This window comes from Mycobacterium sp. NGS69, assembly GCF_059812165.1.
In genome coordinates this window covers 57672-171754 of sequence record NZ_JCALCD010000008.1, presented here as the reverse complement: position 1 = coordinate 171754, position 114083 = coordinate 57672, and the positions used below count along the sequence as shown (strand labels likewise).

Annotated in this window: 104 protein-coding genes, 1 tRNA gene and 1 pseudogene (2 of these 106 cut by a window edge); 59 read left to right on the top strand and 47 right to left on the bottom strand. The window is 68.3% G+C overall.

Features of this window, described 5'->3' with window-relative positions:
• The 3 genes from AC5Y2S_RS23430 to AC5Y2S_RS23420 form a co-directional block, all read right to left on the bottom strand.
• A protein-coding gene (locus tag AC5Y2S_RS23430; RefSeq protein ID WP_499958731.1) for an Nramp family divalent metal transporter crosses the window boundary here: on the bottom strand, positions 1–1102 show its 5' portion. It extends 155 nt beyond the left edge of the window; 1102 of the gene's 1257 nt are visible here — the first part of the coding sequence; the start codon lies at positions 1100–1102; its stop codon lies off the left edge, out of view.
• A 94-nt stretch (positions 1103–1196) separates the two neighbouring features.
• Positions 1197–2273 carry an NAD(P)H-dependent amine dehydrogenase family protein gene (locus AC5Y2S_RS23425; RefSeq protein ID WP_499958694.1) on the bottom strand — a complete coding sequence of 359 codons (1077 nt, stop codon included), beginning with the start codon at positions 2271–2273 and terminating at the stop codon, positions 1197–1199.
• A gap of 24 nt (positions 2274–2297) precedes the next feature.
• On the bottom strand, positions 2298–3089 hold the full coding sequence (locus AC5Y2S_RS23420; RefSeq protein ID WP_499958693.1) for an SDR family oxidoreductase: 792 nt from the start codon (positions 3087–3089) through the stop codon (positions 2298–2300).
• A 280-nt stretch (positions 3090–3369) separates the two neighbouring features.
• Between AC5Y2S_RS23420 and pstS the strand changes: the two genes are divergently transcribed.
• From pstS to pstA, 3 genes are read left to right on the top strand one after another with little or no spacing between them, the layout of a single operon-like run.
• Positions 3370–4485, top strand: coding sequence for a phosphate ABC transporter substrate-binding protein PstS (pstS, locus tag AC5Y2S_RS23415; protein ID WP_499958692.1), 1116 nt, complete (start codon positions 3370–3372; stop codon positions 4483–4485).
• An 11-nt stretch (positions 4486–4496) separates the two neighbouring features.
• Positions 4497–5489: a phosphate ABC transporter permease subunit PstC gene (gene pstC / locus AC5Y2S_RS23410; protein WP_499958691.1), complete on the top strand. Its 993-nt coding sequence runs from the start codon at positions 4497–4499 to the stop codon at positions 5487–5489.
• Complete coding sequence (gene pstA / locus AC5Y2S_RS23405; RefSeq protein ID WP_499958690.1) at positions 5486–6388, top strand: phosphate ABC transporter permease PstA; 903 nt, start codon at positions 5486–5488, stop codon at positions 6386–6388. Before pstC ends, pstA begins: the two co-directional genes overlap by 4 nt.
• 13 nt (positions 6389–6401) lie before the next feature.
• On the opposite strand, the gene ku is transcribed toward pstA, so the two are convergent.
• From ku to AC5Y2S_RS23390, 3 genes are all read right to left on the bottom strand, one after another.
• Positions 6402–7265 (bottom strand): non-homologous end joining protein Ku, encoded by an 864-nt coding sequence (gene ku / locus AC5Y2S_RS23400; protein ID WP_499958689.1) that lies wholly within the window; start codon positions 7263–7265, stop codon positions 6402–6404.
• Positions 7266–7349: 84 nt separating this feature from the next.
• Positions 7350–8255: a carbohydrate kinase family protein gene (locus AC5Y2S_RS23395; RefSeq protein ID WP_499958688.1), complete on the bottom strand. Its 906-nt coding sequence runs from the start codon at positions 8253–8255 to the stop codon at positions 7350–7352.
• A complete protein-coding gene (locus AC5Y2S_RS23390) occupies positions 8252–9667 on the bottom strand; it encodes a mannitol dehydrogenase family protein (protein WP_499958687.1) in 1416 nt (471 codons plus the stop codon). Before AC5Y2S_RS23390 ends, AC5Y2S_RS23395 begins: the two co-directional genes overlap by 4 nt.
• 47 nt (positions 9668–9714) lie before the next feature.
• Between AC5Y2S_RS23390 and AC5Y2S_RS23385 the strand changes: the two genes are divergently transcribed.
• Both AC5Y2S_RS23385 and AC5Y2S_RS23380 read left to right on the top strand, forming a co-directional pair.
• Entirely contained in the window at positions 9715–11982 is a 2268-nt protein-coding gene (locus tag AC5Y2S_RS23385) for an ATP-dependent DNA ligase (RefSeq protein WP_499958685.1), read from the top strand.
• Entirely contained in the window at positions 11979–13919 is a 1941-nt protein-coding gene (locus AC5Y2S_RS23380; protein ID WP_499958683.1) for a fumarylacetoacetate hydrolase family protein, read from the top strand. The genes AC5Y2S_RS23385 and AC5Y2S_RS23380 overlap by 4 nt, the downstream gene beginning before the upstream one ends.
• Here the strand turns inward: AC5Y2S_RS23380 and AC5Y2S_RS23375 are convergent.
• On the bottom strand, positions 13916–14830 hold the full coding sequence (locus AC5Y2S_RS23375) for an SAM-dependent methyltransferase (RefSeq protein ID WP_499958682.1): 915 nt from the start codon (positions 14828–14830) through the stop codon (positions 13916–13918). The two genes, AC5Y2S_RS23380 and AC5Y2S_RS23375, sit on opposite strands and share 4 nt — an antisense overlap.
• Positions 14831–14895: 65 nt before the next feature.
• On the opposite strand from AC5Y2S_RS23375, the gene AC5Y2S_RS23370 reads away from it, so the two are divergent.
• Complete coding sequence (locus AC5Y2S_RS23370) at positions 14896–15693, top strand: enoyl-CoA hydratase/isomerase family protein (RefSeq protein WP_499958730.1); 798 nt, start codon at positions 14896–14898, stop codon at positions 15691–15693.
• Positions 15694–15828: 135 nt separating this feature from the next.
• Here the strand turns inward: AC5Y2S_RS23370 and AC5Y2S_RS23365 are convergent, their stop codons facing one another.
• The 4 genes from AC5Y2S_RS23365 to AC5Y2S_RS23350 all read right to left on the bottom strand — a co-directional run bounded on the left by AC5Y2S_RS23365 (position 15829) and on the right by AC5Y2S_RS23350 (position 19890).
• Positions 15829–16695 carry an LLM class flavin-dependent oxidoreductase gene (locus AC5Y2S_RS23365; RefSeq protein ID WP_499958729.1) on the bottom strand — a complete coding sequence of 289 codons (867 nt, stop codon included), beginning with the start codon at positions 16693–16695 and terminating at the stop codon, positions 15829–15831.
• 89 nt (positions 16696–16784) lie between these two features.
• Positions 16785–17558, bottom strand: coding sequence for an STAS domain-containing protein (locus tag AC5Y2S_RS23360; protein WP_499958681.1), 774 nt, complete (start codon positions 17556–17558; stop codon positions 16785–16787).
• A gap of 260 nt (positions 17559–17818) precedes the next feature.
• Positions 17819–18757 (bottom strand): DUF4873 domain-containing protein, encoded by a 939-nt coding sequence (locus AC5Y2S_RS23355; RefSeq protein ID WP_499958728.1) that lies wholly within the window; start codon positions 18755–18757, stop codon positions 17819–17821.
• 227 nt (positions 18758–18984) lie between these two features.
• On the bottom strand, positions 18985–19890 hold the full coding sequence (locus tag AC5Y2S_RS23350; RefSeq protein WP_499958680.1) for an AurF N-oxygenase family protein: 906 nt from the start codon (positions 19888–19890) through the stop codon (positions 18985–18987).
• 117 nt (positions 19891–20007) lie between these two features.
• Here AC5Y2S_RS23350 and cobF point away from each other — a divergent pair, with 117 nt between their 5' ends.
• The 4 genes and pseudogenes from cobF (at position 20008) to AC5Y2S_RS23330 (ending at position 22399) form a co-directional block, all read left to right on the top strand.
• On the top strand, positions 20008–20751 hold the full coding sequence (gene cobF / locus AC5Y2S_RS23345; protein ID WP_499958679.1) for a precorrin-6A synthase (deacetylating): 744 nt from the start codon (positions 20008–20010) through the stop codon (positions 20749–20751).
• Between the two features lie 5 nt (positions 20752–20756).
• A pseudogene (locus tag AC5Y2S_RS23340) lies at positions 20757–20999 on the top strand (DNA-formamidopyrimidine glycosylase family protein); the annotation flags it as partial.
• A gap of 150 nt (positions 21000–21149) precedes the next feature.
• A complete protein-coding gene (locus tag AC5Y2S_RS23335) occupies positions 21150–21620 on the top strand; it encodes a zinc finger domain-containing protein (RefSeq protein ID WP_499958727.1) in 471 nt (156 codons plus the stop codon).
• Positions 21621–21649: 29 nt separating this feature from the next.
• A complete protein-coding gene (locus tag AC5Y2S_RS23330) occupies positions 21650–22399 on the top strand; it encodes an SDR family oxidoreductase (protein WP_499958678.1) in 750 nt (249 codons plus the stop codon).
• A gap of 16 nt (positions 22400–22415) precedes the next feature.
• Here the strand turns inward: AC5Y2S_RS23330 and pgi are convergent, their stop codons facing one another.
• Positions 22416–24080, bottom strand: coding sequence for a glucose-6-phosphate isomerase (gene pgi / locus AC5Y2S_RS23325; protein ID WP_499958677.1), 1665 nt, complete (start codon positions 24078–24080; stop codon positions 22416–22418).
• 106 nt (positions 24081–24186) lie between these two features.
• The gene (locus AC5Y2S_RS23320; RefSeq protein ID WP_499882075.1) at positions 24187–24504 is read right to left on the bottom strand and encodes a chorismate mutase; all 318 of its coding nucleotides are present in this window, start codon (positions 24502–24504) and stop codon (positions 24187–24189) included.
• Between the two features lie 236 nt (positions 24505–24740).
• Here AC5Y2S_RS23320 and pcrA point away from each other — a divergent pair, with 236 nt between their 5' ends.
• Positions 24741–27074 (top strand): DNA helicase PcrA, encoded by a 2334-nt coding sequence (gene pcrA, locus AC5Y2S_RS23315; RefSeq protein ID WP_499958675.1) that lies wholly within the window; start codon positions 24741–24743, stop codon positions 27072–27074.
• Positions 27075–27082: 8 nt separating this feature from the next.
• On the opposite strand, the gene AC5Y2S_RS23310 is transcribed toward pcrA, so the two are convergent.
• Positions 27083–27643: a hypothetical protein gene (locus tag AC5Y2S_RS23310; RefSeq protein ID WP_499958674.1), complete on the bottom strand. Its 561-nt coding sequence runs from the start codon at positions 27641–27643 to the stop codon at positions 27083–27085.
• Position 27644: 1 nt separating this feature from the next.
• A complete protein-coding gene (locus AC5Y2S_RS23305) occupies positions 27645–28763 on the bottom strand; it encodes a M23 family metallopeptidase (protein ID WP_499958672.1) in 1119 nt (372 codons plus the stop codon).
• Between the two features lie 278 nt (positions 28764–29041).
• Here AC5Y2S_RS23305 and sucC point away from each other — a divergent pair, with 278 nt between their 5' ends.
• Positions 29042–30205, top strand: coding sequence for an ADP-forming succinate--CoA ligase subunit beta (gene sucC, locus AC5Y2S_RS23300; RefSeq protein ID WP_499903447.1), 1164 nt, complete (start codon positions 29042–29044; stop codon positions 30203–30205).
• A gap of 14 nt (positions 30206–30219) precedes the next feature.
• The gene (gene sucD / locus AC5Y2S_RS23295; RefSeq protein WP_499903446.1) at positions 30220–31122 is read left to right on the top strand and encodes a succinate--CoA ligase subunit alpha; all 903 of its coding nucleotides are present in this window, start codon (positions 30220–30222) and stop codon (positions 31120–31122) included.
• A 117-nt stretch (positions 31123–31239) separates the two neighbouring features.
• On the opposite strand, the gene AC5Y2S_RS23290 is transcribed toward sucD, so the two are convergent.
• Entirely contained in the window at positions 31240–32565 is a 1326-nt protein-coding gene (locus AC5Y2S_RS23290) for a PE family protein (protein ID WP_499958670.1), read from the bottom strand.
• Between the two features lie 78 nt (positions 32566–32643).
• Complete coding sequence (locus tag AC5Y2S_RS23285) at positions 32644–33492, bottom strand: LLM class F420-dependent oxidoreductase (protein WP_499958669.1); 849 nt, start codon at positions 33490–33492, stop codon at positions 32644–32646.
• Positions 33493–33709: 217 nt separating this feature from the next.
• Here AC5Y2S_RS23285 and AC5Y2S_RS23280 point away from each other — a divergent pair, with 217 nt between their 5' ends.
• The 7 genes from AC5Y2S_RS23280 (at position 33710) to AC5Y2S_RS23250 (ending at position 42609) form a co-directional block, all read left to right on the top strand.
• Positions 33710–34630, top strand: coding sequence for a DUF5336 domain-containing protein (locus AC5Y2S_RS23280; RefSeq protein ID WP_499958668.1), 921 nt, complete (start codon positions 33710–33712; stop codon positions 34628–34630).
• A gap of 39 nt (positions 34631–34669) precedes the next feature.
• Positions 34670–36016: a cell division protein PerM gene (locus AC5Y2S_RS23275; RefSeq protein WP_499958667.1), complete on the top strand. Its 1347-nt coding sequence runs from the start codon at positions 34670–34672 to the stop codon at positions 36014–36016.
• A 66-nt stretch (positions 36017–36082) separates the two neighbouring features.
• Positions 36083–36712, top strand: a complete 630-nt coding sequence (gene purN, locus AC5Y2S_RS23270) for a phosphoribosylglycinamide formyltransferase (RefSeq protein WP_499958666.1) — start codon at positions 36083–36085, stop codon at positions 36710–36712.
• A complete protein-coding gene (purH, locus tag AC5Y2S_RS23265; RefSeq protein WP_499958665.1) occupies positions 36709–38277 on the top strand; it encodes a bifunctional phosphoribosylaminoimidazolecarboxamide formyltransferase/IMP cyclohydrolase in 1569 nt (522 codons plus the stop codon). Before purN ends, purH begins: the two co-directional genes overlap by 4 nt.
• Before the next feature lie 63 nt (positions 38278–38340).
• Entirely contained in the window at positions 38341–39705 is a 1365-nt protein-coding gene (locus AC5Y2S_RS23260; protein WP_499958726.1) for a sigma 54-interacting transcriptional regulator, read from the top strand.
• Positions 39698–41689: a vWA domain-containing protein gene (locus tag AC5Y2S_RS23255; RefSeq protein ID WP_499958664.1), complete on the top strand. Its 1992-nt coding sequence runs from the start codon at positions 39698–39700 to the stop codon at positions 41687–41689. Before AC5Y2S_RS23260 ends, AC5Y2S_RS23255 begins: the two co-directional genes overlap by 8 nt.
• A gap of 71 nt (positions 41690–41760) precedes the next feature.
• Positions 41761–42609 (top strand): aldo/keto reductase, encoded by an 849-nt coding sequence (locus AC5Y2S_RS23250; RefSeq protein ID WP_499958663.1) that lies wholly within the window; start codon positions 41761–41763, stop codon positions 42607–42609.
• Between the two features lie 28 nt (positions 42610–42637).
• Here AC5Y2S_RS23250 and AC5Y2S_RS23245 read toward each other — a convergent pair whose 3' ends face one another.
• From AC5Y2S_RS23245 to AC5Y2S_RS23215, 7 genes are all read right to left on the bottom strand, one after another.
• Complete coding sequence (locus tag AC5Y2S_RS23245; protein ID WP_499903437.1) at positions 42638–43246, bottom strand: DUF1707 SHOCT-like domain-containing protein; 609 nt, start codon at positions 43244–43246, stop codon at positions 42638–42640.
• 114 nt (positions 43247–43360) lie between these two features.
• Positions 43361–44131 carry an enoyl-CoA hydratase family protein gene (locus AC5Y2S_RS23240; RefSeq protein ID WP_499958662.1) on the bottom strand — a complete coding sequence of 257 codons (771 nt, stop codon included), beginning with the start codon at positions 44129–44131 and terminating at the stop codon, positions 43361–43363.
• Positions 44131–45297, bottom strand: a complete 1167-nt coding sequence (locus AC5Y2S_RS23235) for an acyl-CoA dehydrogenase family protein (protein ID WP_499958661.1) — start codon at positions 45295–45297, stop codon at positions 44131–44133. The genes AC5Y2S_RS23240 and AC5Y2S_RS23235 overlap by 1 nt, the downstream gene beginning before the upstream one ends.
• Positions 45294–47282 (bottom strand): acetyl/propionyl/methylcrotonyl-CoA carboxylase subunit alpha, encoded by a 1989-nt coding sequence (locus tag AC5Y2S_RS23230; RefSeq protein ID WP_499958660.1) that lies wholly within the window; start codon positions 47280–47282, stop codon positions 45294–45296. The genes AC5Y2S_RS23235 and AC5Y2S_RS23230 overlap by 4 nt, the downstream gene beginning before the upstream one ends.
• 5 nt (positions 47283–47287) lie before the next feature.
• Entirely contained in the window at positions 47288–48883 is a 1596-nt protein-coding gene (locus AC5Y2S_RS23225) for an acyl-CoA carboxylase subunit beta (RefSeq protein ID WP_499958659.1), read from the bottom strand.
• Positions 48884–48932: 49 nt separating this feature from the next.
• Entirely contained in the window at positions 48933–50081 is a 1149-nt protein-coding gene (locus tag AC5Y2S_RS23220) for an acyl-CoA dehydrogenase family protein (protein WP_499958657.1), read from the bottom strand.
• Positions 50078–51760, bottom strand: a complete 1683-nt coding sequence (locus tag AC5Y2S_RS23215) for an acyclic terpene utilization AtuA family protein (protein WP_499958725.1) — start codon at positions 51758–51760, stop codon at positions 50078–50080. Before AC5Y2S_RS23215 ends, AC5Y2S_RS23220 begins: the two co-directional genes overlap by 4 nt.
• A 338-nt stretch (positions 51761–52098) precedes the next feature.
• On the opposite strand from AC5Y2S_RS23215, the gene rpmF reads away from it, so the two are divergent.
• The 5 genes from rpmF to AC5Y2S_RS23190 all read left to right on the top strand — a co-directional run bounded on the left by rpmF (position 52099) and on the right by AC5Y2S_RS23190 (position 56721).
• Entirely contained in the window at positions 52099–52272 is a 174-nt protein-coding gene (gene rpmF / locus AC5Y2S_RS23210; RefSeq protein WP_066942127.1) for a 50S ribosomal protein L32, read from the top strand.
• 63 nt (positions 52273–52335) lie between these two features.
• On the top strand, positions 52336–53022 hold the full coding sequence (gene mprA, locus AC5Y2S_RS23205; RefSeq protein ID WP_499903432.1) for a two-component system response regulator MprA: 687 nt from the start codon (positions 52336–52338) through the stop codon (positions 53020–53022).
• Positions 53023–53038: 16 nt separating this feature from the next.
• Entirely contained in the window at positions 53039–54586 is a 1548-nt protein-coding gene (locus tag AC5Y2S_RS23200) for a HAMP domain-containing sensor histidine kinase (RefSeq protein WP_499958656.1), read from the top strand.
• 90 nt (positions 54587–54676) lie between these two features.
• Positions 54677–56164: a S1C family serine protease gene (locus tag AC5Y2S_RS23195; RefSeq protein WP_499958655.1), complete on the top strand. Its 1488-nt coding sequence runs from the start codon at positions 54677–54679 to the stop codon at positions 56162–56164.
• A complete protein-coding gene (locus tag AC5Y2S_RS23190) occupies positions 56164–56721 on the top strand; it encodes a MogA/MoaB family molybdenum cofactor biosynthesis protein (protein WP_499903429.1) in 558 nt (185 codons plus the stop codon). Before AC5Y2S_RS23195 ends, AC5Y2S_RS23190 begins: the two co-directional genes overlap by 1 nt.
• Positions 56722–56728: 7 nt before the next feature.
• Here the strand turns inward: AC5Y2S_RS23190 and mscL are convergent, their stop codons facing one another.
• From mscL to AC5Y2S_RS23170, 4 genes are all read right to left on the bottom strand, one after another.
• On the bottom strand, positions 56729–57193 hold the full coding sequence (mscL, locus tag AC5Y2S_RS23185; protein WP_499958654.1) for a large-conductance mechanosensitive channel protein MscL: 465 nt from the start codon (positions 57191–57193) through the stop codon (positions 56729–56731).
• Positions 57194–57258: 65 nt separating this feature from the next.
• Positions 57259–57927, bottom strand: coding sequence for an SAF domain-containing protein (locus AC5Y2S_RS23180; RefSeq protein WP_499958653.1), 669 nt, complete (start codon positions 57925–57927; stop codon positions 57259–57261).
• Positions 57928–57993: 66 nt separating this feature from the next.
• Positions 57994–58338, bottom strand: coding sequence for an FmdB family zinc ribbon protein (locus AC5Y2S_RS23175; protein WP_499958652.1), 345 nt, complete (start codon positions 58336–58338; stop codon positions 57994–57996).
• Between the two features lie 75 nt (positions 58339–58413).
• Positions 58414–59007 carry a 5-formyltetrahydrofolate cyclo-ligase gene (locus AC5Y2S_RS23170; RefSeq protein ID WP_499958651.1) on the bottom strand — a complete coding sequence of 198 codons (594 nt, stop codon included), beginning with the start codon at positions 59005–59007 and terminating at the stop codon, positions 58414–58416.
• A 77-nt stretch (positions 59008–59084) separates the two neighbouring features.
• Here AC5Y2S_RS23170 and AC5Y2S_RS23165 point away from each other — a divergent pair, with 77 nt between their 5' ends.
• The 12 genes from AC5Y2S_RS23165 (at position 59085) to AC5Y2S_RS23110 (ending at position 69044) form a co-directional block, all read left to right on the top strand.
• Complete coding sequence (locus AC5Y2S_RS23165) at positions 59085–59996, top strand: UTP--glucose-1-phosphate uridylyltransferase (protein WP_499958649.1); 912 nt, start codon at positions 59085–59087, stop codon at positions 59994–59996.
• A 33-nt stretch (positions 59997–60029) separates the two neighbouring features.
• Positions 60030–61307, top strand: coding sequence for a molybdotransferase-like divisome protein Glp (glp, locus tag AC5Y2S_RS23160; RefSeq protein WP_499903423.1), 1278 nt, complete (start codon positions 60030–60032; stop codon positions 61305–61307).
• 21 nt (positions 61308–61328) lie between these two features.
• The gene (locus AC5Y2S_RS23155) at positions 61329–61982 is read left to right on the top strand and encodes a GNAT family N-acetyltransferase (protein WP_499958724.1); all 654 of its coding nucleotides are present in this window, start codon (positions 61329–61331) and stop codon (positions 61980–61982) included.
• Positions 61983–62125: 143 nt separating this feature from the next.
• The gene (gene sepX / locus AC5Y2S_RS23150; RefSeq protein ID WP_499958647.1) at positions 62126–63133 is read left to right on the top strand and encodes a divisome protein SepX/GlpR; all 1008 of its coding nucleotides are present in this window, start codon (positions 62126–62128) and stop codon (positions 63131–63133) included.
• Between the two features lie 50 nt (positions 63134–63183).
• Positions 63184–63256, top strand: a tRNA-Ala gene (locus tag AC5Y2S_RS23145).
• A gap of 291 nt (positions 63257–63547) precedes the next feature.
• Positions 63548–63823, top strand: a complete 276-nt coding sequence (locus AC5Y2S_RS23140; protein WP_499958645.1) for a hypothetical protein — start codon at positions 63548–63550, stop codon at positions 63821–63823.
• Positions 63823–64491 (top strand): hypothetical protein, encoded by a 669-nt coding sequence (locus tag AC5Y2S_RS23135; protein WP_499958644.1) that lies wholly within the window; start codon positions 63823–63825, stop codon positions 64489–64491. The genes AC5Y2S_RS23140 and AC5Y2S_RS23135 overlap by 1 nt, the downstream gene beginning before the upstream one ends.
• Entirely contained in the window at positions 64478–64756 is a 279-nt protein-coding gene (locus AC5Y2S_RS23130) for a hypothetical protein (RefSeq protein ID WP_499958643.1), read from the top strand. The genes AC5Y2S_RS23135 and AC5Y2S_RS23130 overlap by 14 nt, the downstream gene beginning before the upstream one ends.
• Before the next feature lie 225 nt (positions 64757–64981).
• Positions 64982–65251 carry a hypothetical protein gene (locus AC5Y2S_RS23125; protein WP_499958641.1) on the top strand — a complete coding sequence of 90 codons (270 nt, stop codon included), beginning with the start codon at positions 64982–64984 and terminating at the stop codon, positions 65249–65251.
• A gap of 774 nt (positions 65252–66025) precedes the next feature.
• Positions 66026–66232: a hypothetical protein gene (locus AC5Y2S_RS23120; RefSeq protein ID WP_499958640.1), complete on the top strand. Its 207-nt coding sequence runs from the start codon at positions 66026–66028 to the stop codon at positions 66230–66232.
• A 327-nt stretch (positions 66233–66559) separates the two neighbouring features.
• Positions 66560–68488: a putative alpha/beta hydrolase gene (locus AC5Y2S_RS23115; protein ID WP_499958723.1), complete on the top strand. Its 1929-nt coding sequence runs from the start codon at positions 66560–66562 to the stop codon at positions 68486–68488.
• Positions 68469–69044 carry a lipoprotein LppJ family protein gene (locus tag AC5Y2S_RS23110; RefSeq protein ID WP_499958639.1) on the top strand — a complete coding sequence of 192 codons (576 nt, stop codon included), beginning with the start codon at positions 68469–68471 and terminating at the stop codon, positions 69042–69044. The genes AC5Y2S_RS23115 and AC5Y2S_RS23110 overlap by 20 nt, the downstream gene beginning before the upstream one ends.
• Positions 69045–69088: 44 nt before the next feature.
• Here the strand turns inward: AC5Y2S_RS23110 and AC5Y2S_RS23105 are convergent, their stop codons facing one another.
• Positions 69089–69322 (bottom strand): DUF7218 family protein, encoded by a 234-nt coding sequence (locus AC5Y2S_RS23105; protein ID WP_499958638.1) that lies wholly within the window; start codon positions 69320–69322, stop codon positions 69089–69091.
• A gap of 140 nt (positions 69323–69462) precedes the next feature.
• Here AC5Y2S_RS23105 and AC5Y2S_RS23100 point away from each other — a divergent pair, with 140 nt between their 5' ends.
• Positions 69463–70608, top strand: coding sequence for a M42 family metallopeptidase (locus AC5Y2S_RS23100; protein ID WP_499958636.1), 1146 nt, complete (start codon positions 69463–69465; stop codon positions 70606–70608).
• On the opposite strand, the gene AC5Y2S_RS23095 is transcribed toward AC5Y2S_RS23100, so the two are convergent.
• The gene (locus tag AC5Y2S_RS23095; RefSeq protein WP_499958635.1) at positions 70605–71360 is read right to left on the bottom strand and encodes a class I SAM-dependent methyltransferase; all 756 of its coding nucleotides are present in this window, start codon (positions 71358–71360) and stop codon (positions 70605–70607) included. The two genes, AC5Y2S_RS23100 and AC5Y2S_RS23095, sit on opposite strands and share 4 nt — an antisense overlap.
• 329 nt (positions 71361–71689) lie before the next feature.
• Between AC5Y2S_RS23095 and AC5Y2S_RS23090 the strand changes: the two genes are divergently transcribed.
• The 3 genes from AC5Y2S_RS23090 to AC5Y2S_RS23080 are packed head-to-tail and all read left to right on the top strand — an operon-like array spanning position 71690 to position 73883.
• Entirely contained in the window at positions 71690–72706 is a 1017-nt protein-coding gene (locus tag AC5Y2S_RS23090) for a GHMP family kinase ATP-binding protein (protein ID WP_499958634.1), read from the top strand.
• On the top strand, positions 72694–73311 hold the full coding sequence (locus AC5Y2S_RS23085; RefSeq protein WP_499958633.1) for a D-sedoheptulose-7-phosphate isomerase: 618 nt from the start codon (positions 72694–72696) through the stop codon (positions 73309–73311). Before AC5Y2S_RS23090 ends, AC5Y2S_RS23085 begins: the two co-directional genes overlap by 13 nt.
• 11 nt (positions 73312–73322) lie before the next feature.
• Positions 73323–73883, top strand: a complete 561-nt coding sequence (locus AC5Y2S_RS23080) for a D-glycero-alpha-D-manno-heptose-1,7-bisphosphate 7-phosphatase (RefSeq protein WP_499958631.1) — start codon at positions 73323–73325, stop codon at positions 73881–73883.
• On the opposite strand, the gene AC5Y2S_RS23075 is transcribed toward AC5Y2S_RS23080, so the two are convergent.
• Complete coding sequence (locus AC5Y2S_RS23075; protein WP_499958630.1) at positions 73849–74646, bottom strand: WecB/TagA/CpsF family glycosyltransferase; 798 nt, start codon at positions 74644–74646, stop codon at positions 73849–73851. The genes AC5Y2S_RS23080 and AC5Y2S_RS23075 overlap by 35 nt on opposite strands.
• A gap of 346 nt (positions 74647–74992) precedes the next feature.
• Between AC5Y2S_RS23075 and pat the strand changes: the two genes are divergently transcribed.
• From pat to AC5Y2S_RS23060, 3 genes are read left to right on the top strand one after another with little or no spacing between them, the layout of a single operon-like run.
• Positions 74993–76012, top strand: a complete 1020-nt coding sequence (gene pat / locus AC5Y2S_RS23070) for an acetyltransferase Pat (protein ID WP_499958722.1) — start codon at positions 74993–74995, stop codon at positions 76010–76012.
• 6 nt (positions 76013–76018) lie between these two features.
• Positions 76019–76690 carry a DUF5642 family protein gene (locus tag AC5Y2S_RS23065; protein ID WP_499958628.1) on the top strand — a complete coding sequence of 224 codons (672 nt, stop codon included), beginning with the start codon at positions 76019–76021 and terminating at the stop codon, positions 76688–76690.
• A gap of 27 nt (positions 76691–76717) precedes the next feature.
• A complete protein-coding gene (locus AC5Y2S_RS23060; RefSeq protein WP_499958626.1) occupies positions 76718–77374 on the top strand; it encodes a DUF5642 family protein in 657 nt (218 codons plus the stop codon).
• Between the two features lie 51 nt (positions 77375–77425).
• On the opposite strand, the gene AC5Y2S_RS23055 is transcribed toward AC5Y2S_RS23060, so the two are convergent.
• Positions 77426–78022: an alpha-ketoglutarate-dependent dioxygenase AlkB gene (locus tag AC5Y2S_RS23055; RefSeq protein WP_499958624.1), complete on the bottom strand. Its 597-nt coding sequence runs from the start codon at positions 78020–78022 to the stop codon at positions 77426–77428.
• 70 nt (positions 78023–78092) lie between these two features.
• Between AC5Y2S_RS23055 and arcA the strand changes: the two genes are divergently transcribed.
• The gene (gene arcA / locus AC5Y2S_RS23050; RefSeq protein WP_499958622.1) at positions 78093–79304 is read left to right on the top strand and encodes an arginine deiminase; all 1212 of its coding nucleotides are present in this window, start codon (positions 78093–78095) and stop codon (positions 79302–79304) included.
• 81 nt (positions 79305–79385) lie between these two features.
• Here arcA and AC5Y2S_RS23045 read toward each other — a convergent pair whose 3' ends face one another.
• Positions 79386–80942 (bottom strand): dolichyl-phosphate-mannose--protein mannosyltransferase, encoded by a 1557-nt coding sequence (locus tag AC5Y2S_RS23045; RefSeq protein ID WP_499958621.1) that lies wholly within the window; start codon positions 80940–80942, stop codon positions 79386–79388.
• 24 nt (positions 80943–80966) lie between these two features.
• On the opposite strand from AC5Y2S_RS23045, the gene rsmI reads away from it, so the two are divergent.
• The gene (gene rsmI / locus AC5Y2S_RS23040) at positions 80967–81803 is read left to right on the top strand and encodes a 16S rRNA (cytidine(1402)-2'-O)-methyltransferase (protein ID WP_499958619.1); all 837 of its coding nucleotides are present in this window, start codon (positions 80967–80969) and stop codon (positions 81801–81803) included.
• A gap of 1 nt (position 81804) precedes the next feature.
• On the opposite strand, the gene AC5Y2S_RS23035 is transcribed toward rsmI, so the two are convergent.
• The 4 genes from AC5Y2S_RS23035 to AC5Y2S_RS23020 form a co-directional block, all read right to left on the bottom strand.
• Complete coding sequence (locus AC5Y2S_RS23035; protein ID WP_499958618.1) at positions 81805–82788, bottom strand: hypothetical protein; 984 nt, start codon at positions 82786–82788, stop codon at positions 81805–81807.
• Positions 82789–82951: 163 nt separating this feature from the next.
• On the bottom strand, positions 82952–84196 hold the full coding sequence (locus AC5Y2S_RS23030; protein WP_499958617.1) for an aminodeoxychorismate synthase component I: 1245 nt from the start codon (positions 84194–84196) through the stop codon (positions 82952–82954).
• A 16-nt stretch (positions 84197–84212) separates the two neighbouring features.
• Positions 84213–85115, bottom strand: a complete 903-nt coding sequence (locus AC5Y2S_RS23025) for an RNA polymerase sigma-70 factor (protein ID WP_499958615.1) — start codon at positions 85113–85115, stop codon at positions 84213–84215.
• A complete protein-coding gene (locus AC5Y2S_RS23020) occupies positions 85112–86299 on the bottom strand; it encodes an NAD(P)/FAD-dependent oxidoreductase (RefSeq protein ID WP_499958614.1) in 1188 nt (395 codons plus the stop codon). The genes AC5Y2S_RS23025 and AC5Y2S_RS23020 overlap by 4 nt, the downstream gene beginning before the upstream one ends.
• 390 nt (positions 86300–86689) lie before the next feature.
• Here AC5Y2S_RS23020 and AC5Y2S_RS23015 point away from each other — a divergent pair, with 390 nt between their 5' ends.
• From AC5Y2S_RS23015 to AC5Y2S_RS22980, 8 genes are all read left to right on the top strand, one after another.
• Entirely contained in the window at positions 86690–88555 is a 1866-nt protein-coding gene (locus tag AC5Y2S_RS23015; protein ID WP_499958721.1) for a putative bifunctional diguanylate cyclase/phosphodiesterase, read from the top strand.
• Between the two features lie 50 nt (positions 88556–88605).
• The gene (locus tag AC5Y2S_RS23010) at positions 88606–90240 is read left to right on the top strand and encodes a hypothetical protein (protein ID WP_499958720.1); all 1635 of its coding nucleotides are present in this window, start codon (positions 88606–88608) and stop codon (positions 90238–90240) included.
• A gap of 363 nt (positions 90241–90603) precedes the next feature.
• Positions 90604–92289 (top strand): hypothetical protein, encoded by a 1686-nt coding sequence (locus AC5Y2S_RS23005; RefSeq protein WP_499958613.1) that lies wholly within the window; start codon positions 90604–90606, stop codon positions 92287–92289.
• Between the two features lie 172 nt (positions 92290–92461).
• Entirely contained in the window at positions 92462–93922 is a 1461-nt protein-coding gene (locus AC5Y2S_RS23000) for a Wzz/FepE/Etk N-terminal domain-containing protein (protein ID WP_499958612.1), read from the top strand.
• On the top strand, positions 93919–95409 hold the full coding sequence (locus tag AC5Y2S_RS22995) for an O-antigen ligase family protein (protein ID WP_499958610.1): 1491 nt from the start codon (positions 93919–93921) through the stop codon (positions 95407–95409). The genes AC5Y2S_RS23000 and AC5Y2S_RS22995 overlap by 4 nt, the downstream gene beginning before the upstream one ends.
• A 9-nt stretch (positions 95410–95418) precedes the next feature.
• Positions 95419–96432, top strand: coding sequence for a glycosyltransferase family 4 protein (locus AC5Y2S_RS22990; protein WP_499958609.1), 1014 nt, complete (start codon positions 95419–95421; stop codon positions 96430–96432).
• A 16-nt stretch (positions 96433–96448) separates the two neighbouring features.
• Positions 96449–97375: an aldo/keto reductase gene (locus AC5Y2S_RS22985; protein ID WP_499958719.1), complete on the top strand. Its 927-nt coding sequence runs from the start codon at positions 96449–96451 to the stop codon at positions 97373–97375.
• Positions 97376–97404: 29 nt separating this feature from the next.
• A complete protein-coding gene (locus AC5Y2S_RS22980; protein WP_499958718.1) occupies positions 97405–99075 on the top strand; it encodes a GMC oxidoreductase in 1671 nt (556 codons plus the stop codon).
• 5 nt (positions 99076–99080) lie between these two features.
• Here the strand turns inward: AC5Y2S_RS22980 and AC5Y2S_RS22975 are convergent, their stop codons facing one another.
• Both AC5Y2S_RS22975 and AC5Y2S_RS22970 read right to left on the bottom strand, forming a co-directional pair.
• Positions 99081–100124, bottom strand: a complete 1044-nt coding sequence (locus AC5Y2S_RS22975) for a glycosyltransferase family 4 protein (RefSeq protein WP_499958716.1) — start codon at positions 100122–100124, stop codon at positions 99081–99083.
• An 11-nt stretch (positions 100125–100135) separates the two neighbouring features.
• Positions 100136–100957, bottom strand: a complete 822-nt coding sequence (locus AC5Y2S_RS22970) for a class I SAM-dependent methyltransferase (protein ID WP_499958608.1) — start codon at positions 100955–100957, stop codon at positions 100136–100138.
• Positions 100958–101268: 311 nt separating this feature from the next.
• On the opposite strand from AC5Y2S_RS22970, the gene AC5Y2S_RS22965 reads away from it, so the two are divergent.
• The gene (locus AC5Y2S_RS22965) at positions 101269–102144 is read left to right on the top strand and encodes a hypothetical protein (RefSeq protein WP_499958607.1); all 876 of its coding nucleotides are present in this window, start codon (positions 101269–101271) and stop codon (positions 102142–102144) included.
• Between the two features lie 33 nt (positions 102145–102177).
• On the opposite strand, the gene AC5Y2S_RS22960 is transcribed toward AC5Y2S_RS22965, so the two are convergent.
• From AC5Y2S_RS22960 to AC5Y2S_RS22935, 6 genes are all read right to left on the bottom strand, one after another.
• On the bottom strand, positions 102178–104139 hold the full coding sequence (locus AC5Y2S_RS22960; protein WP_499958605.1) for a glycosyltransferase: 1962 nt from the start codon (positions 104137–104139) through the stop codon (positions 102178–102180).
• Between the two features lie 4 nt (positions 104140–104143).
• Positions 104144–105610: a flippase gene (locus tag AC5Y2S_RS22955; RefSeq protein ID WP_499958603.1), complete on the bottom strand. Its 1467-nt coding sequence runs from the start codon at positions 105608–105610 to the stop codon at positions 104144–104146.
• 12 nt (positions 105611–105622) lie between these two features.
• A complete protein-coding gene (locus AC5Y2S_RS22950; RefSeq protein ID WP_499958602.1) occupies positions 105623–107233 on the bottom strand; it encodes a sugar transferase in 1611 nt (536 codons plus the stop codon).
• 43 nt (positions 107234–107276) lie between these two features.
• Positions 107277–107840 (bottom strand): dTDP-4-dehydrorhamnose 3,5-epimerase family protein, encoded by a 564-nt coding sequence (locus tag AC5Y2S_RS22945; protein WP_499958601.1) that lies wholly within the window; start codon positions 107838–107840, stop codon positions 107277–107279.
• Between the two features lie 74 nt (positions 107841–107914).
• Entirely contained in the window at positions 107915–109060 is a 1146-nt protein-coding gene (locus AC5Y2S_RS22940; RefSeq protein ID WP_499958600.1) for a PPE family protein, read from the bottom strand.
• A 12-nt stretch (positions 109061–109072) separates the two neighbouring features.
• Complete coding sequence (locus AC5Y2S_RS22935; RefSeq protein ID WP_499958598.1) at positions 109073–109261, bottom strand: hypothetical protein; 189 nt, start codon at positions 109259–109261, stop codon at positions 109073–109075.
• 277 nt (positions 109262–109538) lie between these two features.
• On the opposite strand from AC5Y2S_RS22935, the gene AC5Y2S_RS22930 reads away from it, so the two are divergent.
• The 4 genes from AC5Y2S_RS22930 (at position 109539) to AC5Y2S_RS22915 (ending at position 113338) form a co-directional block, all read left to right on the top strand.
• Positions 109539–109679 carry a hypothetical protein gene (locus AC5Y2S_RS22930; RefSeq protein ID WP_499958597.1) on the top strand — a complete coding sequence of 47 codons (141 nt, stop codon included), beginning with the start codon at positions 109539–109541 and terminating at the stop codon, positions 109677–109679.
• Positions 109680–109692: 13 nt separating this feature from the next.
• Entirely contained in the window at positions 109693–110367 is a 675-nt protein-coding gene (locus AC5Y2S_RS22925) for a TetR family transcriptional regulator (protein ID WP_499958596.1), read from the top strand.
• A 129-nt stretch (positions 110368–110496) separates the two neighbouring features.
• Positions 110497–111201 (top strand): TetR family transcriptional regulator, encoded by a 705-nt coding sequence (locus tag AC5Y2S_RS22920; protein ID WP_499958595.1) that lies wholly within the window; start codon positions 110497–110499, stop codon positions 111199–111201.
• Between the two features lie 154 nt (positions 111202–111355).
• Positions 111356–113338 carry a hypothetical protein gene (locus AC5Y2S_RS22915; protein ID WP_499958593.1) on the top strand — a complete coding sequence of 661 codons (1983 nt, stop codon included), beginning with the start codon at positions 111356–111358 and terminating at the stop codon, positions 113336–113338.
• 69 nt (positions 113339–113407) lie between these two features.
• Here the strand turns inward: AC5Y2S_RS22915 and AC5Y2S_RS22910 are convergent, their stop codons facing one another.
• Positions 113408–113770 carry a PAS domain S-box protein gene (locus tag AC5Y2S_RS22910; protein WP_499958714.1) on the bottom strand — a complete coding sequence of 121 codons (363 nt, stop codon included), beginning with the start codon at positions 113768–113770 and terminating at the stop codon, positions 113408–113410.
• 128 nt (positions 113771–113898) lie between these two features.
• A protein-coding gene (metG, locus tag AC5Y2S_RS22905; protein ID WP_499958591.1) for a methionine--tRNA ligase crosses the window boundary here: on the bottom strand, positions 113899–114083 show its final stretch. It continues 1372 nt past the right edge of the window; only the last 185 of its 1557 coding nucleotides appear in the window; the start codon falls outside the window, past its right edge — the gene reads right to left on this strand; its stop codon occupies positions 113899–113901.

Sequence of the window (114083 nt, the reverse complement as noted above, 5' to 3'; positions counted from 1 at the left end):
GGATGCCGAAGGACAGCACGACCTGCGATATGACCAGCGCGCGGGTCGGGTCCCAGCCGAGCGCCAGGATCGCGACGGCCGGGCACAGCGTCGCCAGCCGGCGCACCAGCATGGGGACCGACAGATGGAGCAATCCCTGCATGATCATGGCGCCGGCGTAGGCGCCCACCGATGACGACGCCAGCCCGGACGCGAGCAGACCGATCGCGAACAGCACCGCGATCGTCGGGCCCAACGTGTTGTGAATCGCGGTGTAGGCGCCGTCGATGGTCGCGCTTTCCCGGTGGCCCTGCAGGTTGATCGCGGCGACCAGCAGCATCGCCGCGTTGACCATCCCGGCGATGGCCATCGCCAGCACGACGTCGACCCGGGTGACGCGCAGCAGCCAGCGCCGGTCGTGGCCGGGCGCGGGATGCCCGTGCCGATCCAGGACGAGGCCCGAATGCAGATACACCGCGTGCGGCATCACGGTGGCGCCGAGGATGGCGGCGGCCAGTAACACGCTTTCGGTGCCGTGGAATCGGGGGAGCAATCCCGCCACCACGGCCTCGGGCGGTGGAGTTGCGACGAAGAAGCTCGCCGCGAAGCCGACGGCAATGACGAGCAGTAAGCCCGTGATGACGCGCTCGAACAGGAGTTGCCCGCGGCGGTCCCTGATCGTCAGCAGCAGCATCGAGATCACGCCGGTGATGATCCCGCCGACCGGCAGCGGCAGGCCGAATAGGATGCGCAGCGCGATCGCCCCGCCGATGACTTCGGCGACATCGGTTGCCATGGCGACGATTTCGGCCTGCGCCCAAAACGTCAGCCGCAGCGGGCGGCCCATCCGCGTGCCGATCGCCGCGGGCAGCGACCGCCCGGTCACCAACCCGAGTTTCGCGGACAGGTACTGCACCAGGCCGGCCGCCACGTTGGCCGCGACGATGACCCACAGCAGCAAGTAGCCGTACTGCGAGCCGGCGCTGACGTTGGCCGCGACGTTTCCCGGATCGACATAAGCGATTGCGGCGACGAACGCCGGGCCGAGCAGATACCAGCTCGTCTTGAGCGAGGCCTCGGTGCCCTGCGCCAACGTATCGGCCCTCGATCCACATTCTCGAATAAAAAAGTTAGGTTAACCGAATACACCATCGAGTGGTGCACGCCGGGACAACCCGCTTTGCGAAAACCGAGGTAGTGGGCGGTTTCCCGGGCGATCACCCCGGGCGGTAGAGCCCCCGTCCGGTGACCAGGGGCAGGTCGAGGGTCGTCACGATGCCCGGCGGGGCGGCCACCACCGCTGGGATCGCGTTGACGACCCGCATCGCCGTGGCGACCAGCCCGGCGTGGTTGTGATCGCCGTTGGGGCTGCTCAGGCAGATATCCATCGCGTACGACGGTTCGCCGGTGATCTCGATGCGGTAGGAGCCGCCGGGCTGTGCGGGCTGAGGCCAGTCGGGACGCAGGTCCTCGCGCAACCGGGTGACGTGTTCCAGGACGACGACGGGGTCCCCGTTGACCATCCCGAACACCTCGAACCGCAGCCCGGCGGCGGTCCCCTTGGGGATGTGCCCCGAGGCGATGTCGAAGTCCTCGGGCGCGGGCTCGCGGATGTATTCCTCGGCGATGCTGTCGAGCGTGATGCCCAGGCCCGCAGCCAATTGCCGCACCACCGATCCCCACGCCAGGCTCAGCACGCCGGTCTGCAGCAGCATCGGGATCTCGTCGAGGGGCTTGCCGAATCCCATCACGTCGAACATGACGGCGGCGCTGTCGTAGGTGGCGTAGTCGACGATCTCCATGCAGCGGATCTGCTGGATGCTCTGACAGGTGCCGGCCAGTGCCAGCGGCAGCAGGTCGTTGGCGAAGCCCGGGTCGATGCCGTTGACGTACAGACTCGAATTGCCTTCGCGTGCGGCATCTTCCAACGGCTTGATGAGCTCCTCGGGGATCACTTCCCACGGGTACTGGAGAAAGACCGGGCCGCTGCCGACGATGTTGATTCCGGCGGCGAGGACCCGGCGGTAATCCTCGAGAGCCTCGGGCAGGCGATTGTCGGCCAGGGCGTTGTACACGGCGCACTGCGGGCCCGTGGCGAGCACGGCGTCCAGGTCGGTGCTGGCCAGTACGCCGGTCGAATCCGTAAGTCCGGCAAGCTCCGCCGCGTCCTTGCCGGCCTTGGCATCCGACGACACCCACACGCCTCTGAGCTCGAACTCGGGATTGGTGATCAGCGCCTTGAGCGCGTGGACGCCGACGTTGCCGGTGCCCAACTGAACGACGGGTATGGCCATGGCGGGCTCCTTAGCGGTCGCGGTTTACAGGTCGGGGACGGGGATGTCGAGGTTGGGGAAGGTGAGGCCGCCGTCGACCTCTAGCGTCTTACCGGTGAGGAAGCTGCCGGCCGGGGACGCCAAATAGACTGCGGCGGCCGCGATGTCGACGGGATCACCGAGGCGGCGCATCGGCGTGACCTTCTCCATCGGGGCGCGCAGCTCCTCGTTGGAGGCCACCACGTCCAGCGCCGACGTCAGGATCGACCCCGGCGCGATGGCGTTGACCCGGATGCGCGGGCACAGGTCCAGCGCGGCCAGCCGGGTGTAGTGCGAGAGCGCGGCCTTGGCCGTGCCGTAGGCGGCGAACCCGCGTCCGGCCAGCCTGCCCATGGTCGAGGTGATGTTGATGATGCTGCCGCCGCCGGAGTGCTCCAGCATCAACGGCACCGCCGCGACGGTAAGCGCGTGCGCGGTGGCGACGTTGAAGGTGAAGGCTTCCTTGAGGTCCTTGGTCGAGGTGGTCAGCAAGGTGTTCGGCATGGTCCCGCCGACGTTGTTGACGACGATGTCTAGTTTGCCGAAGGCCTCGACGGCCAGATCGGCCAGTTTCGCGGTCGACTCGGGATGGGCCAGGTCGGCGGCGACGGCGTGGGCGCGGCGGCCGGTGGCGCGGACCTGCTCGGCGACGGCATCTAGTTGAGATTGCGTGCGCGACGCGATGAGCACATCGGCGCCTGCCTCGGCGAAAGCCAGCGCGATGGCCGCACCGAGGCCGCGCCCGCCACCTGTGATGACGGCGACTTTGTCGTCCAGACGGAACCTGTCAAGGATCATTGCGGCCTCTCTATTCGAGTTGTCCGGCGAAACGGTAACAGACCTCACCGACTCCGATAATGGCATTTCTGAAACAGGTTCTAGTTTGTCATACCGGCGCCGTGACGCAATGCCCCGGAGGCCGCAATTGCCTGCTCGTTGGCGCGGTGACGAACGCCGGACAGAATTCTCCGACCGTTAACCTTGTTACTGTTAGCTACATGGCTGCGAGTGATGGCTGGTTTGCCGCGCCGCAGCCTCCGGCGGCGGCGACGTTTCATACCTACTGTTAGGAAGCGAATTGAAACTGAACCGATTTGGCGCCGCGCTGGGTGTTGTGGCTAGCGCCGCGTTGGTGTTATCCGGGTGTGGTAACGACAACAACAATGCAAGCGGCGGAAGTGCGACTTCCGGCGCGTCCGCGGAGAAAGTGAGCTGCGGCGGGAAGAAGACCCTCAAAGCGAGTGGCTCGACGGCCCAGGCCAACGCGATGACCCGCTTCGTCAACGCCTTCGAGCAGGCCTGCCCGGGTCAGACCCTGAACTACACGGCCAACGGTTCGGGAGCCGGAATCAGCGAATTCAACGGCAACCAAACCGATTTCGGCGGGTCCGACTCGCCGCTGGCTCAAAAAGAGTACGACGCGGCCCAGCAGCGCTGCGGCTCGCCGGCGTGGAACCTGCCGGTGGTGTTCGGCCCGATCGCGATCACCTACAACGTCAAGGGCGTCAGTTCGCTGAATCTGGACGGCCCGACCGCGGCGAAGATCTTCAACGGCGCCATCACCACCTGGAACGACCCGGCGATCGCGGGCCTCAACGGCGGCACTGCCCTGCCGGCCGAGCCGATCCACGTCGTCTTCCGTAACGACCAGTCCGGGACCACGGATAACTTCCAGCACTACCTCGATGCGGCCTCTAACGGCGCTTGGGGCAAGGGCGCAGGCAAGACGTTCAACGGCGGTGTCGGTGAGGGCGCCAAGGGCAACGACGGCACCTCGGCGGCGATCAAGGCGACCGAGGGATCGATCACCTACAACGAGTGGTCGTTCGCCAAGGCCCAGAACCTGAACATGGCCAAGATCGTCACCGCGCCCGGGACCGACGCGGTCGCGATCAGCGCCGACTCCGTGGGCAAGACGATCTCCGGTGCCACCGTCAAGGGGCAGGGCAACGACCTGGTGCTCGACACCAACTCGTTCTACAAGCCGACGCAGGCCGGTTCGTACCCGATCGTGCTGGCGACCTACGAGATCGTTTGCTCGAAATATCCCGATTCCCAGGTCGGCGCGGCCGTGAAGGCGTTCCTGCAGAGCACCATCGGCGCGGGCCAAAACGGCTTGGCGGACAACGGATATATCCCCATTCCGGACTCGTTCAAGTCGAAGTTGTCGACTGCGGTCAACGCGATCGCGTGATCCGGGATGCCATGACCCGCGGAGCGATCGCCAGTCCCTCGACCGGGATTCAGCCTGCGCTGAAGGCGACCGATCCGCACAAGGCGCACCGCGGCGACCGACTGTTCAAGTTGGTCGCCGCGGCGGCCGGGTCGACGATTGTCATCGCGATCGCGCTGATCGCGATATTCCTATTGGTTCGCGCGGTCCCGGCATTGCGCGCGGACCACGCGAACTTCTTCACCAGCGCCGAGTTCAACACGACCAAGGCGGACCACCTGGCGTTCGGCATCCGCGACTTGTTCATGGTCACGGTGCTCAGTTCGGTTAGCGCGCTGGTGCTGGCAGTGCCGGTCGCGGTCGGCATCGCGATATTCCTCACCCAATACGCGCCGAAGCGGCTGGCGCGACCCTTCGGCGCGATGGTCGACCTGCTGGCGGCGGTGCCGTCGATCGTCTTCGGGTTGTGGGGCATCTTCGTGCTGGCGCCCAAGATCGAGCCCGTCGCGGAATTTCTCAACCGCAACCTGGGCTGGTTGTTCCTGTTCAAGCAGGGCAATGTGTCGCTGGCCGGCGGCGGCACCATCTTCACGGCAGGCATCGTGCTGTCGGTGATGATCCTGCCGATCATCACCTCGGTGTCGAGGGAGGTGTTCCGCCAGACCCCGCCCATCCAGATGGAAGCGGCGCAAGCGTTGGGCGCCACCAAGTGGGAGGTGGTGCGGATGACCGTGCTGCCGTTCGGACGTAGCGGTGTCATCGCGGCCTCGATGCTGGGGCTGGGCCGAGCCCTTGGCGAGACCGTGGCGGTACTGATCATCCTGCGGTCCGCCGCGCGCGCCGGCAGCTGGTCGCTCTTCGACGGCGGCTACACGTTCGCTTCCAAGATCGCTTCCGCGGCAGCCGAATTCAGCGAACCCCTGCCGACCGGAGCCTACATCTCGGCCGGGTTCGCGCTGTTCGTGCTGACCTTCATCGTGAATGCGACCGCTCGTGCGATCGCCGGCGGGAAGGTCAACGGATGACGATCGATGCGCTCGACCTGCCGGTCAAACCGGACGTCTTCAGCCCGCTGAGCCTGCGGCGGCGGATCACCAACAACGCCGCGACGACGTTCTTCGTCACCTCGTTCATCGTGGCGCTGGTGCCGCTGGTGTGGGTGCTGGGCGTGGTGTTCGCGCGCGGTTGGTACGCCGTCACCCGCTCGGGTTGGTGGACCCACTCGCTGCGTGGCGTGCTGCCGGAGGAGTTTGCCGGCGGGGTGTACCACGCCCTCTACGGGACGGTCGTGCAGGCCGGCGTGGCCGCCGCGCTGTCCGTCCCGCTGGGCCTGATGACCGCGGTGTTCTTGGTGGAATACGGGACCGGACGGCTGGTTCGGCTGACGACCTTCATGGTCGACGTGCTGGCCGGGGTGCCCTCGATCGTCGCCGCGCTATTCATCTTCAGCCTTTGGATCGCCACCTTGGGCTTCCAGCAAAGCTCCTTTGCCGTGTCGTTGGCGCTGGTCTTGCTGATGTTGCCGGTGGTGGTGCGGTCCACCGAGGAGATGCTCAGGCTGGTGCCGGACGACCTGCGGGAGGCCAGCTATGCGCTGGGCGTTCCCAAGTGGAAGACGATCGTGCGGATCGTGATCCCGATCGCGATGCCGGGCATCGTTTCGGGCGTGTTGCTCTCCGTGGCGCGCGTCATCGGGGAAACCGCGCCGGTGCTGGTCCTGGTCGGCTACAGCCGGTCCATCAACCTCGACATGTTCCACGGCAACATGGCCTCGCTGCCGCTGTTGATCTACACCGAACTCACCAATCCCGAGCACGCCGGATTCCTGCGCATCTGGGGTGCGGCGCTGAGCCTGATCATCATCGTCGCGGTGATCAACCTGCTGGCCGCCGGGTTCCGCTTCGTGTCTTCCCGGCGGCGCTGACCGCCCGGCGCGGTCAGGACTTTGCCGCGGCCTTCTTGGCGGGAGCCTTCTTCCCCGCCGCCTTCTTGGCCGGCGCCTTGCCGTCGCCGGAGCGGGCCTTGACGCTGGCCTCCAGCTTGGCCAGCAGGTCGGAGACGTCCTCGGTCTCGTCCAATTGTTTGGGCTGCTCCTCGGCGGTAAACGCTTCGCCGCCTTCGAGTTTCGCTTCGATCAGCTCCTGCAGCTGCTCCTGATAGGTGTCGTGGTAGCGGTCGGGGTTGAAGTCCTCGGCCATCGATTCCACCACCTGCCCGGCCATCTTGAGTTCCGCGGGCTTGATGTCGACCTTCTTGTCCAGCACGGGGAAGTCGGGATCGCGGATCTCGTCGGGCCACAACAACGTGTGCACCACCATCACGTCGCGCTTGCCAAAGTCCTTGACGCGCAACGCCGCCAGTCTGGTCTTGTTGCGCAGCGTGAAGTGAACGATCGCCATCCGGTCGGTCTCGGCGAGTGTCTTGGCAAGCAGCACATAGGATTTCGACGACTTCGAATCCGGCTCGAGGAAGTAACTGCGGTCGAACAGCATCGGGTCGACCTCGCTGGCCGGGACGAACTCGAGCACTTCGATCTCGCGGCTGCGCTCCTCGGGCAAGGTGGCGATGTCGTCGTCGGTGATGATCACCGATTGGCCATCGTCGGACTCAAAGGCCCGGGCGATGTCACGGTATTCGACGACCTCGCCGTCTTTCTCACATATGCGTTGGTAGCGGATGCGGCCGTTGTCTTTGGCGTGCACCTGATGGAACTTGATGTCGTGATCCTCGGTGGCGCTGTACACCTTGACCGGGACGTTCACCAGCCCGAACGCGATCGAACCCTTCCAGATGGAACGCATGTAAGTCAGTATGCCCACACCGCCCCCAGCAAAACAGCGCAGCACGCCCGCACCGCGGAGTTTCGGGTACAGCTAATTCCTCGGCTACGGGTGCGGGGCCCGCAGGCCGGCCCGGTCTGGCAGGTCGGCGCCGGCGCGGCCGACCGTCCACGCCGACGACAGGCACGCGGATTGCAGCGCCGCCGTCAGCGCGTCGAGCCCGATCCGGCCCAGGGCGGCCCGCCGGGCGGCGCCCAACAAACCCATTCCCCAGAGCGCGTCCAGCAGGCCGACCATGAACGCGTCGCCGGCGCCGACGGTATCCACCACCCGAACCGGCTTGGCGGCCACCCGGGCCTCGCCGGCCGCACAAAAACCCAGCGCGCCCCGATCACCCATCGTCACGACGACGACCGCCGGGCCGGACGCCAGCCACGCCCGGGCCGTCGACTCGGGGTCGCGCTCGGGATCGATCCAACACAGGTCCTCGTCGCTGGCCTTGACGATGTCGCTGCGCTCGACGAGGCGGGCGATGCGGTCGCGGGCCTGAAACCGGTCGACGATGAGCGAGGGCCGCACGTTGGGGTCGAAACTGACGGTGGCCGACACCCGGTACGCGTCGAGCAGCGCCGCGACCGCCAGGCGCCCCGGCTCGCGCACGGCGGCGATCGATCCGGTGTGCACCAACACCGGCGGCGCCACTTCGGGTACGCCGGACAGTTGCCACTCCAGGTCGAACGCGTAGGCCACTGACCCGTCATCCTCGATCGTTGCGACCGCGGTCGGTGTCCGGGCCGCCGACGCGCTCCCCGGAACGAGCTGCACACCAGCGGTTTTCACGTAGTCGGCGATTCGGCGGCCGCGTTCGTCGTCGCCGATGTGCGTCACGAAATCGACGTCGCGACCCAGCCGGGCGAGCCCGACTGCGACGTTGAGCGGGCTTCCGCCCACATGCTCCGCGGCGCCGACGATGTCGATCAGCGCTTCGCCGATCACCAGCGCGCGGCTCACGGGCCGACACCTTTCAGCAACGACTCCAGGGTCGCCCGTGCCCCGCGGACGTGCAACGAATCCAGCGCCCAGCGATAGGCCTCGACGAAGCGGGGTTCCTGCGCGAGATCGCCGAACAGCTCGGCGTTTTCGATGAATGCGGTCAGACGATCCCGCTGCGACCGCGCGACAGGCACCAGCGAGTCGGCCACGTTGTCGACGACCTCGATCGGCTCGCCCCCTTCGTCGACCGCCTCGGCGTAACGGGCCCAGCTCGCGACGGTGGCCGCCGCGAGCCGGACGGGCCCGCCGGCGCGCAGGTTGTCGCGGATCACCGGGAGCAGCCATTTCGGGATGCGGTCCGAGGAGTAGGCGCACAACCGCGCCACGGTGTCCCGCACCCCCGGGTTGGCGAAGCGTTCGATGAGCCCGCGGGTGTAGGCGTGCAGGTCGATGCCGGGGACCGGTCGCAGCGTCGGCGCAGCCTCGGAATCGAAATAGGCCAACAGGAATTCGGCCAGCAGCGGGTCGCGCGCCGCGTCGTGGACCATGCGGTACCCGCACAGTGCGGCGAAGTAGCACAGGCACTGGTGACCGGCGTTGAGCAGCCGCAGCTTCATCGCCTCGTACGGGCTCACGTCGTCGACCAACAGAACGCCGGCTTCCTCCAGCGGCGGGCGGCCGTCGGCGAAGTCGTCCTCGAGCACCCAGGCGGCGAACGCCTCGGCCACCACCGGCCACTCGTCGGCGACACCGAAGTCACGCTCCACTCCGGCCGCGATCTCCGGCGTGGTGACCGGGGTGATGCGGTCCACCATCGAACACGGGAACCGGGCGCGCTCGCCGACCCAGTCGGCGAGCCCGGGGCGCACCAGCTCGGCGTGTGCGATGACGGCCCGGCGCGCGACCTCGCCGTTGTGCAGGATGTTGTCGCACGACAGGATCGTCGGCGCGGCGATGCCGCGGTCGCGGCGCCGGCCCATGGCCTCGGCGATCAGGCCGAAAACCGAGCCCGGGTCCCGGATCTGGTAGCCGCCCTCGGTGATGGTCATCGAGATGATGCGGGTCGTCGGGGCGGCGAGTAGCTCGATGGTGCCGGCCGGGTCATCCGGCGCGTAGTGATAGTCGACGATCGAGCCGATCACCCGCGCTTCGCGGCCGCCGTCGGGATGCTCCAAAACCAGCGTGTACAGGCCGTCCTGGGCGCGCAGGACGTCGCGCATCCGGCGGTCGGCCGGCAGCACTCCAATGCCGCAGATGCCCCACTCTCGCGCCCGGCCGCGCTCGAGCAGCCTATCGAGGTAGGCCGCCTGATGTGCGCGGTGAAAGCCGCCGACCCCGAAATGCGCGATGCCGACCGCGACTCCGTCCCGGTCATAGCCCGGTGTCGCGATCGGCAGCCGTCCCAGGGTGGCGCTGCTCAGCCGAACCACGGTCTTGACGGTACCGGCGCCCGCGCGGAAACAACTAGGTTGACGTTATGGCTTCCACAGCACCGGCGCGGGTCAAGCTGACCAACGCCGACAAGGTGCTGTATCCGGCGACCGGAACCACGAAGGCCGACGTTTTCGACTATTACACCCGGATCGCCGAGGTGATGCTGCCGCACATCGCCGGGCGCGCGGCCACCCGCAAGCGCTGGCCCAACGGCGTCGAGCAGGAGTCGTTCTTCGAAAAGCAGCTGGCGTCCTCGGCGCCCGACTGGCTGCCGCGGGCCAGCGTCACCCACCGCTCCGGGACGACGACCTATCCGATCATCGACAGCCCCGACGGGCTGGCCTGGATCGCGCAGCAGGCGGCGCTGGAGGTGCACGTGCCGCAGTGGCGCTTCGTCGCCGAGTGGACCCGAAGCCGGGCCGAAGAACTCAAGCCCGGCCCGGCAACGCGTTTGGTGTTCGACCTCGATCCCGGCGAGGGCGTGACGATGCCGCAACTGTGCGAGGTCGCCCACGCCGTGCGGGAGCTGATGAGCGATATCGGCCTCACCCTTTTCCCGCTCACCAGCGGCAGCAAGGGTTTGCACCTCTATGCGCCGCTCGACAGCCCGGTGAGCAGCAAGGGCGCCACGGTGCTTGCGAAACGTGTTGCGCAGCAACTGGAGCAGTCGATGCCCAAGTTGGTGACCGCCACCATGACCAAAAGCCTGCGGGCGGGCAAGGTGTTCCTCGACTGGAGCCAGAACAACGGCTCGAAGACCACCATCGCACCGTACTCGCTGCGCGGGCGCGCACAGCCGACCGTCGCGGCACCGCGCACGTGGGAAGAGATCGCGGACCCTTCGGTGGGCCAACTCCGTTACGACGAAGTGCTCGACCGGGTCGCCCGCGACGGCGATCTGCTGGCGGAGCTGGACGCCGACGCACCGGTCAGCGACCGGCTGAGCAAATATCGCAGCATGCGCAACGCGTCGAAGACCCCCGAGCCGGTGCCAGCCGGGAAACCCGTTACCGGCCAGGGCAATTCGTTCGTCATCCAAGAACACCACGCCCGGCGCCTGCACTACGACTTCCGGCTGGAGCGCGACGGCGTGCTGGTGTCGTGGGCGGTCCCGAAGAACCTGCCCGAGACCACATCCGTCAACCACCTGGCGGTGCACACCGAGGACCATCCGCTGGAATACGGCGCGTTCGAAGGGAACATCCCCAAGGGCGAGTACGGGGCCGGCAAGGTGGTCATCTGGGATGCCGGCACCTACGAGGCCGAGAAGTTTCTCGACGACGAGGTCATCGTCAACCTGCACGGCAACCGGATCTTCGGGCGCTACGCGCTGATTCAGACCAACGGCGACCAGTGGCTGGCGCACCGGATGAAGGACCAGAAGGTGTTCGACTTCGACGCCATCACCCCGATGCTGGCCTCGGAGGGTTCGGTGGCCGCCCTGAAGGCGGGCCAGTGGGCCTTCGAGGGCAAGTGGGACGGCTACCGGCTCCTGGTGGAGGTCGACCACGGCGCCTTGCGGATCCGGTCGCGGCGCGGCCGCGAGGTCACCAAGGAATATCCCGATTTGCGTTCCCTCGCAGCGGATCTGGCCGACCATCACGTGGTGCTCGACGGCGAGGCCGTCATTCTGGACGAGGCCGGGGTGCCCAGCTTCCACGAGATGCAGAACCGGGGACGCGGCTCCCGCGTCGAGTACTGGGCGTTCGACCTGCTCTACCTGGACGGCCGCTCGCTGCTGCGCGCGCGCTACTCCGACCGGCGCAAGCTGCTGGAAATCCTTGGCGGCGGGGACAATCTGATCGTCCCCGACCTGCTGCCCGGCGACGGCGCCCAGGCGCTGGAGCACTCACGCCGATACGGCTGGGAGGGCGTGGTCGGGAAGAAGCGTGACTCCACCTATCAGCCGGGCCGGCGTTCGGCGTCGTGGATCAAGGACAAGAACTGGAACACCCAGGAAGTCGTCATCGGCGGCTGGAAGGCGGGCGAAGGCGGGCGCACCAGCGGCATCGGCTCGCTGCTGATGGGAATCCCGGGTCCGGACGGTTTGCGCTTCGCCGGACGTGTCGGCACCGGCTTCACCGAACGCGACCTGGCGAACCTGAAGAAGACGCTGGCGCCGTTGCGGACCGACCAATCCCCGTTTGACCTCCCGCTGTCCCGGCAGGACGCCAGGGGAGTGACGTTCGTCGAGCCGGTCCTGGTCGGCGAGGTGCGCTACAGCGAATGGACCCCGGATGACCGGTTGCGCCAATCGAGTTGGCGCGGGCTGCGGCCGGACAAGGAACCAAGTGAGGTGGTACGCGAGTGAAGTGGTTGACCTTTCGAGGTAGCGACGGCGAACGCGCCGGGGTGCTCTCCGGCGACACCATCCACGCGATGCCGCCGGGCGTGACGCTGCTCGACCTGATCGGCCGCGGCGCCGACGGGCTGCGCCAGGCCGGCGAAGACGCGTTGCGTTCCCCGTCGGCGGTGGCACGGCTCGACGAGGTCACGTTGCTCGCGCCGATCCCGCGCCCGCCGTCGATCCGGGACTCCCTGTGCTTCTTGGATCACATGCGCAACTGTCAGGCCGCGATGGGGGGCGGCCGTGAGCTGGCCGACACCTGGTATCGCATCCCCGCGTTCTACTTCGCCTGCCCGGCAACAGTTTTGGGACCCTACGAAGACGTACCGACGGCACCCGGAAGCGCGTGGCAGGACTTCGAATTGGAGATCGCCGCCGTCATCGGCGTCGGCGGCAAGGACCTGACCGTCGACCAAGCCGAACGCGCCATCATCGGCTACACCATCTTCAACGACTGGTCCGCCCGAGACTTGCAGCAGCGGGAAAGCCAGCTCGCGATCGGGCAGGGCAAGGGCAAGGACAGCGGGGTCACGCTGGGCCCCTACCTGGTGACGCCCGACGAGCTCGAGCCGTACCGCCGTGACGGCAGGCTCGACCTGCAGGTGACCGCGTTGGTCAACGACACCGTGATCGGCTCGGGGTCGACCGCCCAGATGGACTGGACCTTCGGCGAGGTCATCTCCTACGTCTCGCGCGGCGTGCCGCTCACGCCCGGCGACGTCATCGGCTCCGGAACCGTGCCCACCTGTACGCTCGTCGAGCACCTCAATCCCGGTGCGCTGGAATCGTTTCCGGGCTGGCTGCACGACGGCGACGTCGTCACCCTCCGGGTCGAGGGGCTGGGGGAGACCCGACAAACCGTGCGCGCCAGCGGGCCGCCGCACCCCCTGGCCGCCCGGCGCAACCCGGACGCGGCGCCCGCCGCGGCCCGGGTCAACCGGGCGCCGGCGAAGGTGCCCTACACCCGCGGCCTGCACGTGGTCGCCGACCGGGTGTGGGCGTGGACGCTCCCGGACGGCGGCTACGGGTGGAGCAACGCCGGGCTGATCGCAGGCGACGGTGCGTCGCTGCTCGTCGACACGCTGTTCGACCTGGCGTTGACCCGCGAAATGCTCGCCGCGATGCGGCCGGCGACGGATCGCGCGCCCATCACCGACGCCCTGATCACCCACTCCAACGGCGACCACACCCACGGCAACCAGCTGCTGGACGCGTCGGTGCGCATCCTCGCCGCGCAGGGCACCGCCGACGAGATCGCGCACGGGATGGCGCCCGAGATGCTGGCCATGGCGCAGACCGCCAACCTCGGCCCGGTCGCGACCCCCTACGTGCGAGACCGCTTCGGGCACTTCGACTTCAGCGGCATCAAACTGCGCAACGCCGATCAGACGTTCGACCGGAACCTGACCATCGAGGTCGGCGGGCGCCGCATCGACCTGCTGAACCTGGGCCCCGCCCACACCGCCGCCGATTCCGTCGTGCACGTGCCCGACGCGGGGGTGTTGTTCGGCGGCGACCTGCTGTTCATCGGCTGCACCCCGATCGTGTGGGCCGGCCCCATCGCCAACTGGATCGCGGCGTGCGATGCGATGATCGCGCTCGACGCCCCGATCGTGGTGCCAGGTCACGGGCCGGTCAGCGATCCGGACGGGATCCGCGCCGTCCGTGGATATCTCGCGCACGTCGCCGACCAGGCCGAGGCCGCCTACCGCAAGGGACTGTCGTGGGCCGAGGCCACCGACACGATCGACCTCGGCGAGTACGCGACGTGGCTGGACGCCGAGCGGGTCGTCGTCAACGTCTATCAGCGCTACCGCGAACTCGACTTGGACACACCACAACTGGAGGTAATGGCCTTGCTGGTGATGCAGGCCGAGTGGCTCGCCAAGCGGACCGGTTAGGACTTGATCGCCCGCACGAAACTGATCGTGGCGGCCGGGCCGTGCTCGGACTCCAGGAGCTCCGGCAGGCCGGCCGCGGCGAACAGGTCGGTGAGCGAAAACGTGGTCGTGTCCCACCCGTCGGCGCCCAGGTGCGCGGCGACGTCGGTGTGCTTGCCGGGGTAGGTCAGGGCGGCGATGTCCATGTCGAGCCCGTGGCGGCGCCAGCCCTCGGTCGTGCGCAACGCCTGCTCCTTTGACTGCTGCGAGGCGTCGTTGAGCGACCCATAGTCGGCGGCGAAGCGGCTGCCCTCGGCCGACAGTGGGGTGATCGAGTCCAGCAGGCGGACCTCGGCGTCCGGCGGCAGCCAACCGATGAGCACGCCCTCGGCCAGCCACGCCGTCGGTTGCGCGGGGTCGAAGCCGGCGTCTTGGAGTGCCGCCGGCCAATCCTCGCGGAGGTCGATGCCGATGGCGCGCAGCTCGGCGGTCGGGGCCGCGCCGATCTCCGACAGCGTCGCGGTCTTGAACGCGATCACCTCGGGCTGATCGATCTCGTAGACGGTGGTCCCGGCCGGCCAGGAAAGCCGGTACGGCCGTGCGTCGAGCCCCGACGCCACGATGACGACCTGGCGCACGCCCACCTTGCCGGCCGCGGCGAAGTAGTCGTCGTAAAACCGGGCGCGGGCGGCGAACGTGTCGACCATGCGGGGGAAAGGGACGTCCCTCTCGAGGTCGTCGGAGTCGAGCTCGCCGCTGGCCAGCTTCGTGAACACGTCCAGGCCGACGGCGCGGACCAGCGGCTCGGCGTACTTGTCGGTGATCACCGGCTGCGGACGTCGGGTGGCGGCCGCACGCGCCGCGGCGACCATGGTGGCGGTGGCGCCCACGCTGTTGGCCAGGTCCCAGGTATCACCCTCGCTTCGTGTCATGGTTCGCATGCTAGGCCGGGCCCCTGAACATCCGCTGTGTCGCTTACGGTTCACGTATGCCCGCAGTGGAATTCGCAACCCTCGAGGACAACATCGCCTGCATCACCCTCAACCGCCCGGAGCGCCTGAACGCGATCGACGGCGCGCTGATCGGCGGCGTGGAGGAGGCCCTCGACGCCCTCGGCGAGGGCGAGCACCGCGTCGCGATCCTGACCGGGGCCGGGCGGGGATTCTGCGCCGGCGCCGATCTCAGCGGCACCGGCGAGGCGTGGACCAAACCCAGACCTGCCAGCCCGCCGTTCAAGGTCAACTACGACTCGCAGGTTCGCCTGGCCGAGCTGTTCACCCGGATCTACGAACTGCCCATCCCGGTCATCGCCGCGGTCAACGGCGTCGCCGTCGGCGGCGGGCTGGCGTTCACCTTGGTCAGCGACATCCGCGTCGCGTCCGAGACCGCCCGGTTCGGATCGGTGTTCATCAAGGCCGGCTTCTCGTCGATGGACATGGGCACCAGCTACCTGCTGCCCAAGATCGTCGGCGCCGGAGTCGCTCGCGAATTGATGCTGACCGGCCGCATCATCGATGCGGCCGAGGCCTATCGCATCAAGCTGGTGCACGAGGTCGTGTCGCCGGATGACCTGATGCCGACGGCGCTCAAGCTGGCCCGATCGATCGCCCAGAACAACGCGTATGGCGTGTGGCAGACCAAGATTGGGCTCAACGCGGCGCTGGACGCGCCGAGTCTGCGTCACGCCATAGAGCTGGAGAACCGCACCCAGATCCTCAGCGGCTTCACCAACAACCCGCGCGAGGCCGCCACGGCGCACATGGAGAAGCGCCCCCCGAAGTGGGATCCGCTGTGACGCCTAGACTTTGACCTCCGGACGTTGAGTGTGAAACCTGGGCTTTCGGTGTGACTCCTGGGCGGCGAACGCGGAGGAATCGCGCCATGGGTTCACACTGAAAGCCGTGAGCTCACACTGAAGGCTCGGTGCCGGTCAGACTTTCGCGATCACGTTCTCGGCGAACATTTCCAGGTTGCGGATCTTGTTGTCCAGCGGCTCGTCGTCCTTGCCCATGATGTAAGGGATGCGGAAGCCGACGATCACGTCGGTGACGCCCTTGTCCTCGAGACGCTTGACGCCGTCCACCGTGAACCCGTCGACCGAGATGACGTGGATCTCGAACGGGCCGGTCTTGCCCTCCTCCTCGCGGTACCGCTTGAGCTTGGCGATCAGCGCGTCGAGTTCCTCCGGATCGCCGCCGCCGTGCATCCAGCCGTCCAGGCGGGCGGCGCGGCGCAACGCGGCGTCGGCGTGCCCGCCGATCAGGATCGGAATCGGCTTGGACGGGGCCGGGGTCATCTTGGTCTTCGGGATGTCGTAGAACTCGCCGTGGAATTCGAAGTAGTCGCCGGTGGTGAGGCCTTGGATGATTTCGATGCATTCGTCCATGCGCTTGCCGCGCTTGGCAAATGGAACGCCCAGCAGTTCGTAGTCCTCGGGCCACGGGCTGGTGCCCACGCCGAACCCGACTCGGTTGTCGGTCATTGCGGCCAGTGAACCGATCTGCTTTGCCACCAGCGCGGGTGGCCGGATCGGCAGCTTGAGGACGAAGAAGTTGAACCGCAGCTTCGACGTCACCGCGCCCAATGCCGATGTCAGGACGAAGGTTTCGATGAACTCCTTGCCGTCCAGGAACTCGCGGTTGCCGTCGGGGGTGTACGGATACTTCGAGTCGGACTCGAAGGGATAGGCGATGCTGTCGGCGATCGTCATGGCGTGGTAGCCGGCCGCCTCGGCCGCCTTGGCCAGCGGGATGTAGTAGCGAAAGTCCGTCATCGCCTCTGCGTAGGTGAACCGCACGTCTCCGCCTTCCTTGGGGGCCGTCATACGACATTAGAACGTGTTCTACTTTTACCCGCGTGCGGGTCCCCGAACAAGGCGCCAGCCGGTCAGAGCTGATTCTCGGGGCCGATCACGGCCCAGACCGTCTTGCCCGACGACGTCGGGGTGCTGCCCCAGGCGCGCGACAACGCGTCGACGATCGCCAGGCCGGACACGTCGATGCCCTTGTCCGGCGACTGCAGCCGCAGCGCCGGTGTGCTGCTGGCGTCGGACACCGCGATGGTCGCCGTCGCGCCATCGGTTTCGACCCGCATCATCGGCACGCTTCCGGTGTGCTCGAGCACGTTCTCCACGAACACGTTGACGACCACCAACGCGACCGGGATGAGCGGGGACTGCGACCACGCGGTCAGCCACTCCCGGACCAGCCGGCGTGACTCGCGAAGACTGGTCAGGTTGGCGGGCAGTTCGGCATCGGCGTGCCGAACGGTGCGGCTGGTGAGCCGGTCGAGCGCCTTCAGCGCGGACTTTTCGGTGGCGTACACCGACATGAAGCGGGCCACCTCGCTTCGGGTGATCGCCTCGCGGGCGGCGCGATCGGCGCACACCAGCACTATCGGAACTCCGGGTCGGGTGTGCGCCTGCCAGCGCACGCCGATGAAGCCCGACCAGGCCGATTCCGCGGGCACCTGCAGCTTGGAGACGTTGACGACGACGGCGGACGGCTCGTCCAGGGTGGCCTTCGTGATGATGTCGCGCAGCGCCGCGGAGCTGCTGCTGTCGAGCACGCCCTCGACCGTGAGCACGACGACCGACTGCTCCGTGCGCGTCGAAACGGCCAGCGAGCTTGGTGACTCAGCTACCGCGCTCACCGCAGCCACCCCTTTCCCGTCAGGGCTTTATCCTCGCCGACCGCGACGCGGCAAGCCGTGTCATCCGGTTCCGCGTGTCTCAATAGCAATTTAGGCCCCCGCATTCCCAGCGTGAAAGAAGGCGGATGCGATTCCCTTATCCGGCCGTCCGCTGCCATATCCCCCGCTCCTGGAATTCGGCCGCCTATCCCGCCCCCACGAGATGAAAATGAGACTAACGCGATTACCCGAACGCCACGATCGGCAAACCTGCGGATTACCGCGCCGCTTCAGCTCAGCGCGTACGGCGGAGCGCCGACCCCCGCGACCGTGTGCGTGCCCCACGGCGTCAGCTCGACGATGCGGGCCGGCGCGCTGCGCTCGCCGACGGTCAGCGTGGCGGTGCGCGCCTGTTTGAGCGACTCGCCGGGCAGCGCCGCGGATCCGAAGACCGTGCCCTGCCAGTGGTAATGGCCGTCGATCGGGTCCAGGTGGCCGGCCAGACGCACGCGCACCGGATGGTCGGATCCGGCGACCGTCAGCGTCGCCGCGCCCTCGTAGGTCGCGTCGGGCCGGCTCGCGCCGGACGCGAGATCGAAGGCCGAAGCCACCGGCTGGGGCTGGGCGGGTCGCACGTAGAGGCGTTCGTTGAACACCCGCTGGCTGCTGCGGCGAACTTCGATGCGGGTGCTGCCGGTGCGCTCCATCAGCGCGACGCACTCGGCGACGTACCGCGCCTGCGCTCCGGTGTCGGGCCCGCTGATGAAGAAGTAGTTCGGGAAGCCGCGAAGGGCGACCCCGTAATAGGGCTCCATGCCGTCGCGCCAGCCCGCCTCGCCCGACATCGCGAACCCGGTGCCGTAGACGATGGCGTCGGCGTCGTGCTCGACTCCGTCGGCGGTGCGGAGGCGCGACGCGGTGATGGCGACGACGGCCGATCGCACGAGCGTGGGGCGCGCCTGGGCGTCGGCGGCCGGTCGGATGCGCCGGCGCAGCCAGCGCTTGGCGCGGGTGGCGGGCAGCGGCAGCTCGTCGACGACCCGGCGCGGCGGATGCGCGAAGACGGTGACGGAGGCCGCCGAGCTGATCAGCCACGGGATGTAATGGCCGGCGGTGGAATCGGCGCCTACGACGGCGACGCGCTTACCGGCCGGGTCGAAACCCGCCTGCCACCGCGCCGTGTGAAACGACTCGCCCCGGAATTCGTCGCGTCCGGCGAAGTCCGGAATCCACGGGACCCGCGCGGGCGGGTCGGCGGCCACCACGACCCGGGCCCGCACCGTCTCGCCGCCGTCCGTCGTCAACAGCCAGGTGTGGGTGGCGTCGTCGAACCGTGAGCCGGCCACTTCGCCCTCGAGCGTCACGACGTCGGCGACGCCCGCCCCTTGGAGGGCCGCCCGTGCGCTGTCTCCCGCTCCAAGGACGAGCACCCGATGGCAGCGCACGGGCGGCTCGGTCACAGGAATCTGCTGCGCTTCCAGGCGCGGCGGGCGATCGGGCCCAGCAGGCCCACCTCGGTCAGAAACGCCGCCAGCGGAGCGAAGCCGGCGACCTGGATCTCGCGGCGGTGTGCGCTGGTGCGCGCTGTCTTTCGTGCCCGCTTGGCGTCCAGGCCCACCCGCGCGTAGGGGATGGGGTTGCTGAACAAGTAGTTGAAGAAGTATCCGCCTAGCCCGTTGATGTTGGCCATGAACAACCGGTTGAGCCGCGGCATCTCGGCGGCACGCTTGCGCGCGCCGTCGCGGGCGAACTGAATGTGGCGGGCCTCTTCGGTGACGTGAATCCGCATGAGCCGCTGGATGATCGGCTGCAGTTCGGGATCGTCCATCATCTGCCGTTGCAGCGAGTCGAAGATTTCTTCGCCGATGAGGGCGGCCATCCAAAGCATCGAACCCCGCTGGAACGCCAGCGGCAGCGCGTTGATGATCCACCGGTGAAACAGCCTGGGGCGCACCGGCTTTGCGCCGATGCGTTCGATGGCCTTGCCGAACATGACCATGTGGCGGGTCTCGTCACCCAGCTCGGTCAGCTTGTAATGCGTCGAGGAGCTGGTGGGGTCCTCGTGCAAGATGGTCCGCAGCAACGACTGGTTGAGCATGTTCTCGAACCAGATTCCCGCCGAGAGCGTGTTGACCAGTTCTTGGCGGGACAGGTCGATCTGCTGCTCGCGCGTCATCTCGTCCCACATCGGCGTGTTGTAGAGCGACACCAGCCGCGGCGGCAGGTAGAACTTGTCGGGGTCCAGCGGCGCGTCCCAGTCGATGTCGACCACCGGCTCGTAGGACTTCTTGATCGAGCCCTTCAGCAATCGGTCCGAGAACTCTTCACGACTCGGCCCGCCCGGCTTCACCGCAGTCGTCATGGCGCGTCCCTTCGTTGGGTGCTGCAGACGGTACCCATGGTATCGGGTACCTGGGGTCCCGGCTAGGCCTTCGAGGTCTCGATTCGGCAATCTGATTTAAGCAGTGAGGAGGGCCTCTTGGGTCGGCATATTCACGTGATCGGCATCGGAGCCGGCGACCCGGGCTATGTGACCGTCCAGGCGATCGAGGCGCTCAACGACACGCAGGTGTTCTTCGCGATGGACAAGGGCGAGGCGAAAAGTGACCTGGTCGCGCTGCGACGGGAGATCTGCGCGCGGTTCATCCGCGAGCCCGGATACCGCTTCGTCGAGCTGCCCGACCCAAAGCGGTCCGCGGAGGCCGACTATCGCGAGGCGGTCGCGGAGTGGCACGCCGCGCGGGCGCGCGTCTGGGCGGACGCCATTTCCGCGGAACTCGGTCCCGACGGCGTCGGCGCCTTCCTGGCCTGGGGCGACCCGTCGCTCTACGACAGCACGCTGCGCATCCTGGGCGCCGTCGGTGTCGAGCTCGATTTCAGTTACGACGTCATTCCGGGGATCACCGCGGTCCAGGCGCTGACGGCGCGGCACCGCATCCCGCTCAACGAGGTCGGCGAACCGGTGCTGATCACGACGGGCAGGCAGCTGCGCCGGCAGGGCATGGCCGGCTCGGCGGTGGTGATGCTCGACGCCGACTGCTCGTTTCAGACCTGCCCGCCCGGCACGAAGATCTGGTGGGGCGCCTACCTGGGCACCGGCGACGAGCTGCTGGTGGCCGGCACCGTCGGCGAGGTCGCCGCGCGGATCGTGGAGCTGCGCGCCGACGCCCGCGCGCGGCACGGCTGGATCATGGACACCTATTTGCTCCGACCGGCAGACTGAAAGGCGTGCCCGAACTCCCCGAGATCGAAGCGCTGGTCGACCATTTGCGCCGCCACGCCGTCGGCGCGACGGTCGGGCGCGTCGACGTCGTCGCGTTTTCGGTGCTGAAAACCTTTGACCCGCCGATCAGCGCGCTGCACGGCCAGGCCGTGACGGGGGCCCAGCGCTGGGGCAAGTACCTGGGGTTGCAGGCCGGGCCGCTGTTCCTGATCGCCCACCTGTCGCGGGCCGGCTGGTTGCGGTGGTCCGACAAGCTGGCCGCGGCGCCGCTGCGGCCCGGCAAGGGCCCGATTGCGATGCGGGTGCACCTGGGCACGCCGGGTGCGGCGCCCGGCTTCGACCTCACCGAGGCCGGCACCCAAAAGCGGCTGGCGGTGTGGCTGGTCGACGACCCGCAGCTGGTGCCGGGCATCGCCGCCCTCGGGCCCGACGCGCTGGAGCTCAGCCCCGAGGACCTGGCCGGGGTGCTGTCGGGCAACACCGGCAGGATCAAGACCGTCATCACCGACCAGAAGGTGATTGCCGGCGTCGGCAACGCCTACAGCGACGAAATCCTGCACGTCGCGAAGATCTCGCCGTTCGCCACCGCGGGCAAGCTCTCCGACGAACAGCTGACCGCCCTGCACGACGCGATGATCTCGGTGCTGACCGACGCGGTCAGCCGCTCCGTCGGCCAGGGCGCCGCCATGCTCAAGGGGGAGAAGCGCTCCGGCCTGCGCGTGCACGCCCGCACCGGGCTGCCGTGCCCGGTGTGCGGCGACACCGTGCGCGAAGTGTCGTTCGCGGACAAGTCTTTTCAGTACTGCCCGACGTGCCAGACCGGCGGCAAGGTGCTCGCCGACCGCCGCTTGTCGCGGCTGCTCAAGTAGCCGCCGGCAGTGGCCGATATGCTGCCTGGGTGACTCGTCAGAAGATCCTCATCACCGGTGCCAGTTCCGGCCTGGGCGCCGGGATGGCGCGCTCCTTCGCCGCCAAGGGCCGCGACCTGGGGCTGTGCGCCCGTCGCACCGAACGGCTCGACGAGCTGAAAGCCGAACTGACGCAGCGGTATCCGGGAATCAAGATCGCCGTCGCCGCGCTGGACGTCAACGACCACGAGCGGGTGCCGAAGGTGTTCGCCGAAATCAGCGACGAGCTCGGTGGCGTCGACCGCATCATCGTCAACGCCGGAATCGGCCATGGCGCGAAGCTGGGTTCGGGCAAGCCGTGGGCGAACAGGAAAACCCTCCAGACCAACCTGGTGGCCGGTCTGATCCAGATCGAGGCCGCGCTGGAGATGTTCGCCAAGAGCGGCTCGGGCCACCTGGTGCTCATCTCGTCGGTGCTCGGCAACAAGGGGGTGCCGGGCGTCAAAGCCGCTTACGCCGCAAGCAAAGCCGGGATGCGCTCGCTGGGTGAGTCGCTGCGCGCCGAATACCGCGGCGGTCCGATCAAGGTTTCGCTGATCGAGCCGGGCTACATCGAGTCGGAGATGACCGCCAAGTCGGAGAGCACAATGTTCATGGTGGACAACGAAACTGGCGTCAAGGCGTTGGTCGACGCGATCGAACGCGAACCCGGCCGTGCCGTGGTGCCATGGTGGCCGTGGGGCCCGCTGGTGCAGTTGATGCGGGTGCTACCGCCCCCGCTGACGAAGGTGTTCGCGTGACTGCCGCGAGCAGACTCTAACTCGTGCGTCCCCGCTCCGTGCGGTAGCGGCGGACCAGCGCGTCGGTCGAACTGTCGGTCTGCGGCGCGGGTGAGGCGTCGGCGGTGATCACCGGAAGCAGCGCCTTGGCCTGCGTCTTGCCCAGCTCCACACCCCACTGATCGAACGAGTCGATGCCCCAGATCACCCCCTCGGTGAAGACCTGGTGCTCGTAGAGCGCGATCAGCTGGCCCAGCACCGACGGGGTGAGCCGGTCGGCCAAAATCGAAGTGGATGGCCGGTTTCCGGGCATGACCTTGTGCGGCACGACGTCGGCGGGCGTGCCCTCGGCGGCGATCTCCTCGGCGGTCTTGCCGAACGCCAGCACCTGGGTCTGGGCGAAGAAGTTGCTCATCAACAGGTCGTGCATGCTGCCGGTGCCGTCGGCGGTGGGGAGGTCGTCGACGGGTTGGCTGAAGCCGATGAAATCGGCCGGCACCAGCCGGGTGCCCTGGTGCAGCAACTGATAGAACGCGTGCTGGCCATTGGTTCCCGGTTCGCCCCAAAAGATTTCGCCGGTGTCGGTGGTGACCGGCGTGCCGTCGGCGCGGGTCGACTTGCCGTTGGATTCCATGGTCAGCTGCTGCAGGTAGGCCGCGAAGCGCGACAGATCGTTCGAATACGGCAGCACGGCGCGCGATTGCGCGCCCATGAAGTCGGAGTACCACAGCCCGATCAGGCCGAGCAGCACTGGCGCGTTGGACTCCAGCGGGGCGGTCTTGAAATGCCGGTCGACGATGTGGAATCCGGACAGGAAATCGGCGAACGCCTCCTTGCCGATGGCGGCCATCACCGACAGCCCGATCGCCGAATCGACCGAATAACGCCCGCCGACCCAGTCCCAGAACCCGAACATGTTGTCGGTGTTGATGCCGAAGTCGTCGACCAGGCGTTTGTTGGTGGAGACCGCCACGAAGTGCTTGGACACCGCGGCGTCGCCGAGCGCGTCGGTCAGCCAGCGGCGCGCGGCGGTCGCGTTGGTCAGCGTCTCCAGCGTGGAGAACGTCTTCGACGCGACGATGAAAAGCGTTGTGGCAGGATCCAAGTCGGCCAGCTTCGCGACCAGGTCGGCCGGGTCGACGTTGGAGACGAAGCGTGCCGAAATCCCGGCATCGGCGTAGTGGCGCAGCGCCTGGTAGACCATCACCGGACCGAGGTCCGACCCGCCGATTCCGATGTTGACCACGGTGCTGATCTTTTTCCCGGTGGCCCCGGTCCATTCACCGCTGCGTAACCGGTCGGTGAAGTCGCCCATGGCGTCCAGCACGGCGTGCACGTCCTCGACGACGTTTTGGCCGTCGACGATCAGCTCGGCGTCGCGGGGCAGCCGCAGCGCGGTGTGCAGCACGGACCGGTCCTCGGAGGTGTTGATGTGCGCCCCGGCGAACATCCGGTCGCGGCGCTCTTCGAGATTAGCCGTGCGCGCGAGGTCGACCAGCAGCCCCAGCGTCTCTCGGGTGACGCGGTGTTTGCTGTAGTCGATGTAGAGGTCGCCGACCGTGACGGTGAGCTCGCGGCCGCGATCGGGATCCTCGGCGAAGAACTGCCGCAGATGGGTCTGGCCGATTTGTTCGTGATGCCTGCGCAGGGCGTCCCACGCCGGGGTGGCGGTGATGTCGGGGATGGTTTGCACGGATGTCATGGGCGCCGCTCCTCCTCATCGCAAAGCTCTGCATCGTCGCCGACGCGGGTCATGGTTCGACCCTAATGCGGTCCGACGCAACCGAGCCAGGTGTGGGCGCCGCCGCTCAGTGCCCGAGCCGGCCCCGGCCCAGCCGCAGCAACAGCATCGCCAGGTCCTTACCCTCGGGACCGAGCTCGCTGTAGCGCTCGATGACCTTCATCTCACGGCTGTGCACCAGCCGGGTGCCGCCGGAGGCCATCCGCACCTTGCCGATCGCCTGCGAGACCTCGGCCCGCCGCTTCACCGCGGCCAGGATCTCGGCGTCCAGCCGGTCGATCTCCTGGCGCAACGCGTCAATGTCGGTGGCCTCTTGGGCCTCGACCATCTCGATGTTCATCTCTGCTAACTCCGCATTCTCTTGATGTGGGGGTTCTGGTCTCATCCGTTATCGGGCCTCACAAAAGAGACGAGCCCCGAATCCGGAAGCGGACCACGGGGCTCTGCGAAAGCAGCTACACCACGGGCACCGCTGGCCGGTACCCGTAGAAAAATCGGCGCTGCCTGTTGAGCATCCACCGAGTGTGCCACTAAGGGCCGCGACCACGCAAAAACGGTCACGCCGCGCCGGAGGGCCTGGCCAGCGGAGTAGTCGGCGGGCGGCGGTAAATTTGGACCGACATGAGTGTGCACGCGACCAGTAGTACTGAGGCCAAGTCCGCCCCGGAAGCAGAGCAGCTGCTCGACGGGCTCAACCCGCAACAGCGTCAGGCGGTGGTGCACGAGGGTTCGCCCCTGTTGATCGTCGCGGGCGCGGGCTCGGGCAAGACGGCCGTCCTGACGCGGCGCATCGCCTACCTGATCGCGGCGCGGGGCGTCGGCGTCGGCCAGATCCTGGCGATCACCTTCACCAACAAGGCCGCCGCGGAGATGCGCGAACGGGTGGTGCGGCTGGTGGGCCCCAGGGCCCGCGCGATGTGGGTGTCCACCTTCCACTCGACCTGCGTGCGCATCCTGCGCAACCAGGCGTCGCTGATCAAGGGCCTCAACTCCAACTTCTCGATCTACGACGCCGACGACTCGCGGCGCCTGCTGCAGATGATCGGCCGCGACATGGGGCTGGACATCAAGCGCTACTCGCCGCGGCTGCTGGCCAACGCCATCTCCAACCTGAAGAACGAGTTGGTCTACCCCGACGAGGCCGTGACGAACCTGACCGAGGATTCCGACGAGTTGAGCCGCACGGTGGCCTCCGTCTACGGCGAGTACCAGCGGCGCCTGCGGGCGGCCAACGCGCTGGACTTCGACGACCTGATCGGCGAGACCGTCGCGGTGCTGCAGACGTTCCCCGAAATCGCGCAGTATTACCGGCGGCGCTTCCGCCACGTGCTGGTCGACGAATACCAGGACACCAACCACGCGCAGTACGTGCTGGTCCGGGAATTGGTGGGCACTGAGACCGTCGACGACGTGCCGCCCGGCGAGCTGTGCGTGGTCGGCGACGCCGATCAGTCGATCTACGCGTTCCGCGGCGCCACCATCCGCAACATCGAGGACTTCGAGCGCGACTACCCCGACGCGAGAACCATTCTGCTGGAACAGAATTACCGGTCCACACAGAACATCCTGTCGGCCGCCAACTCGGTGATCGCCCGCAACTCCGGGCGCCGTGAGAAGCGACTGTGGACCGACGCGGGCGCCGGCGAGCTGATCGTCGGTTACGTCGCCGACAACGAGCACGACGAGGCCAGGTTCGTGGCGGAGGAGATCGATGCGCTCGCCGAGCGCGGCGAGATCACCTACAACGACGTGGCGGTGTTCTATCGCACCAACAACTCGTCGCGGTCGTTGGAGGAGGTCTTCATCCGCGCCGGAATTCCGTACAAAGTTGTTGGGGGAGTGCGGTTTTACGAGCGCAAGGAGATCCGCGACATCGTCGCCTACCTGCGGGTGCTGGACAACCCGGGCGACGCGGTCAGCATGCGGCGCATCCTCAACACGCCACGGCGGGGCATCGGGGATCGTGCCGAGGCGTGCGTCACGGTGTACGCCGAGAACACCGGCGCCAGCTTCGCAGACGCGCTGGTGGCCGCGGCCGAAGGCAAAGTGCCGATGCTGAATACGCGCGCGGAGAAGGCGATCGCGGGTTTCGTCGAGCTGCTGGACGACCTGAGGGGCCACCTCGACGACGACCTCGGTGACCTGGTCGAGTTGGTGCTCGAGCGCTCCGGATACCGCAACGAGCTGGAGTCCTCCACCGATCCGCAGGAGCTGGCCCGGCTGGACAACCTCAACGAATTGGTCAGCGTTGCACACGAATTCAGCACCGACCAGGCCAACGCGGCCGCGCTGGAGGAGTCGGAGCAGGCGCTCGAGGACGAAGACGTCCCGGACACCGGGGTGCTGGCGGCGTTTCTGGAGCGCGTGTCGCTGGTAGCCGACGCCGACGACATCCCCGAGCACGGCGCCGGCGTGGTCACGCTGATGACGCTGCACACCGCGAAGGGTCTGGAGTTTCCGGTGGTGTTCGTTACCGGCTGGGAGGACGGGATGTTCCCCCACATGCGGTCGCTGGACGATCCGACCGAGCTGTCCGAGGAGCGACGGCTGGCCTACGTCGGCATCACCCGGGCGCGTCAGCGGCTGTACGTGAGCAGGGCCATCGTCCGGTCCTCGTGGGGACAGCCGATGCTCAACCCGGAATCGCGCTTCCTGCGCGAGATTCCGCAGGAGCTCATCAACTGGCGGCGCAGCGCGCCCGCGCCATCGTTCAGTGCGCCGGTGAGCGGCGCCGGACGCTTCGGCGCGCCGCGCCCGTCGCCGACCCGCTCGGGGGCGAGCAAACGGCCGCCGCTGGTGCTGCAGCCCGGCGATCGGGTGACCCACGACAAGTACGGGCTCGGCCGGGTCGAGGAGGTTTCCGGCGTCGGCGAGTCGGCGATGTCACTGATCGACTTCGGCAGCGCGGGGCGCGTGAAGCTGATGCACAACCACGCCCCGGTCAGCAAGCTTTAGGACGCTGGTTACGCCAGCAGCCAGCGTTTGGTTTGCGGGTGAAACGCCAGCACCACGCTGGCGACCGGTAGCAGCCACAGGGTGTAGACGATCCACGCCACGCGCGCGCCCGCGATGAACACGCCGCCGTACGTCAGCACCGCGACCACCGCGCCGGCCGCGATGAGGTAGCGCCCCACCGGTCGATGCTGCAGCAACAAGATGACGCCCGAAACGGTGGTGATCGCGAACACCAGCGCGAGAAACGCCACCGCGATGCAGAACAGGCGGTCCGTGCGCCACCACCCCGCGATCAGGTCGGTGGCCACCACGGACGTGGCCCAGCCGCTGACAATGCTGACCGCGGCGGCGGCGACGGCGGTCAGGCCGCTCGGTTCGGGGCCCGGCAGCCCGACGCGCCGGGCGGGTGCCTCATACGAGGGCGGCTGCCGCGGGATCTGGGTGGTCGGCGACTCCGGCACGACGGGCATCGGCCCGGTCGGTGCCCGCCGGATGATCCGGGTCTGCGATTCCGAGGGGGGTGCTGCGGTCTCGGGCGGCGGGGCAGGGGGATCGTTCGGCGAACTCACCCTAGCCAGCGTAATTGCCGACGTTAAGTCCCCGCTTAGCGAGCCACGGCACGGGGTCGATCCGCTCCGTGCCGCCCTGCAGCACCTCGAAATGCAGGTGCGGGCCGGTGGAATTACCGCGGTTGCCCATGGTGGCGATCTGGTCGCCGGCCATGACGCGCTGGCCGACGCTGACCAGCGTCGTGTTGACGTGGCCGTAGAGCGTGACCGTGCCGTCGGCGTGGCGGAGCTTGACCAGTGCCCCGTAGCCGGCGGCCGGCCCGGAGTCGATGACGACGCCGTCGGACACCGCGTAGATCGGGGTGCCGATCGAGTTGGCCAGGTCGATTCCGGCGTGCAGCACACCCCAGCGGTACCCGAAGTTGGAGGTGAAGATCCCCTTCGTCGGCATCACATAGAGCGGCTGCTGCAACCGCGCCTCGCGCTGCGCGCGATCGTTGGCGTAGGCCACGCCCCTGGCGAATTCCTCGTTGTGCACCGCGGCGTTGGCCGCGGGCTGGACCGCGATCACCTGGGCGCCACGGACAGTGTTCGGCCCCGCCCCGCCGCTGAGCGCCGACGCGTTGGCCGTCAGCACCGCCTCCGTCTTGGGGGTGTCGGCGTGGCTGGTCGCCGTATGGGCGGCCGCCGCGGCCGCCCCGGCCGCCATCGCCGAGATCAGCAGGCGGCCCCTGGCCGCGCTCGTCGGCTGTTTGCGGTGCGCCCCGCCGCGGCGGATCACCGGGATGACGTCGGTGATGTCCGAGTGATTGGGACGGCGCCCTTCGATGCGCCCCTCGGTATCCGGGGCGTCGGGCTGGAACCTCGCCGGGACCGGCACGGCCGCGGGCGCGGCCAGCAACAGCGGGCCCAGGTCGTCTACGTCGTGCAGGTCGTCGAGCTCGGGAGCCAGCAGCACCCGAGCCTCGTTGTCGAAGGCCGAGTCGTTGCTGAAGTCCAGGTCATCGAGATCACCCGACTCGTCGGCGAATTCCAGGTCGTCGAAGTCGAATCCGTCGAGCGGAAGGATCTCGGTGACTTCGTTTCGGTTCGCCTCGGTCCACCGGCCACCGGCCGCGCGGCCGACCCTCACGACGCCGTTCGACACGGCAGAAGGACGGGCTAAACGGTGCTGCGACAAGCTGATTTGTCCTCGTATCGTGACCATAACGTTATCTGGACCCTAGGAAGGTATCCGCTAACCGACGGGGCTGGCAACCGCGGGCCAAGAACCCAACCAATATTGTGATTCGCATCACTTTTGAGGCTTGCCGGTATGCCGTGAGCTGTGCCACATCGGTGGACGCGACGGTAGCAGGCGTTCGGCGGGTGGATACAGTGCCACCGTGCGAGTTGCCGATTCCGGCGCCGCCGCCCACGTACAGGCCTAGCAGCAAGCCGACCGAAGACAGTGAGCCCATGGACCTTTTCGAATATCAAGCAAAAGAATTGTTCGCCAAGCACAACGTACCGAGCACGCCCGGCCGGGTGACCGACACCGCCGAGGGCGCCCGCGCGATCGCCGAGGAGATCGGTCGCCCGGTGATGGTCAAGGCGCAGGTCAAGATCGGGGGCCGCGGCAAGGCCGGCGGCGTCAAGTACGCCGCGACGCCCGACGACGCGTACGAGCACGCCAAGAACATCCTCGGCCTGGACATCAAGGGCCACATCGTGAAGAAGCTGCTGGTCGCCGAGGCCAGCGACATCGCCGAGGAGTACTACATCTCCTTCCTGCTCGACCGCGCCAACCGCACCTACCTGGCGATGTGCTCGGTCGAGGGCGGCATGGAGATCGAAGAGGTGGCCGCCACCAAGCCCGACCGGCTCGCCAAGGTTCCCGTCAGCGCCGTCAAGGGCGTCGACGAGGCGACCGCGCGGTCCATCGCCGAGCAGGGCCACCTGCCGGCCGAGGTGCTCGACGCCGCGGCGGTCACCATCTCCAAGCTGTGGGAGCTTTTCGTCGCCGAGGACGCGACGCTGGTCGAGGTCAACCCGCTGGTGCGCGATCCGCAAGACCGGATCCTGGCGCTGGACGGCAAGGTCACGCTGGACGCCAACGCCGACTTCCGCCACCCCGATCACGCCGAGTACGAGGACCGCGACGCCACCGACCCGCTGGAGCTCAAGGCCAAGGAACACCACCTCAACTACGTCAAGCTCGACGGCGCCGTCGGCATCATCGGCAACGGCGCGGGCCTGGTGATGTCGACCCTCGACGTCGTCGCGTATGCCGGTGAGAAGCACGGGGGCGTCAAGCCGGCCAACTTCCTCGACATCGGCGGCGGCGCCTCGGCGGAGGTGATGGCCGCCGGCTTGGACGTGGTCCTGGGTGACCAACAGGTCAAGAGCGTGTTCGTCAACGTCTTCGGCGGCATCACGTCTTGCGACGCGGTCGCCACCGGCATCGTCAAGGCGCTGGAAATCCTCGGCGACGAGGCCAACAAGCCGCTGGTGGTGCGCCTCGACGGCAACAACGTCGAGGAGGGCCGCCGCATCCTGACCGAGGCCAACCACCCGCTGGTGACGCTGGTGGCCACGATGGACGAGGCCGCCGACAAGGCCGCCGAGCTGGCCAGCGCCTGAAAGGACTTCTGAACATGTCGATCTTTCTGAACAAGGACAACAAGGTCATCGTCCAGGGCATCACGGGCAGCGAGGCCACCGTGCACACCGCCCGAATGCTCAAGGCGGGCACGCAGATTGTGGGCGGCGTCAATGCGCGCAAGGCGGGCACCACCGTCACGCACGAGGACAAGGGCGGCCGGATCGTCAAGCTGCCGGTGTTCGGCAGCGTCGCCGAGGCGATGAAAGAGACCGGCGCCGACGTGTCGATCATCTTCGTGCCGCCGAAGTTCGCCAAGGACGCCATCATCGAGGCCGTCGACGCCGAGATCCCGCTGCTGGTCGTCATCACCGAGGGAATTCCGGTGCAGGACACGGCATTTGCGTGGGCTTACAACGTGGAGAAGGGCGGCAAGACCCGGATCATCGGGCCGAACTGCCCCGGCATCATCACCCCGGGCGAGGCGCTGGTGGGCATCACCCCGGCCAACATCACCGGTTCGGGCCCCGTCGGGCTGGTGTCCAAGTCCGGCACGCTGACCTACCAAATGATGTACGAGCTGCGCGATTTCGGGTTTTCGACGTCCATCGGCATCGGCGGGGACCCGGTGATCGGGACCACCCACATCGACGCCATCGAGGCGTTCGAGAAGGACCCCGACACCAAGGTCATCGTGATGATCGGTGAGATCGGCGGCGACGCCGAGGAGCGCGCGGCCGACTACATCAAGGCCCACGTCTCCAAGCCGGTCGTCGGCTACGTCGCGGGATTCACCGCGCCCGAGGGCAAGACGATGGGCCACGCGGGCGCCATCGTGTCCGGCTCGTCGGGCACCGCGGCCGCCAAGAAGGAGGCCCTTGAGGCCGCGGGCGTCAAGGTCGGCAAGACCCCGTCGGAGACCGCCGCGCTGGCGCGGGAGATCCTCGCCAGCCTGTAAGCGTTGTCTTGCGCTGAGCAGACGCAGAATCGCACGCCGCTACGCGGATTTGTGCGATTCTGCGTCTGCTCGCGCTGCTCGCGCTAAGCCGAGGCGGCACTCACAGGCCCGGTAGCCCTACGGGATCCCCTTGGTCCCGGGTATTCCGTCCGCGCCGAATAGCAACGCCGAGCCGCCTTGGCCGCCGGGGCCGCCGACGACGCCGCCGTTGCCACCGTTGCCGCCGTTGCCGCCGTTGCCGACCAGCCCCGCGTTGCCGCCGTTGGCGCCGCTCCCGCTGACATCGCCGCCGGCGCCGCCGGCGCCCCCGTTGCCGACGAGAATGCCGGCGTTGCCGCCGCCGCCGCCGGCGCCGCCCAGGCTGCCCAACCCGCCAGTCCCGCCATCGCCACCGGACCCGACGAGCTTTGCGCCGGCCCCGCCGTGCCCGCCGGCGCCGCCGGTGTCGGCCAAAATTGCGTCGCTTCCGCCGGCGCCGCCGGCGCCGCCCATCCCGAAGAGGTATCCGGCGTCGCCGCCTGCGCCGCCGTTGCCGGCGGCCTGCAAAGCGCTGTCCCCGCCCGCGCCGCCGATCCCGCCGCCGCCGAACAGGAGGCCGCCGCCTCCGCCGGTCCCGCCGGTTCCACCAAGGCCGCCTGCGGGTCCGCCGGCCCCGCCGCGGCCACCGGCGCCGCCGGTGCCGATCAGGCCGCCGCTGCCACCCGCGCCGCCGGCCCCGCCGGCAACGCCGCTGTGATTCGAGGAGCCGCCGGCTCCACCGGCGCCGCCGGTGCCGAACAGCCCGGCAGCCCCGCCATTGCCGCCGACTCCGGCGGGCAAGGCGCCAAAGACCCCGCCGCCTGCCCCGCCAGCACCGCCGGTGCCGAAGAACAGCCCGCCGGCCCCGCCGCTGCCGCCGTTGGCCCCGAACTCGCCGACGCCGCCCGGCCCGCCGTTGCCGATCAGCCCGGCGGCCCCACCGTTACCGCCTGTCGGGTGTGCCGAGCTTCCGGACCCGCCGGCGCCGCCGTTGCCCCACAGAAACCCGCCGGCCCCGCCGGTTGCCCCGGAGCCCGCCGGCGCGTTGGCGCCGTTGCCGATCAGCGGGCGTCCGAACAACGTTTGGGTGGGCGTGTTGATCACGCCGAGCAGCTGCTGCTCGAGCGCCACCAGCGGGTTGGCGTTGGCGGCCTCGGTGGCGGCGTATGCGCCCGCTCCGGCGTTGAGGGCCCGGACGAACTGTGCGTGGAAGGCCGCCGCCTGTGCGCTGAGCGCCTGATAGGCCTGGCCTTGTGCGCCGAACAACGCCGCGACGGCCGCCGACACCTCGTCGCCGCCCGCGGCCAGCACCTCGGTGGTCGTGGTCGCCGCGGCCGCATTGGCAGTAGAAAGCGTCGACCCGATATTCGACAGATCCGTTGCGGCCGCTGTCACCAGTTCCGGCGTCGCGATCAGGAACGACATGGGACACCTCCCACCACGTCACGATTCGACGTGACGGAGCAAATCGTATCGCTGGCGCCCGCGACCCGGGGCCTTTTGCTAGACCATCGCCGCCAGCTTGCCGGCCAGCCGTTCCACGTAGGCGGCGATCTCGTCCTCGGGGCGGTCCGGCAAACCGAACAGCACCTCGGTCACCCCCAGCTCGGCCCAGCGCGCCAGCTTCTCGGGGATCGGCTTGAAGTCCAGCGCGACGATCTGCGGAGCGCCGTCGCGACCCGCGGCGGCCCAGGTGTCCTGCAGCAGCTTGACCGGCTCGTCGATGTCGAAGTCGCGCGGCGTGGTGATCCAGCCGTCGGCGCTGCGCGCGATCCACTTGAAGTTCTTCTCGTTGCCGGCCGCGCCCACCAGCACCGGAATGTGCGATTGCACCGGCTTGGGCCAGGCCCAGCTGGGACCGAACTTGACGAATTCGCCGTCGTAGGCGGCCTCTTCTTCCGTCCACAAGGCGCGCATCGCCTCGATGTACTCGCGCAACATGGTGCGGCGCCGCCCCGGCGGCACCCCGTGGTCGGCGAGCTCGTCGGTGTTCCACCCGAACCCGACGCCGAGGCTGACGCGGCCGCCCGACAGATGGTCAAGGGTGGCAATGCTTTTCGCCAACGTGATCGGGTCGTGCTCGACGGGCAGGGCGACCGCGGTCGACAGGCGCACCCGCGACGTGACTGCGCACGCCGCGCCGAGGCTCACCCACGGGTCCAGCGTGCGCATGTAGCGGTCGTCCGGCAGCGACGCGTCGCCCGTCGTGGGATGCGCCGCCTCGCGCTTGACCGGGATGTGGGTGTGTTCCGGCACGTAGAACGTGTGGAAGCCGTTGTCGTCGGCAAGCTTGGCGGCCGCCGCGGGGGAGATGCCACGATCGCTGGTGAAAAGCACTAGCCCGTAATCCATGCCCTGGATTAGAACGTGTTCTACCGATGCGGGGCAAGCTGCGCAGGCGCGGCGCCGCGGCGCGGCCGCCCGGACGTGCGCTAGCGTGGGTGATCGATCGCGTCGCAACGCAACATGGGGAAGGTGTTTCGAAGCGGCGCGCCCGGCGGCACAGCGTCGCGCTTGAGTGTGACACCGCCGCGACACTTCAAGACCACGGGAAGCAACAGGAGGAGTCATGACCTACTCGCCCGGGAGCCCCGGATATCAAACCCCGCAGCCTGGCGGCTCCTATGCGGGCGCCACGCCGTCGTTCGCCAAGACCGACGACGGCGAAAGCAAGCTTCCGCTGGTCCTGAACGTCGCCGTCGTGGTGCTCGGCATCGCGGTGTATCTACTCAACTTCGGCCCGACGTTCGTCATCGGCGCCGACCTGGGTCCGGGTGGTGGACGCGCCGGCGATGCGGGCACCGCGGTCATCGTCGCGGTGCTGGCTTCCCTGCTGGCCGCAATCAGCTTGCTGCCCAAGGCCAAGAGCTACGTGGGAATCGTCGCGGTGATCGCGGTGCTGGGTGCGCTGCTGGCCATCACCGAGACCGTCAACACGCCCGCCGGTTTCGCGATCGGCTGGGCGATGTGGCCGTTGGTGGCCTGCAGCATCTTCCAGGCGCTCGCCGGCGTCGGCGCGTTGCTGCTGGACGCCGGCGTCATCACCGCGCCCGCCCCGCGGCCCAAGTACGACCCCTACGCGCAGCAGTATGGCCAGTACGGGCAATACGGCCAGTACGGGCAGTACGGCCAGCAACCGTCGTATTACGGCCAGCAGCACGCGGGACACCAAGAGCCGCCGCGGCCTTCCGGCTACGGCGCCCAGTACGGGGGCTATCCGTCGAGCCAGGACGTAACCCAACAGGCGATCCCGACGTCGACCGGCGGCTTCGGTGCACAGCCGTCGCCGCAATCCGGGCCCCAGCCGGCGGCGCATCAGCAGGGGCCGTCCACGCCACCCACCGGCTTTCCCAGCTTCAGCCCGCCGCCCTCGTCCAACGCCAGTGGCGCGGAGTCGCAGACGGGTTCGGCCCCGGCCGACCAATCCAGCCCGACCGGCGGCCAGGAGCAGCAACAATCGCCGTCGTCCGGGCCGGCGGCACCGGCCTAAGCCTGCGCTCTCGCGCGTAGTCGGGCACGTGCGCCAAGAGTGACGAGGGTGTCGGAAAGCGCGGACAGCCAGGCGGCGGGCGCTCGCCAGGCGCGCGACCTTGTCCGGGTGGCGTTCGCGCCGGCCGTCGTGGCGTTAGGCATCATCGCCGCGGTCACGTTGCTGCAATTGCTGATCGCCAACAGCGACATGACCGGCGCGCCGGGAGCGATCGCGAGCATGTGGCTCGCGGTGCACCAGGTGCCGATCTCGATCGGCGGCCGCGAACTGGGCGTGTTGCCGCTGCTGCCGGCCATGTTGATGGTGTGGGGCACCGCGCGCAGCAGCGCGCGGGCCACCTCTCCCTCGTCGTCGTGGCTGGTGGTCCGCTGGGTGATCGCTTCCGCGCTGGGTGGGCCGCTACTGATGGCGGCGATCGCGCTGGCGGTCATCCACGACGCGTCGTCGGTGATCACCGAGTTGCAGACGCCCAGCGCCCTGCGGGCTTTCACCAGCGTGCTGGTGGTGCACGCGATCGGCGCGGCGATCGGCGTGTGGTCGCGGGTGGGCCGGCGCGCGCTGGCGGCATCGCCGCTGCCCAATTGGCTCGGAGATTCGTTGCGCGCCGCGGTCGCCGGAGTGCTGGCGTTGCTCGGGCTTTCCGGCCTGGTGACCGCGGGCTCGCTGGTCGTGCACTGGTCGACGATGCAAGAGCTCTACGGGATCACCGATTCGATATTCGGCGAGTTCAGCTTGACGGTGTTGTCGGTGCTTTACGCGCCCAACGTCATCGTCGGCACGTCGGCGGTCGCCGTCGGATCCAGCGCCCACCTCGGTTTCGCGACGTTCAGTCCGTTCACCGTGTTCGGCGGCGACATGCCCGCGCTGCCGATCCTGGCCGCGGCCCCCACGCCGCCGCTCGGCCCGGTCTGGGTCGCGCTGCTCATCGTGGGCGCCTCGTCCGGCGTGGCGGTGGGACAGCAGTGCGCCCGGCACGCGCTGCCGCTGTTGCCGGCGCTGGCCAAGCTGCTGGTGGCCTCGGTCGCCGGGGCGCTGGCGATGTCGTTGCTGGCGTACGGGGGCAGCGGCCGGCTTGGGAACTTCGGTCACGTCGGCGTCGACCAGGGGGCGCTGCTGATCGGCGTGTTCTTCTGGTTCGCGGTGGTCGGCTGGACAACCGTGGTGATGGCCGGCGGGATCTTGCCGGTCCGGCTGAGGAGGCCCAGGCGACCGAAGGCCGCCGCAGCCGCGGAGCCGGCGGACTTCGCGGAGCAATTCGACGAGCCGGATGACGAGCTGGTTGACGAAGAGCCGGCCGGTGAACCGGTCGAGGAGGAGCCGAGAGCCGGCGAAGACGACGAGTCGGCCCGCGAGTCGGCCGCCGGCGACGACGAGGCGCCCGACTAGGTCTGATTGTCGGGCTTCTCAGCGCGCCGTGCCGGCGCGCATCGTCGCCCGACTAGGCTCCCCGTTGTGCCCCAACCGCTTCACGTGCCCCCGAGCGCGCCGGCGCGGGTGGTGGTGCTGGCGTCGGGCACCGGTTCGCTGCTGGGCTCCCTCATCGAAGCCGCCACGGGTGACTATCCGGCGCGAATAGTCGCCGTCGGCGTGGATCGCGAATGTCGGGCCACCGAGGTCGCGGCGGCCTCGTCGCTGCCGGCGTTTACGGTCCGCCTCGGCGATTACCCCGACCGCGTGGCCTGGGACGCCGCCATCACCGAGGCCACCGCCGCGCACTCGCCCGACCTCATCGTTTCGGCGGGATTCATGAAAATACTTGGCCCGCAGTTCCTTTCGCGCTTCTGCGGCCGCACGCTCAACACGCATCCGGCGCTGCTGCCGGCATTCGCGGGAGCGCATGCCGTGCCCGACGCGCTGGCTTACGGTGTGAAGGTCACCGGCTGTACGGTGCACCTGGTAGACGCCGGAATGGACACCGGGCCGATATTGGCGCAGGAGCCCGTCCCGGTGCTCGACGGCGACAACGAAGAGACACTGCATGAGCGCATCAAGGTCATCGAACGGCGACTGTTGGTGGATGTGGTGGCCGCGATCGCAACCCGCGGCGTGACCTGGACCGGACGAAAGGCGACCATAGGATGAGCGACGAGTCAAGAAGGGCGATTCGCCGCGCGTTGATCAGCGTGTACGACAAGACGGGGCTGATCGGACTCGCCGAGGGTCTGAGCGCGGCGGGCGTGGAGATCGTCTCGACCGGCTCGACCGCGAAAACCATTGCCGACAAAGGGATTCCGGTCACCCGGGTGGAGGAGCTGACCGGCTTCCCCGAGGTGCTCGACGGGCGGGTCAAGACCCTACACCCGCGGGTGCACGCCGGGCTGCTGGCCGACCTGCGCAAGCCCGAGCACGCCGCGGCGCTCGAGGAGCTCGGGATCGCGGCGTTCGAACTGGTCGTCGTCAACCTCTATCCGTTCAGCGAGACCGTCGACTCCGGTGCGGGCATCGACGAATGCGTCGAACAGATCGACATCGGCGGACCGTCGATGGTCCGGGCGGCTGCCAAAAACCATCCCAGTGTGGCGGTGGTGGTCGACCCGCTCGGCTATGACGGGGTGCTCGCCGCGGTGCGCAACGGCGGATTCACCCTCGCCGAGCGCAAAAGGCTGGCGTCACTTGCGTTTCAGCACACCGCGGACTACGACATCGCCGTCGCCGGCTGGATGGAGTCGACGCTCGCACCCGAGCATCCGCCCACGGCGTTCCCGCAGTGGCTCGCCGGCAGCTGGCGGCGCACCGCGATGCTGCGCTACGGGGAGAACCCCCACCAGCAGGCGGCGCTGTACAGCGACCCCGGCGCCTGGCCGGGGCTGGCGCAGGCCGAGCAGCTGCACGGAAAAGAGATGTCCTACAACAACTTCACCGACGCCGACGCGGCGTGGCGCGCGGCCTTCGACCACGAAGAGATCTGCGTGGCAATCATCAAGCACGCCAACCCTTGTGGGATCGCGATCTCGTCGGTATCGGTGGCCGACGCCCACCGCAAGGCCCACGAATGCGATCCACTGAGCGCCTTCGGCGGGGTGATCGCGTCGAACACCGAAGTCAGCGTCGAGATGGCCGAATACGTCAGCACCATCTTCACCGAGGTGATCGTGGCGCCGGCGTACGCGCCGGGTGCCGTCGACGCGTTGACGCGCAAGAAGAACATCCGGGTGTTGGTCGCCTCCGAGCCGCTGGCCGGCGGCACCGAGCTGCGACCGGTCAGCGGGGGACTGCTGGCACAACAACGCGACCAACTCGACGCACACGGCGACAACCCGGCGAACTGGACCCTGGCCACCGGGGCGCCGGCCGACCCGAACACCTTGACCGACCTGGTCTTTGCGTGGCGGGCCTGCCGCGCGGTCAAGTCGAACGCGATCGTGATCGCCGCCGACGGCGCCACCGTCGGCGTCGGCATGGGGCAGGTCAACCGGGTCGACGCCGCCCGGCTCGCCGTCGAACGCGGCGGCGACCGGGTCCGCGGCGCGGCCGCGGCGTCGGACGCGTTCTTCCCGTTCCCCGACGGACTCGAGACGCTGACCGCCGCCGGGGTGAAGGCGGTGGTGCACCCAGGCGGATCGGTGCGCGACGACGAGGTCACCGCGGCCGCGGCCAACGCCGGCGTCACCCTGTACCTAACCGGGGCCCGTCACTTCGCGCACTAGAACACTTAGCGCGTGGGCGCGGGACGTTACGCGTAGCGTGGAGAGGTGCCATCACCGAGCAACATGCCCCGCACGGTCGGCGAACTGCGCGCCGCCGGCCACCGCGAACGGGGAGTCAAACAGGAAATCCGCGAAAATCTGCTGACCGCGCTGGCCGAGGGGGACGAGGTCTGGCCGGGCATCCTGGGCTTCGACGACACCGTGCTGCCTCAGCTGGAGCGCGCTCTGATCGCCGGTCACGACTTCGTGCTGCTGGGCGAACGCGGCCAGGGCAAGACCCGGCTGCTGCGGGCCCTGGTCGGGCTGCTCGACGAGTGGACACCCGTGATCGACGGGGCCGAGCTGGGCGAGCATCCCTATCGGCCGATCACGCCGGAATCGATCCGCCGGGCCGCGACCCTGGGCGACGACCTGCCCGTGGCGTGGAAGCACCGCAGCGAGCGCTACACCGAGAAGCTGGCCACGCCGGACACCAGCGTCGCCGACCTGGTCGGTGACATCGACCCGATCAAGGTCGCCGAGGGCCGCAGCCTCGGCGACCCGGAGACCATTGCCTACGGACTGATCCCCCGCGCGCACCGCGGCATCGTCGCGGTCAACGAGCTGCCCGACCTCGCCGAGCGCATCCAGGTGTCCATGCTCAACGTGATGGAGGAGCGCGACATCCAGGTCCGCGGCTACACGCTGCGCCTCCCGCTGGACGTGCTGGTGGTCGCCAGTGCCAACCCCGAGGACTACACCAACCGGGGCCGCATCATCACCCCGCTCAAGGACCGGTTCGGCGCGGAGATCCGCACCCACTACCCGCTGGAGCTGGAGGCCGAGGTGGGCGTGATCGTCCAGGAAGCCCACTTGAGCGCCCAGGTGCCCGACTACCTGATGCAGGTGATGGCGCGGTTCGCCCGGTACCTGCGCGAGTCCAACTCGGTTGACCAGCGGTCCGGGGTGTCCGCGCGCTTCGCGATCGCGGCCGCGGAGACCGTCGCGGCCGCCGCCCGGCACCGCGGCGCGGTGCTGGGGGAGACCGACCCGGTGGCCCGGGTGGTCGACCTGGGCACGATCATCGACGTGCTGCGCGGCAAGCTGGAATTCGAGTCCGGCGAGGAGGGCCGCGAACAGGCCGTGCTGGAGCACCTGTTGCGCCGCGCGACCGCCGACACCGCGGCCCGGGTGCTGGGCGGCATCGACGTCGGCGCGTTGGTGGCCGCGGTCGAGGGCGGCTCGGCGGTCACGACGGGCGAGCGGGTGTCGGCCAAGGACGTACTCGCCGCCGTCCCCAACCTGCCCGTCGTGGACAAAATCGCGGCCAAGCTGCACGCCGAATCCGAAGGTGAGCGCGCGGCGGCATTGGAACTGGCGCTCGAGGCGTTGTATCTGGCCAAGCGGATCGACAAGGTGTCCGGGGAGGGCCAAACCGTCTATGGCTAGAGGGCATTCGTCCCGATACTCGGCGTACACCGGCGGGCCCGACCCGCTGGCGCCGCCGGTGGATCTGCGCGAGGCGCTCGAACAGATCGGCCAGGACGTGATGGCCGGCACGTCGCCGCGGCGCGCGCTCTCGGAGCTGCTGCGCCGCGGCACCAAGAACATGCCCGGCGCCGACCGGCTGGCTGCCGAGGCGAACAAGCGCCGTCGGGATTTGTTGCGCCGCAACAACTTGGACGGCACCCTGCAGGAGATCAAGAAGCTACTCGACGAGGCGGTGCTGGCCGAGCGCAAGGAGCTGGCCCGCGCGCTGGACGACGACGCGCGCTTCGGCGAGCTGCAGCTGGACGCGCTCCCGGCATCACCCGCCAAGGCCGTCCAGGAGCTTTCCAACTACGACTGGCGCAGCGGCGAGGCCCGCCAAAAGTACGAGCAGATCAAGGATTTGCTCGGCCGCGAAATGCTGGACCAGCGCTTCGCGGGGATGAAGCAGGCCCTGGAGGGCGCCACCGACGAGGATCGCCAGCGCGTCACCGAGATGCTGGACGACCTGAACGAGCTGCTGGACAAGCACGGCAAGGGCCAGGACACCCAGCAGGACTTCGAAGACTTCATGGACAAGCACGGCGAGTTCTTCCCGGAGAACCCGCGCAACGTCGACGAGCTGCTGGACTCGCTGGCCAAGCGCGCCGCCGCGGCGCAGCGCTTCCGCAACAGCCTGAGCCCCGACCAGCGCGCCGAGCTGGACGCGTTGGCGCAGCAGGCATTTGGCTCACCGGCGCTGATGGAGGCGCTGGGCCGGCTCGACGCCCACCTGCAGGCGGCGCGGCCCGGCGAGGACTGGACCGGCTCCGAGCAGTTCTCCGGCGATAACCCGTTCGGCATGGGCGAAGGCACGCAGGCGATCTCGGACATTGCCGAACTCGAGCAGCTGGCCGAGCAACTGTCGCAAAGCTACCCGGGCGCCACCATGGACGACGTCGACCTGGACGCGCTGGCCCGCCAGCTCGGCGACGAGGCGGCCATCGACGCGCGCACGCTCGCCGAATTGGAACGGGCCCTGGTCAATCAGGGGTTCCTGGACCGGGGTTCGGACGGCCAGTGGCGGCTCTCGCCCAAGGCGATGCGCCGGCTCGGGGAGACGGCGCTGCGCGATGTGGCGCAACAGCTTTCGGGTCGACACGGCGAGCGCGATCATCGGCGCGCGGGCGCCGCCGGCGAATTGACCGGTGCGACGCGGCCCTGGCAATTCGGTGACACCGAGCCGTGGAACATTCCCCGCACGCTGACCAACGCGGTGCTGCGGCGGGCGGGGACCGCGACGACGGCCGGTCCGGACGGCGCGGGCGTTTCGCTAAACATCACGGTCGACGACGTCGAGGTCTCCGAGACCGAGACCCGCACGCAGGCCGCCGTGGCGCTCTTGGTCGACACGTCGTTTTCGATGGTGATGGAGAATCGCTGGCTGCCGATGAAGCAGACGGCGCTCGCGCTCAATCACCTGGTGTGCACGCGTTTTCGCTCGGACGCCCTGCAGATCATCGCCTTCGGCCGGTACGCCCGCACGGTCACGGCCGCCGAGCTGACCGGCCTGGAGGGCGTCTACGAGCAGGGCACCAACCTGCATCACGCGCTGGCGCTGGCGGGTCGCCACCTGCGCCGGCACCCCAACGCGCAACCCGTCGTGCTGGTGGTGACCGACGGTGAGCCGACCGCTCACCTGGAGGACTTCAATGGCGACGGGTCGGCGGTGTTCTTTGACTACCCGCCGCATCCGCGGACCATCGCCCACACCGTGCGCGGATTCGACGACATGGCAAGGCTCGGCGCGCAGGTGACGATTTTCCGGCTCGGCGACGACCCGGGGCTGGCCCGGTTTATCGACCAGGTCGCGCGGCGCGTCGAGGGCCGCGTCGTGGTGCCCGACCTCGACGGCCTGGGGGCCGCCGTGGTGGGCGACTACCTGCGGTCGCGGCGGCGACGTTAGTCAGCGGTAGCCGCTTGAGTGGAATAGAGGCTTCCCCGACCGGGTAGTCGGGCGAAGAGGTAAGGAGACGCATGAGCAACGTTCCAACGATCGAACTCAACGACGGTGTGCGCATCCCACAGCTTGGTTTCGGCGTGTTCCAGATCAAGCCCGACGAGACGGCCGCGGCCGTCAAGGGCGCCCTCGACATCGGATACCGGCACATCGACACCGCGGAAATGTATGGCAACGAAAGGGAAGTCGGTCAAGGCATCCGCGACGCCGGCCTGGACCGCGCCGACGTTTTCGTCACCAGCAAGCTCAACAACGGCTTCCACGAGCCCGACGACGCGCGCCGCGCATTCGACAAAACGCTGGAGGCCCTGGGTTCCGACTACGTCGACTTGTTCCTCATTCACTGGCCGCTGCCCACGCTCTACGGCGGGGACTTCGTCTCCACCTGGAAAGTCCTCGAAGAGTTCGCCAAGGACGGCCGCGCCCGCAGCATCGGCGTGTCGAACTTTCAGACCGCGCATCTGGAGCGCCTCGCCGCGGAAACCGAAACGGTCCCTTCGGTCAACCAGATCGAGGTTCATCCGTACTTCACCAACGAGCAGGTCCGCGCCTACGGGCGCGACCACGGCATCGTCACCGAGGCGTGGTCGCCGATCGCCCAGGGCAAGGTGCTCGGCGATCCGGTGATCAACCGCATCGCCGACGCGCGCGGCAAGTCGCCGGCGCAGGTGGTGTTGCGCTGGCACATGCAGCGCGGCGACATCGTCTTCCCCAAATCGGTTACGCCGGAACGGATCAGGGAGAACTTCGAGCTGTTCGACTTCGATCTGGACGGCGCCGACATGGATGCGATCTCGGCGCTCGACAAGGGGGAACCGGGCAGGAGGGGCCCCAACCCGGACAAATTCGACTACATTCCGGGCTAGCGAGGCTCAGAGAGCCAGGGGCAGAACGCTATCGGGGCCGGCGGGCCTTGCGCTTGATGCCCACCCCGCCCCAGAGCGAGAAGCCGCGGATGTTCACCTTGGGCGCGCCGGGCGTGCCCTGACCCAGCACCGTGTGGTCGAAGCCGCCCATCACGGCGCGGCCGTGGATCTCGACGTTGACCTCGGGCGGCAGCAAGATGTTCTGCGCGCCCATGATCGAGATCGCGTGGATGTCGACCTCGGTGGAGGTGAAGTCGGCATAACGCAGGTCCACCACCCCGGTGCCCCAGAAGGTGAAGGTGGTGAGCTTCTTCGGGACGTTCCACCGGCCGCGCCGCTCGAAATTGCTCATCAACGCCAGCAGCAAGGTCGACGGCGCCGGGTTGGGCTTGCCGCCCCGGCGCGGGCTCAGCATCGCGCCCGGCAGGTCGGCCCGCAGCTCGTCGAGTTCTTCGTACGTGGTGGCCGCGTAGGCCTTCGTCAGCCGGTCTTCGTAGTCCTTCATCTGCAGGCGGCCCTGCTCGGCCGCATACGCGAGCAACTGCGCGACCTGGATGCGATCCGTGTCGGCCGCGCGGGACGGTACGTCACGCGCGGCCTGCGTCTCGCCGGCATCACGCTGCGCTGAGTTGCTCATCATCCACGAGCGTACGACGTAGAAGTTTTGCTGCAAGGGGGTTGGCTAAACTGCAACGTTCTTCCCAGGTCGAGGCCTTGGCCCGGGGCATTCTCCGCAGGTCGCGCGGCCCCGTTAGACGTTTGCCCAACGGGGCGGGCGCTTCTGCAGGAAGGCCATCATGCCTTCGCGGGCTTCCTCGGATACGAAGAGCCGGGCCGATTCCTCGGTGAGCCGTTCGGCGTCGCGGTCGAAACCCTCCAGCACGGCGGCGGTGGTCAACGCCTTCGACGCCGCGAGGCCCTGCGGCGACCCGCGGCCCACGTCGGCGACGACCTTCGCCACCGCGGCGTCGACGTCGTCGGCCGCGATCGTGACGAGTCCGATCTCGGCGGCCACCGCCGCATCGAACGTCTCGCCGGTCAGGTAGTAGCGCGCCGCGGCGCGCGCCGACATCTTCGGCAGCAGCGTCAGCGAAATGATCGCCGGCGCGACGCCGATCCGGGCCTCGGTGAGCGCGAAGGTGCTGCGGGGTCCGGCGATCGCGATGTCGCAGGCGCCGACCAAACCGAACCCGCCGGCGCGGACGTGCCCGTCGACGGCGGCGATCACCGGCAGCGGCGAGGAGACGATGGTGCGTAGCAGTGCCGTCATTTCGCGGGCCCGGGCCACGGCCATGTCGAACGGGTCGCCGCCACCCGCCTCACTGAGGTCGGCGCCGGCACAAAAGGTGTTGCCGGTATGTCCCAGCACCACGGCGCGCACGGCCGAGTCGTCCGCCGCGGCGCGCAGGCCTTGGTGCAACTGCTCGACCAGAGCCGTCGACAGCGCGTTGCGGTTATGCGGCGAATTCAGGGTGAGCCGGGCGAGATGCCCGTCTACTGAATATTCGACGACGGCGTCCATCAGTACGACCGGGGCAGGCCCAACGACGTCTGCGCGACGAAGTTCAGCACCATCTCGCGGCTGATCGGGGCGATCCGGCCAAGCCGGGCCGAAGCGAGCATCGCCGCCACTCCGTACTCCTTGGTCAACCCGTTGCCGCCCATCGACTGCACCGCCTGATCGACCGAACGGGTGGCCGCCTCGGCCGCGGCGTACTTGGCCATGTTGGCGGCCTCGGCGGCGCCCGCGTCGTCGCCGCTGTCGTACAGCGTCGCGGCCTTCTGCATCATCAGCTTGGCGAGCTCGACCTCAATGTGGCACTGCGCCAACGGATGTGACAGGCCCTGGTGAGCACCGATGGGAGTGGACCAGACCTGGCGGGTCTTGACGTAGTCGACCGCCTTGTTCAGCGCGAACCGGCCCATGCCCACCGAGCTGGCAGCTCCCATGATGCGCTCGGGGTTCAGGCCCGCGAAAAGCTGTGCGATGGCGGCGTCTTGGGCGCCGACCAGCGCGTCGCTGGGCAGCCGGACGTCGTCGAGGAAGACCTGAAATTGCCGCTCGGGGCTGATCAGCTCCATCTCGATCGGGGTGTAGGTGAAGCCGGGCGCGTCGGTGGGCACCACGAACAGCGCGGGGCGCAGCTTGCCGGTCTTGGCCTCCTCGGTGCGCGCCACCACCAGCACGGCCTGCGCCTGGTCGATACCGGAGATGTATACCTTCTGGCCCTTGAGGATCCAGTCGCCGCCGTCGCGGCGGGCGGTGGTTGTGATCTTGTGCGAGTTGGACCCGGCGTCGGGTTCGGTGATCGCGAACGCCATCGTCAGCGAGCCGTCGGCGATGGCGGGGATCCAGCGCTTCTTCTGCTCCTCGGTGCCGAACTTGCTGATGATGGTGCCGTTGATGGCGGGCGACACCACCATCAGCAGCAGCGCGCTGCCCGCGGCCGCCATCTCCTCCATCACCAGCGACAGCTCGTACATTCCGGCGCCGCCGCCTCCGTACTCCTCGGGCAGGTTCACCCCCAGGAAGCCCAGTTTGCCCGCCTCGGCCCACAATTCGGTGGTGTGCTCGTGCGCGCGGGCCTTCTGCAGGTAGTACTCGGCACCGTAGTTGGACGCCCACTCGGACACCGCCTTGCGCAGCGCCCGGCGCTCCTCGTTCTCGATGAAGCTGCTATCGGTCACTGTGAATCTCCTTCTGCTTCGGGCGCTTCCACTCTTGCCAGGACGGCGCCCACTTCGACTTGCTGACCGGTTTCGACGTTGAGCTCGGCGAGCACGCCGTCCGACGAGGCGGTGATGGTGTGTTCCATCTTCATCGCCTCCAGCCAGATCAGCGGCTGGCCGATTGTGACGGTGTCGCCGACGGCGGCGCCGACGCGGATGACGTTGCCCGGCATGGGCGCCACCAGGGAGCCCTTCTCGACGCTAGAGCCGGGCTCCGGGAAGCGCGGCAGCGCGACCAGGTGCACGGGCCCGCGCACCGAGTCGACGTAGACGTCTTGAAGGTTGGGGCCGTAGCGCCGTACCGCGAAGGTGAGCTCCACGCCGTCGTGGGCGAGGATGACCCGATCCGCCGCGGCGGAGACCAGGCGCACCGTCGCGTCGTGCGGCAGCATCAATCCCGTTCTGGTGAACCGGTATTCGACGCCGTGCTCGGTGTCGGCAGCGTCGCGGTACGTCTTGACCTGATACCCCGACGGCAGGTTGCGCCAGCCACTGGGCATCGAGCCGAACACGCTGGCGGTCGCGCGGTTGTGCGCGGCGTCGGCCAGGGCGGCGGCGACGGCGGACAACCGGACGGCGGCGGCGTCGGACAGCGGTGCGGACAATTCCGCCAGGCCGTGCGTGTCGAAAAACGCGGTGTCGGTGGCGCCGTCGAGGAAGGCCGGGTGACGCAGCACGTTCACCAGCAGCTCGCGGTTGGTGCGCACGCCGTGCAGGCGGGCCCGCGCCAGCGCGTCGGCGAGCACCACCGCGGATTGCCGCCGGGTCGGGGCGTAGGAGATGACCTTGGCGAGCATCGGGTCGTAGTGGATCGACACGACCGACCCGTCGATGATCCCGGAGTCCAGCCGGATCCCGGTGCGGTGCCCCAGCGGGCCGAACTCGGCCCGGACGCCCGGCACGTCGATCGCGTGCACCGTGCCGGCCTGCGGCTGCCAGCCGCGCGCGGGGTCCTCGGCGTAGAGCCGGGCCTCGATCGAATATCCCTGGGCGGTGGGCGGTTCGGCGTCGAGCCGGCCGCCGGCGGCGACGTCCAGCTGCAGCTCGACCAGGTCCAGCCCGGTGGTCTCCTCGGTGACCGGGTGCTCGACCTGCAGCCGCGTGTTCATTTCCAGGAAGTAGAACTCGCCGTCGCCGTCGGCGAGGAACTCGACCGTGCCGGCGCCGGTGTAGCCGATCGCGCCGGCCGCCAGCCTTGCCGCGTCGAACAGCTTGGCTCGCATGCCCGGCGTGCGCTCCACCAGGGGTGAGGGGGCTTCCTCGATGATCTTCTGGTGGCGGCGCTGAATCGAGCATTCGCGCTCCCCGACGGCCCACACCGTGCCGTGGGCGTCGGCGAGGACTTGGACCTCGACGTGGTGCCCGGTGGGCAGGTAGCGCTCGCAGAACACCGTCGGGTCGCCGAACGCCGACTGCGCCTCGCGCCGCGCCGCCTCGACTTCGCCGGCCAGAGCGGACAATTCGCGCACCACCCGCATGCCGCGCCCACCGCCGCCCGCCGAGGCCTTGACCAGCACCGGCAGCTGTGCGTCCGTGACCGTGTCGGGGTCCAGCTCGTCGAGCACCGGAACGCCCGCGGCGGCCATCAGTTTCTTGGACTCGATCTTCGAGCCCATCGCGCGCACCGCGTCCACCGGCGGCCCGACCCAGGTCAGTCCCGCGGCTTGCACGGCGGCGGCGAATTCGGCGTTCTCCGAGAGGAATCCGTAGCCGGGGTGGATGGCGTCGGCGCCGGCGGCGCGGGCCGCGGCGATGATCGCCTCGGCGTTCAGATAGTCGTTGGTCTGGGGCAGCCGCACCCGGGCGTCGGCTTCGGCGACGTGCGGCGCGGCGGCGTCGGGGTCGGTGTAGACGGCGACGGTGCCCAGGCCCAGCCGACGGCAGGTGGCGAACACCCGCCGGGCGATCTCGCCCCGGTTGGCGACCAGCACTCGAGTGACCATGGGGCTCACATCCGGAAGACGCCGAAGTTCGACGTCCCCTTGATCGGGCCATTGGCGATGGCGGACAAACACATTCCCAGCACGGTGCGGGTGTCGCGCGGGTCGATCACCCCGTCGTCGTAGAGCATGCCGGACAGCACCAGCGGCAGCGACTCCGCCTCGATCTGCCCCTCGACGGCGGCCCGCATGGCGGCGTCGGCCTCCTCGTCGACCTGCTGCCCACGGGCTTGTGCTGCCGCCCGGGCCACGATCGACAGGACGCCGGCGAGCTGGGCGCCGCCCATCACCGCGGATTTGGCGCTGGGCCAGGCGAACAGGAATCGAGGGTCATAGGCGCGCCCGCACATGCCGTAGTGGCCCGCGCCGTACGACGCCCCGATCAGCAGCGAGATGTGCGGCACGGTCGAGTTGGACACGGCGTTGATCATCATCGAGCCGTGCTTGATCATCCCGCCCTCTTCGTAGTCCTTGCCGACCATATAGCCGGTGGTGTTGTGCAGGAACAACAATGGGGTATCCGAGCGGTTCGCCAGCTGAATGAACTGGGTGGCCTTCTGGGATTCCTCGCTGAACAGCACGCCGCGCGCGTTGGCCAAGATTCCGAGCGGGTAGCCGTGCAGCCGGGCCCAGCCGGTCACCAGCGACGAGCCGTACATGGGCTTGAACTCGTCGAAGTCCGAGCCGTCCACGATGCGGGCGATCACCTCGCGGGGGTCGAAGGGGATGCGCAGGTCGGCGGGCACGATGCCGATCAGTTCCTCGGCGTCGAACAGCGGCTCGGTGATCGGCCCGGGCGCGGGTCCCTGTTTGACCCAGTTCAGCCGCGACACGATGCGGCGCCCGATGCGGATCGCGTCCAGCTCGTCGACGGCGAAGTAGTCCGCCAACCCCGAAGTGCGGGCGTGCATCTCGGCGCCGCCGAGCGACTCGTCGTCGGACTCCTCGCCGGTGGCCATCTTGACCAGCGGGGGACCGGCGAGGAACACCTTCGAGCGTTCCTTGATCATCACGACGTGGTCGGACATGCCGGGGATGTAGGCGCCGCCTGCGGTCGAGTTGCCGAACACCAGGGCGATGGTCGGGATGCCGGCCGCCGAAAGCCGGGTCAGGTCCCGGAACATCTGCCCGCCGGGGATGAAGATCTCCTTCTGGGTGGGCAGGTCCGCCCCGCCGGATTCCACCAGCGAAATCACCGGCAGCCGGTTCTGGAACGCGATCTGGTTGGCGCGCAGGATCTTTCGCAGCGTCCACGGGTTGCTGGTGCCGCCCTTGACCGTCGGGTCGTTGGCCACGATCAGGCATTCCACGCCCGACACCACGCCGATGCCGGTGACCGTGCTGGCACCGATCTGGAAGGCGCTGCCGTACGCGGCCAGCGGGCTGAGCTCCAGGAACGGCGAGTCCGGGTCGACGAGCAGCTCGATGCGCTCCCTAGCGGTCAGCTTGCCGCGGGCGTGGTGACGCTCGACGTACTTTTCGCCGCCGCCGGCCAGCGCCTTGGCGAGCTCGGCGCCGATCTCGTCGAGCCGCTCGGCCGCGGTCGACGCCGCGTCGGTGTAGGCGGCGGAGCTCGGGTCGAGCGTGGACTTCAGCGCGGTCATCTGGCGCCGCTCCTCCTCATCACTGCGTTCTGCATCGTCGCCGGCGCGGTCACGATTGATATCCCAGCGTCTTCGCGGCCAGTGCGGTCAGGATTTCGGTGGTTCCCCCGCCGATGCCCAGGATTCGCATGTCCCGGTATTGGCGTTCGACTTCGGATTCGGCCATGTAGCCCATGCCGCCGAACAGCTGCACGGCCTGGTTGGCCACCCATTCGCCGGCCTCGACGGCGGTGTTCTTGGCGAAACACACCGGCGCGATCAGGTTCGTCTCGCCGGCGAGCTCGCGCTCAACCACGTTGCGCGCATACACGCGCGCCACGTCGATGCGGCGGGCCATCTCGGCCAGCGTGTTCTGCACCGACTGCCGCGAGATCAGCGGCCGGCCGAAGGTCTCCCGGTCGCGGCACCAGGCCGCGGTGATGTCCAGGCACCGCTGCGCGCTCGAATACGCCTGCGCGGCAAGGCCGATTCGCTCCGACACGAAGGCCTGGGCGATCTGGGCGAACCCGCTGTTCGGGGCGCCGACCAGGTTGGCCGCCGGTACGCGCACGTCGGTGTAGGACAGCTCGGCGGTGTCGGAGGACCGCCAGCCCATCTTGTCCAGCTTGCGGTTCACCTCGAAGCCGGGCGTTCCCTTCTCGACCACCAGCAGCGAAACCCCGGCCGCGCCAGGGCCTCCCGTGCGTACCGCGGTGACGACGTAGTCGGCGCGAACCCCGGAGGTGATGTAGGTTTTCGCGCCGTTGACCACGTAGTGGTCGCCGTCGCGCACCGCGCTGGTCCGCAGGTGCCCGACGTCCGAACCGCCGCCGGGCTCGGTGATGGCCAGCGAACCGATCTTCTCGCCGGCCAGCGTGGGCCGGACAAAGGTGTCGATCAGCCGCGCGTCGCCGGAGGCGATCATGTGGGGCACCGCGATGCCGGAGGTGAACAGCGACGCGAACACGCCTCCCGGGGCGCCGGCCTGGTGCACCTCCTCGCAGATGACCACCGCGTCGGCGCCGTCGCCGCCACCGCCGCCGACTGATTCGGGAAAGCTCGCGCCCAGCAGCCCGGCCGCCCCGGCCCGGCGGTGCAGGTCGCGCGGCAGGTCGCCGGTGCGTTCCCACTCGTCGGCGTGGGGCAGGATCTCGCGTTCGGTGAAGGAGCGCACCGTCTTTCGCAGCTGTTCGCGCTCGGGGGTGGTCCAGATGCTCATAGCAGGGTCTCCGGGATGTCGAGGTAGCGGCCGCGCAGCCATTCGCCGAGCCCCTTGGCCTGCGGATCGAATCGCGCGTTATAGGCGACGCCCTGGCCCAGGATGCCGTCGATGACGAAGTTCACCGCGCGCAGGTTGGGCAGCACGTGGCGGGTGACCTCGAAGTCGGCCGCCTCGGGCAGCAGCTCCTTGAGCCGCTCGACGGTCAGGGTGTTGGCCAGCCAACGCCATTGGTCGTCGGTGCGCACCCAGACGCCCACGTTGGCCGACCCGCCCTTGTCGCCGCTGCGGGCCCCGGCGATGCGGCCCAGCGGCACCCTGCGCACCGGGCCGGCCGGCAACGGCTCGGGCAACGGTGGCGGATCGGCGGGCGCCAGCTCCAAAGTCTCGGTGGCGCAAGGAATGTCAACGCGGGCACCGTCGGCGTGCACGGCGGTGTGCGGGACCTCTTTGGCGTCGACGTAGCCCGGGGTGAACACGCCGTAGACCTGACCTTCCCCGGGCGGGGCCGTCACGTGGAAGCCGGGGTAGCTGGCGAGCGCCAATTCCACCGCCGCGGAGGAGAACTGGCGCCCCACGTTGGCGGGGTCGGGGTCGCGGACGACGCAGTGCAACAGGGCGCTGGCCGCCTCCTCGGTGTCGGCGTCTGGCTGGTCGGTGCGGGCCAGCGACCACTGGAGTTCGGCGGGCTTCACCGTCAAGGCGGCCTCCAGCTGCCGGCGCATCAGGCCGGCCTTGGCCTCGATGTCCAGGCCGGTCAGCACGAACGTCATCGCGTTGCGGAACCCGCCGATGCTGTTCAGCGACACCTTGTACGTCGGTGGCGGCGGTTCGCCGCGCACCCCGCCGATGCGCACCCGGTCGGGGCCGTCGGCAGACAGCTCGACGGTATCCATCCGGGCCGTCACGTCGGGGTTGGCGTAGCGGGCGCCGGTGATCTCGTAGAGCAGCTGCGCGGTGACGGTGTCGACGCTGACCAAGCCGCCGGTGCCCGGGTGCTTGGTGATGACCGAGGAGCCGTCGGCATGGACCTCGGCCAGCGGGAAGCCGGCGTGGGTCAGGTCCGGAATCTCGGTGAAGAAGGAGTAGTTGCCGCCGGTGGCCTGCACGCCGCATTCGATGACGTGGCCGGCCACCACGGCGCCGGCCAGCCGGTCGTAGTCGGTCGGACTCCAGCCGAAGTGCGCCGCCGCCGCCCCGACGATCACCGAGGCGTCGGTGACCCGGCCGGTCACGACGACGTCGGCGCCGTCGTTCAGGCAGTCGACGATTCCCCACGCGCCCAGGTAGGCGTTGGCGGTCAGCGGCGTGCCCAGCCCCAGCTCCGCCGCGCGGGGCAAGAGGTCGTCGCCCTCGACGTGAGCGACGCGCGCCGGGATCCCCAGACGTTCGGCGAGCTCGCGTATCGCGTCGGCCAGCCCGGCGGGGTTGAGGCCGCCGGCGTTGGCGACGATCCGCACCCCGCGGTCGCGGGCCTCGCCCAGGCAGTCCTCCAGCTGCGTCAGGAAGGTCTTGGCGTAGCCGCGCTCGGGATGCTTCATCCGGTCGCGGCCCAGGATCAGCATGGTCAGTTCGGCCAGGTAGTCGCCGGTGAGGTAGTCGACGTCACCGCCGGTCAGCATCTCGCGCATGGCCGAAAGCCGGTCGCCGTAGAAGCCCGAACAGTTCGCGATCCGCACGGCGTCAGCGGTGCCGGCAGCGCCGGAAGCAGAGGCCATGCAGTCCTCCAATCTGCGATTCACCGGCGAGCGCAAACCAACCAACCACTCGGTAGGTTAGCGGGTACCCGCGGTGCCGCGTCAAGGACGCCCGCCCCGGCCAGCGCGTCGAGATTGCTGCCATGGTCGCGATGAGTGCCCGATCGCAGCCACCACGGCAATCTCGGCGCCGCCCGGGCGCCGTTTTGGCGCCCGGCAGGCCACCCACTATCCTGATAGGCAATCGTCGCACGTTCGGCCCTACCGGCCACGCCCCGCGACATGCCCGATCAAGCCCCAACGAGGAGTTAGGCCCGACCATGGCCACACCCAAGCGCAGGATGTCGCGCGCCAATACCCGAAGCCGGCGCTCGCAGTGGAAGGCCACGAAGACCGAACTCGTCGGCGTGAACGTCGCAGGCCAGAAGCACAAGGTGCCCCGCCGGCTGCTCAAGGCGGCCCGGCTCGGTCTCATCGATCTCGACAAGCGCTAATCTCGGCAAACACCCGGCGCGCCTCTCAGCCCCCTCTCAGGCGCTAGGACGAAACTAGTGGCCGTGCGCATACTTGTCGTCGACGACGATCGCGCGGTGCGCGAGTCGCTGCGCAGGTCGCTTTCGTTCAATGGCTATTCGGTCGAGCTCGCCCACGACGGTGTCGAGGCCCTCGACATGATCGCCAGCGACCGGCCCGACGCGCTCGTCCTGGATGTCATGATGCCGCGGCTGGACGGCCTCGAGGTGTGCCGTCAGCTCCGCAGCACCGGCGACGACCTGCCGATCCTGGTGCTCACCGCCCGCGATTCGGTTTCCGAGCGGGTCGCGGGCCTGGACGCCGGCGCCGACGACTACCTGCCGAAACCGTTCGCGCTCGAGGAGCTGCTGGCCCGCATGCGAGCGCTGCTGCGACGCACCAAGCCGGACGATGACGCCGAGTCGGTGGCCATGACGTTCTCCGACCTCAGCCTGGACCCGGTGACGCGCGAGGTCACCCGCGGACAGCGCTGCATCAGCTTGACCCGCACCGAGTTCGCGTTGCTGGAAATGTTGATCGCCAACCCGCGCCGGGTGCTCACCCGCAGCCGCATCCTCGAGGAGGTCTGGGGATTCGACTTCCCCACCTCGGGCAACGCGCTTGAGGTGTACGTCGGCTACCTGCGCCGCAAGACCGAGGCCGACGGTGAGCCGCGACTGATCCACACGGTCCGAGGGGTGGGTTACGTCCTGCGGGAGACGCCGCCGTGATGCGCCCGCGCCAACGATGATCCGGCTCCGTCGGCGCCGGCGCGCACCGCTGCAGCCCACCAGCTCGTTGTCGCTGCGATGGCGGGTGATGCTGCTGGCGATGTCGATGGTGGCGATGGTCGTGGTACTGATGTCGTTCGCCGTGTACGCGGTGGTTTCGGCCGCGCTCTACAACGACATCGACAACCAACTGCAGAGCCGCGCGCAGCTGTTGATCGCCAGCGGTTCGCTGGCCGCCGACCCGGGCAAGGCCATCGAGGGCACCGCGTATTCGGACGTCAACGCGATGCTGGTGAACCCGGGCCGGTCCATCTACACCGCCAATCAGCCGGGCCAGATCCTGCCCGTCGGAACCGCCGAAAAGGCCGTGATCAACGGCGAGCTGTTCATGTCCCGCCGCACCGCGTCCGACCAGCGAATCCTGGCCATCCACCTGCCCAACGGCAGTTCGCTGCTGATCTCCAAGAGTCTCAAGCCCACCGAGGCGGTGATGACCAAGCTGCGCTGGGTGCTGCTGATGGTCGGCGGCGTCGGCGTCGCGGTCGCGGCGGTCGCCGGGGGCATGGTCACCCGGGCGGGGCTGCGCCCGGTGGGCCGGCTGACCGAAGCCGCCGAGCGCGTGGCCCGCACCGACGACCTGCGGCCCATCCCGGTGTTCGGTAGCGACGAATTGGCAAGGCTCACCGAGGCTTTCAACTTGATGCTGCGGGCGCTGGCCGAATCGCGGGAGCGGCAGGCGCGGTTGGTGACCGACGCCGGACACGAACTGCGCACCCCGCTGACCTCACTGCGCACCAACGTCGAACTGCTGATGGCCTCGATGGAACCGGGGGCCCCGCGGCTGCCCGATCAGGAGATGGTCGACCTGCGCGCGGACGTGCTCGCACAGATCGAGGAATTGTCCACCCTGGTGGGCGATTTGGTCGACCTCACCCGTGACGACGCCAGTCAGGTCGTGCACGAGGCCGTCGACATGTCCGAGGTGATCGATCGCAGCCTCGAGCGAGTCAGGCGGCGGCGCAACGACATTCACTTCGATGTCGAGGCGATCGGCTGGCAGGTCTACGGCGACGCCGCCGGGCTCTCGCGCGCGGTGCTGAACCTGATGGACAACGCGGCCAAGTGGAGCCCGTCCGGTGGGCGGGTCGGTATCAGGCTGCGCCAACTCGACCCGACGCACGCCGAGCTGGTGGTTTCCGACGAGGGCCCGGGCATCCCGGTGCACGAGCGCCGCTTGGTGTTCGAGCGTTTCTACCGGTCGACGACGGCGCGGGCGATGCCGGGCTCGGGGCTCGGGTTGGCGATCGTCAAAAAGGTGGTGCAGAGCCATGGGGGTTTGCTCCGCGTCGAGGACACCGTGCCGGGCGGCCAGCCCCCGGGCACGTCCATCTATGTCCTGCTTCCGGGCCGCCCGGTGCCGGCCTCGGGATACCCGGCGACCGATGACGACACTAAGATTTTTACGGCAGAAGCCGAGACGGAACCCGTCGTGCCCCTCGCGGAGAACTCTCGGGGTTCGGCGAGCGTTATCTCAGTGGACTCTCAGTCCGCGCGGGCAAGGTAGTTCTGCAGTTAGGGTTGAAATCGAGCCGCGTCGAGCCGACGAGACCGATAGCCCGAAGTAGCCGATATAGAGGAAGAGCGACGTAGCGACATGACGAATGACCCGAGGTATTCGCCACCGCCGCAGCAGCCGGGATACCGTACGGGGCCTAATCAGCCTGTGCCCCCCGCTTATGCGCAGGGGCAGCAGCCGTACAACCAGCAGTTCGACTGGCGCTATCAGCCGTCCCAGCCCGCCCAGCCGACCGCGCAGTACCGCCGGCCCTACGAGCCGTTCAGCGGCACCGGGCCGGGCCGGATCCCCGGGGGCACCGGACCGGGCCCGATCCCCGGGGGCACGGGGGCGGGTCGCATTGCGGCGGGCACAGGTACGGGACCTATCCACATGCTGCCGCCGATGCCTCCCGGGCCGGCGCCCGTTCCCCAGAAGCGTTCTCGCGCAGGCCTATTGACCGCCGGCGCGTTGGCGATCGCGGTGGTGTCGGCTGGCATCGGCGGCGCCGCGGCCACGGCCGTCGAGCTGGGCACGCACTCCGCCGGCGGCAACGGCCGCGGGATCATTCCGGGGGCGGCGCCCAGCGTCCCGGCCGCGAACATGCCGCCGGGCACCGTCGAGCAGGTCGCCGCCAAGGTGGTGCCCAGCGTCGTCATGTTGGAGACCGACATGGGTCGCCAGTCCGAGGAGGGCTCCGGCGTCGTGCTGTCGGCCGACGGGCTGATCCTGACCAACAACCACGTCGTCGCGGCCGCGGCGAAGCCAGGCGGCGGTCCGGCCGCCCCGGGTGGCCCGCCGGGCGCTCCGCCGGGTGGCCCGCCGCCCAAAACGACCGTGACGTTCTCCGACGGCCGCACCGCCCCGTTCTCGGTGGTCGGTGCCGACCCCACCAGCGACATCGCCGTGATCCGGGTCCAGGGCGTCTCGAACCTGACGCCGATCACGATGGGCTCCTCGTCGGACCTGCGGGTGGGTCAGCCAGTGGTGGCGATCGGGTCACCGCTGGGGCTGTCGGGCACCGTGACCACGGGCATCATCAGCGCGATGAACCGGCCGGTGTCCACGACCGGCGAGTCGGGCAACCAGAACACCGTGCTGGACGCGATTCAGACCGACGCCGCGATCAACCCGGGTAACTCCGGGGGCGCGCTGGTCAACATGCAGGGTCAGCTGGTCGGCGTCAACTCGGCGATCGCCACCTTGGGCGCCGACTCGCCCGATTCCCAGAGCGGCTCGATCGGCCTCGGCTTCGCGATTCCGGTCGACCAGGCCAAGCGCATTGCCGACGAGTTGATCTCGTCCGGCAAGGCGACGCACGCGTCGCTGGGCGTGCAGGTGACCAGCGACAAGGGCACCCCGGGCGCCAAGGTCGTCGACGTCATCGCGAACGGCGCGGCCGCGACGGCCGGAGTGCCCAAGGGCGTGGTGGTCACGAAGGTCGATGACCGCCCGATCAACAGCGCCGACGCGTTGGTCGCCGCCGTGCGCTCAAAAGCGCCGGGCGACAAGGTATCGCTGACGTTCCAGGATCCCGGCGGCGGGAGCCGCACCGTGCAGGTCACCCTCGGCAAGGCGGATCAGTGATGAGAGTCGATGAGCCCTCGGCGGCCGGGTTGTCGGACATCGGATATACGGTTGCACCCATGGAAACGGGCGCGGAGTTGGTAGTCGGCCGGGCGCTGGTCGTGGTCGTCGACGACCGCACCGCGCACGGCGACGAGGACCACAGCGGGCCGCTGGTCACCGAGCTGCTGACCGAGGCGGGGTTCGTCGTCGACGGTGTGGTGGCGGTCGCAGCCGACGAGGTCGAGATCCGCAACGCGCTGAACACCGCGGTGATCGGCGGGGTGGACCTGGTGGTTTCGGTCGGCGGGACCGGCGTCACCCCGCGCGACGTCACGCCCGAGGCCACTCGCGAGATCCTGGACCGCGAAATCTTGGGCATCGCCGAGGCGATCCGCGCCTCGGGCCTGTCCGCGGGGATCATCGACGCCGGGTTGTCCCGGGGCCTGGCCGGGGTGTCGGGCAGCACGCTGGTGGTCAACCTCGCCGGTTCGCGCTACGCGGTGCGTGACGGGATGGCGACGCTGAACCCGCTGGCCGCCCAGATCATCGGCCAGCTGTCGAGCCTCGAGATCTAAGCTCGGGTCACCGCGATTCGGCCTCCGCGCGCGGTCCGTACTCGGGCGGCGGTGTCGTGGCCGCCGAACCTCCGTGCCTACCGGACGACGAGTCCCCGTTGGTTTGCGCCAGCAGGTCGCGGATCTCGGTGAGCAGGAGGACCTGCGCGTCGTCCGCCTGCTCGACCTCGCCGCGCTTGAGCAGCGTGTTGTAGGGCAGCACGACGAAGAAGTACACGACGGCCGCGATAAGGACGAAGTTGATCGCGGCGGACAGCAGGATGTTCAGGTCGATGGTCTGGCCGCCGCCGATGCCGATCTTCAGGGCGCCGACGTTGGACTGCTGATTGACCCCGACCCGATTGATCAGTGGCGTGATGATGCTGTCGGTGAACTTGGTGACCAATCCGGTGAACGCAGTACCGATGACGACCGCGACGGCCAGGTCGACGATGTTGCCGCGCGAGAGAAACTCCTTGAACCCCTTGAGCATTGGCAGGCCCTTTCTGGTCTGGACAGAGTTTGCTATCGATCGCGTGCCCAACGGCGGCCAGATACTCAATGCAGGGTGAGGGTTACTGTCTGACCCAGCGCCGAGCCTGCCACCGTGTTCGCCACGCGAGCCGGCAGCGCAACCAACACTACGCGGTCGGCGTCGGCGGCCTGGGTCTTCTGCTTGGCCGACACGAGGACGACGACGGCGTCGGTGGCCACCACCCGGCTGGCCGGCGGACCCGCGGTCGGCGAGTCGGTTGCGGGGCCGGCCAGCACGTCCACGACGTCGCCGGCCCGAACCAGGTCGAGCAGCGCGCCGTCCGCCAGGTGCAGCGGCACGATGCGGGCGCCGGGCCCGGCCGTCAACTCGGCGAGCCGGCTGCCGAGCAGCCGGACGTCGGTGAGCACCTCGCCGCGCCGGGCGGGACCGGCCAGCGTCGAACCGACGACCTCGGCGAGGTCCGCCTTCGAGCCGTCGGGAATCGTTGTGGTCGAACGCTTTTCGAGCCGGACGTCATCGGTGCTCAACGCGGCGCCCGGGCGCAGGTCGCGCGACGCGACCACCACCTCGGCGTAGTCGCCCTCGGGATTGGAGCGCAGCGTGGCGATGCCGGCCAGCACGACGAGCCCGCCCGCGGCGACCCGCCGGGCCAGCACGGTGCGCGTCCAGTCGGGGCGCAACGACGCCGACAGGCGACTGAACACGCTTGGGTTCAGCGATGATTCGCCCACGCCGCAACGGTAGGCGCGGCCAAGCGCCGGCGGTGCCGGTCGGCGAGGTCGCTGTGGATAACCCGGTTAGCTCGAGGCGGCCGCGGCGGCCGGGGCGGCGCTGGTCGACTTCTCGCTCGAAGCGCCCTTGTCCCCGGACCCGCTCTTCTCGCTCGATCCGCCCTTGTCGCCGGACCCCGAACTCGAGGCCGCCTCGCTGGATCCGTTGGACGAGCTCTTCGACTTCTTGCGGTCCTCGCGGCTGTCGGTTCGGTAAAAGCCGCTGCCCTTGAACACGACGCCGACCGAGTTGAACAACTTGCGCAGCCGGCCGTCGCACTTCTCGCACGTGGTCAGCGCGTCGTCGGTGAAGGCCTGCACGACATCGAAGCGGTCGTCGCACTCGGTGCACGCGTAGCTGTAAGTCGGCACGAAAACCTCCGAATGATTACGGGCTTGGATTAGCACTCTACCGTGTCAAGTGCTAGAACCGCCACGTGATCGCGATCATTCCCGGTCGGGAAGCGCGATCAGGCCAAGCCCGGGTGTCAGCGCGTGGGTCATCGGCACGTCGTGCGGCTCGGCGGGCAGTTCGTCGACGAATTCGGCGTCGCGCACCACCGCGATCAGCCGCGCTTGCGGGTGTCGGCAGCCCAGCGAGCGGTCGTAAAAGCCGAGGCCCCGGCCCAGGCGCACGCCCCGACGGTCGACCGCCAGCGCCGGCACGATCACCAGGGCGGCCTCGCCCAGGGCCGACTCCGGCAGCTCCGGCGCGGGCGGCTCCAGCAGCCCCCACGGCCCGCGGACGAGTGCGCCCGGCCGGTATTCACCCCACCGCAGTGGCAACGGCGCGTTGTCGGCGCCCGTGCGCGCGACGGGCAACAACACCCGTCCGGACCGGCGCAGCAACACCTCGAGCAGCTCGACCGACCCCGGCTCGGCACCCACCGGCACGTACGCGCAGACCGTGGTCCCGGCGTCGACCACCGGCTCCACGTGCTCGCGCAGCGCGCGCGCCTCGGCGGCGCGAACGTCGTCGGCAACGCGACGCCGGGCCGCGAGCAGGCGGTCGCGCAACGCGGCCTTGCTTGTGGTTGGCATGCCCTCAACCATGACAGGCCGGGGTTTCGCGCCGCCACGGCGCGGTGGCGTGCCGCATGGGGGTTATGGTTTGAACAATGTCACGCCCGGATGTTCCGATCCCATTCACGGCGATCGTCCCTGCGGCCGGCCTGGGTACGCGATTTTTGCCTGCGACAAAGACGGTGCCCAAGGAGCTGCTGCCCGTCGTCGACACGCCCGGCATCGAGCTGGTCGCCGCGGAGGCGGCCGCGGCCGGGGCGGAACGCCTGGTGATCGTCACCTCCGAGGGCAAGGACGGCGTCGTCGCGCACTTCGTCCAAGACCTGGTTTTGGAGGGCACCCTCGAGGCGCGCGGCAAGCAAGCCATGCTCGACAAGGTGCGCCGGGCACCGCAGCTCATCAAGGTGGAGTCCGTGGTGCAGGCCGAGCCGCTCGGGCTGGGGCACGCCATCAGCTGCGCGGAGCCGAGGCTGGCGGCGGACGAGGACGCCGTCATGGTGCTGCTGCCCGACGACCTGGTGCTGCCGACGGGCGTCTTGGAGGTGATGGCCAAGGTGCGGGCCGACCACGGCGGCACGGTGCTGTGTGCCATCGAGGTGCCCCCCGAGGAGATCAGCGCCTACGGCGTGTTCGACGTCGAACCCGTTGCGGGCGGCGACAATCCGGACGTCCTGCGGGTCAAGAGCATGGTCGAAAAGCCCAAGGCCGAGGACGCGCCGTCGATGTATGCGGCGGCCGGCCGGTACGTGCTCGACCGGGCCGTCTTCGATGCGCTGCACCGCATCGACCGCGGCGCGGGGAACGAGCTACAGCTCACCGACGCGATCGCGCTGCTGATCAAGGAGGGCCACCCGGTGCATGTCGTGGTGCATCGCGGATCCCGACACGACTTGGGAAATCCCGGCGGCTACCTGAAGGCTGCGGTTGACTTTGCATTGGATCGTGACGACTATGGCCCGGATTTGCGGCGATGGTTGGTGGCGCGGTTGGGCCTGACCGAGCAGTAGCCGGGCGCCCCGCCAGGTCAGAGAGGCGCGCTTGTGCGTTCGGTTGAGGAGCAGCAGGCTCGGATAACGGCGGCCGCGGTGGCCCCGCGGCCGATACGGGTCGCCATTGCCGAGGCGCAGGGATTGATGTGCGCCGAGGAAGTGGTGACCGAGCGGCCCATGCCCGGTTTCGACCAGGCCGCCATCGACGGCTACGCGGTGCGCAGCGTCGACGTGCTGGGCGTCGGCGAGGTGGGCGCCGAAGGCCTCGACGGGCCGCCCGACGAGGACCTGCGCGACGGGCTGGTGCTGCCGGTGATGGGAACCATCGAGGCCGGCTCGCGCACGCCCAGCCGGCTGCAGCCGCGGCAGGCGGTCCGGGTGCAGACCGGGGCCCCGCTGCCGACGCTGGCCGACGCCGTCCTGCCGGTGCGGTGGACCGACGGCGGCACGTCGCGCGTGCGGATCCTGCGGGGGGCCCCGTCGGGCGCCTACGTGCGCCGGGCCGGCGACGACGTCCAGCCCGGCGACGTCGCGGTGCGCGCCGGCACCATCGTCGGGGCCGCGCAGGTCGGCCTGCTCGCGGCGGTGGGCCGGGAACGGGTGCTGGTACATCCGCGCCCGCGCCTGTCGGTCATCGCCGTGGGCGGCGAGCTGGTCGACATCTCGCGCACCCCGGGGAACGGGCAGGTCTACGACGTCAACTCCTACGCGTTGGCGGCGGCGGGCCGCGACGCCGGGGCCGAGGTCAACCGCGTCGGGATCGTCAGCAGCGACCCCAAGGAGCTGCGCGAGGTCATCGAAGGCCAGCTCAATCGCGCCGAGGTCGTGGTGATCGCCGGCGCGGTCGGCGGCGCGGCCAACGAGCCGGTGCGGTCGGTGCTGTCCGAGCTCGGCGAGATGGAGGTGGTTCGGGTCGCCATGCATCCGGGGTCCGTCCAGGGCTTCGGGCAGCTGGGCCGCGAGGGCGTTCCGACGTTCCTGCTGCCCGCCAACCCCGTCAGCGCGCTGGTGGTCTTCGAGGTGATGGTCCGCCCGCTGATCCGGCTGTCGCTGGGCAAGCGCCAGCCGATGCGCCGCATCGTGCAGGCCCGCGCCCTGTCGCCGATCACGTCGGTCGCCGGGCGCAAGGGCTACCTTCGCGGGCAGTTGATGCGTGACCAGGACAGCGGTGAGTATCTGGTGCAGGCGCTGGGCGGGGCGCCGGGGTCGTCGTCGCACCTGTTGGCCACCCTCGCCGAGGCGAACTGTCTGGTCGTGGTTCCCAGCGGCGCCGAGCAGATCCGCACCGGCGAGATCGTCGACGTGGCGTTCCTGGCCCAGCGCGGCTAGGCCAAGCTACTGCACATGCTCGTGAACTTGTTGCGCGCAAATCCCCGTCACCCGGGTTGGCCGTCGGAGGTGGGGCCGCTGCGGGTGCCGGGCGGCGTCGTCCGGTTGCGCGCGGTGCGGATGCGGGACGGCGCGCAGTGGAGCCGCATCCGGTTGGCCGATCGCGCGCATCTGGAGCCGTGGGAGCCCAGCACGGACGGCGATTGGACGATCCGGCACACGGTCGCCGCGTGGCCGGCGTTGTGTTCCGGGCTGCGCTCGGAGGCCCGCAAGGGCCGCATGCTGCCCTTCGTTATCGAGCTCGACGGGCGCTTCTGCGGCCAGCTGACCATCGGCAATGTGACCCACGGGGCGTTGCGGTCGGCGTGGATCGGCTACTGGGTGTCCAGGTCGGCCACCGGCGGCGGGGTGGCGACGGCGGCGTTGGCGCTGGGACTGGATCACTGCTTCGGCCCGGTCATGCTGCATCGCGTGGAGGCGACCGTGCGTCCGGAGAACGCCGCCAGCCGGGCCGTGCTGGCAAAGGTGGGGTTCCGGGAGGAGGGGCTGTTGCGCCGCTACCTCGAGGTGGACCGGGCCTGGCGCGACCATCTTCTGATGGCGATCACCGTCGAAGAGGTGCAGGGGTCGGTGGCGGCGACCCTGGTCCGCTCCGGCCACGCCAGCTGGGCGTGAACTGTGGCTACCGCGACACGAGTGACATTTGGTGCTTGTGAGAGGCAAATTACAGGTGTGTAATTGTGCTGGTCACCTCGGCCCAGCCGCATCGGCCACAAACGAGCCTCGCGGGGGTCGGGTCCAGTAAGGAGCAAGTCATCATGCCAAGCATCCCGCAGTCGCTGTTGTGGATCTCGCTCGTGGTGCTCTGGCTGTTCGTCCTTGTTCCGATGCTGATCAGCAAACGCGACGCCGTGCGTCGCACCAGCGACGTCGCCCTCGCCACCCGGGTGCTCAACGGCGCCGGCTCCCGGCTGCTTCGGCGCAGTGGGCCCGCCGCGGGTCATCGCAGCGACCCCGACTGGACGCCGGAGGAGGACGCGGCCGACGACGAACTCGCCGAGACCGAGCACGACGACGACGACGCCCAAACCGAGGAGGTGGCGCGCCCGGTCGTGGTACGGGCCGCGGCGACCGAACCGGCCGAGCCCGACTACCTGGACGTCGACGTCATCGAGGATTCCGGGGCGCTGCCGGCGGGGGCGGTCGCCGAGGAGGACGAAGACGCCGACGAGACCGAGCCCCACACCGTGGCCGAGCGCGCCGAGACCGACGAAGACGCGGACTTGGACGACCGCTACGAATACGTCGAGGACTCATCCGGTTTGGAGCCCGAGGCCGAGCGCGAGGAGGACGAGGATCCGCGAGCGTTCGTCGCGGCGGGCGCCTCGCGGCGGCGCCGGTTCGACCCGAAGGCCGCCGCCGCGGTCAGCGCGCGCAAGTACGCGTTCCGCAAGCGGGTGCTGATGATGATGGCGGTCGTCCTGATCGGCTCGGCCACCGCCGCGTTCGAGGTGTCGCCGACGGCCTGGTGGGTGTGCGGCGGCGCCACCGCGGTGACCCTGCTGTACCTGGCCTACTTGCGTCGGCAGACCCGCATCGAGGAGAGGGTGCGCCGCCGCCGGATGCAACGCATGGCACGCGCCCGGCTCGGCGTGGAGAACGCCTACGACCGCGAATACGACCTGGTGCCCTCGCGGCTGCGGCGACCCGGCGCGGTGGTGCTGGAGATCGACGACGAGGACCCCATCTTCGAGCACCTGGACTACGCGATGCCGATGCGGACCTTCGGTTGGCCCCGGGACCTGCCGCGCGCGGTCGGCGAGTAGCGCCGGCGGTTCGGCGGTTCGCCGCGCGGCTGGTAGCCTGCTAGCGGTCAGGGGCTATGGCGCAGTTGGTAGCGCGACTCGTTCGCATCGAGTAGGTCAGGGGTTCGAATCCCCTTAGCTCCACAGAATTTGCCTAGGTCGGATGCCGTCGGATTTGAGATCTTCCCAACTTTCGTCAGGAATTCGACGCACTTCAAGGCCTGGCGCCCCATGATCCGTCCCATCGCCGTATAGGCGGCGAACTGCCCTTCGTTGAACCATTGGTCCGACGTGGGGTCGTGAGGGAACACGCCGTTCGCGGCGGCATATGTCAAGAGCCACTCGGGCAAGTCCCGGCACAGCACCGCTTTGGCGAAGATCAGCACGCCGCGGCGTTCCTCTCCGTCGGTGAGGCCGGAGGCCGCGGGGTAGGTGATGAGCCCGATCGCGACCGTCCTCTTCGCGAGCCGGCCGTTCAAGCTGTCGAACGCGTCTCCCTTCTTGAACGGCTCGCCGGAGCCGGGCGTGAGGTCGCGCAAGGCGTATCCGGGGAAATCGTCGAACGTGACCGTCACGCCCAGTTCGTATTCGGCCAGCCGCAGAGCGTCGGATAGCCCGCTGGCCAAGGGCGGGGCGTCACCCCCGCCATCGACGCAGAAGATCAATCGGCTGCGGCGGCGCAACGCCTCGACCAGTCCGAGGTTCTCGTAGTGGCCGCCGTCGGTGACCTGCACCAGCCGCCCGTCGCTGTAGTTGAAACCGAAGAGCTCGCGGTAGTAATAGCCGGCGCCGCGCATGGCGGGCAGCGATCTCGGCCAGGGCCTCGTGTTGTCCTTGGGGTCGAGGCATTCGTCCTTCTCGGCGCCCGCAAGGTTGGCGACGAATTTCGGATTGGGCAGCCAGGTGCCCAGGCGGGCGCCCGAAATGGCCAGCAGCTTTTCGAAGCCTTTCTGATGGCGCCCCATCGCCGAGGCGAACGCGGCGCCACTGACCGCGACCGCCGTCAAGACCGTGAGATCGCGCTTGATCCTCGGCGGCGATTGGCCAAACAGCTTAGGGGTTCGCATCCATCCCAGGTCGGGGCCGCCGATGTAATCGTGGCTCAGCACATAGGACACCGCGTTCAGTCCCGGGGCGGGCCTGTCCTTTCCGGTGATGGTGGCGGCGGCCGCGAACACGAACTTGGGGCCGCCGGCCGGCACTTCGCCAAACTCGTTGAACCAGGTGAATTTGTTGGGGTGGAAGGCTTCCGCGTGCCAATGGTCGCCGTGCTTGACGCGCTGGACGGCGAACGCCTGGCCCAATCGGGACCGATAAAAGGGATTCAGGCTGAGCGAGGCGATATCCACCGAGCCGATCCACAGCATGGTCAGCAGTAGCAGCGCGGGGAGCCACCACGAGGAGAACGGCATCTGGAAAAAGGTGTTCTCCTTTCCGTCGGCGATGGCGTGCTGGAACACGTTTGCCGCGAAGCAGCCCAGGATGATCAGCCAGGCGACCAGCAAGACGGCCAAGGTCGCCATCACCAGCATCAATGCGACGACGCCCGGCGGCAACAGCCGCTTCAACGACGAAAGTTTCGTCGCCTCCTTCGATAGCTTGTCGCGGTCCTTCCACACCATCGCGGCGATCGCCGCCAGGTAGTTCAGGCCAACCAACCCGGAGACGGCCGCGGCGGCGCCGCCCTGGTTCCCTGGCGCGCGCTCACCCAGCCACCAGCAGAGCCGCATCAACGCGGGCAATCCGGCGACCACCGCCAGCACCAGTACCGCGAATACTGCGCTGCCGAACGCGAGGCCCTGCAGCCGCAGTTTCAGCCACTCACTCAAGCTCTTCCACGACACAAACTCGACGAACATCGCCGCGCTCGTGAAGAACACGGCGAGAGCCGCGAAGAAGGTGACCGCGTACCACGACGCGGAATGCGCTGTCAGGCAAGGGAGAGAGTGCGGGCCACCGAGACTTGGATTCGGCACCGGAACGATCACGGCGAAGGAGAAGACGGAGCGAGAAAACAGATATCCGAGCACCGAGCCCAACACCGCGGGCAGGGTGAACAGGATGGCCATCGATGCGATCAAATTCTTCAATACCATGGTCAGCGCCAGGAGCAATTCTCCGGGCGAGTCCGCGATATAGCTTGAGTGCCTGCGGAAATGATTGAATTCGGGCGATCCCTCCTCGAAACGCTCTGACAACAAAGGGCTTTCCTTGTCGTGCACGGCGAGCAGTCGCGCCCCGGCGGTGTAACCGCCGCCGGATACCGATATCACGTAGTCGACGGCGTCGATGAGCTTGGGAGCCGCCGCCCTGCGGCGGAACCGCCGCCTGATTTTCGGCGTCAGCTTGATCGGGGGCGCCTTCGAGAACTCTTGCGTCACGCCCATCGCAATGCAGGCCGACCGCACCCCGCCACCGGACAGGCAAATGGCCTGGACCGGGTCGCCCTCCCGGGATTTCCTGACTTTCTCGGCGCCGGGCACGTAATACGCGTTGGCCCAGCTCAATTCGTCCGTTTTTCCGCGCGTGGCGGGAGGTTCTGCTTGCAGATCGCGCCACCACGTGGCGCTGGTCTTGCCGGAGTAGGCGATTTCAGTCTTGCCCGGGGCGCACGTCTTGAACCACCGCGAACCCGCCACCACCTTGCGCAGGTGGGCGCGCAACGACCGCCACGGCCACGTCAGTGCGGAAGAGCAGGCGCCAAGCCACCGCCACCTCTGCGCCAGCGCGGACACACGGTCCCGCAGTCGCCGGGACCAGGGCACAAGTGCGCGCAGGAAAACTCCCAACGTTGCGAGGCAGCCGCCGAGGGCTAGCAGCCCCGCACACCATTTGATGATCGACGCCACAGCTGCCGCCGTGATCAAGTCCGCCGAATTGTGGTGGCGGAGGGCGTAATCGAGCAGCAAAAGCTTGGCGAGGTCCGCGCCGACGGTAAGGCCCACCGCCGCCGCGACGTATTTCGCCGACAGCCGGCCAAACTCGGAGATGGCCCACAGCCAGAAGATCCAAGCAAACCCCGTCAGCGCCAGGCCGTACCCGGCGATGAACCAGACGTCGTTGGATAACGCGGCCCGAACCTGGTCGACGGCGGCCGAATCCGGCGACCCGCCGCCGTAAACGTACCTGGCAACAGCGGACGGCGCACCCGGTCGCGGCCAGGAAAGCTCCGCGATGGCCAACCCGGCCGCGACAAAGATAGTTGCTGCAGCCGTTTGGGCCAGTCGGGATGCCCGCCGTCTCGCTGACTTGGTGTCCGACATGGGGAATCCCCTTCGATCGGGTCGGTGTTTAACGCGCGTAGCTGCTCGTTTACCAAACCGCTGCTCCGCGGGACGGAATAGAGTAAGCGACTACCCCAACTGGTTGTAGCGTTGTCACCAGCTCGGAAAGGGGGATCGCGATGCAGGTCGACGCGGATTCCCCGTGCTCGGGACGGGCAGTGCGGTGCAGCTGCGCTACATAAGCGTTCCGGCGCTGATCGCCGAGGCGGGCGGCGATCCGTGGTTGATCAACCAGAGCCTTCAGGTCGGTCGCCCGGCGCAGATTTCGGAATTGGCGGAGGCCTTTCACGCCGCGGGTCGGTGCACCTCCGAGTCCAGCGCGTCGTTCGAGGAGGCGCGGCGCCGCTTCGAGGCGGCCTGGAACCACGAGAACGGCGACCACCCGATCAACGATTCCGCCGAGGTGCAGCGGGTGACCAAGGCGCTGGGCGCGCAGTCGCTGCAGCTGCCCAAGATCGGCGCCGATTTGGAAAACATCGCCGCCGCCTTGGCCGAGGCGCAGCGAACCGGCGCGGCGCTGATCTCCACTTTGGAGGGTCAGCTGCAGCAGCTCGACGACGAAATCGGCCAGGCGGTGGAGGCGGAGAAAGACACCCACCTCACCGCGGGCGAGCGAAGACTCCTGGATCTGCACATCGCCGATCTCGAAAACGAGGCCATCGCCGACACCAAATCCGCTCTGGCCCAGATCGTATCGGTGCGCGACGGCTATTCGACGTACCTGCAGGGGGCGCTGGCCACCCTGCGCGCCGAGGGTTATGACCCCGAGGTTCTGCAGGCGGTGGACGCCAAACCCGAGATTCCGCCGCCGGGCACCAGCCCGGAGGACGTCAACAGGTGGTGGACATCGTTGACGCCGGGGGAGCGCCGGCAGCTCCTCGCCGAGCACCCGGATCAGGTCGGCAACGTCAACGGCGTCCCGGTCCTCGCGCGCAGCGATGCCAACATGGCGGTGATGACCCAGGACCTCAACCGGGTCCGCGACATCGCCGCCCGCTACGGCGTCTCCCCGGACGACGTGCTGCGCGACCCGGCCAAGTACGGCCTGTCGGCCACCGACATCACCCGCTACCAGAACGCCGATCAGACCAAGCAGGGGCTCGATCGCGACTCCGACAACGGCCACAACCCGGTGTTTCTGTTCGCCTATGACCCACTGGCTTTCGGCGGCAAGGGCCGCGCGGCGATCGCCATCGGCAACCCCGACCTGGCCAAGAACACCGCGGTGATCGTGCCGGGCACCAGCAGCAGCGTGAAGGGCGGTTGGCTGCACGACGGCCACAACGATGCGCTCAACCTCTTCGGCCAGGCCAACGCCGCCGACCCGAGAAACCCCACGGCGGTGATCGCGTGGATGGGGTACGACGCCCCCAACGACTTCAAGGACGTCCAGCGGATCTCCACCCCGGCGCTGGCCCGGACCGGCGGTCAGGCCCTGGCCCAAGACGTCAACGGTTTGTGGGCCACCCATCTCGGCGCCGGCCAGCACGTCACTGTGCTGGGCCACTCGTACGGTTCGACGACGGTGGCCGACGCCTTCGCCCTGGGCCACATGCACGCCAACGACGCGGTGCTCATCGGCTGCCCGGGCACGGATCTCGCCCCCAATGCCGCGAGCTTTCATCTCGACGGCGGGCATGTGTACGTGGGCGACGCGTCGACGGATCCGGTCGGCATGCTCGGGGAGCTGAATGGCCTGAGCCACTACGTGAACCGGGACAACGTCGGCGGTCAGGTGCTCGGCCTGACCCCCGGCCTGGGCGCCGACCCCGCGGCCGATGGATTCGGATCGGTGCGCTTCCGCGCCGAAGTGCCCGGCTCCGACGGCGTCAATCCGCACGACCATTCGTACTACTACCATCCGGGCAGCGAGGCGCTGCACAGCATGGCCGACATCACCTCGGGTCACGGTGACGCGCTGGAATCCGACGGCTTGACGGCCCAACACCGCTACCAGCCGGGCAAGGTCAACATCCCGGGCCTGGGTCCAGTCGGGCCCGGGATACCCGGTGTCGTCATTGACCCGGAGTGGGGCCGCGCGCCCGCATCTGTTACCGATGATCATGTCTTCGATGACCAACACCATCACTGAGCGGCAACGCATTTGGTCGCGGCGAGCATCGCTTGCCGCGCTAGTCGTGGTCGTCACGTTGTTAGGAGGGTGTTCGCTGGTGTTTCCGAAACCGCACTCGTCGGGCTCTTCCAAGCCCTTTGACGATTCCGCCCATCCGTTGACGGACGATCAGACCAAGGCCCAGGTGATCGAGCCGGCCAAGGAGATCGTCGCCGCGGCGGGCCTGCAGGGCGTCGACGGCGGGTTTTCGTTCGCCTCCTGCAATGACCAAGGCGATCCGCCCTATCAGGGCAGGGTGACGATCGGGTTTTTGCTGCAGGGCGACGCGGACGTGTACTTCCAGCACATCCGCGCCGCGATGATCTCGCACGGCTGGAGCGAGGGTGCCCCACCCGGACAGCACTACCACGGCACCACGCTGAACAAGAACGGCGTGACGGCAAACATGAGCCTCTTGCCGTCAGACCACAGCCGCGGACAAATCATCCTGTACGGCGAATGCCGGAACACGACCGACCATCACCACGACCCGGGCGCCGGACTCGATATCACCAGCCAGCTGACCACGCGCTAGCGGTTTTTGCGGATCGAAATGCGTTCCGCTCGAGGCGTATTGAGCTAGCCCGACTTCTTGCCACCCTTGCGCCCAGCGGCCTTTTTCTGTGACTGGTTACCGCCGCTGCCGCTACCGCTGCTTTGGCTGCTTTGGCTGCTGCCCGAACTCTTGCCGCCCCTGCTGGAGGCGCCGGGAGAATTCGATATCGCGGCCGCCCTCGACTTACTCATCCCCTTTTTGCGCAGACCCTCGTATTGCTTGTCGTTCTTGACGCTCGACCCATGATCTTTCGCCACTTTGGTCTCCTTTACACCGTGCAACTCGAATACCCACTTTCAACCGCGTGGGAGCCATCTGTGCTCGGACGCCGGGTTGCCGATGCGCGATTTGGGTACTGATCCAGTTGTCGGCCGAGCTAAATGAGCGAAAGGACCAGATGGCGCCCCGCGATCCCGACGCGACCGAAGCGCTGCTGAAAGAGCTTCTGTGGACCTACGGGCCCTGCGGCCAGGAGGACGAGGTCCGAGCCGTCTGCGCCCGCGAGCTGGAACCCGTCGTCGACGACATGTGGACCGACGAAGCCGGAAACCTCGTCGGCTACATCGCCGCGGGCGGTCCCCCCGACGGCGGCGGGCACCGCCACCGATCGGCCGCGACCGCCGGCCGCAGCACCGCGACGCGCGTCATGGCGCACATGGACGAACTGTCCATGTTGGTCAAGCGCATCGAGCCGGACGGCTCGCTGCACGTGACGCAGCTGGGCACCATGTATCCCGGCAACTTCGGACTCGGCCCGGTCGCCGTCCTCGGCGAGCACGAGACGCTCACCGCGGTGCTCACGCTCGGCTCCGAGCACACCACCAAGGAGAGCCCGCGGATCTGGGAGACCAAGCCCGACGCGGGCGACCAGGCGCTGGACTGGGAGCACGTCTACGTCTTCACCGGCCGCACCGAAAAGGAGCTCGCCGACGCGGGCGTCCGGCCCGGCACGCGGGTATGCGTCGAGCGGAGCAAGAGGACGATGGTCGAGATCGGGAACTATGTCGGCTGCTACTTCCTCGACGACCGCGCCGCCGTGACCGCCCTGCTGCGCGCCGCTCAGTTGCTGCGTGAGCGCGCAAAACGGCCTGCCCACGACGTCTACCTGGTGTTCACGACCAACGAGGAGATCGGCGGGGTGGGCGGCTCGTACGCCACCGCCTCGCTGCCGGGCACGCTCACCCTCGCCCTGGAGGTCGGGCCCACCGAGCAGGAGTACGGCACCACCGTCACCGGCGGTCCGATCATCGGCTACAGCGACGCCCTGTGCGTATACGACAAGGACGTCGCCGACCGGCTGATGGCCATCGCCTCCGATCGCGGGCTCGAGCCGCAGGCCGCGGTGCTGGGCGCGTTCGAGTCCGACGCCTCACATTCCAAGGCCAACGGGCTGACGCCGCGCGCGGCCCTGCTGTGCCTACCGACGCTGAGCACGCACGGCTACGAGGTCATGTCCCGGCGCGCCCTCGACGACATCGCCGAGATCGTCGCCGACTTCGTGCTACAGCTCGGGAACGAGAACCGTTCCGGGGCAACGGATTAGCCTTCTTTAGTCGAGTCCGGTTTCCTGGCGGCGACGAACTGCAGCACGCGTTGCGTCTGTTGATCGATGTCGAGGAGGCCGGCCGATGAGAACAGCTCGACGAAGGCGCGGCGGTCGAACATTTCGAGACCGATCACGCGAGCGCCGCCGGTCAGCACCTGGCGCAGCGGCGGCGCCCCAGTGGCGTAACTGGTGAGGATCGCGATGCGGCCGCCGGGCGCGAGTACCCGCAGCATCTCGCGAGCCACCCCAAACGGCTCGGGCATCAGATACAGCGCGCCGAAACAGCAGACGGCGTCGAATGTTTCGTCGGCGAACGGCAACGTCCGGGCATCGCCGCGGACATAACACGTGCGCGCACCGGCGTTGTCCCGCACGGCGCGGGTCAGCATCGGCTCGGAAATGTCGAATCCGACCGCGAGGCCGCCGTCGGCCAGTTCGGACGCCAGCGGCCCGGTGAAATTGCCTGGCCCGCAAGCCACGTCGAGCAATCGCGAAGCGGTGGCCAGATGCAGGGCGGACGCCGCGCGGCGCTGCTCGGCGCGGCTGGTGACCCCGCTGGCGACGTAGAAGGCAGTCGGACGCCAGAGCCGCTCGTAGACGGTCGCGACGAACGGGCTGTTCATCGCGCGTTGCGCAAACGTCGGGGCCGGGGAAGTCGTCGATTCCCCCAACACGTCGAGGAAACCGTTGCGCAGCACGGCGGTTGTCTCGAGGAGACCGCGGGTCAGCTCGATCGGATCCTGGGTCATGCGTTTGCTCTCGTCAGCCCTGTCGGCGAGCGGCCGGCGCGGCGGAAGGCGCCGGTCGGCCCGGCGCAGACGTTCGATGGCATGCGCATTCGTCTCCATCTAACAGGTTGACGACTTCGCTGTCGGTTACCCCGCCGAACTGCGCCGATTCGTGGTAAGCCAGTTGCGGTACGGAAACGAGCTTCGTGAGGCAGACTTCCTCACGCACGAGTGACTCTAGCGATGAATGGGGGTTAACGCGTGGCGAACATGGTCTCTCGAATTTCGCCGACGGTGGCCACCGCGGGGCGCGTCGGACACCCGCGCGAATTGTGTCGAAGAAGAATTCCATGACCAGGCCACGAATCCGCGCTCGCGCGCCGCTGCGGATATCGTTTGCCGGCGGCGGCACTGACGTGCCGCCTTTTCCGTCGATCGAAGGCGGCTGCGTCCTGTCGGCAACCATCGACCGCTACGCCCAGGGATCGCTTACCCCGCGCACCGACCGGAAGGTTTCGATCGAATCTGTGGACTTCAAGACCACTCACGAGATGACCCTCGACAGCGAGATTCTCTACGACGGCAGCCTCGATTTGATCAAGGCAGCGGTGCGCAGGTTCGGCCGGGACGGGACGGACGGCTACGACCTCGTGCTCCGTTCCAGCGCTCCGCCCGGTTCAGGGCTGGGATCGTCATCAACGATGATGGTCGCCCTCACCGGCCTGCTCGCGGAGCATTACGGGGTTCCGCTGGGCGAGTATGAGACCGCCCAGCTGGCGTGCGCCATCGAACGCGAAGACCTCGGAATCACAGGTGGCATGCAGGACCTGTACGCGGCGACGTTCGGCGGGTTCAATTTCATCGAATTCACCGATCATGTGATTGTCAATCCACTGCGCATTCGTGACGAGATCGCTTTCGAGCTGGAACTGAGCCTGCTGCTTTGCTTCACGGGCATCACGCGGGACTCCGCACGGGTGATCGAGGACCAAACGCGCCGCGCCACCGCGGGCGCTGATGACACCCTCGCGGGACTGCGAGCCCAGAAGGAATTGGCGGTTGCCATGAAGGCGGCACTGCTCACCGGCAAGCTGGCCGATTTCGGTGCGTTGCTGGGTGAAGCCTGGATTCAAAAGAAACGCATGTCGCCGTACATCACGAATGAACGCATCGACGAGCTGTACGACCTGGCCCTGAAAAATGGCGCATTGGGTGGCAAGATAACGGGGGCAGGCGGTGGAGGATACATCCTGCTGTTCTGTGACTTCGAAAAAAAGCACCGCCTCATCGAATCCCTTGAATCCGCCGGGGCCGCTATCACCGAATTCGCCTTCGAAAACAAAGGATTGACCACATGGCAGGCATGAGCGACTCGGATGTCGTCATCCCAAGCGTCGAGTTGGTCCAGGATCGCTTGGCGGAGACGATCGCGGTCAAGCAACAGATGCTGTCGGGCGCCTTCGCCGAGCAGACCGTCGCGATTGCCCGACTGATGATCGAGTCCCTGCGCTCCGGCGGAAAGGTGATCTTCTTCGGCAACGGCGGGTCGGCGCAAGACGCGGGACATCTTGCGGCAGAGCTGATGGGTCGCTTCGCTTTTGACCGCCCGGGTCTCGCCGCGATCAGCTTGCCCGACGCCACCGCGGCCATGACGGCGATCGGTAACGACTATTCCTACGACGAGGTTTTTGCCCGGCAAGTCCTCGCGGCCGGCCGCGCGGGCGACGTCGTGGTCGGCCTCACCACATCGGGCAACTCGCCGAATGTCGTCCGCGCGCTCGAGGCGGCCGCCGGTGCCGGGATGACGACCGTGGCGCTGACCGGTGCCCGCGGCGGGAAAGTGGCCCATCTCGCCGACTTCTGCATTCGCGTACCGAGCGACAACACCGGACGGGTTCAGGAGGCATGCCTGCACCTGGGCCACTCGATTTGCGAAATGGTGGAGGCCGCACTGTTTCCCAGGTCCTCCTGACAGTCCCGAAGATGGCCGGGCCCGCGCTGCGCAACGTGCGCACCGTCTTTCTGGACCGGGACGGAACCATCAACGTCAAGGCGGCCGATGGCGAGTACATCAGATCGCCTGACGAGCTGCGTCTGTTGCCCGGCGCGGCCCTGGCGGTGGCCGCCTTGAATGCCGCCGGGCTGCGCACAGTCCTGGTGACCAACCAGCGTTGGCTGTCCGAACCGTCCGCGGCGGCGGAGCGTTTCGCCGCCATCCAAGACCGTCTGGAAGAACTTTTGGCGCACGAAGGCGCGCGCCTTGATGCGGTGTACCACTGCCCCCACGCGGCGGCCAGCTGCGACTGCCGCAAGCCCGAAGCGGGCATGTTGTTGCGTGCGGCGCAGGAGCACGGTTTCGCTCTTGCGGAGTCGGTGATGATTGGCGACAGCGAGGCGGATGTAATGGCGGGCCGAGCGGCCGGGGCGGCGACCATCTTGCTGCGTGCCGGCGGGAAAGCGGCGGCCGGCGCCGACTTTGTAGCGGACGACCTTGCCGGGGCCGTGTGCCTCATCCTTGGTGCGAAGGAATCGAGTTTCGCCTAAACCGTTGCACTGCCGAGCGAATTATCAACGCCAGCGCGAACGGTAGATCGTCCCGGAGGTACCGGCTCGCAAGTCGTCGCGGCTCGAGCGCCAGCCGGTGCACCCACTCGAGTCCGAGTCGTTGTAGCACGGGGGATGCCCGGCGGACGATACCGGCGGTCATCGCGATTCCGCCACCGCAGGCGAGGCACCAGGCATGGGGCAGCTCTTGGCGCACCAGTTCGATGAGGCGTTCCTGCCTGGGGAAGCCCAAGCCCACGAACACCAGATCTGGTGCGGCCGCCGCAACGGCGGCGACCGCCCGCCGCGCCCCTTCCTCCGTCTTGTCGAAGCCGTGTTCCGGCGACACGGCGCCGGCGATGCGTAGGTTGGCCGAGCGCGCGACGAGCGCCTCGGCCGCCTTCTGCGGCACCCCCTCGGCGCCGCCGAGGAAGTACACCGATCTTCCATCGGCGGCCGCCGCCGCGCTCAACGGGAAGATCAGCGACGAGCCGGCGACCCGCTCGGGCAGCCTGTCGCCCTTGATCCGCGCCGCCCACACCAAAGGCATGCCGTCTGCGACGACAAGGGACCCCCTGGCGATGAGCCCGGCGAGCGCCGCATCCTGCGCGGCCGCCCGGGCCACGTCGACGTTCACCGGGATGACGGAGCCGCCCTGGCCGGCGCGCCAGGCCTTGCGGACAACGCCGACTACCTCGTCCTGGGTTAGTGCGTCGAACCAGACGTTGCCTACCCGGACCCTCGGCGGCGGCGACCCTGTCAATTTCGGTGATCCGACCACGATCGCTCATCTGGTGCGCGGCACCGGTCGGTAGGGCGACCCATGCACGAGGCTGCGCTCACCCGCCTATCATGCCCCGTCGCCGGGCCCGGCGGATCCCAACGCGGTCGAGTGCCGGAAGCGCACGTGGGTCCGAGACAACTGGCTGGTGTTTGCCAACGTCCGCCTCGTCGGCTGCCCGGGGCTGACAGATCCTTGCCCGAGCCCGAACCCGCTCATAACCTGAGCACCATCCGATCGTGGCCAGGAGTGTCCGGTCTGGCCCAGAACACGACGGCAACACAGGCGGGCGGTTTATGGCACAGCGGTCACCGCGATGCGCAGCCCGATGCGTCGGTTCCGCGACGGGCGGGCCGTAGCGGTGGCCGAATTGACCGGCGCGCGGGCCGAAGAGCTCGCGACGATGGACATCTTCGAAGGCTGCCCAATCGAGGAGCTGGTGCCCCTGGCGGCCCGCCTCCAGCCTCTGCGCGCCGCCGCCGGCCAGGTCCTCATGCAGCAGGGCGAGCAGGCGGTGTCGTTCCTGCTCATCTCGTCGGGAACCGCCGAAATCAAGCGCGTCGACAACGACGGCACCGTCAACGCCGGACAGGTGTCGCCCGGCACCATCGTGGGGGAGATCGCCCTGCTGCGGAACATCCCGCGCATCGCTACCGTCACCACGGCCGAACCGCTGACCGGCTGGATCGGCGACAACGACGCCTTCATCCGGATGGTGCACCTGCCGGGGGTCATGCCGCGATTGCTGCGCACGGTGCGCCAGCGCCTGGCCGAATTCATCACCCCGATCCCCATCGAGGTCCGCGACGGGACCCACCTGATGCTGCGCCCGGTCCTGCCCGGCGACGACGAGCGCACGGTGCACGGCCACATCCAGTTCTCCAGCGAGACGCTGTATCGGCGGTTCATGACGGCCCGCGTCCCCACCCCGGCGTTGCTGCACTATCTGTCGGAGGTCGACTACGTCGACCACTTCGTGTGGGTGGTGACCGACGGGGCTGACCCGGTGGCCGACGCCCGCTTCGTTCGCGACGAGAGCGATCCGACGACCGCCGAGATCGCCTTCCTCGTCGCCGACGCCTATCAGGGCCGGGGCATCGGCAGCTTCCTGATCAGCGCGCTGTCCATCGCCGCGAGGGTCGACGGTGTCGAAAGATTCTCCGCGCGAATGCTTTCCGACAACTCGCCGATGCGCGCGATCATGGACCACTACGGCGCCGTCTGGGAGCGCGAGGACATCGGCGTCATCACCACCGTCATCGACGTGCCCCACCGGCTGGCCTTCGGGCGCCACATGGCCGAACAGATCAAGCGCGTCGCTCGTCAAGTGATCGAAGCGGTCGGCTGAACGGGCATGCGGCCCTTCTGGATTGGCGTTCCGGTGGTCCTGCTGGCGGCGTGCGCGCACGCGTCCGCGCCCGCGCCGTCCGCCACGCCCACCAAATCGTCCACCCCAAACGCGACCGTCAACCCCGCCAACATCAAGCGGGTGGTCGGCGCGCTGCCGCCGCACTACGAGGTGACCACCGGCATCCCGAACGGGCTCACCCCCAGGGTCATCTGGAGCCTCCAAGCCGACGCGATGGCCACGCCACCGCAGTGCGCGACGCTGGCCGACCCGGGCAACGGACGCGACCAATCCGCGCAGGGCTTCTCCGGGTCGGGGACCGGCGGCATCGTCGACGCGGTGGTGGTGACTTTGCCGGGGCCGGTGGACCTCGACTCGGCAGTCGTTGCGGCGTGCGGGCGGTGGACCATGGGCGACGGCCACACCACGGCAAGCGTCCGGCTCGTCGACGCCCCCCACATCGACGGCGTCGCGACCCTCGGCATGGTGGCCGACACCAAGTCGTCCGTCGAATCCGGAACTGAAATCGATTCGCGCACATACACCTTCATCGCGTATCTGGGCAACTACTACGCGTTCACGACGCTGACCACCGACCCCGGCTCGGCGCTGCCCGCGCTGCCGCCGCAATTCGCCGCCGATCTGCTCGTCAAAACGGTGTCCACGTTGCGCGGCTGAGCGTTGCCGTTGGGTAGATTGGCCACGATGTTGAAGGTGTTGCTCGCGACCGCATCCGTGTGCGTGCTCGCCGGATGCTCGTCGGGCAGCGACCCCGCACCCGTGAAGGCCGACATCGGCAAGGTCGTCGACGTCAAGTCCAGCTTCGGGCCCGACTACAAGGTCACCGACATCCCCGTTCGCGGCGTCGACCCCAAGCTGCTCTCGGCCCGCAAACTGCCCGACGGCCTGACCTTCGACCCGGCGAATTGCGCGAAAGTGGCGGTGGGCCCCGACATGCCACCCGACGTGCAGGGCAACATGGCCGCCGTCTCCGCCGAGGGCAAGGGCAACCGGTTCGTCGTCATCGCCTTGGAGACGTCAAAGGCCCTGCCGTTCAACGAGCCCGGAAAGGACTGCACCAGGGTCGCATTCGCCGGGACCGGGGTACGGGGCGGCATGGAGGTGATCGATGCGCCACACATCGACGGGGCCCGCACGACGGGCGTGCACCGCGTCCTGCAGGCCGTGGTCGGCGGGGGAGCCCGCACCGGCGAGCTGTATGACTATTCGGCTCAATTCGGGGATTACCAGGTGATCGTCATCGCCAATCCGCTCGTCGTTCCGGACCAGCCGGTGGCCAAGATCGACACCCAACGCGCGCGTGACCTGCTCGTCAAGGCGGTGGCGGCGGTGCGTTCCTAGGCCGATGGCGGCGACCCACGGCGCCCGGCTTCGCCGCGCTTGTGATCGCCGCTAACGCACGTCGCGGGGCCGGAACTGGATGCTGACGCGCGGGCCGGTGGGCGCCGACGTCTTGGGCACCGCGTGCTCCCAGGTGCGCTGGCACGATCCGCCCATCACCAGCAGATCGCCGTGCGCCTGCGGCAGTCGCAGCGACGGGCCGCCGCCGCGCCGCCGCATCGCGAACGTCCGGGTCGCGCCCAGGCTGACGATCGCCACCATGGTGTCCTGCGAGCTGCTGCGACCGATGGTGTCGCCATGCCAGGCGACGCTGTCCGAGCCGTCGCGGTAACAACACAATCCGACGGTGGTGAAGGGCTCGCCGAGCTCGCCCGCGTAAATGTCGTTGAGCCTCCGCCGCAGCTTGCCCAGCAGCGGGTGTGGGGGATCCCCGACCGTCAGGTCGTGAAAGCTGACCAGCCGCGGCACGTCGACCACCCGGTCGTACATGTGGCGACGCTCGGCCCGCCATGGCACGGTCGATAGGAGGTCGGCGAGCAGGTCATCGGCCTCGGCCAGCCAGCCGGCGCGGATCTCGATGAAGGCGCCGTCACCGAGCTGTCTGCGCTCGGTGTGCTCGAACAGCGAGCCCTGTACAGCGATGCTCACGGCGCCCAGTTTATCGCACATCCGTTCGATGAGGATGGGACCGGCGCCGCGACCGGCTACCGTTTTCAGGGTGGGTGTTGTTGAGCTGGGCACCAATTCCGAGGTGGGCGTGCTGCGCGTCGCCATCCTGCACCGCCCCGGCGCGGAGCTGCGCCGGCTCAATCCGCGCAACAACGACCAGCTGCTCTTCGACGGCTTGCCCTGGGTCGCGCGGGCGCAGGAGGAACACGACCAGTTCGCCGAGCTGCTGCGTTCCCGCGGGGTCGAGGTGCTGCTGCTGTCGGATCTGCTGACCGAGGCGCTCAGTCACAGCGGGGCCGCCCGGATGCAGGGCGTCGCCGCCGCGGTGGACGCCCGTCGGCTCGGAACGCCACTGGCGCAAGAGCTTTCGGCCTACCTGCGCGGGCTGGACCCGGTCACGCTGGCCAACGTGCTGATGGCCGGCATGACGTTCAACGAGCTTCCGCCGGACACCCGGACCGAGGTCTCCCTGGTGCTGCGCATGCACCACGGGGCGGATTTCGTGATCGATCCGCTGCCGAACCTGGTGTTCACCCGCGACTCGTCGATATGGATCGGGCCGCGGGTGGTGATCCCGACCCTGTCGCTGCGGGCGCGCATTCGTGAGGCGTCGTTGACCGACCTGATCTACGCCCATCACCCGCGGTTCACCGGGGTGCGGCGCGCCTACGAGTCGCGCACCGCCCCCGTCGAGGGCGGCGACGTGCTGCTGCTCGCCCCCGGCGTGCTCGCGGTCGGGGTCGGCGAACGAACCACCCCGGCCGGCGCGGAAGCGTTGGCGCGCAGCCTCTTCGATGACGATCTCGCGCACACGGTGCTTGCGGTGCCGATCGCGCAGCGGCGCGCGCAAATGCACCTGGACACGGTGTGCACGATGGTCGACACCGACACCGCGGTGATGTACGCGAACGTCGTCGACACGCTGTCGGCCTTCACGATCCAGCGCACCCCCGACGGCGTCACCATCGGCGACGAGACGCCGTTCCCGGAGGCAGCCGCCAAGGCGATGGGGATCGACAAGCTGCGGGTCATCGGCACGGGGCTGGACCCCCTCGTCGCCGAGCGCGAGCAGTGGGACGACGGCAACAACACGTTGGCCCTGGCGCCCGGCGTCGTCGTCGCCTACGAGCGCAACGCGCAGACCAACACCCGCCTCGAGGAGGCGGGCATCGAGGTGCTCACCATCGCGGGGTCGGAATTGAGCACCGGCCGCGGCGGCCCGCGGTGCATGTCGTGTCCCGCCGCCCGCGATCCGGTGTAGCGCGCCGGCACCGAGTCTGCGCTGAGCGCGTCGATTTCGGCGGTTTCCCAGCGCTGGACGCAGTCTCGGCGCCCCGAGAAACTAGCGCCAGCTGGGCAGCCAGATCTCCATGTTCCAGGTCTGCTGGGAGATCGGCAGGCCGGTCAGCACCGGGAACAGCCACGCGAAGTTGGTCACCACTAGGGCCACGTAGCAGCACACCGCGATCAGTCCCAAAGTGCGTCGTTCGGACCCTTGATGGCGGACGTAGAGGATGTCGCCACAGATCAGGGCGATGCCCATGGCCAGGTACGGCGCCATCGTCGAGGCGTAGAAGAAGTACATCTGCCGGTCGATGTCGGCGAACCACGGCAACCACCCCGCGCAATAACCGGTCAGAACAGCCGCGTAGCGCCAGTCCCGGCGCACCAGCGTTCGCCAAAGTGCATATAGCAGCACCGGCACCGCCAGCCACCACATCGCCGGGGTGCCCACCAACATCTCCGCCTTGACGCACGACTGCGCGCCGCAGCCGGGGACGTTCTGCTGGTCGATGGCATAAAGGACCGGCCGCAACGACATCGGCCAGCTCCACGGTTTCGATTCCCACGGGTGGTAGTTGCCGGCGGAATTGGTCAGGCCCGCGTGGAACTGGAACGCCTTGGCGGTGTAGTGCCACAGCGAGCGAACGGCGTCGGGCAGCGGAACAACGGAGTGCGGGCCGATCGACTGGCCGACCTCGTGGCGGTCGATCGCGGTCTCGGACGCGAACCACGGCGCGTAGCTGGCCAGGTAGACCGCGAACGGGATGAGCGCCAGCGCGTACGCGGTGGGGACCAGGTCACGCCGCAAGACCCCCAGCCATGGCCGGTTGACTTGGTATTGACGCCGCGCCGCGACGTCGAACGCCAACGACATTGCGCCGAAGAACAGCACGAAATACAGGCCGGACCACTTTGTCCCGCAAGCCAATCCGAGCATCACCCCGGCAAGGAAGCGCCACCAGCGCACGCCCAGCCTTGGGCCCCATGCGGTTTCGGCGCTGCGGCCCTGCGCCAGCGCGATGTGCAGCCGCCAGCGCATTTGATCGCGGTCGACGATGAGCGCGCCGAACGCCGCCACTACGAAGAAGGTCAGCAGGCCGTCGAGCAGGGCGGTCCGCGCGGTGACGAAGCTGACGCCGTCGCAGATCACCAGCACCCCGGCGATCGCGCCGACCAGGGTCGAGCGGCTGATCCGCCGCACGATCCGCATCACCAGCACGACCATGACGACGCCGAGCAGGGCGCCGGCGAACCGCCAGCCCACGCCGTTGTAGCCGAAGATCGCCTCGCCGACCGCGATCAATTGCTTGCCGACCGGCGGATGCACCACCAGACCGAATCCGGGGTTGTCCTCCACCCCATGGTTGTGCAGCACCTGCCACGCCTGCGGCGCGTAGTGCTTCTCGTCGAAGACGGGCGTGCCGGCATCGGTCGGCGAGCCCAGGTTGAGGAAGCGGGTCACCGTCGCCAGCACCGTGATCACGCCGGTCGCGACCCAGCCGCGAATGGTGTCGGTCGGCCCGAAGTCCGCCACCGGGTCGAGCGGGCCGGGGCTGTCGAGGGGTACGACACGCTCGCGCTCGGCGACGGCGCTTTCGCGGGGCGGGGCGGTCATCACGTCGATCGTAGGCTGTCCGTCATGACCTCCGGTCGCCTATTGCTGGGCGCGACGCCGCTGGGCCAGCCGTCGGATGCCTCACCACGCCTGATCGACGCGCTGGTCCGCGCCGACGTGGTGGCCGCCGAGGACACCCGGCGGGTGCGGATCCTGGCCAAGGCGCTGGACGCCGATATCAAGGGGCGGGTGGTCAGCCTGTACGACCGGGTCGAGGCCGCCCGGGTGCCCGCCCTGGTTGACGCGATGACGGCCGGCGCGACGGTGCTGATGGTCAGCGACGCCGGGATGCCGTTGATCAGCGACCCCGGCTACCGGCTGGTGACGGCGTGCGTCGAGGCCGGGGTCCCCGTGACCTGCCTGCCCGGGCCGTCCGCGGTGACGACCGCGCTCGCGGTGTCCGGGCTGCCGTCGGAGCGGTTCTGCTTCGAGGGGTTCGCCCCGCGCAGGAAAGCAGCGCGCCGAACCTGGCTGGCCTCGCTGGCCGACGAGCGGCGCACCTGCGTGTTCTTCGAGTCGCCGCGGCGGCTGGCGGCGTGCCTGCGCGACGCCGCGGACGAACTCGGCGGTGCCCGCCGCGCGGTGGTCTGCCGGGAGCTGACCAAGTTGCACGAGGAAGTGGTGCGCGGGTCGCTCGAGGAGCTGGCGACGTGGGCGAACGACGGGGTGCTCGGTGAGATCACCGTGGTGCTCGCCGGCGCGACGCCGCGCGCCGACCTGCCGTCGCTGGTGGCGCAGGTGGAGGAGTTGGTCGCCGGCGGCGTGCGCGTCAAGGACGCGTGCAGCGAGGTGGCCGCGGCGCATCCGGACGTGCGGACGCGCCAGCTTTACGACGCGGTTCTGCAGTTACGCGGCGAGTAGCTCAGGGCGTGCAGGCCTTGAACGGGCCGATGCCCGGCGTGCAGATCTGGGGGTGCGGCGGCAGCGGCGGCGGGCCGGGCAGCGGCGGCAGCGGGGGCGGCCCCGCAGGCAGCGGGGGTAACGCCGGAAGCGGGGGCAGGGCCGGCGGGCCGGCCGGAAGCGGCGGCAGGGCCGGCGGGCCGGCGGGGAGCGGGGGCAGGGCCGGCAGCGGCGGAGCGGCCGGAAGCGCCGGCAACGCCGCGGGAACCGCGGGCAACGCCGCGGGCACCGCGGGCAGCGCCGGGAGGGCCCCAGGCGCGGCCGCCAGCACCGCCGGGATGGCCGCCGCCGCACCCGGGACGGCCGCCGCGGCGCCGGGAAGGGGGGGAACTGACAGGTTCGGGATGCCCAGGGTGAAGCCGGGCGGCAGCAGGCCGGCATTCTTGAGGTAGACGAGCGCGATGGCGGCGGTGGACGCCGTGGCCACGACGCCGGTTCCGACGCCGACCACGGTGGTTCCCACGCCCACGACGCCCTGGACGATCGACAAGGCGGTTTGTGCCCCGGCGGGTGCGGCCTGGATGGCCGCCGCGGTGCCTAGGGCGCCGGGCAGTTCCGGCAGGACCGCAGCCGCGGCGTCGGGCAGGCCCGTGTCGAACCCGCCGGGGACCGCCGCGGCCGGCGCGCCGCCTCCCGATCCGCCGACCCCGGACGCGCGACCCGCGGGCCCGCCGGATCCGCCGAGTCCTCCGGGCACTGCCGGGTTGGTGGCCTCTGCGACCGGCTTGGGTGCGTCCCCCGTATTCGCGGCGGGCGCGGCCTGGGTGCCGGGCGCCGACGGCGGCGTCTCAGGCATCAGGACCGACGCCACCTTTTGGCACGGGGCCCCGCCGTTGCCGCACGGTCCCGCGGCCGGCAGCGGCGCGCTGACCGAGGTCAGGGGCGTGACCGCCAGCGTCCCGCCCATCAGGGCGGACGCGACGGCGCCCAGGACGGCGATTCTCATGACGGCCCCCTCCGGCAGTCGACGCGCGATCGGCGCGGGTCAATCCATGAAGCTTAAGCAAAAGCCGCACGTCGCGTGGGGGGTTGGCCGAAATTCACGGCCGGGACGCCCATCTTTCAAAAACCGGCCTCCTGGCCGGCACTAACCGGCCGCCTGGCCGGCACTAACCGGCCGCGGCGATCAACGGCAGCCCGACGATCGGGGCGGCCTTGTGCAGGCACTCCTCCCATTCGGCGTCGGGATCGGAGTCGGCGGTGATGCCGCCGCCGACGCCCAGCACGGCGCCGCCGCCCGCGTCGAACTCGACGGTGCGGATCGCGACGTTCAGCTCGCATCCGGCGATCGGTGAGGCCAAACCGATCGTCCCGCAGTATATCCCGCGACGGTTATGTTCCCATTGCGAAATCAGTTGCCGCGCACGGTGTTTGGGTGTTCCGGTGACCGAAGCCGGGGGGAAGGCGGCGTCCAGCAACGCCGACGTCGGGACTTCGACGGGAACGCGCGCCGACACCGTGGACACCAGGTGCCACACGCCCGGCGCGCGCCGCACCACCAACAGCTCGGGCACGGTGACCGTGCCGACGCTCGCCACGCGGCCGAGGTCATTGCGGACCAGGTCCACGATCATGATGTTTTCCGCGACGTCCTTGGCCGATGCCCGCAGTGCCGACGGCCAGGCATCCAGCGGCAACGTGCCCTTGATGGGGCTGGACGTCACGACCGCGCCGCGACGCCGCAGGAAAAGTTCCGGGGACAGCGACGCCACCGCCCCCCACGGCCCCGCGACGTAGGCCGCGCGGGCCGGGGAGGTGCGCGTCACGCCGTCGACAAAGAAATCCAGCGGGGCCCCGCTGACCGAACCGGTGAATTGCGTGCATACGCAGGCCTGATACACCTCGCCGGCGCGGATCGCCTCCAAGCAGGCCAGGACCCCGCCGCGGTGCGCGGCCCGGTCGGCGCCGCCCCAGTCGATCAGGCAATCGCGCGGCGGTGCCGGCCCGGCCGCCAACGCGGCGCTCAGCCAGCCCGGCATCGGCGCACCTGACAGGCTTTCGTACCACCAGACCCCGTCGCGGTCGCGGCGCAGGACGCAGTCGGTCCAGCCGCCGGCGGCCTCGGGGATCCGGTTTCGCCGGCCGTCGGCGCCGGCATCGGGGTAGGACAGGTAGCCGACCCACCCGCCGCCCACCGCGTCCGAGTCGGGCGCCGGGGTGCCCAGCCGGACCGCGAAGGCGTCGTCGACGGCGACCGGCCGCGCCGACAGGCTGGGCGCGATCACCGCCAGCGAACCGAACCACTCGCCGGTCAGCGCGGCGGGCGGCGGCAACCCGAGCCGGCCGGTGGCGTCGCCGACGGCGCGCAGCACCCGGGGCGCGGCGCCGAGGTCGCCAAGCCGGTCGGTTCGCACCGCCCTAGTCTGCCGCCTAGCCGCGGCTGATGTCGCGAGCAGTGGCCAGCGCCGCCAGCTTTTGCGGGTTGCGCATCACGTAGAAGTTGGTGATCTTGTCGCCGGCAATCTCCAGCGTGATGACGCCCTCGAGCTGTTCGCCGAGGTAGAGCAGCACGGCCGGGGCGCTGTTGCAGGTCACCATGTCCACGCGCGCTCCGGGCATGCCGGCGGCCTTGCGCATCAGCCCGGCGATCGCCCGGGCCACCCGGTCGGCGCCGACCACCGGCCTGCGGGCGGCGCTGACGATGCCGCCGCTGTCGGCCGTCCAGGTGGCGTCCGGGGCGAGCATCGCCATCAGCGCCTCGACGTCGCCGCTGGCCGCCGTGGCCAGGAACTGGGCGGTGATTTCGGCGTTGCGTTCCGGGTCCGCCGTGCCGAACCGCTTGCGCCGCGCCCGCACGTGTTCGCGTGCGCGGTGCGCGACCTGACGCACCGTGGGCGCCGGCTTGCCGACCGCGTCGGCGATCTCGCCGTAGTCGAAGCCGAACACCTCGCGCAGCACGAACACCGCCCGCTCGTCGGGGCTGAGTGTTTCCAGCAACACCAGCATCGCCATCGAAACCGATTCCGCCAGAACAACATCGGCCGAAGGATCCTGCTCATCGAGAAGCAGCGGCTCGGGCAGCCAGGGCCCCACGTACTCCTCGCGGCGACGCGCGTCGGCCCGCAGCGCGTTCAGCGCCTGCCGGGTGACCAGCTGGGCCAGGTAGGACTTGGTGTCGCGCACGGCCGACAGGTCCACATCGGCCCACCGCAGATAGCTGTCCTGCAGCACGTCGTCCGCCTCGGTCGCCGAGCCGAGGATCTCGTAGGCGATCGTGAACAGAAGCGGTCGCAGCAGCGTGAATCGCTCGGCGTGCTCGGACGTTTGGGTCACGGCAGCGCGACCCGCTCGTCGGCCTGGGACTGCGCGAGCCGCCTGCCGCCCTTGAACCAGAAGTACGAGCCGGGCTTGGCGGCCTCGCGCCGGATGGCCCACAGCGTGCCCTTGCAGACCGTCTCCTTGACCGACGCCGCGAACCGGCCGCCGACGTAGACCTCCACCGGGGTGTCGTTCTTGCGGGCGAGTTGGATGGTGCCGTGCGAGCGGCCCAGGCTGATGCACTGCCCCGTGAACGCCTGGTCCAGCAGCGCCGGGGCCTCTCCCGCGATGCGGCTGAGCACCGTGTTGGCCGCCTGGATGCCGAGCGGGCCGGCGGCTTGGCAGCTCATCCGCAGCGGCTGCCCCGACGGGGCGGCCGCGTCACCCGCGGCGACGATGCGCTGGTCGTCGACGCTGGTCAGCGTCTCGTCGGTGAGCAGCCGGCCCAGCGCGTCGGTGCTTAGCCCGCTGCGCGCTGCCAGGTCCGGCACGGCGAAGCCGGCCGTCCACACCGTCGCCGCGCTGGGCAGCACGGCGCCGTCGGTGAGCACCACGGCGTCCCAGCGCACCTCGGTTGCGCAGGCGGATTCGACCACGTTGACGCCGAGGGCGCGCAGCTGCTTGGCCACGGACCGCCGGCCCTTCTCGCTCAGCGACGGGCCGAGGATGCCGCCGCAGACCAGCGTCACCGGGCGCCCCAGCTCGGCCAGCTCAGAAGCGGTTTCGATGCCGGTCAGCCCGCCGCCCACGACGGTGACGGGCGAACCGAGCGGCAGGTCGGCGAGGGCGTAGCGCAGCCGTTGTGCGCTTTCCAGGTCGGCGACGGAGTGCGCGAATTCGGCCGCGCCCGGCACGGTCGGCGGCATCGCGCCGGTGCTGCCGACGGCGTAGATCAGGTAGTCGTAGTGCAGCTCGGCGCCCGAGGCCAGCACCAGGCGCCGGTTGGCGGGCTCGATGCGGTCGACGGCGTCGATCACCAGCCCGATGCCCTCGCCCAGCAGCGTGTCGTAGTCGGCGATCGCCGCGCTGGTGTCGGCCACCAGTTGGTGCAGGCGGATCCGCTCCACGAACACGGGGCGCGGGTTGACCAGGGTGATGTCGACGTCGGGGCGCTGGCGCAGGTGATTGGCGGCCAGCGTTCCGGCGTATCCGCCGCCGACGACGACGACGTGGGTTCTTGGGGCGGCCGGCTGGGTCATTTCTGTCTCCTACTCTCACGGGACTCGTGCCCTTGAGACACCGCAGCCCGGCGGGGCGTGACAGTCTGGGCGGGACTGTGACCCGTCTCACTCGACCTTCGGGCAGCGGCAGAAGTTCGGGAGGCGGCCCGCGGTTGCCGGGCCACCCCGCTCCCGCGGTTGCGGGCCTAAGATCAAGCGGCGCGAGCGAAATCGCCGTCCCAGTCGCCGGCAGAGGCGCATGATACGCTTCGGCTAAACATTGTATGTCCCGCCCCGAGCCGAAACCCGCCGCGACGTATGGGGCTCTTCTGTGCTCACTGGTGTGCATCGGGAGAAGCAACCTCGACGACGACCATTCCTGATTGGGCAGGCGCCCAGCTAGGACGTATGCCCCTATCGGAGGAGCCCTTGCCGCGCAGCCTGGACCTCGTCGTCACCTCCGTGGCGAGGCAGCTGATGGAGGCCGCCGGAGCCACCGCGACTCGCGTCAGCGAAGTCGTGCTCGCGCAGCTCGGTGAGCAGTTCGGTCTGGACGGCATCTTCCTGCGTCACCACGACCACGACATCCATGCCTCGGTGTTGGTGGCGGAGTGGCCGCCGCGCACCGACGTTCCGGACCCGGACCCGATGGCCGTCGTCCACTTCACCAGCGCCGACCCGGTGCTCGCCGAGTGCGAGCACGGCAGGAAGCCGGTCGTGATCCCGCCGGAGCAGAACCGCCGCGCGTTCGGCCGCCGGCTGGGGAGAAACAAGCAGCCCATGTCCCCCTCGGTGGCCGCCGCGCCGCTGGTCTCGGGCGAGACGACCACCGGCGTGCTCGGCTTCGTCAAGAACGGCGCCCGGAAGTGGAAGCAAGAAGAGATCAACACGCTCGAGGCGGTCGCTTCGCTGTTCGCGCAGCTGCAGGCGCGCATCGCGGCCGAAGAAAAGCTGCGCTACCTGGCCGAGCACGACGATTTGACGGGCCTGTACAACCGACGGGCGCTGGTGGCGCACCTGTCCGAGCGGCTCGCGCCGGGAAGCCCCGGGCCCGTCGCCGTCCTGTACCTGGACCTGGACCGGCTCAAGCCGATCAACGACTACCTCGGCCACACCGCGGGCGACTGGTTCATCCGGGTTTTCGCGCAACGCATTCGGGTGTGTGCGGGCGGTCAAAGCATGATCGCCCGGCTGGGCGGCGACGAGTTCGTCGTCATCCCGGACCAGGCGATGTCGACGGGGACGGCGGAGTCGTTCGCCCGCCGGCTGGGGGCGATGCTGCGCGAGCGGCTGGCCATCGGCGGGCACATGATCACCCGCACCGTCAGCATCGGGCTGGCCGTGGGCATGCCGGGGCGCGACAACAGCACCGATCTGCTGCGCCGGGCCGACGAGGCCGTGTTGACCGCCAAGCGCGGGGGCGGCAATCAGGTGGCGCTGTCCACCGACGACATGTCGCTGAAAAGCGCCTTCCGCAACGACATCGAGTTGCATCTGCAGGGCGACATCGACAGCGAGGCGCTGCTGCTGCACTACCTGCCCGAGGTCGACTTGTGGACCGGCGCGATCGTGGCGGCGGAGGCGCTGGTCCGCTGGCGGCACCCGATCTGGGGGCTGCTGCTGCCGGACTCGTTCATCGGGGTGGCCGAATCGACCAACCTGGCAGGGGAACTGGGCCGGTGGGTAATGCGAAGCGCCTGCGCCGAATTCAGCCGTTGGCGCGCCAACGGCGTCGGGCAGAGCGCGGCCCTGCGCATCAACGTCTCGCCCATCCAATTGATCACGCGCGGCTTCGTGCGTAGCGTCGCCGACACCATCGACGAATTCGGCATCGACGCCGGATCGGTTTGCCTGGAGATCACCGAGCGGGCCGTGGTGCACGACATCGAAACCACCCGCAAGACTTTGGCCGAGCTCAAGGAGGTCGGCGTCCAGATCGCCATCGACGACTTCGGCACCGGCTATGCGGTGCTGTCGCACCTGAAGTCCCTGCCGGTGGACATGCTCAAGATCGACACCGGGTTCGTCCGCGACCTGGGCACCAACGCCGGCGACCTGGCCATCGTCCGGGCGATCATCGGGTTGGCCGAGGCGTTCGGCCTGCAACTGGTCGCCGAGGGAGTCGAGACACCCGCCGCCGCACTGACTTTGATGCAGCACGGATGCCACCGGGCGCAGGGCTTCCTGCTGTCCCGACCCGTCCCGGGCAACGCGATGGAAGCGCTGCTGGCCGCGCGCTGGATTTCGATGCCTTTCCTGGCCGATCGCGAGGCGTTGTCGTTGGGCGCAATCTGACAGCGGTGACGGTGTTTCGCTCGTTCAGAAGAAGCGCGTTGGTCGCTGCCGTGTGCGCCGCGGCCGTGCTGAGTGGATGTGGTGGTCATCGCAACCCTGGGCCGCTGTCCGCGATGATCAGTCCCGCCATACCGCCGGGCGTGGAGGAGATACCGAACCCACTGCGCGGTCAGTATGAGGAAATGCTGAATCCGCTTTTCCCACAGGGAAATCCCGCGCAGCAGCGGTATCCGGCGTGGCCGGCGTCATATGACGCCAGCTTGCGTGTCTCGTGGCGGCAACTGCAGCCGATCGATCCCGGCACGCTGCCGCCCGACGCCCCCGATGAGCGCAAGTTCGACTTCAGCGTCATCGACGACGCGCTGACGAAGCTCGCGAATCGCAACATGCGATTGATGCTTGGTGTGTACACCTACAAGTCTTGTTGCAACGACTCGTATCCCGACAACACCAATATCGCGATTCCCGACTGGATGCGCTCTGCGGCAACCAGTTATCCCGCGCCGCCAAATGGTTCCGCCCCAGCCGTCACGCAGTTGGTACCCAACTGGAACAGCCCCGACTACCTCAACGCCTTTGGGCAACTGCTTGCCGCACTCGGTCGCCGTTACGACAGCGATGAGCGACTCAGCGTGTTCGAGTTCTCCGGATACGGAGATTTCGGCGAGAACCAACTCGCCTATCCGCGTGACTCGCTGGGGTTGCCGGGTCCCGCACCGGACGACAGCGTCCCAAAGCTCGGCTATTACAGCCAGTTCCGCGATCAAGCCATCACCAAAGCATCCATCGGGCAGTTGGTCGCGGCGACCGTCGGCGCGTTCCATCACACGCGATTGGTGGTCACGCCACAAAATCCGGAGATCGTCCGCGAACTACTCGCCGACGACGTCACCAGAAAGCTGTCGGCGCCGGTCGGCCTCCGCTCGGATTGCCTCGGTGCGCAGTCCCCGCTGCCGGAATGGGCCGAATCCAACGCCTCTCACTACGTGCAGGCCGACGACGGGGTGGTGAGCGCGATCAAGCAACGGCTGACGTCGGCGCCCGTGATCACCGAATGGTGTCGGTCGCCGGCCGGAACCGACTCGCGGTCGTACTACGAGAAGGGCCTGCACGACATCATCAGGTATCACGTGTCGATGACGTCGAGCGCCGAGTTTCCTGACCGGGATTCGAGTTCGGTGATGGATCCGAAGTTGTTCGCGCTTTGGGCCCAGGCGAATGCCTCCGCCGGCTACCGGTACTCGGTGGAAGCGAAGCCCGGGTCGCAAAATATCCAGGGCCAGGTGGCATCGATTTCAGTGCTGTGGACCAACTACGGCTCGGCCGCGGCCACCGAGCATTGGGTGCCCGGCTACAAGCTGGTGGACTTCTCGGGAGCGGTGGTTCGGAGCCTGCCCGCCTCGGTCAGTCTGAATTCGCTGGTGCACGACGATTCAAGCCAATCACGCCAGGAGGCGGTGCCGGAATCGTCTACCGACACGGTGCACGTCGACGTGAGCGGGTTGGCGCCGGGGCACTACACACTGCGCGCGTCCGTGGATTGGCAACAGCACAAGCCCGGCGCCTCGCATGTGGTGAACTATGCGCCCATGGCGCTGGCCCGTGACGGGCGCGACGGCTCGGGGCTATATCCGGTTGCGACCCTTGATATCCCGAGCGACTCGGGTTCGGCCAAAGGTCAATGACGCAGCGCCGCCGCGCGGCTCACGGCCGCACCGTCGGTGCGCTGTGCGCCAAGGGACTTTCGAAGAGCTGTCGGCCGGCGGTGTCGGGACCGCTGTCCGGATTCGTCAGCCCTGGCCGGAAGCTGTTTCTAAGCCCGGACGGACGCCGCATGCGTGATACCGTCCTAGCTGAAATCGATCCGTGACCTGCCCGGGCCCGAATACATTCACCAGATAGCCAAGTCAGGCAACGGGCCCCGTATCGGAGGAGCCCGTGCCGCGCAGTCTGGACCTGGCCGTCGCCTCGCTTGGAACCCAGCTCATGGACGCTCCGGGATCCATTACGACGGGTTCTTCCCGAGCGCAACGTCAACAGTGGTGACGATGAGTTTTCCGCTCGGGAGAAGGACGCTGGCCACGGCCACGTGCGCGGCTCTGGTCCTGACCGGATGCGGTCGGCACAGCGACCCCGGACCCCTGGCGGCCATTGTGAGTCCCCCCATACCGGCATCCGTTCAGGAGATACCCAACCCGCTGCGGGGGCAGTACGAAGATCTGATGATGCCGCTGTTTCCGCAGGGCAACCCCGCGCAGCGCCGGTATCCGGCATGGCCGGGGTCATACGACGCCAGTTTGCGTGTCTCATGGCGACAGTTGCAGCCCACCGATCCCGGCACGCTGCCGCCCGACGCTCCCGATGACCGCAGGTTCGACTTCAGCGTCATCGACGACGCGCTGACCAAGCTCGCCGACCGAAACATGCGGCTGACGCTTCGCGTGTTCGCCTACAACTCCTGTTGCGACGCCAATTATCCAAACAACACGAACATCGCGATTCCCGACTGGATGCGTTCCGCGGCCACCAATTATCCCGGGCCTCCTCGATATTGGTGGAGACCGGGGGTGACGCAAGTCGTACCGAACTGGAATGACCCCAATTACCTTGACGCGTTCGCCCAGTTGCTCGCCGCCCTGGGCCGCCGCTACGACGGCGACGAGCGGCTCAGCGTGTTCGAGTTCTCCGGCTACGGAGACTTCAGCGAAAACCACGTCGCCTATTTGCGCGACAAGTTGGGCGCGCCGGGTCCGCCGCCCGATGACAGCGTCGCGGCGCTGGGCTATTACAGCCAGTTTCGCGATCAGAGCATCACCAAAGCCTCGATCGGGCGGCTGGTCGCCGCGAACGTAAATGCCTTCCCCCGTACACAATTGGTGACCACCACCCTGAACCCGGAGATTGTTCGCGAACTGCTCGCCGACGACGTCACGAAGAAGGTGTCCGCGCCGGTGGGCATCCGTTCGGATTGCCTCGGTGTGTTTGCGCCGTTGCCGACGTGGGCCGAGTCGGATGGCTCCCACTATGTGGTGTCCAAGGATCCGCTCGTCGGCCAAATCAAAGACCGGCTGGCCTCGGCGCTGGTGATCACCGAATGGTGCCAGCTGCCCCAGGGAACCGATCCGAGGTCGTACTACGAGAAGGGCCTGCGCGACGTCGTCAGGTATCACGTGTCGATGACGTCCAGTTTCAACTTCCCGGACGTCGATTCCAGGGCTCCGATGGATCCGGCGTTGTTTCTGCTGTGGGCGAAGGCCAACGTTGTCGCCGGCTATCGCTACTCGGTCGAGGCGCGACCGGGATCGCAATCGGTACGTGACGGACGGGCGATCATCTCGGTGGTCTGGACCAATTACGGCTCCGCCGCCGCAACTGAGCGGTGGGTCCCCGCCTACCGCCTCGTAGATTTCTCGGGAGCGGTGATCCGCACGCTGCCCGCGAAAGTGGGGTTGAAGGACCTAGTCCAGCCGCCGTCCGACGGTAGCTCCGCCAGCGAACCGGTCCCGTCGTCGTCCACGGAATCGCTCACCGTCGATCTGGCCGGCCTGCCACCGGGCCACTACACCCTGCGTGCGTCTGTCGATTGGCAACAGCACAAGCCGGCCGCATCGCACCCGGTTAACTACCCGCCCATGCAGTTGGCGCGTGACGGACGCGACGGCTCCGGGTGGTATCCGATCGCGACGCTCGACATACCGCGCGACGTACTGGCTTCCGGACCCACTCATGGGTAGCGGGCGCAGACGCGCCAGCAAACTTTTGGACGGCTCCGTTGGGAACGGATTTCGGCCGCTCGGACGAATGGATGATGATGCTGCATAATGATGCGATGGGTTTGCGCAGCGGGTGGGTGGGCAACCAAACGAATGCTACTGGCCTCTGGGCCTAAGAAAGGTTATCAAGTCGATGGATTTCCGTACCTTTGTCCGGATCCTGATGGCGCACTGGAAACTGGCCCTGGGCGCGCTGCTGATGTGCACGGTCGGCGCCGCGGCCCTGACGGCGATTCAGACCAAGCACTATCAGTCGTCGGCCACCGTACTCATCTCGTTTTCCGGCGCCACCGACCTGACCGAGCTGTACAACGGCACGCTGACCGCGCAAGAACGCCTCTCGTCATACGCGCAGATCGCCGGCGGGCGCACCGTGGCGGAGCGCGCGGTCAGTCAACTTCAGCTGCCGATCAGCCCCGATGCCCTGGTGAGCCAAACCCAGGTGAAATACACCGCGAAATCGATGCTGTTCACGATCACCGTCAAAGACACCGATCCGTCGCGTGCTGCGGCGCTGGCGGGGGCGATGGCCGACCAGTTCTCGGCGATGATCGCGACCCTGGGGGTCAATCCGGGGCCGAGCCCCGCGGGTCCGCCGGTAAACCCCGGCGGGCGGCCCGACGCCGGGGAGCCAACCCCGCCTCCCGGGCAGCCGGCTGAAGCGCCCGGGTCGCCACCACCGACCAAAGGTACGCCGGTGGCCAGGGCGAGGGTGGTCGAGCGGCCGCGCGTTCCGGAAGGCCCGGTTACCCCCTCGCCGGCCCGCAACATGGTGATGGGGTTTGTCGCCGGCATCCTCCTGGGCATCGCGGTGGCGCTGATCCGCGAAGCCACCGATCGCACGGTGCGCAGCCGCGAGAAGTTGGAACAGCTTTCGGGTTTGCCGACACTGGCGGAGCTACCGGCGAAGCGCGGCAGCCCGTCGAGGTTCGGCACCGACGTCACCTTCGACGACGCGGTGCGGGGCTTGGCCGCCCGGTTGCGCAGGGCGATGGGACCCGACGCCCGCCGGGTGCTGCTGGCGGCGCCGTTCGGCGGTGAAGGGACCACAACGACGGTGATGAACCTGTCCCGGGCGTTCGCCGAACTCGGCGAAGACGTCCTTCTCGTCGAGGGCGATACGCGCAGGCCCGTGATCGCAGGCCTGCTGAACGTGGAATCGGGGGAGGGCCTGGGCAACGCGCTGGCCAACCCCGAGATTGCCGCGCAAGCAGTGCGGCCGACGGCGATCCCGCGGCTGTTCCTGCTCGGGTCGCGGTCGGCGCGGCGCGAAGCGCTGCCCACCAGCGCGTATTTGCCGGAAGTGATCGACCACGTTCTGGTGGCCCTGTCGTCGCGATTCGACCGGTTGGTGGTCGACGGTCCGCCGGTGCTGGCGACGCCCGACACCGGCCTGCTTGCCGGCGCCGTTCAGGCCACCGTGTTGGTCGTGCGACGGGGGCGCACCACCGTCGATGAACTCCAGGATGCGCTGGGGGCTCTGCGGACGGCCGGCGCCGAGCTCGTCGGCACCGTACTGACCGACGCGCGACCGTCGCTGCACAGCAAGGCGGCGGTGAAGAACTACCGGGCAAAGGTGAGCGGTCCCTCGTGATCTTCTATCTGCCGGCTCGCCATCGCCTGGCAGTGGACGGATCTCTGCTGGCGGTATTCCTGTTGGGATGCTTCATCTTCGGCGTGCTCTCGGTCCGCAGAACCACCGAAGGCGTGCTGCTGATCGCCGCGTTGTTCTGCCTGGTCGTGTACTGGGTGAAACCGGAGGGGATGACGTGGGTCACGCTGTTCGGGGCGTTCGCGGCGCTGCCGGAAGGGTTGCACATCGGCAAGGTCTTCGGCCCGGTGGCGATCTACGCCTACCAAGTGGCCGCGGTCCTGGCGATCTGCTATCTGCTGCCCGTCGTCAGATTGCGGTTGTCCGACTGGTTGTTGCCGGGGATGTTCGTGTTGACGGTCCTGTATTACACCGCCGTCGGATTCGCGTCCGGGCATGACGCCACGATGGTCATGCGTGAGGCGACGACCTTGCTGGAAATGGTCGTGGGGTTCGTCCTGGCGTTGTTGGTCGTATACGGCCATTACCTCAAATGGATGATCCGCGTGATGGTGGTGATCCTATGGTTTTCGGCCGGCATGGCAATTGTGAGTTCCCTGCACGCGATCCGGCTGGCCGGCCGGGCGGAAAGCCTCGAGGAGGCCACGGGGGCGGGCCAGGCCCTGCGGATCGTTCTGTCCACCCAAACGCCCGCCACCGCCGCGTTGAGCGCATTGGTCGCGGCCGCGATCATCGGCCGCGTCAGGCCCGTGATGTATCTGGCATTGGGTCCGCCGGCCTTGGTTATCTCGCTGCTGTCCTTCGCCCGGAACACGCTGATCGCCGTGGCCATGGCCGCCGTTGTCGCGTTTATCTTCAGTTTCGGGTGGCCGGCACTGCGGCGGACAGCCATGGTTGTCGTGATCAGTGCGGTCGTCTTTGCGCTGACGGTGCCCGGCTCCCTGTTTCTGCTGCAGCATTCGCATGCGGGGGCGTGGTTGAGCGACCAGTTCACCGCGTTCAATCAGCGGGTGTTCGGCGGCGTTTCGGCGAGTGCGCTCGCCACCGACGAGTCGACGCTGGACAGGCTCCGGGAAGCGGCGCGACTCAACAGCGCGATCGGGCAGGCGCCGGTGTTCGGTCATGGTCTGGGCTACGCATATCAGCTGCCGTCCGGAAACGACCCGAACGCTTTCGCATGGCGGCTGGGCCCCACTTACTCTCACCTCTTCTATCAGTGGTGGTTGGCCAAAGCCGGGGCAGTCGGCATGGCGGCGTTCGCGTGGTTCGCGCTGACGCCGGTCGTTCGTGCGCTGCGCTGCGCGTCGGTTCCGGCGAAGATCAGCGCGGCCGTCAGCGCCGGTCTCCTGGCGATAACCGCCATCTGGCCGTTGCCGGAGATGCCCATGGACGCGCTGGCGCTGGGCCTGGCACTGGGATCGGCGATGGGGTTCGCCGGCCTGCCGCGGCGCGCGGCTCAGGACGCGGGCAACGACGGTGTCGAGCCCGCGCCGGTGGCTGCGCCTAACTCAAAGCCCAACTCGAACTGAGCTTTAGCAATGATCACGGTCATTCACGTGGGACCCGACATGTACAGCTTCGGCGGAACGCAGTCCGTGATCCGCGTGCTACGTGACAACAACCTCGGCGCCGACGACCTCCGTGTCCTTTCGACGTGGAACGGACGGCGCCACGCGAAGAATCTGTTTCTCACGGTGCGCGCGGGCATCATGCTGGCGAGCGCACCACGCGCCAGTGTCGTGCATTTCCATATGGCCAACGGCGGAGCGTGGCTGCGCGAAGGGCCGCTGATCCGGCTGGCGAGGGCTTGCGGTTTCCGGGTGATCGTCACCATCCACGGTTCCGACTTCCCCGAGTTCGCCCGCTCGCATCCCCGCTTCGTCGGGGCCGCCCTGAAGGGGGCGCACCACCTGATCGTGTTGTCGGAGGAAGCGCGTGCCGCCGCGGCGGGCGTCGCGCCCCTGGTGCCGATCTCGGTGGTGGCGAATCCGATCGTCATCGACCGAAACTCCCCACGGGCCAGTTCGACCCCGCCCGTGGCGCTCTTTGCGGGCACCATCGGCCACCGTAAGGGTGTGGACACGCTTGTCGCGGCCTGGCGGCTACTTCTTGCCGAGGGCATCGAGGGGCACTGCCGGATCGTCGGTGTCGTCGACGACTACGTCCCGCCGCCCGTCGAGCGCCTGACCGTGGAAGGCCCGGTACACCCCGATGCGGTCCGTGACCTCATCCGGTCGGTTCGGGTGATCACCCTTCCCTCGGTCTCCGAGGCTATGCCGATGATCCTGACGGAGGCCCTCGCCAGCGCGCGACCGTTTGTGTCCACGCCCGTGGGCGGCATACCGGAGATCGCGTCGGACCCCAAAATGCTCGTGCCCGTCGGTGACGCGCCCGCGTTGGCGGCGGCAATCGGCCGGTATCTGCGCGATCCGGACCTGGCCGAGCGTGACGGGCTGCGGGGCCAGGCGCACGTCGCTGCGACGCGCAGCCCGGAAGTCATCGGCGCGAAGCTTCGCCGCATCTACGAAGGGTGCGCCGTTGAAACTGGTTGAGCTTGAGGGCCCGAAGCTGAAGGTGAGCGCGGTTGGCTTCGGCTGCGGCGGTTTGATGCAGTCGCCGTCCCGCAGAGAGCGCATGGCCGTGCTGGGCGCCGCGGTGGACAACGGGATCACCCATTTCGACACCGCGCGCATGTACGGCCTCGGGATGGGGGAGGCCGAGCTCGGGGCGTTCCTGCGCACCGTCGATCGCGAGGCCGTGACCGTCGCCACCAAGTTCGGCATCGATGTCGGCGGCCTGGCCCGGCGCCTCGGCCGGTTTCAGGCGCCGGCGCGGGCACTGCTGCGAAAGGCTCCGGCGCTGCGGCGCGCCGTCAAACGGCAGCAGGCGTCCGACGAGCCCTCCCGGGTCTACGACGCGGCGGTCGCGGCTCGCAGCCTCGACGAAAGTCTTGCGGCGCTGGGCGTCGACTACGTCGACTTCCTCTTCGTCCATGGCCCCAGGCCGCACGACACCGTAGCGAGCGGCGAACTCTGCCAGTTCTTCGAACGCGCCCGCGAGCAGGGCAAGATTCGTGCGTGGGGCGTCTCCCAGGACGAGGGCCTCGAGATGGACTACGCCCGCCAATTTGCGCCCGAGGGCGTCAGTCAGGTCCGCGGCGACCTGCTCAATCCGCCGCCGCGGTCCGCGGATCTCGTGTTTGGCGTGCTGAACGCGTCGTACACCACCCTGTCGGGGGCGCTACGGGCCGACGCGGCGCTGGCGCGACGCTGGCGCGAAGCGCTCCAGCTTGATCCACTGGCCGCCGGTGCGCTACCGAAGCTGATCCTCGGATCATCCGCTGCGGCAACGGGTTGCCGCGCGCTGCTGTACAGCACCAGCAGGCCGCACCGGGTCGCCGCCGCCGCGAGCGCCGTCTCGTCGCCGCCGGACGCCGAGACCCTGACGCGGTTCCTCGCGCTCGTTGCCGAATTCCGGGCGGGCGGTGCCGGGTGATCCGCAGCACGGAACAATTCGCCGCGGGCATGACGATCGAGACCGACGTGGTCGTCGTCGGGGCCGGCGCGATCGGCATCGCGACCGCACTGGAACTCGCGCGATCGGGAATGCAGGTGGCGCTGATCGAAAGCGGTCTCGAGCGTAAGGACCAAGCGGCACAAGACTTGTCGACCCTCGGCGAGCGGCAGGACGACTATTTCCACTCCAGCGGTGACCTGATGATTCGCCGGCAGGTGGGGGGAACGACGGCGCTATGGGGCGGCCGCTGCGTCAACTTCGATCCCATCGATTTCGAGGACCGCCCGCTCACCGCGCAGGCACCCTGGCCGATCGGGTACCAGGACATCGAGCCGTACCTGCAAAGGGCCTGCGACTGGGCCGCGTGCGGGCAAGCGGTGTTCAACGCGCGCGATATCCCGAAGATCGCGGACAACGACCTGGTCGCCGGGCTTCCCGACGGCCGGGTGCGCACCACCGATCTCGAACGCTGGGCATTGCCCACGCGTTTCGGGCGCGAGTACCGGGCCGCATTGCGCGACGCCTCGTCCCTCGCCTTGTGGACCGGCCTGACGTGCACCGAAATCGTCACCGCGGAGTCCGGCGACTCGGTCGACCACCTCGTGGTCAAGACACTCGACGGCCGCCAGGGCAGGGTGGTGGCTGCGGAGTACGTCATCGCGACCGGCGGTTTGGAGGCGACCCGTTTGCTGCTCGCGTCGGATCGCCATCATCCGGGCGGGCTGGGAAATGCGGGCGGTCACCTCGGGCGCTGGTACATGTCGCACGTCGAGGGCCGAGTCGCGCGCGTGCAGTTCACCACCGACGAGGTCATCTACGGCTACGAGCGCGACGACGAGGGAGTGTACGTCCGCCGCCGCTTCACCCTCGAGCCCCGCCTGCAGCGCGAAGCCGGAATGCTCAATGCCGCCGTCTGGCTGGTGAACCCGCCGATCAGCGACCCCGGCCACGGAAGCGGGATCCTGTCGGGCGTCTACCTCACCCTGATCTCCCCGGTCGGCCGGTTCCTGCTCGCCGAGGCGATTCGCGCCAAACACACCCACACCGATGGCGCGCCGCAGATCCGCGCCCACCTGCGCAACATCGCGCGAGACCTGTTCGGTTCGATCCGGTTCGCGCTCACGTTCTCCTATGCCCGGTTCATCCGCAGGGGCCGCAAGGCGCCCGGCTTCTTCGTCAAGAGCGCCGACAATCGGTATCTGTTGCATTACCACGGCGAGCACCTCCCGCACTGGGAGAGTCGCGTCGAGTTGGCCGACGACCGCGACGCCCTGGGCATGCGGAGGCTCCGCACCCACATCCACTTCTCGGACGCCGACTACCGGAGCGTGCGCAGCGCCATCGCGGCAATCGACGAACACCTTCGCCGCCACGGTGTCGGGCACGTGGAGTGGCTGTCCGACGATGCCGAGGGTCTGGTGCGCGAGTTTCTGGCCGGTCACGCCGGCTACCACCAAGCCGGAACGACCCGGATGTCCAAGACTCCCGAGGGTGGCGTCGTGGACGCGAACCTTGAGGTCCACGGCGTGCGTGGGCTGTACGTCGCGAGCACATCGGTGCTTCCCACATCCAGCCAGGCCAACCCGACACTGCTCGGGATCGCGTTGGGTGTTCGGCTCGCCGAGCGTCTTACCAGGGCCCGAACCGCCTGCGAGCCTTCGGATTTCAGGACCGCCTGAGCGGGTCAGCGTCGGGCGGCCAGCACCTCTTCGATGACCTCCAGGAATCGCTGTGCCACGATGTCGACGTCGCAGTGCGAGGCGTAGTGGCGTGCCGCCTCGGCTCCGCGTTTCGCCGCGACGACCGGATCGGCCAGCATGTCGAAGGCGGCGGCGAGCCCGGCGGCGTCGTCCACACCGACGGGGGGGCAACCCGGCGGTTGGTACTCGGGCAGACCACCGGCGGTGGACACGATGGGCATGACGCCCAGCTGCATCGACAGCACCTGCACGCCGCTCTGGGAAGCCCGCCGGTAATGCGCGATCGAACCTTTCGCGGCGGCCATCGTGGGGATGACGTCGGCGTAGCGATAGCTGCCGTTGCGCCAGTGGGCGTGTTTGGGCAGGGCACCGGCCTCCAGCGTTCCTCCGCCGATGAGCACCAGGTTGTCGCCGCGCCAGCCGCCGCCCGTGACGTGTCGCCGCCACGCCTCGAACACGACGTCGACGTTCTTGTAGGGGTTGAGCCGGCCGAACATGACGAAGTCGCGGCGCCCGTCTGACCCCACGAACGGGGGAACCCGGACCGGGTCGATGTCGCTGGCGAGCGGCACCACATGCACGGGCGTGCCCGCGACGTCGCGGCGCCCCACGACCGCCGCCGCGACGTAGTTGCAGTAGGTGATGGTGGCGGCCGAGCGGGCGCCCCAGCGGTCGAATACCGCGCGTTCGTAGGAGGGGACCTCTTCGCCGGGATCGTGCGGACGATCGTCGTGCACCACCTGGATCCGGGGTACCCGACCGGCCAGCGCGATCCAGCGCGGATCGCGGACGATCTCGGCGATCACGACGTCGGGCCGGTACCGGCGGATGCGGCGCCAGGCCTTGAGAGTCGGCACCCAGGTGGCGGCCGTCTTGAACCGCGGATCGAGCACCAACTCGTACTCGCGGGCGGCGTCCGACTCGGGGTGCCGGTCCGAGGTCACCAGCAGCACGTCGGCCCCGCGCCGCAGCAGCGCCTCGGACTGCACGCGCACCGCCGGCCGCGTCCACGGTGAAAGCCACAGCACCCGAGGCGAATTCACGGCTGCCCGTCGGCCTGCAGGAAGGTGTCGGCGTCGGTCCACATTCGTGTTTCCAATGCGCGCCGCGGTAGTCCCTGCAGTAGGTTCGTCACCCGCGGGGAAGCCAGTAGCCGCCAGGCCAGCGGGTTGATCTTTGCCCGCGTCCAGACGTGCAGGCCCATGCCGCCGAGGAACCACCACCGGGTCTTGGAGGTATGGAACTGCATGCCGAAGCGCTCGCCGATCAGTTCCAGCGTCCTTCTCTGGTAGAAGGTGATGTGCTGCCCGGTGGCGAAGGCGTAGTACATCCATTCGTCCGGAGGCGGGGGCGCGCCGTCGAAGAGTTCGGTGGTGAAGATGATCGTGTCGGTGCCGGTGCTGTCCAGGAGCTCGGCCACAAAACCGGTGGGGTCGGTGAGATGCTCCATCACCTCGAAGGCGGTCACCGCCGTGTACGGCGGTCCGGGACCGTTGCTCGCCTCGAAGCCCTGCGCGGTGAGATTGGGGGAGTACTTGTCGTTCCAGTAGTAGTCGAAGCCGATGTCGCGCATCAGCCGGGTGAAAACGCCGTAGCCCCCGGCCGCATCGAGAAACCGGCCACGGTAATCGAACAAGAAGTACAGCAGCACCGATATCGCCCGCGTCAGGTAGAGGTTTCGCCACAGCATGGTGGTGTCGGCTGCCGCCACCGGACTCGCATACGCTTCGTCGAGCCAGTGCGGTTCTTCCGTCTGCAAGCCGCCGCAGTCATCGCAGAAGTAGTACGTGCAGTCGTATTTGTTGAGCACCTTGCGCGTGAACACCGGGCGCGTGCTGGAATTGCAGATGCGGCACAGCACGACATCAAACCTTCCTGAGCATCTTCCGCAACGCCAGCAAACGGGAAGAAGGACAGGTAAAACCTACGGCAAATTCAGCGCGATGGGCAAGGGAACCCGCCCGCAAATCGCCGCTGACGCCGCTTCGCGCTCGCAGCGCCGATGGGTTGCGCACCTTGGCTATTCGATGCCAGGCACGGGAATTCGCAGGGTTTGCAACGACTTCGCCGATTGCACTCCGCCGACCGTCGCGCACGAATGCGCCGGCGTCGGCGTGGTAGCTTGGGTTTCCATTCGATGTTTGCTCGAGAGATACCCCGGATGACCGCCTAATGGCTAACAGCGCGACACCGCCGCTCGGAAAGAGGTTCACGCAGAAGGTCCGGCGCCTCGCCGGCATCGAAACGCGGGACCAGCTCAAGGATCTGATCCTTTTCGATCAGTCCCAGGCACTGAAGGCGAACCACCCCAACCCACTGAATCGTGCCGGGAAGCGCTGTTTCTCCGGAACTGATCAGGACGGCATCACGCTGGAGATCCTGCGCCGGATCGGACTTCTCGAGGACGGGGTGTTCGCCGAATTCGGGGTTGGCGACGGGACGGAGAACAACACGCTGATCCTTGCCGCACTGGGCTGGCGGGGATTCTGGGTGGGCGGCCAGGACCTCGCTGTCAGCTACACCGATGGACCCCGCTTCACCTATGAGAAGGCGTGGATCACCGCGGAGAACATCCTGGCGCTGAGCCGGTCGTGCCTGCAGCGAATCGATGCCGCTCAGGTCGACGTGGTCTCCCTCGACCTGGACGGCAACGACATCTATCTCGTCGAGAAGCTCGTCGCGGACGGTATCCGCCCGAAGCTGTTCATCGTCGAATACAACGGCAAGTTTCCGCCGCCGGTGAAGTTTCAGATCGCCTACGATCCCGACCACGTCTGGCAGTCCGACGACTACTTCGGCGCGTCGCTGAGCAGTTTCGCCGAGCTGTTCGACCGCTTCGACTACCGGCTGGTGTGTTGCAACTCCCACTCGGGTTCGGACGCCTTCTTCATCGACGCCGCGTTGTCCGAGCATTTCGCGGACGTGCCGACCGACATCAACGAGATCTACTCCGAGCCACGCTACTTCCTCTACAGCGGGTTCGGGCAGCACAAGACGTCGCCGCGCACGGTGGCCAAGATTTTGGGGCAGGGCGGCGACAGCCCCTAGCGTTCGGCGAATGTCAAAGCGGTTGACCATGATTCACAGCACAGCGTCGATCGCGTCCAGGTAGGCATCCGCCATCGCCTCGACCGTGTAGTGCTTGTGCATGCGCTCGAAGCCGCGTCGTCCCACCGACGGCAGCGCTTCGGGGTCGGCCAGGATTCGGGCCAGGCTTTCGCGCCACCCGGATACCGACACGGGGTCGACGAGGAATCCCGCTTTTCCGAAGTCCAGCATTTCCGGGACCGCGCAAATGGCCGATGCGGCAACCGGCACGGAGCGCGCCATCGCCTCGAGGATCACCAACGGGAAGGCCTCGGAGCGGCTCGGAACGCACAGCAAGTCCGCATCGGCAAGGGCGGTGCCCGGGCCGTCAACCCAACCCCGCCAGCGCACCCGATCCAGCAGCCCCGCAGGGGTGCGGGCCTCCAGCCTCTCCCGGTCGGGACCGTCGCCGAAAATCGAGAGTTGCCAATCGAACTCGGTGAGGCCGCCGAGGGCTTCGATCAGCACGTGCGGGTTCTTGTGCTCGACGATGCGCGAGAGCATCACCAGGTGCAGCGGCTCACCGGCGGTCCGGATCCGCGGGCCGGGGTCATCGATCGGGGTGACCCCGTTGGGTGCGATGAATCGCCGCCCCCACAGTCGGTGCGTGGCGACCAGCATGTCCCAATGCCGTTGCGCCAGCACGATGAAACCGTCAGCGCGGCGCATCGCGGCGGTCAGTGGCCGCGAGTATATGGGCCGGTCCTCTTCGGGCGGGACGTGCGGAGCCACCAGCCAGCGGCGTTCGCGACCGACGGCGCGCCACAAAGTGGCAAACCCCGCTTCGGTGTTGGTGTCGGCGGTGATCAACACCGCGGGACCCGCGGGGATGTCGACGACCGGCGCCCACCAGGGCTGGCGGATCACGCGGACGTTCGGCGGAATCTCGCAGATCAAGGGGCCGAACCGTTGCACGCAGACGATGGTCACCGGATACCCGCGGCGGTCCAATTCGGTTGCCAGCAACGCCTTTTGCCGCTCCGCACCGCCATAGACCAGGCGGTTGGTGGTGATCACGATCGCCGGGACGCCTCGGCGCCGGCGGGTGCCGGCCGTTTTGCGCGCGTGGCGTTTGGAGGGCTGCAAACGCTCCAGGAGCGCAGCGCCGGCCAGGTAGGCATCCGCGTGGTGCACGCTGTTTTGATGTTCCAGTAAGAGCGCGCCATTGGCGCGCGCCAAATCCTCGTCGCGACGGTGTTCGACGCCGCCGTCGGCTACCGGGGCGCCGCGCTCGACGCCGAGCTCGTCGGCCAACAGAATGCGCCACCCCGCCGCGCGGGCCCGGGCCTGCCAGTCGGCCGCCGCGACGGAGCCGAAGAACTCTTCGTCGAAGCCGCCGACGGCGCTCCAGGCGGCGCGGTTGATCGCCAGGCAGCAGCCGCTCACATCGCCGTCGATGCTTTGTGATTCGTCCGGCTGACGGGAATAGAGGTCCGAGAGGGGCGTGCCGCGTAGCGAATTGGAGTAGCCCGCGGCCTCGACCAGTTCCCGGACCAGCGTGCGACGGCGCGTCGCGACGTCCCACGGCTTCCGACCGGATGTCGCGCCGGCGCCTGCCATCGGCGAAACCGCCGCCACCCCGGGCTGTCGAAGCAACGCCCGGGTGCGGGTCAGGGATCCCAGAACGCGGGCATCGGCGTTGAGCAACAATAGATCGGCGTCGCTTCCCACGTGCTCGACAAGCGTATTGACGGCGGCGGCGAAGCCGACGTTCACCGGTCCCGGCACCCAGTGCACCCCCGGGTACCGGGTGGCCAAGTCCGTGCGGCCGGGATAGCCCTCGTAGACATAGACCGGCAGCTCGGGCAGGTGCTCGGCGACGCCGGCCAGGCACGCGTCGAGCAGCTCGTCGCTCTTGCCCTTCACGATCAGCACGGCAAGCGTCCGCCCGGATGGCGGGGCGGCGGCGCCGCCGACCGGGCGCTTTAGATAGGCCCGGTCCAATTCGCGCCTCATGCTGTCAGCTGATTCCTCGCGCGGAGGCCCGCAACGAGGTCAGGGCCGACCAGTTAAGGGGGCCGACCGCCAAGCTGGTCAGCAGGTAAACGGCCGCGGCAGTGCCCAGGACGAGCACCACGTGCTGGCCCGAGAGCAGCTGCGTCACAACGACGCTCGCTCCCGTCGGTACCAGAACCCGCAGCAAGAACTTCACCGGCGTACGGTAGCCGCACCGACTGCGCAGCCACCAGCTGCTGGTCACCATGTTGAAGAATTCGGTGCACACCAGCGCGACACCGGGTCCGACGGCGCCGTACCGCCCGGCGAGGGCGAGATTGAGTGCGACGTTGAGCACGAGGGTGGCCATCGTCAACCAGAACAGGAACCGCTGATGATGGCTGGCGACCAAGCCCTGGCCTAGGGTCCCACTGACGAATCGCAGCGCCGCGGCGATGAACAGCAACGCGAGCGTCGGCGTCCCGCGGGCGACGAACGCCTCGTCGCCGAAGAGCGCGATCAGCGGCCCGGCCAGCAGCGAACCGACGACCGCGACGGGCACCGCCACGAAGGACATCAGCTCGACGCTGCGGCGCAGAAAGGCGGCGAACGCCGCGACGTCACGCGCGAACAACTCGGTGGCCGTCGACAGCGTCGACTTCAAGAAGATCAGCGACACGACAATCGTGTTGAACGCGATCGTGAAGGCCAACCCGTACACGCCGACCTCGGAGTGGGTGCTCAGTAGGGACAAGATCACCCCGTCGGCGCGGCAGTACAGCAGTCCGACCACCAGAAATCCGATCAGCGGCAAGCTCTCCCGCAACAGATCGAGGGCTTCGCGCGGGGCGAAGATCGGACGCACCGAGATGTGCCGCATCGCCGCGGACCCCTGGATCAGTAGCTGTAGGGCCGGCGGGATGAGCTGCGCGACGGCGAACCAGATGACGTCCACCCGCGCCGCGACCAGGCAAGCGACCATGATCAGAGCGACCACCCGGCCGACGACGTCGGAGATGGCCACCGCCGAGAACCGGACGGTGGCGAGAAACACCGGCTCGAATCGCGTCACCATGGTTTGCATCAGCAGCGCCCCGGACAGCACGACGAGCATCACGCGCACGTCCGAGTCGCGATAGATGGCCAACCCCGACACCGCTGCCAGCGCCGCCAGCGGAACGCAATAGACCAGGGCCAGGCCGCTGTTGACACGTACCAGGCGCTCCAGATCGCCACGACCGGAGGTCACGCGGCGCACGATCACCGTGGCGATGCCGAGGTCGGCCAGGCTGGTCCACATGGCGATGAACAGCATGGCGATCGAGAGCTGGCCGTACCGGCCCGGACCCAGATACCGAGCGGTCATCGCCACCGAAACCACCGAGGCCAGCATTCCCAGCACCCGGCAGATGAGCTGGATGGAAAACGCATGGGCCACCCGCGCGAGCGGCACCGATGCTCCGACCGCGGCGGGTGCCGGCGGTTCAGTCATGGCTCCCGGCACCTAGTACGCGCCGTGCCTCGTTACGACCGCTTTCACCGTTTTGGCGATGATCATCAGATCGCCAGCCATTGACCAGTTGTCGACATAAGACAGATCCAACCGGACCGACTCTTCCCACGAAAGGTCTGAACGGCCACTAACTTGCCATAGTCCGCTGATGCCCGGCTTCACCAACAGCCGGCGCGTGACGTCGCCGTCGTAGTTCTCGACTTCCCGGCGCAACGGGGGCCGCGGCCCCACCACGCTCATGTCGCCCTTGATCACGTTGATGAACTGGGGCAACTCGTCGATGCTGAGTTTGCGCAGTATTTTCCCGACGGGGGTGATGCGGGGGTCTTGGCGCATCTTGAAGAGCATGCCGCCGGCGCCTTCGTTGAGCGACAGCAAGTGGTCCAGTTGGGTGTCGGCGCCGTCCGTCATCGTCCGGAATTTGAGCATCGTGAAAGGCCTGCCATCGATGCCGATGCGTTCGGACGGGTATAGGACGGGGCCCTTGCTGGTCAGCTTGATGGCGATGGCGGCCACTATCAGAAGTGGCATTGTCCCGATGAGGGCCGCCAGCGAGAACAAGAAGTCAAAGAGCTGCTTTTGAAAGCGCTGCGCCCCTTCGTATTGCGGCTTCTCGACATGCAGCAGAGGTAACCCGGCTGTCAGACGCAGGGTCAATCGGGCTTCCGCGACGTCCATCACCCCGGGCGATACCACGACGTCGACGTCCATCGTCTCCAGCCGCCACATCAGCTCCCTGATGCCGTGCATCCCAAAGTGATCCGTCTGCGTCACCGCCACGGTGTCCGCACCGCAGCTGCCGATCGCAGCCACGGCATGGGTTTCGTCGCCGAGGATCGGGACGTCACGCCCGGCAACGGTCATCGTGTTGCCGCGGGGCGGGCCGTAGCCGGGAATGCAGACCCCGACCACGACGGCGCCGTCTTTGGGATTGCGGGCCAGTTCGTGGGCGAAGTGTGCGATCGCCTGCCGGTCGCCGATCGCCAATACCCTTGTCTGGCATTGGCCCTGTGCCCGCTTGCGGACGATGCTCGTGCGCCACAGGCTGCGACTGGTCAGCAGTCCCAGGGTGCCGACGGGAAGCGCAATCGCCAGATAGCCGCGGGCCAGGTCGACCTTGGCGAGCAATGTCACCATGGCGATGATTCCGAAGGTCCAGAATGTCGCGCTGCCGATGCGCCGGTACTCGTCGATGCCCGCCCCGATCACTCGCGGCGTCCTCGTTTGGAATACCGCGAGGGAGGACAGCCACAGTGTCGCGAAGAGAACCGATAACAGCGTCATCACCGTGTCCGAGTAACCCGAGGTGTTCGCGACTTCGCCGAATCGGACATATTGCGCAAGCATCACGGATGCGAAGACGATCACAGTGTCGGTGATCAGCAGCTGCCGTGAATACCCGTCCTGCCAGCGCCGCAGAGTATTCCGGACGGAAGAGGGCGCTCGCAGGGCGGCTGCCGGCGATCCACCGAATCCATTGCGAGACAACGAGATCACGGCATCCGGCTTTTGCTTACGCGGCCGCGGGTTCGGCGTGACCAGCACCCCGGAAGGTGCCGGACAGATCGGTGTGGTGACTTTGGACAGCGTCTCGTTCGTCATGGCTGCCCATTGATCCGCTCGGCCCGCATCGTTACGGCGTCGATCAGCATGATGCCGCGCTCTTGACCGAGGCCAACCGTGGCGTCCGGCGAGGCCAGCTGGCATCCTGCTCGGAGATCACCGTGACGGGTAGCGGCCACACGATCCCGAATTCCGGGTCATCCCAACGGAAACCCTGCTCGGACTCCGAGTTGCCCTCGCCGCTGACGTGGTAGATGACTTCGGTGTCGTCGGTCAGGGTCTGGAAGCCGTGCGCGACGTAGGGAGGCAAGAACAGCGTGCGGTGGTTGTCAGCGCTCAGCTCCACCATCAAGTGGTCGCCGTGGGTTTGCGATTCGGGGCGGATGTCCACCACAACGGCGGCGATGGCGCCCCGGCTGCAGCGCACCAGCTTGTTCTCGGCGTGCGGCGGTGCCTGGCGGTACAGGCCACGAACGGTGCCCCGGGTGTAATTGAAGAAGATGCTTGTCTGTGTTACCTCGAAAGGCAGCCCGTGAGAAGCGAATTCGCGGGCACAGAACGAATGCGAGGAGAAGCCGCGATGGTCGCGGTTCGGTTCGAGCTCGATGATCGTCACCCCGGGGACCGTGGTCGGCATGTACTTCATTTACCGCTCCTTGCGCAACGAGGCGATCGTGGACTTTTGCCGATGCACTTGTCTTTCTCCGTTCATGCGGCGGCCTACGCGTATCCGCCAGACGGCGGGCGGGTCATCACGGTGGGGATGGTCCCGTAGCGGGGACCAAGGGTTCTGCCCGCCGCGGCGGCCCGCGGCAGTGAGCCCAGGATCGGCGGCACGTTGGAGCCATTCACACTGACGGCGGGCAACGCGGTCGCGGCGCTCGTCTGGGCGGTCGGGATAACGCTCGTCCAACTGGCCGGCACCGACAACGGGCCCAACGACGACGCGGTGCCGAGGCTGCCCAGCACGCCCGGTCCGAGCGTGCCTAGCCCGGCGCTAGCGGCATTCGCCGCCGCGCCCGCCGCCCCTTGCGCGGCTGCGGCGCCAGCGGCTCCGGCCGCAGCAGCCCCGTTCGCCAGACCCTGACCGGTCGCGGCCATTCCCAGTACCGAGGACATGCCATACAACGGAGTGGCGGCCGCCATCAGCCACGCCGGCATGTCTGATAAGAGGAGGGTCGGAGCTGTCGACGGGTCGATCAACGCGGTCACGGGTGATGCCAGCCCCTGCAGCGCTGCGGGCACAGAGGAGACAATGTTCGCGAGCGAGAATTGCTGGGTTGCCGAGGCCGCGGCGGCATGGGCGGCCGCTGTGGCCTGGTTGGCCAGACCGACCGGGTTGACAACGGTGGGCGGAGTCGCGAACGGTGTCACTGTGGAAGCGGCTGCCGAATTGGCGGCGTACTGATACATCGCCACCGCGTCCTGGGCCCACATCTCGCCGTATTCGGCTTCGGTGGCCGCGATCGCTGCCGAGTTCTGCCCGAAAAAGTTCGTCGCGACCAGTACCGCGAGTTGAGCCCGGTTGGCGAAGACGGCCGGTGGCGGAACAGTCATCGCGAAGGCGGCTTCATAGCTTTCCACCGCGAGCCTCGCTTGACCAGCCGCCTCCGCGGCCCGCGCTGCGGCACCGGCCGTCCACGCCACGTATGGACCGAATGCGGATGCCATGGCCAGCGAGGAGGGGCCCAGCCAGCGTGTGGTCGTCAATCCCGTGACCACCGACTTATACAAACTCGAAGCGGTGTGCAGTTCAGCTGCCAAATCGTCCCAGGCCACCGCGGCGGCCGACAGCGATAGCGGGCCTGGGCCGGTATACATCCTCGTGGAGTTGATCTCCGGTGGTAGCGCACCAAAATCGAACACTTCGACCCCTGCCTAGCGGCCCACGGCCGCGTCGGCGGCGGAGGAAATAGAGCCGATGGTCGGTGCCGCCGCTTTGCGGGCGGCGACGGGCGCCGCCGCGGCGGTAGCAGCCATGGCGGCCGTGGACCGGCCGTTCATCGGCGAGCCGCCGTTCCGCGGTGCGTCGGTCGGCGCTGCCGGCGAGGTGGGCTCCGTGGTCACGGACGACATCCCTTCCCTGGTTTTACCAAACACATGTTCGAGCAAACTGACTATTACTCAGAAAGCTAATATACATACTATAAGTTTGGATAGGGACTTAAGTCATTGTGTCTAGTATCACAAACGGCATCGAAATTGGGGCCCCGACGCGGCCGGTTGGCCCCGACGAGCCTTTGTCTACTGCTAACCTCAGAGACGGACTACATGCCGACGAGAGACGTGCCTAGACGGCTGAAGAGTCACAATGTGTGCCCCTTTCGAGGAAGACATCATCAGCATGAAGGCGATCGACTTGAGGCCCCGCGCCGGCCACGAAGCGATCGCCCGCTTTGCCGGTGCCGATGCGAAGCGCTTCACGTTCGCGGTGAGGTCGATACGCCAACCGGCGGCCCTGCCGGTCCGGGCATCAGAGCGCTGAGTTCTCAGTTCCGATGAAGCCCCACTCAACCGATGGACGAGCGAACGCGACGCGACGGCAGATTCTGCGCGCCGCCAGCCATCAGTTCGCGCGTCGGGCTTACCACGACGTCGGCCTCGACGACATTCTGGCCGGAGCGGAGCTGACCAAGGGCGCGATGTATTTCCACTTCACGTCGAAGCACGCTTTGGCGGTCGCGATCATCGACAAGCAGATCGCCGCGGGTAGCGTCGCCGTGCAGGACCTGGTGACTCGGGGGCTGTCAGGCCTCGAGACGTTGATCGACTTCTCCTATCTGATAGCCGTTCAAGACATCACCACCGATGTCACCAGGGCCGGACTGAATCTGCTTGGTTCCGTCGGTCGCTCGGAAGGGCTGCAGGAGCGATTGCTCGACAGGTGGGCGAAACACCTGGCCGGAGTGGTCGAGCAAGCCATTGCCGAGGGTGACATCGATCAGCGTTGCGATCCGCAGGATGTGGGGCGGCTGCTGGTGGCCGTGCACATGGGCTTGCGTCAGACCAGCGATTTGGACGACCCCGAGCGGTTCCTGCTCGACCTGGAGAAGTCCTGGACGTTCATCCTCACCGGCATCTTGCAAACGGAACGGACGGAGTACTTTCGCCAATTCCTCAGGCGCCGTGCGGCCCTCGCGATCAATGCCAGTCCCTCTGGTCTCTCCCCGTGAGAGTATTACGGCCGGAGCAACCGGTCGCGGTAGCGATCGCGATCGTTTTTGCCGGGGATTCCCCTGCGGCGGAAAGAAATTCGACAACGAGGCAGCTGCGCATCGCATTAGACGGCGGAGGTAGGGACAGTGGCGCGCCAAGTCCGATCTGAGGCCACCCGCCGGAGGATTCTCGACGCCGCCATCGATGTGTTCGGCGAGGTTGGATACGCGGCCGCTGGGTGGGGCACGATCATCGAGCGGACGGGCATGACCAAGGGGGCCCTTTACCATCATTTCGATTCGAAGGAATCGTTGGCGTCGGCCATCATTGAGGAAGGTTCCGACGCACTGCTCACTTCCCTCCGGAACGTCTGCGGATCGTCATCGCCGGCGCTCGAGAACCTTGTTCACGGCACATTCACGATTGTGCAGGTGCTGAACTCCGACAAGGTCGCGCACGCAGCCGAGCAATTGACCTACACATTGAGCGGTTTCAACGAAGCGGCGGGGCGGTTCTGCGCAGAGCTGGTCGAGGTGATGGCGGGCGAGGCGCGGCGGGCAACCGCCGAAGGAGACCTTCCCGAGGATGTCGACCCCGAATTGCTCAGCGAGTCGATCGTCGCGACCATTTTCGGAACGCGGCTGGTGTCCGCGATGACAGCCCCCGATGACGCAAGCGGAGGGCACGTCGTCGACGTAAGCGGCCGCTTGAGCGCGGTATGGGAACTGTTGCTGCCCGGCATCGTGTCGCAGGCATCCCTGCCGTACTTCCGGCAATTCCTGCATCGCGAGGCCATGCGCCTCGCCCGGGCAACCGTTCCGCGTAGCGATGCCGCCGCGGCGGCGGAATAGTGTCGGGGCCCCACGGTGTGGGGGTCCGGGCGCGGTTGCGGACTTCGCTGCTGGGCCGCGACGCGGGCGGCCCAACGGGGCGACGCGATTATCGGGAACGTCAATAAATCGGGCGCCGGTTCGACAACGTACCGAAAGACTGCATACTGTTCCGATGATGTACCGAAAGTATGTTGCTCGGATCGTTGCGCTCGCCAGTGTCGTCGCATTCATGGGCATGAGCGCCCCGGCATCGTGGGCCGCACCGGGCGACCAGGCCGCATCCGCGGACTCGCCGACCCTGTCCCTGAGCGACCTCGGGTCGGCCGCCACCCTGTCCTTCTGGGGTCTGACGAGCACCCAGCAGCTCACGGTACCGGTGTTGCACGGCCTGACGCCGACCGCGCTGAACGCGACCGTCGAGCTGCCGATCAATCTGCGCTCGGGATTGCTCAGCGTGACGCAGGGCGAGCGCACCATCGCCAGGCTGAACCTGCCTACCGCCGACCAGACGCCCATCGTGATCCCGCTGGCCGGGGCCGAAGTCACTGACAACTGGCTGACGGTAACGCTGCGCTCGTATCTGGTGCCGTTGGACGGGTTCTGCTTGTATCCGGAGAGCCCGCTGCGGCTGGCCAATGGGACGATCACCTACACCGGAGTCGAACGGCCGCCCACCACGGTGGCCCATTTCCTGCCCCCGGTGCTGCGAAAACTGAGCATATTTCTGCCGGCATCGCCGTCGACAGCGGAGTCGGACACGGCGATCCAACTGGCCGCCTCCGCGGCGGCCCATTACGGCAAACAGAACCCCGAGATAGCCGTGGTGCCGTTGGCTGAAGGCCAGGCGGCGCCCCCGACCCCGCCCCAACCGCTGGAACGCCAGATCGTCGTCAAAGAAGGACCGGACAACGGGCTGTCCGTGCAGGGCACCGGCGCTGCCTCCTGGCTACTGATGTCGGGACCCCTGGGGTCGAGCGACGAATCGAACACCGCCGTCCTGTTCAGCGACCTGTCCGGGTTGGCCCTCGCTTCCAAGGCCGTAGTGGAACAGCTGAAGCCGGACGTCCAACGACCCGGCGACACGGTCACCCTGCGCGACCTGGGGGAGCCCTTCGCCAACGCCACTTCTCTGCAACCGCGGGTATCGATCGGGCTGGACCAGACCCGGTACGGAAGGTCCGTCCACTCGGTGCGTGTGCATCTGCAGGGTTCCTACACCCCGACCCCGGGCAATACGGCCGGCCAGATCACGGCGCAAATCGGTGCGGAAACCATCGACCACTGGCCGACCGACGGCCATGGCGCCATCGATCACTGGGTCGACGTGCCGGATCGGCTCCTGCAGCGATACACCAGTCTCGATGTCGTGCTGGATGTGGCGGCCAATGTGGGGCACTGTGGAGACTTTTACACCGTCGGGCCCGGTAACCAGCTACTCACTTTGAACATCACCGGCGACAGCACCGTGCAGACCAGCCCGGCGGCGCCACCGGTGCCGGATGGCTTCCAATCGATGCCGCAAACACTGATGCCGCGCGTCCAGGTCGGTATCGAGCCCCACTCGTTGAACGACACGGTGCGCGCGATCGGGCTCGTCGTGGGCCTGCAGCGGATCAGTTCGGTGCCGCTCTACACCACCGTCACGGGTGTCCAACAGGCTATCGACTCGTCAGATCCCGCGATCGTGATCTCGGCGGACGGGTGGAATCATTCCAATGTCGTGCTCCCGGTGTCCGCGGGGCCGAGCGGGCCGATCACCGTCAACGCCTTCGAATCCGACGGCAAACCGACAAAGCTCACCCTGGATCCCGGCATGCGGTTCGGATCCCTGCAAACGGTCTTCAACCGTAACCGCTCAATGCTGATCGCGACGTCAAACGGGGCGTCCGCGCAACTCGACGAGCTGCTCCGGTGGCTGAATGCCGATACCAAGCGCTGGCAAACGCTTAAGGGCGTCGCGCTGGTGTCCGCGCCCGGGCCCCAAGACCCGGTGAGCGTCGATCACTCGGGCGTGTCCGCCGGTCCGGCCCCGGCATCCGGGAGTCACTCGGACCACACCTGGCTATGGTGGTTCGGCTCGGGGTGGCTCGCACTCGCCGTGGTGGGTTCGGCGGTGATCGTACTGCGCACCCGGCGGGGGTCCCGACGCCACTGATGTGCCTGTTCGGCCACCGTCCCGTCCGGTAGCCGCGGTCGGGCAGTGGCGGGAGCCGGCTGGCTCAGGTCAGTGCTCGTCTTCCCACAATTGCTCGGTCAGATCCTGGAAGGCCGCAAGCACGAACTGATCGTCGGCTCGCAGCAGCGCGGACTTGCTCATCAGGGCGCGCACCATCGAGCCGTCCTTGTGCGCCAATTTGACGACCATGTTCGCCAGGGCATGAACCACCGATAGCAGGGATTCCGACTCCGGAGCGCCGTGGAATATGTCTTGGAACCGCAGCGACAAGACTTCGTCGGGCTCGAATCCCAGCATCTCGGCGAACGCGGTGTTGGTGAACAAGATGGCGCCGTCACTCCCGATCGCGAGCACCGGGACCGGAATCCGTTCCAGGACGACCAGCGCGGGCAACTGCTGCAAAGTAGTCAGCGGCTCGCTCGATTGCGGGTTCCGTCGTCGCTCTTGCTCCACAGGCCGATTATGTCCTATGACTACCGGTCGTTCGGCCGATATTCCCCAGGGTGTCAAGATCCCGACCGAACGGCCCCGCGGCGCGCTCAGTCTTCCGGCGGAGGCGGGGGCTGGTAGCGGGGGAACACCCCCGTCGGCGGCGGCAGCGCCGTCCCCGGGACCAGACGCGTGCCGATGGCGGTGAAATCCCGCTGGTCCGGGCCCTGACCGAGCAGGTCCAGCAGCTTGCCGGCCGACTCGGGCATGACGGGCTGGACCAGCAGCGCCGCGA

Excerpts from the sequence above, each read along its gene's own strand:
- AC5Y2S_RS23085 (WP_499958633.1), top strand. The coding sequence starts at position 72,694 with ATGGCAGGCATGAGCGACTCGGATGTCGTCATCCCAAGCGTCGAGTTG.
- AC5Y2S_RS23020 (WP_499958614.1), bottom strand. The coding sequence starts at position 86,299 with ATGACCCAGCCGGCCGCCCCAAGAACCCACGTCGTCGTCGTCGGCGGC.
- AC5Y2S_RS23280 (WP_499958668.1), top strand. The coding sequence starts at position 33,710 with ATGACCTACTCGCCCGGGAGCCCCGGATATCAAACCCCGCAGCCTGGC.
- AC5Y2S_RS23320 (WP_499882075.1), bottom strand. The coding sequence starts at position 24,504 with ATGAGACCAGAACCCCCACATCAAGAGAATGCGGAGTTAGCAGAGATG.
- AC5Y2S_RS23385 (WP_499958685.1), top strand. The coding sequence starts at position 9,715 with ATGGCTTCCACAGCACCGGCGCGGGTCAAGCTGACCAACGCCGACAAG.
- AC5Y2S_RS23190 (WP_499903429.1), top strand. The coding sequence starts at position 56,164 with ATGAGAGTCGATGAGCCCTCGGCGGCCGGGTTGTCGGACATCGGATAT.
- AC5Y2S_RS22915 (WP_499958593.1), top strand. The coding sequence starts at position 111,356 with ATGATGTACCGAAAGTATGTTGCTCGGATCGTTGCGCTCGCCAGTGTC.
- AC5Y2S_RS23285 (WP_499958669.1), bottom strand. The coding sequence starts at position 33,492 with ATGGATTACGGGCTAGTGCTTTTCACCAGCGATCGTGGCATCTCCCCC.
- AC5Y2S_RS23240 (WP_499958662.1), bottom strand. The coding sequence starts at position 44,131 with ATGGACGCCGTCGTCGAATATTCAGTAGACGGGCATCTCGCCCGGCTC.
- AC5Y2S_RS23195 (WP_499958655.1), top strand. The coding sequence starts at position 54,677 with ATGACGAATGACCCGAGGTATTCGCCACCGCCGCAGCAGCCGGGATAC.
- AC5Y2S_RS22955 (WP_499958603.1), bottom strand. The coding sequence starts at position 105,610 with ATGACTGAACCGCCGGCACCCGCCGCGGTCGGAGCATCGGTGCCGCTC.
- AC5Y2S_RS23065 (WP_499958628.1), top strand. The coding sequence starts at position 76,019 with ATGCGGCCCTTCTGGATTGGCGTTCCGGTGGTCCTGCTGGCGGCGTGC.
- AC5Y2S_RS22960 (WP_499958605.1), bottom strand. The coding sequence starts at position 104,139 with ATGAGGCGCGAATTGGACCGGGCCTATCTAAAGCGCCCGGTCGGCGGC.
- AC5Y2S_RS23140 (WP_499958645.1), top strand. The coding sequence starts at position 63,548 with ATGAGCCCGATCGCGACCGTCCTCTTCGCGAGCCGGCCGTTCAAGCTG.
- AC5Y2S_RS23225 (WP_499958659.1), bottom strand. The coding sequence starts at position 48,883 with ATGACCGCGCTGAAGTCCACGCTCGACCCGAGCTCCGCCGCCTACACC.
- AC5Y2S_RS22930 (WP_499958597.1), top strand. The coding sequence starts at position 109,539 with ATGAAGGCGATCGACTTGAGGCCCCGCGCCGGCCACGAAGCGATCGCC.
- AC5Y2S_RS23260 (WP_499958726.1), top strand. The coding sequence starts at position 38,341 with ATGCCCCGCACGGTCGGCGAACTGCGCGCCGCCGGCCACCGCGAACGG.
- AC5Y2S_RS23230 (WP_499958660.1), bottom strand. The coding sequence starts at position 47,282 with ATGGTCACTCGAGTGCTGGTCGCCAACCGGGGCGAGATCGCCCGGCGG.
- AC5Y2S_RS23095 (WP_499958635.1), bottom strand. The coding sequence starts at position 71,360 with ATGACCCAGGATCCGATCGAGCTGACCCGCGGTCTCCTCGAGACAACC.
- mscL (WP_499958654.1), bottom strand. The coding sequence starts at position 57,193 with ATGCTCAAGGGGTTCAAGGAGTTTCTCTCGCGCGGCAACATCGTCGAC.
- AC5Y2S_RS23255 (WP_499958664.1), top strand. The coding sequence starts at position 39,698 with ATGGCTAGAGGGCATTCGTCCCGATACTCGGCGTACACCGGCGGGCCC.
- AC5Y2S_RS23130 (WP_499958643.1), top strand. The coding sequence starts at position 64,478 with ATGGTCAGCAGTAGCAGCGCGGGGAGCCACCACGAGGAGAACGGCATC.
- AC5Y2S_RS23045 (WP_499958621.1), bottom strand. The coding sequence starts at position 80,942 with ATGACCGCCCCGCCCCGCGAAAGCGCCGTCGCCGAGCGCGAGCGTGTC.
- AC5Y2S_RS23060 (WP_499958626.1), top strand. The coding sequence starts at position 76,718 with ATGTTGAAGGTGTTGCTCGCGACCGCATCCGTGTGCGTGCTCGCCGGA.
- AC5Y2S_RS23170 (WP_499958651.1), bottom strand. The coding sequence starts at position 59,007 with ATGCCAACCACAAGCAAGGCCGCGTTGCGCGACCGCCTGCTCGCGGCC.
- AC5Y2S_RS23245 (WP_499903437.1), bottom strand. The coding sequence starts at position 43,246 with ATGAGCAACTCAGCGCAGCGTGATGCCGGCGAGACGCAGGCCGCGCGT.
- AC5Y2S_RS23375 (WP_499958682.1), bottom strand. The coding sequence starts at position 14,830 with ATGACACGAAGCGAGGGTGATACCTGGGACCTGGCCAACAGCGTGGGC.
- AC5Y2S_RS23220 (WP_499958657.1), bottom strand. The coding sequence starts at position 50,081 with ATGAGCATCTGGACCACCCCCGAGCGCGAACAGCTGCGAAAGACGGTG.
- pgi (WP_499958677.1), bottom strand. The coding sequence starts at position 24,080 with ATGACATCCGTGCAAACCATCCCCGACATCACCGCCACCCCGGCGTGG.
- rsmI (WP_499958619.1), top strand. The coding sequence starts at position 80,967 with ATGACCTCCGGTCGCCTATTGCTGGGCGCGACGCCGCTGGGCCAGCCG.
- AC5Y2S_RS23420 (WP_499958693.1), bottom strand. The coding sequence starts at position 3,089 with ATGATCCTTGACAGGTTCCGTCTGGACGACAAAGTCGCCGTCATCACA.
- AC5Y2S_RS22950 (WP_499958602.1), bottom strand. The coding sequence starts at position 107,233 with ATGACGAACGAGACGCTGTCCAAAGTCACCACACCGATCTGTCCGGCA.
- AC5Y2S_RS22980 (WP_499958718.1), top strand. The coding sequence starts at position 97,405 with ATGACGATCGAGACCGACGTGGTCGTCGTCGGGGCCGGCGCGATCGGC.
- AC5Y2S_RS23080 (WP_499958631.1), top strand. The coding sequence starts at position 73,323 with ATGGCCGGGCCCGCGCTGCGCAACGTGCGCACCGTCTTTCTGGACCGG.
- pstC (WP_499958691.1), top strand. The coding sequence starts at position 4,497 with ATGACCCGCGGAGCGATCGCCAGTCCCTCGACCGGGATTCAGCCTGCG.
- AC5Y2S_RS22965 (WP_499958607.1), top strand. The coding sequence starts at position 101,269 with ATGGCTAACAGCGCGACACCGCCGCTCGGAAAGAGGTTCACGCAGAAG.
- pstA (WP_499958690.1), top strand. The coding sequence starts at position 5,486 with ATGACGATCGATGCGCTCGACCTGCCGGTCAAACCGGACGTCTTCAGC.
- pat (WP_499958722.1), top strand. The coding sequence starts at position 74,993 with ATGCGTCGGTTCCGCGACGGGCGGGCCGTAGCGGTGGCCGAATTGACC.
- purH (WP_499958665.1), top strand. The coding sequence starts at position 36,709 with ATGAGCGACGAGTCAAGAAGGGCGATTCGCCGCGCGTTGATCAGCGTG.
- AC5Y2S_RS22945 (WP_499958601.1), bottom strand. The coding sequence starts at position 107,840 with ATGAAGTACATGCCGACCACGGTCCCCGGGGTGACGATCATCGAGCTC.
- AC5Y2S_RS23090 (WP_499958634.1), top strand. The coding sequence starts at position 71,690 with ATGACCAGGCCACGAATCCGCGCTCGCGCGCCGCTGCGGATATCGTTT.
- ku (WP_499958689.1), bottom strand. The coding sequence starts at position 7,265 with ATGCGTTCCATCTGGAAGGGTTCGATCGCGTTCGGGCTGGTGAACGTC.
- AC5Y2S_RS23110 (WP_499958639.1), top strand. The coding sequence starts at position 68,469 with ATGACCAACACCATCACTGAGCGGCAACGCATTTGGTCGCGGCGAGCA.
- sucD (WP_499903446.1), top strand. The coding sequence starts at position 30,220 with ATGTCGATCTTTCTGAACAAGGACAACAAGGTCATCGTCCAGGGCATC.
- AC5Y2S_RS23425 (WP_499958694.1), bottom strand. The coding sequence starts at position 2,273 with ATGGCCATACCCGTCGTTCAGTTGGGCACCGGCAACGTCGGCGTCCAC.
- rpmF (WP_066942127.1), top strand. The coding sequence starts at position 52,099 with ATGGCCACACCCAAGCGCAGGATGTCGCGCGCCAATACCCGAAGCCGG.
- pcrA (WP_499958675.1), top strand. The coding sequence starts at position 24,741 with ATGAGTGTGCACGCGACCAGTAGTACTGAGGCCAAGTCCGCCCCGGAA.
- AC5Y2S_RS23005 (WP_499958613.1), top strand. The coding sequence starts at position 90,604 with ATGAGTTTTCCGCTCGGGAGAAGGACGCTGGCCACGGCCACGTGCGCG.
- AC5Y2S_RS22990 (WP_499958609.1), top strand. The coding sequence starts at position 95,419 with ATGATCACGGTCATTCACGTGGGACCCGACATGTACAGCTTCGGCGGA.
- AC5Y2S_RS23350 (WP_499958680.1), bottom strand. The coding sequence starts at position 19,890 with ATGACGACTGCGGTGAAGCCGGGCGGGCCGAGTCGTGAAGAGTTCTCG.
- AC5Y2S_RS23165 (WP_499958649.1), top strand. The coding sequence starts at position 59,085 with ATGTCACGCCCGGATGTTCCGATCCCATTCACGGCGATCGTCCCTGCG.
- AC5Y2S_RS23200 (WP_499958656.1), top strand. The coding sequence starts at position 53,039 with ATGATCCGGCTCCGTCGGCGCCGGCGCGCACCGCTGCAGCCCACCAGC.
- sepX (WP_499958647.1), top strand. The coding sequence starts at position 62,126 with ATGCCAAGCATCCCGCAGTCGCTGTTGTGGATCTCGCTCGTGGTGCTC.
- sucC (WP_499903447.1), top strand. The coding sequence starts at position 29,042 with ATGGACCTTTTCGAATATCAAGCAAAAGAATTGTTCGCCAAGCACAAC.
- AC5Y2S_RS23000 (WP_499958612.1), top strand. The coding sequence starts at position 92,462 with ATGGATTTCCGTACCTTTGTCCGGATCCTGATGGCGCACTGGAAACTG.
- AC5Y2S_RS23250 (WP_499958663.1), top strand. The coding sequence starts at position 41,761 with ATGAGCAACGTTCCAACGATCGAACTCAACGACGGTGTGCGCATCCCA.
- AC5Y2S_RS22925 (WP_499958596.1), top strand. The coding sequence starts at position 109,693 with ATGAAGCCCCACTCAACCGATGGACGAGCGAACGCGACGCGACGGCAG.
- AC5Y2S_RS23290 (WP_499958670.1), bottom strand. The coding sequence starts at position 32,565 with ATGTCGTTCCTGATCGCGACGCCGGAACTGGTGACAGCGGCCGCAACG.
- AC5Y2S_RS23100 (WP_499958636.1), top strand. The coding sequence starts at position 69,463 with ATGGCGCCCCGCGATCCCGACGCGACCGAAGCGCTGCTGAAAGAGCTT.
- AC5Y2S_RS23035 (WP_499958618.1), bottom strand. The coding sequence starts at position 82,788 with ATGAGAATCGCCGTCCTGGGCGCCGTCGCGTCCGCCCTGATGGGCGGG.